102 protein-coding genes, 1 tRNA gene and 1 pseudogene (1 of these 104 only partly in view) are annotated in these 115343 nt (G+C 67.5%); 57 read left to right on the forward strand and 47 right to left on the reverse strand.

Annotated elements, in window-relative coordinates; translation table 11 throughout:
• Window positions 1-45: 45 nt before the first annotated feature.
• Together RCP37_RS01095 and RCP37_RS01100 are read right to left on the reverse strand one after the other, a co-directional pair.
• The gene (locus RCP37_RS01095) at window positions 46-4299 is read right to left on the reverse strand and encodes an alpha-(1->3)-arabinofuranosyltransferase (RefSeq protein ID WP_308485224.1); all 4254 of its coding nucleotides are present in this window, start codon (window positions 4297-4299) and stop codon (window positions 46-48) included.
• Window positions 4300-4357: 58 nt separating this feature from the next.
• The gene (locus RCP37_RS01100; RefSeq protein WP_013827163.1) at window positions 4358-4531 is read right to left on the reverse strand and encodes a DUF2613 domain-containing protein; all 174 of its coding nucleotides are present in this window, start codon (window positions 4529-4531) and stop codon (window positions 4358-4360) included.
• Between the two features lie 248 nt (window positions 4532-4779).
• Here RCP37_RS01100 and RCP37_RS01105 point away from each other — a divergent pair, with 248 nt between their 5' ends.
• Window positions 4780-5976: a glycoside hydrolase family 3 N-terminal domain-containing protein gene (locus RCP37_RS01105; RefSeq protein ID WP_308485225.1), complete on the forward strand. Its 1197-nt coding sequence runs from the start codon at window positions 4780-4782 to the stop codon at window positions 5974-5976.
• Window positions 5977-6054: 78 nt separating this feature from the next.
• Window positions 6055-6681 (forward strand): TetR/AcrR family transcriptional regulator, encoded by a 627-nt coding sequence (locus tag RCP37_RS01110; protein WP_308485226.1) that lies wholly within the window; start codon window positions 6055-6057, stop codon window positions 6679-6681.
• A 13-nt stretch (window positions 6682-6694) separates the two neighbouring features.
• On the opposite strand, the gene RCP37_RS01115 is transcribed toward RCP37_RS01110, so the two are convergent.
• Window positions 6695-8188 (reverse strand): PE-PPE domain-containing protein, encoded by a 1494-nt coding sequence (locus RCP37_RS01115; RefSeq protein WP_308485227.1) that lies wholly within the window; start codon window positions 8186-8188, stop codon window positions 6695-6697.
• Window positions 8189-8323: 135 nt separating this feature from the next.
• On the opposite strand from RCP37_RS01115, the gene RCP37_RS01120 reads away from it, so the two are divergent.
• Complete coding sequence (locus RCP37_RS01120) at window positions 8324-8929, forward strand: TetR/AcrR family transcriptional regulator (RefSeq protein ID WP_308485228.1); 606 nt, start codon at window positions 8324-8326, stop codon at window positions 8927-8929.
• 19 nt (window positions 8930-8948) lie between these two features.
• Here the strand turns inward: RCP37_RS01120 and RCP37_RS01125 are convergent, their stop codons facing one another.
• On the reverse strand, window positions 8949-9791 hold the full coding sequence (locus tag RCP37_RS01125; RefSeq protein ID WP_308487227.1) for a MaoC/PaaZ C-terminal domain-containing protein: 843 nt from the start codon (window positions 9789-9791) through the stop codon (window positions 8949-8951).
• Window positions 9792-9796: 5 nt separating this feature from the next.
• Window positions 9797-11170, reverse strand: a complete 1374-nt coding sequence (locus RCP37_RS01130; RefSeq protein ID WP_308485229.1) for a 3-oxoacyl-ACP reductase — start codon at window positions 11168-11170, stop codon at window positions 9797-9799.
• A 141-nt stretch (window positions 11171-11311) separates the two neighbouring features.
• Here RCP37_RS01130 and RCP37_RS01135 point away from each other — a divergent pair, with 141 nt between their 5' ends.
• Window positions 11312-12658 carry an acetyl-CoA C-acetyltransferase gene (locus RCP37_RS01135; protein ID WP_308485230.1) on the forward strand — a complete coding sequence of 449 codons (1347 nt, stop codon included), beginning with the start codon at window positions 11312-11314 and terminating at the stop codon, window positions 12656-12658.
• Between the two features lie 155 nt (window positions 12659-12813).
• Here the strand turns inward: RCP37_RS01135 and RCP37_RS01140 are convergent, their stop codons facing one another.
• From RCP37_RS01140 to RCP37_RS01150, 3 genes are all read right to left on the reverse strand, one after another.
• Window positions 12814-13542: a DJ-1/PfpI family protein gene (locus RCP37_RS01140; protein ID WP_308485231.1), complete on the reverse strand. Its 729-nt coding sequence runs from the start codon at window positions 13540-13542 to the stop codon at window positions 12814-12816.
• 12 nt (window positions 13543-13554) lie between these two features.
• The gene (locus RCP37_RS01145) at window positions 13555-14523 is read right to left on the reverse strand and encodes a GlxA family transcriptional regulator (RefSeq protein WP_308485232.1); all 969 of its coding nucleotides are present in this window, start codon (window positions 14521-14523) and stop codon (window positions 13555-13557) included.
• A gap of 147 nt (window positions 14524-14670) precedes the next feature.
• Entirely contained in the window at window positions 14671-16506 is a 1836-nt protein-coding gene (locus RCP37_RS01150; protein ID WP_308485233.1) for an acyl-CoA dehydrogenase, read from the reverse strand.
• 259 nt (window positions 16507-16765) lie between these two features.
• On the opposite strand from RCP37_RS01150, the gene RCP37_RS01155 reads away from it, so the two are divergent.
• From RCP37_RS01155 to RCP37_RS01165, 3 genes are all read left to right on the forward strand, one after another.
• Window positions 16766-17251, forward strand: coding sequence for a flavin reductase family protein (locus RCP37_RS01155; RefSeq protein ID WP_308487228.1), 486 nt, complete (start codon window positions 16766-16768; stop codon window positions 17249-17251).
• Window positions 17252-17315: 64 nt separating this feature from the next.
• A complete protein-coding gene (locus RCP37_RS01160; RefSeq protein ID WP_308485234.1) occupies window positions 17316-18185 on the forward strand; it encodes an inositol monophosphatase family protein in 870 nt (289 codons plus the stop codon).
• Window positions 18186-18422: 237 nt separating this feature from the next.
• A complete protein-coding gene (locus RCP37_RS01165; RefSeq protein ID WP_308485235.1) occupies window positions 18423-19292 on the forward strand; it encodes an aldo/keto reductase in 870 nt (289 codons plus the stop codon).
• A gap of 2 nt (window positions 19293-19294) precedes the next feature.
• On the opposite strand, the gene RCP37_RS01170 is transcribed toward RCP37_RS01165, so the two are convergent.
• The 5 genes from RCP37_RS01170 to RCP37_RS01190 all read right to left on the reverse strand — a co-directional run bounded on the left by RCP37_RS01170 (window position 19295) and on the right by RCP37_RS01190 (window position 23809).
• A complete protein-coding gene (locus RCP37_RS01170) occupies window positions 19295-20050 on the reverse strand; it encodes a succinate dehydrogenase/fumarate reductase iron-sulfur subunit (RefSeq protein ID WP_308485236.1) in 756 nt (251 codons plus the stop codon).
• Window positions 20050-21969, reverse strand: coding sequence for a fumarate reductase/succinate dehydrogenase flavoprotein subunit (locus tag RCP37_RS01175; RefSeq protein WP_308485237.1), 1920 nt, complete (start codon window positions 21967-21969; stop codon window positions 20050-20052). Before RCP37_RS01175 ends, RCP37_RS01170 begins: the two co-directional genes overlap by 1 nt.
• A 34-nt stretch (window positions 21970-22003) precedes the next feature.
• Window positions 22004-22828, reverse strand: a complete 825-nt coding sequence (locus tag RCP37_RS01180; protein ID WP_308485238.1) for a succinate dehydrogenase subunit SdhC — start codon at window positions 22826-22828, stop codon at window positions 22004-22006.
• Window positions 22829-22897: 69 nt separating this feature from the next.
• Window positions 22898-23194 (reverse strand): Rv0250c family protein, encoded by a 297-nt coding sequence (locus RCP37_RS01185; RefSeq protein ID WP_308485239.1) that lies wholly within the window; start codon window positions 23192-23194, stop codon window positions 22898-22900.
• Between the two features lie 165 nt (window positions 23195-23359).
• A complete protein-coding gene (locus RCP37_RS01190; RefSeq protein ID WP_308485240.1) occupies window positions 23360-23809 on the reverse strand; it encodes an Hsp20/alpha crystallin family protein in 450 nt (149 codons plus the stop codon).
• A 219-nt stretch (window positions 23810-24028) separates the two neighbouring features.
• On the opposite strand from RCP37_RS01190, the gene nirB reads away from it, so the two are divergent.
• Together nirB and nirD are read left to right on the forward strand one after the other, a co-directional pair.
• On the forward strand, window positions 24029-26596 hold the full coding sequence (gene nirB, locus RCP37_RS01195) for a nitrite reductase large subunit NirB (RefSeq protein ID WP_308485241.1): 2568 nt from the start codon (window positions 24029-24031) through the stop codon (window positions 26594-26596).
• Window positions 26593-26961 carry a nitrite reductase small subunit NirD gene (gene nirD, locus RCP37_RS01200; protein ID WP_373693089.1) on the forward strand — a complete coding sequence of 123 codons (369 nt, stop codon included), beginning with the start codon at window positions 26593-26595 and terminating at the stop codon, window positions 26959-26961. Before nirB ends, nirD begins: the two co-directional genes overlap by 4 nt.
• 6 nt (window positions 26962-26967) lie before the next feature.
• Here nirD and RCP37_RS01205 read toward each other — a convergent pair whose 3' ends face one another.
• The 12 genes and pseudogenes from RCP37_RS01205 to RCP37_RS01260 form a co-directional block, all read right to left on the reverse strand.
• Window positions 26968-28101 (reverse strand): uroporphyrinogen-III synthase, encoded by a 1134-nt coding sequence (locus RCP37_RS01205; RefSeq protein WP_308485242.1) that lies wholly within the window; start codon window positions 28099-28101, stop codon window positions 26968-26970.
• Between the two features lies 1 nt (window position 28102).
• Window positions 28103-29494 (reverse strand): nitrate/nitrite transporter, encoded by a 1392-nt coding sequence (locus tag RCP37_RS01210; protein ID WP_308485243.1) that lies wholly within the window; start codon window positions 29492-29494, stop codon window positions 28103-28105.
• Window positions 29495-29719: 225 nt separating this feature from the next.
• Complete coding sequence (locus RCP37_RS01215) at window positions 29720-30412, reverse strand: sirohydrochlorin chelatase (RefSeq protein WP_308485244.1); 693 nt, start codon at window positions 30410-30412, stop codon at window positions 29720-29722.
• Window positions 30409-30699: pseudogene (locus RCP37_RS01220) on the reverse strand (winged helix-turn-helix domain-containing protein); the annotation flags it as partial. The gene RCP37_RS01215 and the pseudogene RCP37_RS01220, both read right to left, overlap by 4 nt.
• Before the next feature lie 100 nt (window positions 30700-30799).
• Window positions 30800-32194 carry an MFS transporter gene (locus RCP37_RS01225; protein WP_308485245.1) on the reverse strand — a complete coding sequence of 465 codons (1395 nt, stop codon included), beginning with the start codon at window positions 32192-32194 and terminating at the stop codon, window positions 30800-30802.
• A 226-nt stretch (window positions 32195-32420) separates the two neighbouring features.
• Window positions 32421-33647: a sodium-dependent bicarbonate transport family permease gene (locus RCP37_RS01230; RefSeq protein ID WP_308485246.1), complete on the reverse strand. Its 1227-nt coding sequence runs from the start codon at window positions 33645-33647 to the stop codon at window positions 32421-32423.
• Window positions 33648-34090: 443 nt separating this feature from the next.
• Window positions 34091-34636 carry a GNAT family N-acetyltransferase gene (locus RCP37_RS01235; RefSeq protein WP_308485247.1) on the reverse strand — a complete coding sequence of 182 codons (546 nt, stop codon included), beginning with the start codon at window positions 34634-34636 and terminating at the stop codon, window positions 34091-34093.
• 9 nt (window positions 34637-34645) lie between these two features.
• Complete coding sequence (locus RCP37_RS01240; protein ID WP_308487229.1) at window positions 34646-35542, reverse strand: 5-oxoprolinase/urea amidolyase family protein; 897 nt, start codon at window positions 35540-35542, stop codon at window positions 34646-34648.
• Between the two features lie 5 nt (window positions 35543-35547).
• Window positions 35548-36204, reverse strand: coding sequence for a 5-oxoprolinase subunit B family protein (locus RCP37_RS01245; protein ID WP_308485248.1), 657 nt, complete (start codon window positions 36202-36204; stop codon window positions 35548-35550).
• Window positions 36205-36300: 96 nt separating this feature from the next.
• On the reverse strand, window positions 36301-37248 hold the full coding sequence (locus tag RCP37_RS01250; protein WP_308485249.1) for an ABC transporter substrate-binding protein: 948 nt from the start codon (window positions 37246-37248) through the stop codon (window positions 36301-36303).
• Window positions 37249-37268: 20 nt separating this feature from the next.
• The gene (locus RCP37_RS01255; RefSeq protein ID WP_308485250.1) at window positions 37269-40868 is read right to left on the reverse strand and encodes a hydantoinase B/oxoprolinase family protein; all 3600 of its coding nucleotides are present in this window, start codon (window positions 40866-40868) and stop codon (window positions 37269-37271) included.
• Between the two features lie 3 nt (window positions 40869-40871).
• On the reverse strand, window positions 40872-41783 hold the full coding sequence (locus RCP37_RS01260) for a type II toxin-antitoxin system RelB family anti-toxin (RefSeq protein WP_308485251.1): 912 nt from the start codon (window positions 41781-41783) through the stop codon (window positions 40872-40874).
• Between the two features lie 155 nt (window positions 41784-41938).
• On the opposite strand from RCP37_RS01260, the gene RCP37_RS01265 reads away from it, so the two are divergent.
• From RCP37_RS01265 to RCP37_RS01300, 8 genes are all read left to right on the forward strand, one after another.
• A complete protein-coding gene (locus RCP37_RS01265; RefSeq protein ID WP_308485252.1) occupies window positions 41939-43150 on the forward strand; it encodes an acyl-CoA dehydrogenase family protein in 1212 nt (403 codons plus the stop codon).
• Window positions 43147-44172: a phosphotransferase family protein gene (locus tag RCP37_RS01270; RefSeq protein WP_308485253.1), complete on the forward strand. Its 1026-nt coding sequence runs from the start codon at window positions 43147-43149 to the stop codon at window positions 44170-44172. Before RCP37_RS01265 ends, RCP37_RS01270 begins: the two co-directional genes overlap by 4 nt.
• A 28-nt stretch (window positions 44173-44200) precedes the next feature.
• Window positions 44201-44962, forward strand: coding sequence for an SDR family NAD(P)-dependent oxidoreductase (locus RCP37_RS01275; protein ID WP_308485254.1), 762 nt, complete (start codon window positions 44201-44203; stop codon window positions 44960-44962).
• Between the two features lie 103 nt (window positions 44963-45065).
• Window positions 45066-45974: an alpha/beta fold hydrolase gene (locus RCP37_RS01280; protein ID WP_308485255.1), complete on the forward strand. Its 909-nt coding sequence runs from the start codon at window positions 45066-45068 to the stop codon at window positions 45972-45974.
• Window positions 45975-46012: 38 nt separating this feature from the next.
• Window positions 46013-47098: a PucR family transcriptional regulator gene (locus tag RCP37_RS01285; RefSeq protein ID WP_308485256.1), complete on the forward strand. Its 1086-nt coding sequence runs from the start codon at window positions 46013-46015 to the stop codon at window positions 47096-47098.
• Window positions 47099-47177: 79 nt separating this feature from the next.
• Window positions 47178-47744: a nuclear transport factor 2 family protein gene (locus tag RCP37_RS01290; protein ID WP_308485257.1), complete on the forward strand. Its 567-nt coding sequence runs from the start codon at window positions 47178-47180 to the stop codon at window positions 47742-47744.
• Window positions 47734-49395, forward strand: a complete 1662-nt coding sequence (gene casI / locus RCP37_RS01295; protein ID WP_308485258.1) for a steroid-22-oyl-CoA synthetase — start codon at window positions 47734-47736, stop codon at window positions 49393-49395. The genes RCP37_RS01290 and casI overlap by 11 nt, the downstream gene beginning before the upstream one ends.
• 5 nt (window positions 49396-49400) lie before the next feature.
• Complete coding sequence (locus RCP37_RS01300) at window positions 49401-50534, forward strand: 3-ketosteroid-9-alpha-monooxygenase, oxygenase component (RefSeq protein ID WP_308485259.1); 1134 nt, start codon at window positions 49401-49403, stop codon at window positions 50532-50534.
• 7 nt (window positions 50535-50541) lie between these two features.
• Here RCP37_RS01300 and RCP37_RS01305 read toward each other — a convergent pair whose 3' ends face one another.
• The gene (locus tag RCP37_RS01305) at window positions 50542-51777 is read right to left on the reverse strand and encodes a DNA polymerase domain-containing protein (protein ID WP_308485260.1); all 1236 of its coding nucleotides are present in this window, start codon (window positions 51775-51777) and stop codon (window positions 50542-50544) included.
• Window positions 51778-51844: 67 nt separating this feature from the next.
• Here RCP37_RS01305 and fadD2 point away from each other — a divergent pair, with 67 nt between their 5' ends.
• Window positions 51845-53515 (forward strand): long-chain-fatty-acid--CoA ligase FadD2, encoded by a 1671-nt coding sequence (fadD2, locus tag RCP37_RS01310; protein WP_308485261.1) that lies wholly within the window; start codon window positions 51845-51847, stop codon window positions 53513-53515.
• A 13-nt stretch (window positions 53516-53528) separates the two neighbouring features.
• Here the strand turns inward: fadD2 and RCP37_RS01315 are convergent, their stop codons facing one another.
• The 4 genes from RCP37_RS01315 to RCP37_RS01330 all read right to left on the reverse strand — a co-directional run bounded on the left by RCP37_RS01315 (window position 53529) and on the right by RCP37_RS01330 (window position 58617).
• Window positions 53529-54614: a TQO small subunit DoxD gene (locus tag RCP37_RS01315; protein ID WP_308485262.1), complete on the reverse strand. Its 1086-nt coding sequence runs from the start codon at window positions 54612-54614 to the stop codon at window positions 53529-53531.
• 155 nt (window positions 54615-54769) lie between these two features.
• Window positions 54770-56968 carry an acyl-CoA dehydrogenase family protein gene (locus RCP37_RS01320; protein WP_308485263.1) on the reverse strand — a complete coding sequence of 733 codons (2199 nt, stop codon included), beginning with the start codon at window positions 56966-56968 and terminating at the stop codon, window positions 54770-54772.
• Window positions 56969-57025: 57 nt separating this feature from the next.
• Complete coding sequence (locus RCP37_RS01325) at window positions 57026-57973, reverse strand: 2-hydroxyacid dehydrogenase (RefSeq protein ID WP_308485264.1); 948 nt, start codon at window positions 57971-57973, stop codon at window positions 57026-57028.
• A 2-nt stretch (window positions 57974-57975) separates the two neighbouring features.
• The gene (locus tag RCP37_RS01330; RefSeq protein ID WP_308485265.1) at window positions 57976-58617 is read right to left on the reverse strand and encodes a TetR/AcrR family transcriptional regulator; all 642 of its coding nucleotides are present in this window, start codon (window positions 58615-58617) and stop codon (window positions 57976-57978) included.
• 92 nt (window positions 58618-58709) lie between these two features.
• Between RCP37_RS01330 and RCP37_RS01335 the strand changes: the two genes are divergently transcribed.
• Window positions 58710-59285 (forward strand): VOC family protein, encoded by a 576-nt coding sequence (locus tag RCP37_RS01335; protein WP_308485266.1) that lies wholly within the window; start codon window positions 58710-58712, stop codon window positions 59283-59285.
• An 8-nt stretch (window positions 59286-59293) separates the two neighbouring features.
• Here RCP37_RS01335 and RCP37_RS01340 read toward each other — a convergent pair whose 3' ends face one another.
• The 4 genes from RCP37_RS01340 to RCP37_RS01355 form a co-directional block, all read right to left on the reverse strand.
• Entirely contained in the window at window positions 59294-60280 is a 987-nt protein-coding gene (locus tag RCP37_RS01340; RefSeq protein ID WP_308485267.1) for an FUSC family protein, read from the reverse strand.
• A 26-nt stretch (window positions 60281-60306) separates the two neighbouring features.
• The gene (gene selB / locus RCP37_RS01345) at window positions 60307-62103 is read right to left on the reverse strand and encodes a selenocysteine-specific translation elongation factor (protein WP_308485268.1); all 1797 of its coding nucleotides are present in this window, start codon (window positions 62101-62103) and stop codon (window positions 60307-60309) included.
• Between the two features lie 12 nt (window positions 62104-62115).
• The gene (gene selA / locus RCP37_RS01350) at window positions 62116-63423 is read right to left on the reverse strand and encodes an L-seryl-tRNA(Sec) selenium transferase (protein ID WP_308485269.1); all 1308 of its coding nucleotides are present in this window, start codon (window positions 63421-63423) and stop codon (window positions 62116-62118) included.
• Between the two features lie 23 nt (window positions 63424-63446).
• Window positions 63447-63541: transfer RNA gene (locus RCP37_RS01355), tRNA-Sec, on the reverse strand.
• Window positions 63542-63646: 105 nt separating this feature from the next.
• Between RCP37_RS01355 and RCP37_RS01360 the strand changes: the two genes are divergently transcribed.
• From RCP37_RS01360 to RCP37_RS01375, 4 genes are read left to right on the forward strand one after another with little or no spacing between them, the layout of a single operon-like run.
• Window positions 63647-64552, forward strand: a complete 906-nt coding sequence (locus tag RCP37_RS01360; RefSeq protein ID WP_308485270.1) for a metal-dependent hydrolase — start codon at window positions 63647-63649, stop codon at window positions 64550-64552.
• Window positions 64549-65691, forward strand: coding sequence for a PDR/VanB family oxidoreductase (locus tag RCP37_RS01365; RefSeq protein ID WP_373693090.1), 1143 nt, complete (start codon window positions 64549-64551; stop codon window positions 65689-65691). The genes RCP37_RS01360 and RCP37_RS01365 overlap by 4 nt, the downstream gene beginning before the upstream one ends.
• Window positions 65688-66668, forward strand: coding sequence for a selenide, water dikinase SelD (selD, locus tag RCP37_RS01370; protein ID WP_308485271.1), 981 nt, complete (start codon window positions 65688-65690; stop codon window positions 66666-66668). Before RCP37_RS01365 ends, selD begins: the two co-directional genes overlap by 4 nt.
• 30 nt (window positions 66669-66698) lie before the next feature.
• Entirely contained in the window at window positions 66699-67118 is a 420-nt protein-coding gene (locus RCP37_RS01375) for a hypothetical protein (RefSeq protein ID WP_308485272.1), read from the forward strand.
• Between the two features lie 16 nt (window positions 67119-67134).
• Here RCP37_RS01375 and nrfD read toward each other — a convergent pair whose 3' ends face one another.
• From nrfD to fdh, 3 genes are read right to left on the reverse strand one after another with little or no spacing between them, the layout of a single operon-like run.
• Window positions 67135-68190, reverse strand: coding sequence for an NrfD/PsrC family molybdoenzyme membrane anchor subunit (gene nrfD, locus RCP37_RS01380; RefSeq protein ID WP_308485273.1), 1056 nt, complete (start codon window positions 68188-68190; stop codon window positions 67135-67137).
• Window positions 68190-69149, reverse strand: a complete 960-nt coding sequence (locus tag RCP37_RS01385) for a 4Fe-4S dicluster domain-containing protein (RefSeq protein ID WP_308485274.1) — start codon at window positions 69147-69149, stop codon at window positions 68190-68192. The genes nrfD and RCP37_RS01385 overlap by 1 nt, the downstream gene beginning before the upstream one ends.
• Window positions 69149-72439, reverse strand: coding sequence for a formate dehydrogenase (fdh, locus tag RCP37_RS01390; protein WP_308485275.1), 3291 nt, complete (start codon window positions 72437-72439; stop codon window positions 69149-69151). Before fdh ends, RCP37_RS01385 begins: the two co-directional genes overlap by 1 nt.
• An 89-nt stretch (window positions 72440-72528) precedes the next feature.
• On the opposite strand from fdh, the gene fdhD reads away from it, so the two are divergent.
• The gene (fdhD, locus tag RCP37_RS01395) at window positions 72529-73356 is read left to right on the forward strand and encodes a formate dehydrogenase accessory sulfurtransferase FdhD (RefSeq protein WP_308485276.1); all 828 of its coding nucleotides are present in this window, start codon (window positions 72529-72531) and stop codon (window positions 73354-73356) included.
• A gap of 155 nt (window positions 73357-73511) precedes the next feature.
• On the forward strand, window positions 73512-74777 hold the full coding sequence (locus tag RCP37_RS01400) for a PE family protein (RefSeq protein WP_308485277.1): 1266 nt from the start codon (window positions 73512-73514) through the stop codon (window positions 74775-74777).
• Here the strand turns inward: RCP37_RS01400 and RCP37_RS01405 are convergent.
• Window positions 74774-75319 carry a hypothetical protein gene (locus tag RCP37_RS01405; protein WP_308485278.1) on the reverse strand — a complete coding sequence of 182 codons (546 nt, stop codon included), beginning with the start codon at window positions 75317-75319 and terminating at the stop codon, window positions 74774-74776. The two genes, RCP37_RS01400 and RCP37_RS01405, sit on opposite strands and share 4 nt — an antisense overlap.
• Window positions 75320-75423: 104 nt before the next feature.
• Here RCP37_RS01405 and RCP37_RS01410 point away from each other — a divergent pair, with 104 nt between their 5' ends.
• From RCP37_RS01410 to eccE, 18 genes are all read left to right on the forward strand, one after another.
• Window positions 75424-75882, forward strand: a complete 459-nt coding sequence (locus RCP37_RS01410; protein ID WP_308485279.1) for a hypothetical protein — start codon at window positions 75424-75426, stop codon at window positions 75880-75882.
• The gene (locus tag RCP37_RS01415) at window positions 75879-76655 is read left to right on the forward strand and encodes a hypothetical protein (protein ID WP_308485280.1); all 777 of its coding nucleotides are present in this window, start codon (window positions 75879-75881) and stop codon (window positions 76653-76655) included. The genes RCP37_RS01410 and RCP37_RS01415 overlap by 4 nt, the downstream gene beginning before the upstream one ends.
• Before the next feature lie 114 nt (window positions 76656-76769).
• Window positions 76770-77069: a PE family protein gene (locus tag RCP37_RS01420; protein WP_308485281.1), complete on the forward strand. Its 300-nt coding sequence runs from the start codon at window positions 76770-76772 to the stop codon at window positions 77067-77069.
• A gap of 10 nt (window positions 77070-77079) precedes the next feature.
• The gene (locus RCP37_RS01425; protein WP_308485282.1) at window positions 77080-78654 is read left to right on the forward strand and encodes a PPE family protein; all 1575 of its coding nucleotides are present in this window, start codon (window positions 77080-77082) and stop codon (window positions 78652-78654) included.
• A gap of 221 nt (window positions 78655-78875) precedes the next feature.
• Window positions 78876-79169, forward strand: a complete 294-nt coding sequence (locus tag RCP37_RS01430; RefSeq protein ID WP_308485283.1) for a type VII secretion protein EsxS — start codon at window positions 78876-78878, stop codon at window positions 79167-79169.
• A 29-nt stretch (window positions 79170-79198) separates the two neighbouring features.
• Window positions 79199-79486, forward strand: coding sequence for a WXG100 family type VII secretion target (locus RCP37_RS01435; protein ID WP_046287208.1), 288 nt, complete (start codon window positions 79199-79201; stop codon window positions 79484-79486).
• A 97-nt stretch (window positions 79487-79583) separates the two neighbouring features.
• Window positions 79584-80483 (forward strand): class I SAM-dependent methyltransferase, encoded by a 900-nt coding sequence (locus tag RCP37_RS01440; RefSeq protein ID WP_308487231.1) that lies wholly within the window; start codon window positions 79584-79586, stop codon window positions 80481-80483.
• Window positions 80484-80756: 273 nt separating this feature from the next.
• Window positions 80757-82589: a type VII secretion AAA-ATPase EccA gene (gene eccA / locus RCP37_RS01445; RefSeq protein WP_308485284.1), complete on the forward strand. Its 1833-nt coding sequence runs from the start codon at window positions 80757-80759 to the stop codon at window positions 82587-82589.
• Entirely contained in the window at window positions 82586-84211 is a 1626-nt protein-coding gene (gene eccB / locus RCP37_RS01450; protein WP_308485285.1) for a type VII secretion protein EccB, read from the forward strand. Before eccA ends, eccB begins: the two co-directional genes overlap by 4 nt.
• On the forward strand, window positions 84208-88170 hold the full coding sequence (gene eccCa, locus RCP37_RS01455; RefSeq protein ID WP_308485286.1) for a type VII secretion protein EccCa: 3963 nt from the start codon (window positions 84208-84210) through the stop codon (window positions 88168-88170). Before eccB ends, eccCa begins: the two co-directional genes overlap by 4 nt.
• A gap of 31 nt (window positions 88171-88201) precedes the next feature.
• Window positions 88202-88513 (forward strand): PE family protein, encoded by a 312-nt coding sequence (locus RCP37_RS01460; RefSeq protein ID WP_024443852.1) that lies wholly within the window; start codon window positions 88202-88204, stop codon window positions 88511-88513.
• A 2-nt stretch (window positions 88514-88515) separates the two neighbouring features.
• A complete protein-coding gene (locus tag RCP37_RS01465) occupies window positions 88516-89979 on the forward strand; it encodes a PPE family protein (protein WP_373693211.1) in 1464 nt (487 codons plus the stop codon).
• 22 nt (window positions 89980-90001) lie between these two features.
• The gene (locus tag RCP37_RS01470; RefSeq protein ID WP_308485288.1) at window positions 90002-90295 is read left to right on the forward strand and encodes a type VII secretion protein EsxS; all 294 of its coding nucleotides are present in this window, start codon (window positions 90002-90004) and stop codon (window positions 90293-90295) included.
• Between the two features lie 29 nt (window positions 90296-90324).
• Entirely contained in the window at window positions 90325-90612 is a 288-nt protein-coding gene (locus RCP37_RS01475) for a WXG100 family type VII secretion target (protein WP_046287208.1), read from the forward strand.
• Window positions 90613-90644: 32 nt separating this feature from the next.
• Window positions 90645-91520 carry an ESX secretion-associated protein EspG gene (locus RCP37_RS01480; protein ID WP_308485289.1) on the forward strand — a complete coding sequence of 292 codons (876 nt, stop codon included), beginning with the start codon at window positions 90645-90647 and terminating at the stop codon, window positions 91518-91520.
• A 48-nt stretch (window positions 91521-91568) separates the two neighbouring features.
• Complete coding sequence (gene eccD / locus RCP37_RS01485) at window positions 91569-93002, forward strand: type VII secretion integral membrane protein EccD (protein WP_308485290.1); 1434 nt, start codon at window positions 91569-91571, stop codon at window positions 93000-93002.
• Window positions 92999-94438 (forward strand): type VII secretion-associated serine protease mycosin, encoded by a 1440-nt coding sequence (gene mycP / locus RCP37_RS01490; protein WP_308485291.1) that lies wholly within the window; start codon window positions 92999-93001, stop codon window positions 94436-94438. Before eccD ends, mycP begins: the two co-directional genes overlap by 4 nt.
• Window positions 94435-95406 (forward strand): type VII secretion protein EccE, encoded by a 972-nt coding sequence (gene eccE, locus RCP37_RS01495; protein WP_308485292.1) that lies wholly within the window; start codon window positions 94435-94437, stop codon window positions 95404-95406. The genes mycP and eccE overlap by 4 nt, the downstream gene beginning before the upstream one ends.
• Window positions 95407-95433: 27 nt before the next feature.
• On the opposite strand, the gene RCP37_RS01500 is transcribed toward eccE, so the two are convergent.
• Genes RCP37_RS01500 through bluB form a run of 3 tightly spaced genes read right to left on the reverse strand, consistent with a single transcriptional unit; the run spans window position 95434 to window position 98231 of the window.
• Window positions 95434-96627, reverse strand: coding sequence for an alpha/beta hydrolase family protein (locus tag RCP37_RS01500; RefSeq protein ID WP_308485293.1), 1194 nt, complete (start codon window positions 96625-96627; stop codon window positions 95434-95436).
• Window positions 96628-96684: 57 nt separating this feature from the next.
• Window positions 96685-97584 (reverse strand): amidohydrolase family protein, encoded by a 900-nt coding sequence (locus RCP37_RS01505; protein WP_308485294.1) that lies wholly within the window; start codon window positions 97582-97584, stop codon window positions 96685-96687.
• Window positions 97581-98231 carry a 5,6-dimethylbenzimidazole synthase gene (gene bluB / locus RCP37_RS01510; protein ID WP_308485295.1) on the reverse strand — a complete coding sequence of 217 codons (651 nt, stop codon included), beginning with the start codon at window positions 98229-98231 and terminating at the stop codon, window positions 97581-97583. Before bluB ends, RCP37_RS01505 begins: the two co-directional genes overlap by 4 nt.
• A gap of 37 nt (window positions 98232-98268) precedes the next feature.
• Here bluB and RCP37_RS01515 point away from each other — a divergent pair, with 37 nt between their 5' ends.
• The 4 genes from RCP37_RS01515 (at window position 98269) to RCP37_RS01530 (ending at window position 100278) form a co-directional block, all read left to right on the forward strand.
• A complete protein-coding gene (locus tag RCP37_RS01515) occupies window positions 98269-98607 on the forward strand; it encodes a hypothetical protein (RefSeq protein ID WP_308485296.1) in 339 nt (112 codons plus the stop codon).
• On the forward strand, window positions 98608-99297 hold the full coding sequence (locus tag RCP37_RS01520; RefSeq protein ID WP_308485297.1) for a phosphatase PAP2 family protein: 690 nt from the start codon (window positions 98608-98610) through the stop codon (window positions 99295-99297).
• Window positions 99284-99520 carry a hypothetical protein gene (locus RCP37_RS01525; RefSeq protein ID WP_308485298.1) on the forward strand — a complete coding sequence of 79 codons (237 nt, stop codon included), beginning with the start codon at window positions 99284-99286 and terminating at the stop codon, window positions 99518-99520. Before RCP37_RS01520 ends, RCP37_RS01525 begins: the two co-directional genes overlap by 14 nt.
• Before the next feature lie 101 nt (window positions 99521-99621).
• Window positions 99622-100278 carry a L,D-transpeptidase family protein gene (locus tag RCP37_RS01530; protein WP_308485299.1) on the forward strand — a complete coding sequence of 219 codons (657 nt, stop codon included), beginning with the start codon at window positions 99622-99624 and terminating at the stop codon, window positions 100276-100278.
• Between the two features lie 4 nt (window positions 100279-100282).
• Here RCP37_RS01530 and RCP37_RS01535 read toward each other — a convergent pair whose 3' ends face one another.
• Window positions 100283-100594: a DUF732 domain-containing protein gene (locus tag RCP37_RS01535; protein ID WP_308485300.1), complete on the reverse strand. Its 312-nt coding sequence runs from the start codon at window positions 100592-100594 to the stop codon at window positions 100283-100285.
• 14 nt (window positions 100595-100608) lie between these two features.
• Entirely contained in the window at window positions 100609-100899 is a 291-nt protein-coding gene (locus RCP37_RS01540) for a DUF732 domain-containing protein (protein WP_308485301.1), read from the reverse strand.
• Window positions 100900-101182: 283 nt separating this feature from the next.
• Between RCP37_RS01540 and RCP37_RS01545 the strand changes: the two genes are divergently transcribed.
• Window positions 101183-102346 (forward strand): PPE family protein, encoded by a 1164-nt coding sequence (locus tag RCP37_RS01545; RefSeq protein ID WP_308485302.1) that lies wholly within the window; start codon window positions 101183-101185, stop codon window positions 102344-102346.
• 12 nt (window positions 102347-102358) lie between these two features.
• A complete protein-coding gene (locus RCP37_RS01550; protein ID WP_308485303.1) occupies window positions 102359-103591 on the forward strand; it encodes a PPE family protein in 1233 nt (410 codons plus the stop codon).
• Window positions 103592-103602: 11 nt separating this feature from the next.
• Here RCP37_RS01550 and RCP37_RS01555 read toward each other — a convergent pair whose 3' ends face one another.
• A complete protein-coding gene (locus tag RCP37_RS01555; protein ID WP_308485304.1) occupies window positions 103603-104238 on the reverse strand; it encodes a TetR/AcrR family transcriptional regulator in 636 nt (211 codons plus the stop codon).
• Window positions 104239-104277: 39 nt separating this feature from the next.
• Between RCP37_RS01555 and RCP37_RS01560 the strand changes: the two genes are divergently transcribed.
• From RCP37_RS01560 to RCP37_RS01585, 6 genes are all read left to right on the forward strand, one after another.
• Window positions 104278-105504 carry a hypothetical protein gene (locus RCP37_RS01560; RefSeq protein ID WP_308485305.1) on the forward strand — a complete coding sequence of 409 codons (1227 nt, stop codon included), beginning with the start codon at window positions 104278-104280 and terminating at the stop codon, window positions 105502-105504.
• An 85-nt stretch (window positions 105505-105589) separates the two neighbouring features.
• Window positions 105590-106327, forward strand: a complete 738-nt coding sequence (locus RCP37_RS01565; RefSeq protein WP_308485306.1) for a hypothetical protein — start codon at window positions 105590-105592, stop codon at window positions 106325-106327.
• A gap of 90 nt (window positions 106328-106417) precedes the next feature.
• Complete coding sequence (locus tag RCP37_RS01570; RefSeq protein ID WP_308485307.1) at window positions 106418-106813, forward strand: Rv0313 family protein; 396 nt, start codon at window positions 106418-106420, stop codon at window positions 106811-106813.
• Between the two features lie 78 nt (window positions 106814-106891).
• Window positions 106892-107767 carry a glycoside hydrolase family 16 protein gene (locus RCP37_RS01575; protein ID WP_308487232.1) on the forward strand — a complete coding sequence of 292 codons (876 nt, stop codon included), beginning with the start codon at window positions 106892-106894 and terminating at the stop codon, window positions 107765-107767.
• A gap of 548 nt (window positions 107768-108315) precedes the next feature.
• Window positions 108316-109743 (forward strand): hypothetical protein, encoded by a 1428-nt coding sequence (locus RCP37_RS01580; protein WP_308485308.1) that lies wholly within the window; start codon window positions 108316-108318, stop codon window positions 109741-109743.
• A gap of 96 nt (window positions 109744-109839) precedes the next feature.
• Window positions 109840-110661, forward strand: coding sequence for a glycoside hydrolase family 16 protein (locus tag RCP37_RS01585; protein WP_308485309.1), 822 nt, complete (start codon window positions 109840-109842; stop codon window positions 110659-110661).
• On the opposite strand, the gene RCP37_RS01590 is transcribed toward RCP37_RS01585, so the two are convergent.
• From RCP37_RS01590 to RCP37_RS01600, 3 genes are read right to left on the reverse strand one after another with little or no spacing between them, the layout of a single operon-like run.
• Entirely contained in the window at window positions 110658-111551 is an 894-nt protein-coding gene (locus RCP37_RS01590) for a hypothetical protein (RefSeq protein WP_308485310.1), read from the reverse strand. The two genes, RCP37_RS01585 and RCP37_RS01590, sit on opposite strands and share 4 nt — an antisense overlap.
• A gap of 19 nt (window positions 111552-111570) precedes the next feature.
• Window positions 111571-112203, reverse strand: coding sequence for a TetR/AcrR family transcriptional regulator (locus tag RCP37_RS01595; protein WP_308485311.1), 633 nt, complete (start codon window positions 112201-112203; stop codon window positions 111571-111573).
• A complete protein-coding gene (locus RCP37_RS01600; protein WP_308485312.1) occupies window positions 112193-113032 on the reverse strand; it encodes an oxidoreductase in 840 nt (279 codons plus the stop codon). The genes RCP37_RS01595 and RCP37_RS01600 overlap by 11 nt, the downstream gene beginning before the upstream one ends.
• A gap of 46 nt (window positions 113033-113078) precedes the next feature.
• Here RCP37_RS01600 and RCP37_RS01605 point away from each other — a divergent pair, with 46 nt between their 5' ends.
• Both RCP37_RS01605 and RCP37_RS01610 read left to right on the forward strand, forming a co-directional pair.
• Window positions 113079-114071 carry a LysR family transcriptional regulator gene (locus RCP37_RS01605; RefSeq protein ID WP_308485313.1) on the forward strand — a complete coding sequence of 331 codons (993 nt, stop codon included), beginning with the start codon at window positions 113079-113081 and terminating at the stop codon, window positions 114069-114071.
• Between the two features lie 140 nt (window positions 114072-114211).
• Window positions 114212-115343, forward strand: the 5' portion of a protein-coding gene (locus tag RCP37_RS01610; protein WP_308485314.1) for a PE-PPE domain-containing protein. Its footprint extends 413 nt past the window's final position; the window shows 1132 of its 1545 coding nt (coding positions 1-1132); it begins with the start codon at window positions 114212-114214; the stop codon falls past the right edge of the window.

Consider the following 115343-nt stretch of genomic DNA (forward strand, 5'->3'; position numbering starts at 1 on the left):
GGGTCACTGGCGCTGGTCTGCTTCGCCCGACTCCGTCGGCTGGGCTTATTGCGGTGGCCCGCTGCCCTCGACTCCGTCGAGCTTGCGACCACCGCCTGCAACCACCGCCGTGGCCGCGAGGACCGCTACCGAGACCAGGGCCGCCAGCTGCACCCCCGCCGAATGGCCGGCATAGCCGTCCACCGACCGCCAGGGATGCCGGCACAGTATCGCGCCCGCCGTGATCAGACCGCCGGCACTCAACCCGAGCCGAGCCACATCAAATGCGCGCTGCCGATGGCGCAATGCGAACAGCAACGCGAGCGCGGCGCCGAACACCGCCGCCCCGGCGGTCCCGGCGATCAAGAAGCCGACCGTCAGCGCACCGGTCGCCGCCACCCGCCGGCTCGGCCCCCACGGCGCGACCGGCGGCCCGGGATCGCGGAGCCGCCGCACTGGCCACCAGGCCAGCAACGCCAGCAGCGGTAGCAGAGCCAGTCCGCCGGCCATCCCGAGCCGGTACATCCGATTGGGCCCAAACGTCAGCGTGATCGGGCCGTCGGTGCCCGCGGGCAGCACGAAGCCCTGCTGCCATCCATTGACCGCCACCGGAGCCAAGCGCGTGCCGTCCGACGTGCGCGCCACCCACCCGCCGTTGATGCTCTCCGGAACGACCAGCACCCGAGCGGCCGCCGCGGGGGGCACCGTCACCTCACGCCGGTCCGCGCTCCACGTGCCGAGCGCCGCGGGTGTCGTCGCGGCGGCGTCCGTGGCCGCCGACGGCCCGGACAGCGTCGCGCCGTCGACGACGAACGCCGGTCCCGGGCTGATCATCAATTCCTGCGCGCCGGGCGGCAATGCGATCGGACGCCGATCGCACGCCTGCGCCGCCACCGGCTTGTCGTCGAGCAGCGCGCCGACAGTGGTGGTGATCGAGGTGTGCACGAACCGGCCGGCGATCGCGATGATCGGCCCATGGTCGCAGTCGACGTGGACCGCACGCGACCGGTTGCGGGCGTGATCGGCGGGGGCAACGGGACGCCCGTCGGCGCCGAGCACACTGACCTCGGCTAGCCCCGGCGGCTTGAGCTGATCGAAGCCGATCGCGGTGCGGTCGATCACGTCCTCCCACGCCAGCAGGCTGATCGTGACCGTGTCGGTGACCCGCGGCAGCAAGCGCACCTGCTGATCATCGGATTCCCCCAGTTCCCGGACCTGAGGGCCGGAGCCCAGGTCGACGGCCACCAGCGTGGGATGCGCCGGCAGCGGAGATTGACTGGGAGTGAACCGCACCCCGGTCACCTTGACCGGCCGCGGCAAAGTGATGGTCAGGGTCGGCGGGGATCGGTGCGCGACCACTCGCTGCGACGCCGTCCACGCCGTGCCCGGGTCACCGTCGGCCGCGGCATACGCCGACCCCTGCACGTCGAGCACGTCGGCGTCGCCGCGGGCGCGTAAGGCGCCTGGCTCGGCGATCAGGTCGACCAGGTTCGGGCCCTGACGCGGTCGTACCCACACGGTCGGGGTCACCGACATGGGCCGCGGCACGTTCAGGGTGCGGCTGAAGGTGGCGGTCTCCTCGGGCTCCAGCATCATCGACGCCGCACAGCGCACCGCGCCGTCGGCTGTCGCGCAGCCGGTCCGGCCCGGCAAGCCCGCACCCAAATCCCACTGCGCCACTTGAGCGCCCGCGGGTGGCGCGGGAACCAGCGCGGTGTGGCGCAGGTCGACCGGATGCGCGAAACCCGAAGCGTCGTACTGGGTGATTGCCAAATCGGTGATGCCGAACTGCACGCCGGGAGAGCCGTCGTCGGTGCCCGACGCGGTGATCCGCACCCAGGGCGTTTCGCCGTAAGGCAGTGCGGCGATCAGGGGCTCGCCGGCGCGGTCGAACCGCAACGTCGTGGTGCCGTTGATCGTGGAGATCTGTATTCGCCGCACCTGCGCCCCGACGGCCGTCGCACTGGGTGTCAAGGTGATGGTGCCGTTGGTCAGCGGATGGTCGAAGTCCACCTGCAGCCATTGGCCGACCGCCGACTGCAGGGCGTTGGACACCCAGGCGGTTCCCGAGTCGCCGTCGATGGCGGCGGCCGGTGAGGTCGACGGTGCGACGTCGGGCAGCGTGGTGGCGTCCGAGGACGAGCTGGATGCGGTGAGCCGGCCGCCGAGCCAGCCGCCGAACACCGTGCTGGCGCCGGGTGTCGGATAGTCCGGTACCCGACTGTGGGTGTGCCGGGCGTCGCCGGCCGCCCGGATCGTCGACGAATGGTCATCGACCCGGCCGTAGTCGGTCTCGCGAGCCAGGGGGGTGTCGGTGACGGTGACCACCGGCGTGCCCAAGTCCGCGCGCCGGGCGTCGGCGGTCATCAGCACCGGGCCCAGCGCCGGCTCACCGCGCAACCGGCGGTGTTCGTCGAGTCGCAGCAACACCTCCGGGCCCCCGTCGACCCGCGGCATCGCGTTGAGGTCGGTCAGGTACGGCGCGCCCGGGTTTGCGGCGGCCGCGGGGTCGCCGACTCGGTAGATCTCGATCGCCGGATAGGCCGGTCGCAGGCCGCTGTCGGCGACGAATCCCGGGACGGTGCCTGACCCGACCGGTTCGCCGAACTGGGCCACCCGTTCTAATCCCGGTGAGCCGTCGACAGCGCGGTGCACCAGCAGCGGCCGGGCCGACCGGGAGTTGTCGGGATCCAGGTCGTTGCGCACCACCAGATAGGAGATGCCTTGTCGGATCAGGGTGTCGGCCAGCCCTGCCGACGGGCGCCCGGCGGCGAACAGGCGCTGCACCGAGTCGAGCGCCCGAATGGTCTGCGGCGGGGTCAGCGGGATCGAGTCGCGCACCCCCCACGGGCCGACGTCGAGGACCTGCAGCGGTTCGTCGTGGCTGGTGCCCCAGGTCTGCGTGGCAAACGGTGCTCCCGGCGCCACCAGCACCCGGCCGGGGGTGGGGCCGCCACTGTTGTGTTCGGCGAGCCAAGCCGCCGCGTCGCGCCAATACTGCGGCAGGGCGCTGAATGTTCCGGGCGGGGTGAGCCGGCCGGTCCAGGCCAGTGACGTCGAGACCATCAGCGCCGTCAGGACCACCAGACCGACCGCGGCCGACTTGTGGTGTTCGGGATGGACGAACGCGCGCCGCCACACCAGTGCCGGCGCGCTGCCCGGCAGCGGGATGCGGCCCAGCAGGTGGGTGAGCCCCAGAATCAGCGGGATACGGATCACCGACTCGAGTTTGTGCAGGTTGCGCAGCGGCGCCCCGGCTCCGTCCAGGAAGGCCTGCACCGAGTGGGCCAGCGGCGAGCCCAGCCCACCGGCATAGCCGATGGCCAGCAGCGTCACCCCGATCAGCAGCATGGTGACCAGCCGTCCGGCGCCGGGCAAGCGCCGAGACAGCAGGCCGGTCAGTCCGGCCAGACCCGCGGCCGCCACCAGGCAGGTACCCAGGATCATCACCGGGCGGGTGACCAGCGGCGCCCCGGCCGTGGCATTGGGCGCGACGAACGGTGTCCAGCTGTGGGTGCCGCGCAGCATCTCGGTCAGCGACGTCCAGCGGGTGGTGACGCCGGCCGATTCGATGAAGTCCAGGAACGGCGGGCTGACTCTGCCTAGCAGCAGCAGGGCCACCACCCACCAGGTCACCGCCAAGGCCAGCGCCAGTAGCCACCAGCCGGTGAATCGCCACCAGCGCCGGTTCGGGCGATGACACAGCCACCAGATGATCGCCGGCAAGCACCCCGCGAGCGTCGCTACCGCGTTCACGGCGCCCATCAACGCCACCGCGACCCCAGCCTGTCCGGCCAGCACCCGTGCGGGCCGCTCCGGGGTGTCCTGGCCGGGATCCCGTGGCGCCCCCAACGCCCGGATGACCGGAAGCAACACCCAGGGGGCCAGCATCATCGGCAGCGTCTCGGAAGAGATCGAACCCAAAGTGGTGAGCACTCGTGGCGACAGGGCGAATGCGGTGGCGCCGATCAACCGCGCCGTCGGGGTCCCGATCCGCAACGTCTCGGCGACCCGCAGCAGGCCCCAGAACCCCACCGTGAGCAGCACCGCCCACCACAGCCGTTGAACGATCCAGCCGGGCAGCCCCAGCAGATCACCGGCCAGGAAGAAGGTGCCGTGCGGGAACAAGTAGCCGTATGCCTGGTTCTGCACCTGGCCGAACGGCAGTTCGCTACTCCACAGGTTGGCGGCACGAGCCAGAAACCGCAGCGGAGCGATGGTCAGATCGAGCTTGGTGTCCGGAGAGATCCGTCCGGGATCCTGCAGCAGGCTGAAAGTCAGAGAGACGGCGCCGACCAGCCACAACCAGCGCCGGGACAACGGTGTTACAGCCTGCGGCTTTGCCGGCGGAAGGTCAGGCGTTGCCGGGGTCCGCAGGTCAGCCGCGGTTGCCGTATTCCACCCTGTTCAGCACCGAGGACTGCGGGTCGCCTCCGGCGATCTGCGGCTTGGTGTCTTGTTGCACCATCAGCGTGACCCCGAAGACGGCCGCCGCACCCAGCAATACCCCCACGACGATGCTTATGGCGGCCGGCACCACGAACCGAGGCATGGTCAGGCTCCTTCTGCACTCTCGTGACGTAGGTCAGGGGCGCCATCAAGATCAGCCCCCGCTTGGGCCCCGACCGCCAACGTAGCACGTGGGCCGTGCGTAGCCGGCGGTTCAGTGAGGCTCGACGTAGGAGAGGCGAAGCTGGGACCGCCGCATGAGCCCCACGGTTCAGTGAGGCTCGACGTAGGAGAGGCGAAGCTGGGACCGCCGCATGAGCCCCACGGTTCCGGCCGTGACAGCATGGTGCGATGCCTGGATCGCTGACTCGACAACTGCCCGGTCTGCTGCTGGCCGCCGCGGTGCTGCCGGCACTCGTGACGTCGTGCTCGCACCGTGACGAGACGCCCGCACCGTCGTCTGACACTTCCTCTTCGAAGGCGGCGGCTAGCGCGACGGCCTCCGCGCCGGTGGACCCGGTGTGTGCGCAGGTGTCGGCCCTGTCGGTCCGCGACAAGCTGGCGCAGCTGGTGATGGTGGGGGTCCGCGACGCGGCCGACGCCCGCGCGGTGGTCACCGATCACCATGTCGGCGGCATCTTCATCGGCAGCTGGACCGAGCTGTCCATGCTCACCGACGGCTCGCTGAAGGAGATCAAAGAAAGCCAGGCTTCCACCGGCCCGCTGCCGCTGGCGGTCAGCGTGGACGAGGAGGGCGGCCGGGTTTCGCGGTTGTCGTCGCTGATCGGGAAGTCGCCGTCGGCGAAGGAGCTGGCGCAGACCAACAGCGTCGCGCAGGTACGTGAGTTGGCCGCCGAACGGGGCCGCAAAATGGCTGACCTGGGCATCACCGTCGACTTCGCTCCGGTTGTCGACGTGGTGGACGCCGACACCGACGAAGACACCGTGATCGGTGACCGTTCGTTCGGTTCGGACCCGGCCAAGGTCACCGAGTACGCCGGCGCCTACGCGCAGGGTTTGCGGGACGCCGGGCTGCTGCCGGTGCTCAAGCACTTCCCCGGCCACGGCCATGGTTCCGGTGACTCGCACACCGCCGGCGTGGTCGTCACACCGCCCTTGGCGCAGTTGCAGGACAACGACTTGGTGCCCTACCGCACGCTGGTCACCGAGGCGCCGGTGGCGGTGATGATGGGCCACCTGGAGGTGCCCGGGCTGACCGAGGATCCAGCCAGCCTGAGCCCGGCGGCGGTCAAGCTGCTGCGCACCGGCACCGACTATCACGGCCCGGCGTTCGACGGCCCGGTGTTCAGCGACGACCTGTCGTCGATGGCGGCGATCACCGAGCACTACGGGGTCGCCGAGGCGGTGTTGCGCAGCCTTCAGGCCGGTGTCGACATCGCGCTGTGGGTCACCACCGATGAGGTGCCCGCGGTGTTGGACCGGCTGGAGCAGGCGGTGTCCGCCGGCGAGCTGAAGCAGGAAGCCGTCGACGCGTCGCTGGCGCGCGTCGCCGCGGTCAAGAAGCCCGGTACACACTGCCACGGGTGATTCCGGCGGCACGAGCACCACACAAGTTACTCTTCGGTAAGATCGGGCCGAGGGGGAGCGCGGAAGGACCTCGAGGCGATGGCAGCTGGTAGCAAGCGGTTACCGCGGGCCGTGCGCGAACAGCAGATGCTCGACGCCGCGGTGCAGATGTTCTCGGTCAACGGCTACCACGAGACCTCCATGGATTCGATCGCCGCGGCCGCGCAGATCTCCAAGCCGATGCTCTACCTGTACTACGGCTCCAAAGAAGAACTGTTCGGGGCATGTCTGGACCGCGAGCTGCGCCGCTTCGTCGAATCGGTGCGCACCGAAATCGACTTTCAGCAGCCCCCGAAAGACATGCTGCGCAATACGATTCGTGCTTTCTTGCGCTACATCGACGCCAACCGGGCGTCGTGGATCGTGATGTACACCCAAGCCACCAGTTCGCAGGCGTTCGCCCACACCGTGCGCGAGGGCCGCGAGCGAATCATCGAGCTGGTCGGCCGGCTGTTGCGGGCCGGCACGCGCAAGCCCGAACCCGGCGTCGACTTCGAGTTGATGGCGGTCGCGCTGGTGGGCGCCGGTGAGGCGATCGCGAGCCGGGTCAGCACCGGCGATACCGGCGTCGACGAAGCCGGCGAGCTGATGATCGACCTGTTCTGGCGGGGCCTCAAGGAAGCCCCCGGCGGCCGCGACGGCGCCGAAACCGCCGCGGCCGGGTAGTCGGGCGCGGCCTTTAGGCCGTGAAGAGATCCTGGATGGTCGCGGTGATGTCGCGGACCGCACCGTTGAGTGCGAGGAACTCGAAACCGGCTGCCAGCGTGCCCAATCCGACGACGCCGGCAATCGGCAGGCCGATGGCGTCGATGATGTCGCCCTGGGCGAGTTCCTGGGCGAACACCTCGAATGCGTACGCCGGAGCGGTGGTGAACAGGGCGTTGAGGATGTCGGCAGTCGGAAGCAGCGTCGCGTAGGCCGACGCCGCGATGCTGCTGAACGCGTTGGCGAGTTCGCTGAGGCTGGGCAGCGCGAACGACGTGACATCGCCCGCCGAGGCGCCCAGGAAATCGGCTGCGCTGGGAAAGGACAGATTCGACAGATCGTCGACGAAGTTGTTCCAACCCTCTTGTGCCCCATTGCCCAGCGCCGTCAGAACCTCACCCCAGTCGAGGTCGGTCGGGAACAACTCGAACGGTGCGGCCACATTGGCCGGGCCGGAAGACCAGCCTTCGGTGATGCTGCCGTAGCCGAGGTTCACCAGGACCCGCATGGCCGGCTCCAGTAGGTCGTAGATCGGCTGGCCGATGAGCGGGATCGACTGCAGCGGCATCAACAACGGCAGGATCTCGCTGGGAATCATGAAGTAGTGGGTGTTTCCGTCGTAACCCTCGCTCATCGGCAATTCGATAGCCCCCGCGAGCTGCTCGGCGGTCAGAGTCGGGTAGATCGTGTGCTCGTAGATGATGCCCAGGACAGCGTTGAGGTCGGCCAGGAAATTGATCGGGTACTTCGGGAAGTCGGCGTAGCCGTCGTATTCCAGCGTGTAGACGGAGGTGTCCCACGGGGTACCGTCCGGGATCGCGCCGTTGAACGTGATGCCCAGGCTCGGGATGGTCGGGTAGCTGCCATCGGTCAAGACATCGAAACGCTCGAACAGGCCGCCGTTGGGATTGTTGGGGGCGCCGAGCAGTACGAAGGACAGCTGGTCGGCGGTCGGCTGTTGGTCGGGTGGCAGCGCCAACAGATCGCGCATCACGACGGTGGAAATGGTGCTGCTCTGCGAGTAGCCCAGTACGACGAGGTTGTTCCCCTCCGCGATCTGCTTGTTGATCGTGTCGTGCAGGATGGTGACGCCCTGGGCGAGCGACGGATCCAGCTCCAGGCTCTTGACACCGCTGTTGGGGTAGAGGCCTTCCGGTGTGACCAGGCCGTTCACCGCATCCACCGGGTAGCGGGGCTGGCCGTCGAAGAACGGTGTGGTGGGGTCGATGTAGCGGGCAAAGAGCGCGTCCATGTAGCTCTGGGGCGGGATCGGCAGGCCGCTGCCGCCCATGATCCATGCCTGGGTGTCCAGCAATTTCACCTGGGCCGCAACGGTTTTCCACTCAGTGGTCGATACTGCGTGCAGGGCCGGGGACAGGCCCAGGGTGACGGCGGAGGTGATGGCCAGCGGTACGGCGAGCGCCTGCAGCGGCCGTCGGTTGTTCTCGAGACGAAACGCGAAGGTCATCGGTGTGTCCTTACAATGCCTTTGGCAAGGTCTTCAGGCCTGAGCAGCGGAAATGACGACCGAGCCGTAGTTGACTGTTCATCTGATCAGTCAGATTAGCTGTGGCGGACCTGTTAATACAATAGGGGAATCCCAATGAAAAATGGCACGCGGGCCGAGCAGCGCGCCGCGACGCGTCAGGCATTGGTGGGCGCCGCGGTCGAACTGCTGCGGACCGAGGGGGTCGTCGCGGTGACGACGCGCCGAGTCGCCGGCGCCGCGAACGTCTCGCAAAGCACGGTGATGTATCACTTCCCGACCCGCGATGATCTGGTGACAGCGGCGGTCGCTCAGCTCGCCTTCGAACTCGCCAATCAGGCCCGCATCCACTTCGAAGAGACGGCGGCGGCCGCCACGCTTGACCTGGAGGGCTACCTCGACCTGATCTGGCGCGAATTCACCACCCCGCACGCACTTTCGGTGGCTCACCTGTGGGCTGCGTGTTGGACGGATTCACAGGTCGCCGAGACGGTGAAGTCGTTGGAGCAGCACATCTACGGCCTGGCAGTGGCCTCCGCCGAAGCGCTACCCGGTGCTGCCCCGGGCTTCTCTGCGCCGGCCTATATGGACACGGTGATGGTGGTGGTCCGCGGCCTGGTGATGTCGATCCCGGTCTGGGGGATCGAGGTCGTCAGTACTCGCTGGGAAGCCAGCAAGGCGAACCTGTTGAGGGCGGCCGGCCTCGCGGTCGACAACGCCTAAGGGGTAACGGCGGTGCCGGCTACAGCGCCCGCACCGCCCCGGTCAAGTAGGGGTAGCCCTTGGCGACATTGCGCAGCGCCAGATCCCATCCGCCGTCAACCTTGTCGATGTAGAGGCCGGGGCTTGCCGGCAGCAGCATCGGCTTGCCGAACCGCACCGTGTAGTCCACCGCGTCCGGAAGCGCGCCTTCGATGTTGGCCAGAACCGTTGCCGCTGAGAACATCCCGTGTGCGATCGCGGTGGGGAAGCCGAAGAGCTTGGCGCCGATCGAGCTGGTGTGGATCGGGTTGTGATCGCCGCCGGCCGACGCGTAGCGGCGAATCTGGCCCGGGGTCACTCGCAGCACCGCGCTGGGCGGGCCCAGCTTGGGCTGCTTGGCCGGCGGCGGCTTCGGCTCGTCGGACAGGCTGGTGCGCTGCTGGTGCAAGAACGTCGTCACTTGATGCCAGGCCGGGTCGTTGCCCACGGTGATGTCGGTGACGATGTCGACCAACAGGCCCTTGCGGTGTTCCCGCAGGTTCTCTGCCCGTACCGTCACTCCGACGGTGTCGGTGACCGCAATCGGGCGGTAGCGGGTGATCCGGTTCTCGGTGTGCACCGAACCCATTGCGGCGAAGGGGAAGTCAAACCCGGTCGCCAGTTCCATCACGGTCGGGAACGTCAGCGCGAAGGGGTAGGTCAGCGGGACCTGATCCGCGAAACGCAGCCCGGTGACCGCCGCGTAGGCGGCGACGTGGTTGGGGTCGATAGCCAGCTCGTCGACGCGCAGCGTCCGGTTCGGCAGGGTTTGCGTGCGCGGAATGAACGGCAGCGCCCCGGCGACCGCACGCACCATGTTTCTCATGCCACTGGGTTGGGACATGCGTCTCACGCCCCCAGCATGGCTTGGCCGCAGACCCGGATGGTGTTGCCGGTGACCGCATTCGACGCCGGGCTGGCGAAGTAGCCGATCAACTCGGCGACGTCGACGGGCTGGCCGCCCTGGAACAGCGAGTTGAGCCGACGCCCGACCTCGCGGGTGGCCAGCGGGATCGCCGCCGTCATCTCGGTTTCGATGAACCCCGGGGCGACGGCATTGATCGTGACGCCCTTCTTGGCCAGCGTCGGAGCCAGCGCCTCGGTCAGGCCGATCATGCCGGCCTTGGTGGCCGCGTAGTTGGTCTGGCCGCGGTTGCCCGCGATCCCGGCCATCGACGACAGGCCGATCACCCGGCCGCCCTCTCCGATGCTGCCGTTGGCGACCAGCCCTTCGGTAAGACGCTGCGGCGCAAGCAGGTTGACTGCCAGAACCGCGTTCCACCGGGCGTCGTCCATGTTGGCCAGCAACTTGTCGCGAGTGATACCGGCGTTGTTGACCAGCACGTCGGCCTTGCCCCCATGGTGCTCGGCGAGGTGCGCGGCGATCTGGTCCACCGCGTCGTCGGCGGTGACGTCCAGGGCCAGCGCGGTCCCGCCCACCCGGGAGGCCGTCTTCTCCAGCGCCTCGGCGGCGGCCGGCACGTCGATCGCCACCACCTTGGCGCCGTCGCGGGCGAACACCTCTGCGATGGTGGCACCGATGCCGCGTGCCGCGCCGGTGATGATCGCGACCTTGCCCTCCAAGGGGCGGTCCCAGTCGGCGGGGGCGGTGGCGTCGTCGGCGCCTACGTAGAACACCTGGCCGTCGACGTAGGCCGAGCGGGCCGAGAGGATGAAGCGCAGCGTCGATTCCAAGCCGGTGGCCCCGGGCTTGGCGTCCGGCGACAGGTACACCAGCTGCACGGTGGCACCGCGCTGCAGTTCCTTGCCCAGCGAGCGGGTGAAGCCCTCCAGTGCGCGCTGGGCGATCTGCTCGTCGGCGCTGCCAGTGGCCTCGGGCGTGGTGCCGACGACGACCAACCGGCCGCAGCGGCCCACGTTGCGCAGCAGCGGAGTGAAGAACTCGTGCAGCTGGGTCAGCTCGGCGGGGGAGGTGATACCGGTGGCGTCGAAGACCAGCCCGCCGAACGAGTCGGCCCAACGGCCGCCCAGGTTGTCACCGACCAGCTCGTAGTCGTCGGCCAATGCGGCCCGCAGCGGCTCGGCCACCCGGCCCGCCCCGCCGATCAGCAGGGGTCCGGCCAGTGCCGGCTCGCCGACCCGGTAACGGCGCAGGGTCTCAGCCTGCGGAACGCCGAGCTGTTTGGACAGGAACGATCCGGGGGTCGAGCCCAGGATCTGGGACAACAGGTCCGAGGAGAGCTTGGGGGCCTTGGGGGGCATGGTGCTGCCTTCCATGTGGGGACGTGCCTGGTGCGGGCCACGGTGTCGACAACGAACTTACTCCAGAGTAAGAATACTGGGTAGTATCAGCCCGACGGTCCCCGGCAATGCGAGGGGACCCACCATCAGAGACGAGAGATCGTGGCATCTGCATCTGCTGCTAAACCTGCCGAGGCAACCGCCGGCACGCGACGCCGTGTCGCCGTCCTCGGGGGCAACCGCATTCCGTTCGCGCGCTCCGACGGTGCCTACGCGAACGCGTCCAATCAGGACATGTTCACCGCTGCGCTGGGCGGCCTCATCGATCGGTTCGGCCTGGCCGGCGAGAAGCTCGACGCGGTGATCGGCGGGGCGGTGCTCAAGCACAGCCGCGACTTCAACCTGATCCGCGAATCGGTGCTGGGCTCGGCGCTGTCGCCCTACACGCAGGCCTTCGACCTGCAGCAGGCCTGTGGCACCGGGCTGCAGGCGGCGATCTGCGCCGCCGACGGGATCGCCGCCGGTCGCTACGAGGTGGCCGCTGCCGGCGGGGTCGACACGACCTCGGACGCGCCCCTGGCGATCGGTAATGAACTGCGCCGCACGCTGCTTGCGCTGCGCCGGTCGAAGTCGAACCTGCAGCGCCTCAAGCTGGCCGGCAAGCTGCCCGCCGCGCTGGGCGTGGAAATCCCGGCCAACAAAGAGACCCGCACCGGCCTGTCGATGGGCGAGCACCAGGCCATCACCACCAAGCAGATGGGGATCAAGCGGGTCGACCAGGACGAACTGGCCGCAGCCAGCCACCGCAACATGGCCGCCGCCTATGACCGCGGCTTCTTCGACGACCTTGTCACGCCGTTTCAGGGGCTCTACCGCGACGACAACCTGCGGCCCCAGTCCAGCCCGGAGAAGCTGGCCACGCTCAAGCCGGTGTTCGGCGCGAAGGCCGGTGACGCCACCATGACCGCGGGCAACTCCACCCCGCTCACCGACGGTGCGTCGGTGGCACTGCTGGCCAGCGAGGAGTGGGCCGCCGCGCACAAGCTGACCCCGTTGGCGTACTTCGTCGATGCCGAGACTGCCGCGGTGGACTACGTCAACGGCGCCGACGGCCTGCTGATGGCTCCGACCTATGCGGTGCCGCGGCTGTTGGCTCGAAACGGACTGACCCTGCAGGACTTCGACTTCTACGAGATCCACGAGGCCTTCGCCGCCACGGTGTTGTGCCACCTGCAGGCCTGGGAGTCCGAGGAGTACTGCAAGGAGCGGCTGGGACTGGATTCGGCGCTGGGCGCCATCGACCGGTCCAAGCTCAACGTCAACGGGTCGTCGCTGGCCTCGGGGCACCCGTTCGCGGCCACCGGCGGCCGGATCGTGGCGCAGGCGGCCAAGCAGATCGCCGAAGCCAAGGCCGCCAAGAAGGGCGCAGCGAAGAACAAGCCGGTGCGTGCGCTGATCTCGATCTGCGCCGCCGGCGGCCAGGGCGTGGCCGCCATCCTCGAGGGGTAGCGCCGGGTCGGCGCCGATAGCGCAGCAGGCGCGACGATCGACGTTTGATACGCGTCGTCGCCGGGTAGTCGAGACATCGGTTCGCTTCGTGTGGCCGCGGGCCCCCGGTGGCAGCGCGAAGCAACCTGCCCGGTCCGCCGCTGAACTGAGGGGATTCAGCGGCGGACCGTTTGGGTCCGCCGGTTGCGAACCGCGCCGATCGCCTGATCCCACAGCAGCAGCGCGCTGGCCTTCAGCTGGGCCGGCTTCGCCAGCTCCCTGGCCATCAGCGCGGTGGCCGCCGCCTTGGTCTGCACCGATGCCTTCGAGGTGTGGCCGGAGTCGAATGGCGGCTGCGGGTCGTACTCCATCGACAACTGAATCGCCTTGGCGCGGCCCTCCCCGCCGATCTGGCCGGCCAGCCACAAACCCAGATCGATACCGGCCGATACCCCCGCACAGGTGACGATGTCCCCCTCGTGCACGATGCGCTCGTCGCCGACGGCGGTGGCGCCGAACGTCTTCAGCGCGGGCAGCGCCATCCAGTGCGAGGTGGCGCGCTTACCGGTGAGCAGTCCGGCGGCGCCTAGGACGACCGAACCCGAGCACACCGATGCCGTCCACGTCGCCGTCTGGTGGGCGGCCCGGACCCAGTCCAGTAGCTTCTGGTCGCGGGCATGCTCCATGGTCGTCATCCCGCCGGGGATCAGAATCACGTCGGGGGAGGGCGTCTCGTCGAACGAGTGGGTTGCCCCGACCACCAGTACACCGGAGTCGGCGGTGATCGGTCCGGGCTCATGCCACACGAAGCGCACCTGCGCATCCGGAAGCCAGCGCAACACCTCGTAGGGGCCGATGAAGTCCAGCGAGGTGAATCCGGGGTAGAGCACAATTGCGATCTGCATGGATATTTCCTTTCAGGCGAAGGTCTTGCGGTAGTGATCGGGTGAGATGCCGAGGCGGCGAATGAAGGTGCGCCGCAGGGTTTCCGCGGTGCCGAATCCACAGCGTCCGGCGATCGCGACGACGGTGTCGTCGGTCTCCTCGAGTTGTCGGCGTGCGGCCTCGGTGCGCACCCGCTCCACGTACGCGCCCGGTGCCATGCCCACCTCGTCGGTGAAGACCCGGGTGAAGTGCCGGGGGCTCATCGACGCCCGCGACGCCAGCTCGGTAATCCGGTGTAGGCCACCGGGTTCGGACTCGATCAGCTCCTGGACGTCACGGATCGGCGCGCGACGTGATCGCGGCAGCCAAGCGGGAACCGCGAACTGGGACTGGCCGCCGGGCCGCCGCAGATACAGCACCAGCCAGCGGGCCGCGGTCTGCGCCACCTCGGTTCCGTAATCCTCTTCCACCAACGCCAAGGCCAGATCGATACCGGCGGTAACCCCGGCCGCGGTCCACACCGTCGCCGAACTGCGCACGAAGATGGGCTCGGGGTCGACGATGACCGCCGGGAACTCGCGGGCCAGCGCGTCGGCGAATGCCCAATGTGTGGTGGCCCGGCGCCCGTCGAGTAGACCCGCCTGCGCGGCCAGAAAAGCACCGGTACACACGCTGACCACACGCCGGGTGTGGGACGCGGCGCGGCGAACCCATTCGACGGTTTCCGGATCGGCCTGCGCCGCGTGGACGCCGACGCCACCGGGCAGCACCAGGGTGTCGACGGGTTCGCTCGGTTCGGGCAGGGGACTCGGCGCAAGCGCCAGCCCGCTGCTGGTGGCGATCGATGCGCCGTCGACGCTCGCCACCGTCACCTGGTAGCCGGCGTCCTCGCGGCCCTGACCGAGCAGGACCAGCGTCGCGGTGGCGAAGACCTCCGCGGGCCCGAAAACATCCAGCGCCTGGATGCCGGGGTAGCCGAGGATGACGACGGTCCGTGTCATGGCATCAGTGTCGGACGCCGGACCCGGTGGCGTCTACGACATACATCCCACAAATCAGGACAACCCGCGTCGTCCCGGTCCAGCCCCAAAAATGCAGCAGGCCCCCAAGGGGTCTCCCCGGGGGCCTGCGCGGTCTGTGCTCAGCGTTTAGAACGCCGCTTCGTCGAGCTCCATGATGTCGTTGTCGATGTTCTCGATCACCGAGCGAGTGCTGGTCAGCAATGGCAGGAAGTTCTTGGTGAAGAACGACGCCACCGCGATCTTGCCCTCGTAGAAGGAGCGGTCGGCACCCTCGGCACCGCCGTCAAGCTTCTCCACGGCCACCGCGGCCTGGCGGGCCAGCAGCCAGCCGATCATCAGATCGCCGACGCTCATCAGGAAGCGCACCGAACCCAGGCCGACCTTGTAGATGCTGGAGATGTCCTCCTGCGCGGCCATCAGGTAACCGGTCAGCGTCGCGGCCATGCCCTGCACGTCGGCCAGCGCGGTGGCCAGCAGTTCCCGCTCGGCCTTCAGCCGCCCGTTGCCGGTCTCGTTCTTGATGAACGTCTCGATCTCGCCCGCGACATGGCCCAGTGCAGCGCCCTTGTCGCGGATGATCTTGCGGAAGAAGAAGTCCTGCGCCTGAATTGCCGTGGTGCCCTCGTAGAGCGAGTCGATCTTGGCGTCACGGATGTACTGCTCGATCGGGTAGTCCTGCAGGAAGCCCGAGCCACCCAGGGTCTGCAGACTCTCGGTGAGCTTGGCGTAGGCCTGCTCGGAGCCGACACCCTTGACGATCGGCAGCATCAGGTCGTTGATCTTGACCGCCAGGTCGGCGTCGACGCCGTGCAGTGCCTTGGCGACCGCCTCGTCCTGGAAGGTGGCGGTGAACATGTACAGCGCGCGCAGACCCTCGGCGTAGGCCTTCTGGGTCATCAGCGACCGGCGGACGTCCGGGTGGTGGGTAATGGTCACCCGCGGCGCGGCCTTGTCGGTCATCTGGGTCAGGTCGGCGCCCTGCACCCGCTCCTTGGCGTACTCGAGCGCGTTGAGGTAACCGGTGGACAGCGTCGCGATGGCCTTGGTACCGACCATCATCCGGGCCTGCTCGATCACGTCGAACATCTGCGCGATGCCGTTGTGCACCTCGCCGACCAGCCAGCCCTTGGCCGGTACGCCGTGCTGGCCGAAGGTCAGCTCACAGGTGGCCGAGACCTTCAGGCCCATCTTGTGCTCGACGTTGGTCACGAAGGCACCGTTGCGCTCGCCGAGCTCACCGGTTTCGAAGTCGAAGAGGAACTTCGGCACGAAGAACAGCGACAGACCCTTGGTGCCGGGCTTGGCGCCCTCCGGGCGGGCCAGCACCAGGTGGAAGATGTTCTCGAACAGGTCGTCGGAGTCAGCCGAGGTGATGAACCGCTTGACGCCGTCGATGTGCCACGAGCCGTCCTCTTGTTGGACGGCCTTGGTGCGGCCGGCGCCCACGTCGGAGCCGGCGTCCGGCTCGGTCAGCACCATGGTCGAACCCCAGCCACGCTCGGCGGCGAGGATGGCCCACTTCTTCTGCTCTTCGGTGGCGATGTTGTAGAAGATGTTGGCGAAGCCGGCGCCACCGCCGTACATCCACACCGCGGGGTTGGCACCCAGGATGTGCTCCTGCAGGGCCCACATCAGGACCTTGGGCATCGGTATGCCGCCGAGCTCCTCGATGACCCCGACCCGGTCCCAGCCGCCTTCCAGGTGGGCGCGCACCGACTTCTTGAAGGACTCGGGCAACGTCACCGAGTGGGTGGCCGGGTCGAACACCGGCGGGTTGCGGTCGCCGTCGACGAAGGACTCGGCGATCGGGCCCTCGGCCAGGCGGACCATCTCGCCGAGCATCTCTTGAGCGGTGTCGACGTCCAGGTCGGCGTAGTCGCCTTCGCCGAAGACCTGGTCCAGGCCCAGCACCTCGAACAGGTTGAACACCTGGTCACGGACATTGCTCTTGTAGTGGCTCACTACTTCCTCCTCATGGAATGCCACCTGTGGTTGGGTACTCAGGCTTAAGTTACCCACCAGTAACGTAACCTGAAATATACTCGCCAGTAGCCATAGTGCAAGCTGATGTGAGCTACGTCCTTCAATCGGGTAACCAACCGGTTGGTCTCTGGCGCAAAATGCGGTCGTTGGCGGCCGATCTGCCGAGGTGGCGGGCTGGCGAGTAGGGTTCTGGGCGACCAGACCAGACGAGGCGAATGAGTCCCCGGTGAATCCCCACGTGAGTTCCGCGAGCAACTTGACCCCGTCGTCGCTGCGGGAGGCCTTCGGGCATATCCCGTCCGGAGTCGTGGCGGTGGCAGCCGAGATCGATGGCGTTCGGGTCGGCCTGGCGGCCAGCACCTTCGTGCCGGTCTCGTTGGAGCCGCCGTTGGTGTCCTTCTGTGTGCAGAACACCTCGGAGACGTGGCCAAAGCTCAAGGACTCGCCCCGGCTGGGCATCAGCGTGCTCGGCGAGGCGCACGACGTCGCGGCGCGCACCCTCGCGGCCAAGACCGGTGATCGGTTCGCCGGGCTGGAGACGGTGACCAACGACGGCGCGGTGTTCATCAAGGGCACCGGCGTATGGCTAGGCAGCTCGATCGAGCAGCTGGTGCCCGCCGGAGACCACACCATCGTGGTGCTGCGGGTCTGTGAATTGACCGTCGATCCCGAGATCACACCGATCGTGTTCCACCGCAGCGGTTTTCGCCGCCTCGGTGGCTAAGATCGGCATCGCGGTGGGCGTTCCAGGGGTGCGATAACCCCCGCCGATGTGTTGCTATGGGCAGATGGCGCCCCTGCGTAGCGACCCCGTGCAGTTGAGGACCACCGCCGAGACGCTGGTGGCCGACGCCGCCGCCTTCGTCCGGCGTCGACGCGCCGAGGTGTTCGGCGCCGAAGGGGTCGAATCGTCCTCCGGCCTGGTCCAGACGAAAAGCAGCCCGACCGATCCGGTGACCGTGGTCGACACCGAGACCGAGAGCTTCATCCGAGATCGGCTGAGCCGGCTGCGGCCCGGTGATGCGGTGCTAGGCGAGGAAGGCGGAGGGTCTGGCGACGTCTCCGGTGCTGAACCGGGGGTCGTCACCTGGGTGGTCGACCCGATCGACGGCACGGTGAACTTCATGTACGACGTGCCGGCCTACGCGGTTTCGGTGGCAGCACAGATCGGCGGGGTCTCGGTGGCCGGCGCGGTCGCCGACGTCGTTGGTGGCCGGATCTATTCTGCCGGTGCCGGATTGGGCGCACGGGTCGCCGATAGCCACGGCACGGCCGGGCTGCGCTGCGCCGACGTGAGCGAGCTGTCGCTGGCGCTGTTGGGTACCGGGTTCGGCTATTCGCCGCGGCGCCGGGCCGCCCAGGCGGCGTTGCTTGCCCGGCTGCTGCCAGAAGTGCGCGATGTACGCCGGATCGGATCGGCCGCGCTGGATCTGTGCATGGTTGCTGCCGGGCGGCTGGACGCGTACTACGAGCATGGGATCAAGCCGTGGGACTACGCGGCCGGAGCGCTGATCGCGGTCGAGGCTGGGGCGCGGGTGGTGCTGCCCGGACCGGAGATCGACAGCGGCGAGGTGTGCGTCGCCGCCGCACCCGGAGTCGCCGATGCGTTGATCGCAATGCTGCAGCGTGAAGGTGGTTTGGCCGCTATTCCGCAGTAGCGGGTCATGCGAAGAGACTTGTGAGCGAGTTCACTTCGCGGCCCGTTTATTGCCTATCACTTGTTGACCACCATTCGGGCGCGTCGGTAGAACGGGACGTGCAGAAGCGCTTGAGCTTCCGTGGCCGCAGCGGCGCGGCAATCGCCAGATAGACGAAAATTGGCTATTAGCAGCTGGTTTCCCAGCTGATCGACACGTAACTGATGATGGCAACGTAACGGAGTGTGGGTCGAAGAGATGACGATTTCATTCGAGTTGGAATCCGCCGCAGATACTTCCATGTCGATTCCCCAGGTGGCCCTCAATGACGAGGTGGCCATGCCCGTGCTGGGTCTGGGAGTCGCCAAATTGTCCGACGAACAGACGCAGGCATCGGTGCTGGCAGCCCTGCAAAGCGGCTGCCGGCTCATCGACACCGCCGCGTCCTACGGCAACGAAGCCGTCGTGGGACGGGCGATCGAGGCATCCGGTGTGCCGCGTTCGGAGTTGTTCGTCAGCACCAAGTTGGGCACATCCAATCAGGGCTACTCGGCTGCCAAACAGGCCTGCGAACGCAGCCTGGAGCAGCTCGGTCTGGACTACATCGACATGTACCTCATCCATTGGCCCGCACCGCAACTGGGCAGATACGTGGAGAGCTTCCAAGCAATGATCGAGGCCCGCGACGCCGGCCTGGTGCAGTCGGTCGGGGTATGCAACTTCACCGAGGAACACCTGACCGAGGTGATAGACGAGACCGGCGTGACCCCGGCGATCAACCAGATCGAACTACATCCGCGGCTCAACCAGGCCGAACTCCGTGACGCCAACGCCAACCGGGAAATCGTCACCCAGTCCTACAGTCCGCTGGGCGTGGGACGCCTGCTCGATGACCCCGCCGTGACGGCACTGGCGAGCGCCCATGGGCGAACGCCGGCGCAGATCTTGATCCGGTGGAACCTGCAGTGCGGCAACGCCGTGATCTCACGTTCCGGGAATCCAGAGCGGGTTGCGGCGAACCTGGACGTGTTCGAGTTCGAGCTGTCCGAGGCCGACATGGCTACCCTGGACAGCCTGCACGACGGCACCCGGGTGTTACACGACCCGATGACGTTCTTGGGGACTTAGCGTCAGTCGGGCTTGCGGCGGAAGATCTTTCGACCGAGCCAGACGACGGGGTCATAGCGGTTCCCGACCACCCGTTCCTTCATCGGGATGATTGCGTTGTCGGTGATCGTGATGTGCTCGGGGCAGACCTCGGTGCAGCACTTGGTGATGTTGCACAGTCCGAGACCGGCGTCGTCTTGGGCGAAGTCACGCCGGTCGGCGGCGTCCAGCGGGTGCATGTCCAACTCCGCGAGCCGGATGAACATCCGCGGGCCGGAGAACCGTGGCTTGTTCTCCTCGTGGTCCCGGATGACGTGGCAGACGTTCTGGCACAGGAAGCATTCGATGCACTTGCGGAACTCCTGGGAGCGCTCCACGTCGACCTGCTGCATCCGATACTCGCCGGGCTTGAGATCCGCGGGCGGCTTGAAAGCCGGCATCTCGCGGGCCTTCTCGTAGTTGAACGAGACATCGGTGACCAGGTCGCGAACCACCGGGAAGGTCCGCACCGGGGTCACGGTGATCGTTTCGGCCGGGTCGAACATCGACATCCGCGTCATACACATCAGTCGCGGGAACCCGTTGATCTCCGCCGAACACGATCCGCACTTGCCGGCCTTGCAGTTCCAGCGCACCGCCAGATCCGGGGTCTGGGTGGCCTGCAGGCGATGGATGACGTCGAGCACCACCTCGCCCTCGTTGACCTCGACCTCGAAATCTTCAAGTCCACCGCCGTCAACGTCACCACGCCAGACTCGCAGGTGGGCGTTGTGTGTCATTACGCTCTCCGTCCCGGATGTTGCGCCAGCTCTTGGTCGGTGTAGTACTTCTCCAGTTCGGAGATCTCGAACAGCTCCAGCAGGTCCTCGCGCATCCCGGTCTGGGGCTCCGGGGTGATCGTGATGTCGGGAACCGCGCTACTGTCCGCGACTCGGCAGACCAGCAGGGTCTTGCGCCAGTTGGAGTCCATCCCGGGGTGATCGTCGCGGGTGTGCCCGCCGCGGCTCTCGGTGCGTTGCAGCGCTGCTTTGGCCACGCACTCGCTGACCAGCAGCATGTTGCGCAGGTCGACGGCCAGATGCCAGCCCGGGTTGTAGTGCCGTCCGCCTTCGACGGTGACCGCTGCGAACCGAGCCTTGAATTCCTCAAGGCGGACCAGGGCCTGCTCCAGCTCGCCGGCATTGCGGATGATGCCGACCAGGTCGTTCATCGACTGTTGCAGCTCGGAGTGCAGGGTGTAGGGGTTCTCCGGTGTGCCGCCGCCGGCTGGACCGTGGAAAGGCGCCAATGCCAGCTCGGCTGCGGCCTCCAGCGCTGCCGGTGTCACCGCCGGTCGAGTGTTCAGACCCTGCACGTACTGCGCCGCGCCCAAACCGGCGCGACGGCCGAACACCAGCAGGTCCGACAGGGAGTTGCCGCCCAGCCGGTTGGAACCGTGCATCCCGCCGGAGCATTCGCCGGCGGCGAATAGTCCGGGCACCGCCGCCGCGCCGGTGTCCGGGTCGACTTCGATACCGCCCATCACGTAGTGGCAGGTGGGGCCGACTTCCATTGCGTCCTTGGTGATGTCGACCTCGGCGAGCTGCATGAACTGGTGGTACATCGACGGCAGCCGGCGCTTGATCTCCTCGGGAGTCAGCCGAGAGGCGATGTCAAGGAACACCCCGCCGTGCGGCGACCCGCGTCCGGCCTTGACCTCGGAGTTGATGGCGCGGGCCACCTCGTCACGGGGCAGCAGGTCCGGGGTGCGGCGGGCCGAGTCGTTGTCCTTGAGCCACTGATCGGCCTCTTGCTCGGTCTCGGCGTACTGACCCTTGAACACCGGCGGGATGTACTCGAACATGAACCGGGTTCCGTCGGAGTTCTTGAGCACCCCACCGTCGCCGCGGACGCCCTCGGTGACCAGAATCCCCTTCACGCTGGGCGGCCAGACCATCCCGGTCGGGTGGAACTGGACGAACTCCATGTTGATCAGCGTGGCGCCGGCTCGCAGCGCCAGCGCGTGGCCGTCGCCGGTGTACTCCCAGGAGTTCGACGTCACCTTGAACGATTTGCCGATGCCGCCGGTGGCCAGCACCACTGCCGGCGCCTCGAACAGCACGAAGTTGCCGCCTTCACGCCAGTAGCCGAATGCGCCCGAAATAGCACCGGTCTCTTCGTCTTTGAGCAGTTCGGTGATCGTGCACTCGTGGAAGATCTTGATCCGGGCCTCGTAGTCGCCGAACTCCGCGAAGTCGTCCTGCTGCAGAGAGACCACTTTCTGCTGCATGGTGCGGATCAACTCCAGGCCGGTGCGGTCACCGACGTGGGCCAACCGCGGATAGGTGTGGCCGCCGAAGTTGCGCTGGTTGATCTTTCCGTCGGGGGTGCGGTCGAACAGCGCACCGTAGGTCTCCAGTTCCCAGACCCGCTCGGGTGCTTCCCGGGCATGCAACTCGGCCATCCGCCAGTTGTTGAGGAACTTCCCGCCGCGCATGGTGTCGCGGAAGTGCACCTGCCAGTTGTCCTTGGAGTTGACGTTGCCCATCGACGCCGCGCAACCGCCCTCGGCCATCACGGTGTGTGCCTTGCCGAACAGCGACTTACACACCACCGCAACGCTCAGGCCCTGCTCGCGGGCTTCGATGACCGCGCGCAGGCCAGCGCCCCCGGCACCGATCACGACCACGTCGTAGGAGTGCCGTTCGACTTCAACCATGAATTCTCGCTAACCCTTCGTGTGATCGCGGCACTTAGCCGACGAACCGGAAATCGGTGATGACGCCGCTGGACACCAGGGCGATGTAGAGGTCGGTAAACGCCAGCGTGCCCAGGGTGATCCAGGCGAACTGCTGGTGACGGCCGTTGAACCAGCTGATCTTCGTCCAGAACCAGTAGCGGACCGGGTGTTTGGAGAAGTGGTTGAGGCGACCGCCGAACACGTGCCGGCACGAGTGGCAGCCGCCGGTATAGGCCCAGAGCATCGCCACGTTGGTGAACAACACGATGTTGCCCACGCCGAACCCGAATCCGCCAGGCCCGTCATCGGAGTGCAGCGCGGCGATCGCGTCATAGGTATTGAGCGCGGCCAGCGCGAACGCGGCATAGAAGAAGTAGCGGTGGCTGTTCTGCAGGATCAGCGGGAAGCGGGTCTCGCCGGTGTAGTGGGCGCGGGGTTCGGGAACCGCGCAGGCCGTCGGCGACTGCCAGAAGGCTCGGTAATAGGCCTTCCGGTAGTAGTAGCAGGTGAGCCGGAAACACAGCAGGAAGGGCAATACCAATGCCCCCAAGGGAATCCACCGAGGAAATTCCGGTAGCCAGACGCCCAGGTGGCTTGAGCCGGGCACGCATGACGCGCTGATGCACGGCGAGTAGAACGGCGTCAGGTAGTGGTACTTGTCAACCCAGTAGGCGCTGCCCCAGAACGACCGGATGGTCGCGTAGATGATGAACGCGTCCAGTCCGAGGTTCACCCGCAGCGGCGACAGCCACCAGCGGTCGTTACGCAGCGTGCGATTCGCGATCCGCGCGCGAGTCGCCGAGAAGACGCCGGGACGGTTCACGGCGGGTGCGCTCATCTGGTGGGGTTCCCTTCGGCTCAGTTCGTCGGAGGGCGCCCCTTGGCCGCAAGCAGCACCCGGTGTGGGTCAGTACCTGCCTTGGCCGCCGACGCCTTCGTCGTCGACGTCGCGCCAGAATTCGCTGTCGTATTCGGTGTCCGGGATGGTGATCTTCTCGTGCGCCCGCTCGGCCGCCCAGCGTTCCAAGTCCAGCTCTCCGGCATCGGATTCGAGGAGTTGAACATCGGTGAGGATGCGCTCGGCGTCCAGTTCGATGCGGCGCATTCCAGGGATGTCGCCGAAGCGCGTCTTCAGCCCCAGCACGCAACGCCGCAGGTCACCAATCAGGGTGTGCAGTTCGGCGAGTTCGGTAGTGCTCGACACCAGACCTCCTCGGGTGGTACGGATCACAGTACGTTCACCCGATGCTAATCACATGTGGAACCGAACGTGAGACAGATCACGTTGCGCGCAGGACGTGTTGGACGCCGAAAACCCCCACACACGGGCGTGTGCAGGGGTTTTCGGGTCGGACGGTGCTTCGGCGGCTTACTTGGTGATGGCGATGGACTGCGGCTGGGTGCCCGCGTACACGCCGGCTACCCGGACCGTCAGTACGCCGGCGTCATACGTCGCCGTCACGGCTTCGCCGGTGACATGGGCCGGAACCGCGAACGAGCGGCGGAACGCGCCGTAGCGCACCTCGCGCAGCGTGCGGTTGGTGCCGGCGTCGGTCTCGGCGTGCTCGTCGCGGCGTTCGCCGCGCACCACCAGGTGGCCGCCGTCGAGTTCGACCGTCACGTCCTTGTCGACGTCGATGCCCGGCAGTTCCAGCCGGACCACCGCGTCGTCGCCGTCCTTGATGATCTCGGCGGCCGGGCGGAACCCGGTCGCGGCGGGCGCCCGCCAGTCACTGGCCGTGGCCGGACCGAAGAAGTCGCGGACCCAACGGTCGGTGTCGAAGGGGGGCTTGCGCTGCCACAGAGTCAGGGTGCTCATGGGTGTCTCCTTGTGGTGATTGCTTGCGTGCCGGTCGGGTACCGGTCCGTCACCGGATAGAACTTGAGTCGATTACGCTAAAGTTCCGTGTTCGCCGTGGGTGAACGAGCACTTCAGAATGGGCGGTCGTGAGGGGCCTCACAGCCGCGTGAGCAGACCGTCACACGCTTGTAACGTATGGCGATATTCCGGCAATATCGGCTTCATAGCCTCGTTTTCATGACCACGATCGAAACCCCGCGCGCTGTGAAAGACCTTGTCGTGGTCGGACACGGCATGGTGGGGCACCGCTTCGTGGAGGCCCTAAGAAGCCGGTCCGGCGGCGGAAACTGGCGGGTCACGGTGCTCGCCGAGGAGTCCGATCCCGCCTACGACCGCGTCGGGTTGACCTCCTACACCGACGGGTGGGACCGGTCCCGGCTGGCGCTGCCGGGCAACGATTACGCCGACGACGAGCAGGTGCGGCTGATGCTGAGCACCCGGGTCGAGAAGGTCGACCTGGCCGACAAATCGGTGCTGGCCGTCGATGGGCAGCGGTACGGCTACGACACCCTGGTGCTGGCGACCGGATCGCGCGCCTTCGTCCCCCCGGTGCCCGGCCACGACCTGCCCGGCTGTCACGTCTACCGGACCCTGGACGATCTGGACGGGATCCGGGCCGACATCCAGTGCATGCTCGAAGCCGGTAACACCCGAGCCGGAGTGGTGATCGGCGGCGGGCTGCTGGGACTCGAGGCCGCCAACGCGCTGCGCGCGTCGGGGATCGAACCGCACATCGTCGAGATGGCGCCGCGGCTGATGCCCCAACAGCTCGACGACGCCGGCGGTGTCCTGCTGAGCCGGATGATCTCGGAGCTGGGCATCGCGGTGCACGTCGGCGTGGGCACCGAGTCCATCGAGCAGCAGACTCACCAGTACGGTTCGCCCACTCTGCGGGTGAACCTCTCCGACGGCGCCGCGATCGAGGCCGGACTGGTGATCTTCGCCGCGGGGGTGCGCCCGCGTGACGAACTGGCCCGTGAGGCCGGCCTGGCGATCGCCGACCGTGGCGGTGTCTTGACCGATCTGTGCTGTCGGACGAGCGATTCCGACGTGTACGCGATCGGCGAGGTGGCCGCCATCGAGGGTGTCTGCTACGGATTGGTCGGGCCCGGATACACCAGCGCCGAGGTGGTTGCCGACCGCCTGCTCGAGGGTGTGGCCGAATTCGGCGAGGCGGATATGTCCACCAAGCTCAAGCTGCTCGGTGTCGACGTGGCCAGCTTCGGCGACGCGATGGGGGCGACCGAGAACTCACTGTCGGTCGTGATCAATGATCCGGTGAAGCGGACCTACGCCAAACTGGTGCTTTCTGACGACGCCAAGACCCTGCTCGGCGGGATCCTGGTCGGCGACGCCTCTTCTTACGGTGTGCTGCGCCCGATGGTCGGCGCCGAGCTGCCTGGCGATCCCCTGGACCTGATCGCCCCGGCAGGCTCCGGCGACAGCAAGAGCGCACTGGGGATCAGTGCGTTGCCTGGGGCGGCGCAGATCTGTTCCTGCAACAACGTCAGCAAGGACCAGCTGTGCGACGCGATCGCCGGCGGCTGCCACGACGTGCAGAGCCTGAAGGACTGCACCAAGGCGGGTACCTCGTGTGGGTCCTGCATTCCGTTGCTCAAGGAGTTGCTGGTCGCCGAGGGTGTCGAGCAGTCCAAGGCGCTGTGCGAACACTTCGCCCAGTCACGCGCGGAGCTGTTCGAGATCGTCCAGGTCACCGGAATCCGTACCTTCTCCGAACTGCTGGAGCGCTTCGGCACCGGCCACGGCTGTGACATCTGCAAGCCCACCGTCGCCTCCATCCTGGCGTCCACCGGCTCCGACCACATCCTGTCCGGCGAGCAGGCGGCTCTGCAGGACACCAACGACCACTTCCTGGCCAACATTCAGCGCAACGGCAGTTACTCAGTGGTTCCGCGGGTGCCAGGCGGCGAGATCAAGCCCGAGCACCTGATCCTGATCGGCCAGATCGCCCAGGAATTCGGCCTCTACACCAAGATCACCGGCGGTCAGCGCATCGATATGTTCGGTGCACGCGTGGATCAGCTGCCCGCGATCTGGCGCAAGCTGGTGGACGCCGGCATGGAATCCGGTCAGGCATACGGCAAGTCGTTGCGGACGGTGAAGAGCTGCGTGGGCAGCGACTGGTGCCGATACGGGCAGCAGGACTCCGTCAAGATGGCCATCGATTTGGAGCTGCGCTACCGAGGGCTGCGCGCGCCGCACAAGATCAAGATGGGCGTCTCGGGCTGCGCGCGCGAGTGTGCCGAGGCGCGCGCCAAAGACGTCGGTGTGATCGCAACCGAGATCGGTTGGAATCTCTACGTCGGCGGCAACGGCGGTATGTCTCCCAAGCACGCCCAGCTGCTCGCCAGTGACCTCGACACCGAGACCGTGTTCCGCTACGTCGACCGGTTCCTGATGTTCTACATCCGCACTGCCGATCGGTTACAGCGCACCGCGCCGTGGATCGACGCGATGGAAGGCGGACTCGACCATGTCCGCGAGGTCGTCTGCGACGACTCCCTCGGGCTGGCAGAGGAATTCGAGGCGGAGATGGCCCGCCACGTCGACAACTACACCGACGAGTGGAAGGGCGTCCTCGACGACCCGGAGAAGTTGTCGCGCTTCGTCTCGTTCGTCAACGCCCCCGACGCCGAAGACCCCACCGTCGCGTTCACCGTGCGCGACGGCCGCAAGATCCCGTTACCCGTCCCGGTCGTGCGCTCATCTAAGGAGGAATCATGAGCACCAGCAACATCGCCACTTGGACCACCGCCTGCCGCTACGACAGTCTGATTCCAGGACTCGGCGTCGGCGTCTTGCTCGCGAACGGTAAGCAGGCGGCCCTGTTCCGGCTTGACGACGGCTCGGTCCGCGCGGTCTGCAACATCGACCCGTTCTTCCGTGCAGCGGTGATGTCTCGCGGAATCGTCGGTGACCGCGGGGGCCGGCTTTCGGTCATCTCCCCGCTCAAGAAGCAGGCGTTCGCCTTCGACGACGGCAGCTGCCTGGATGACCCGAGCGTGTCGGTGCGGGTGTACCCCACTCGGATCAGCGAGGACGGCTATGTACAGGTCGGGGAGCCCGTCGCGGAAAGGGCCGTCGCCTAGTCGGGCCTAGCCCGCTTCCTGATCTACCTGGTCCACGGCCAGGCGGTACCCCCGCTTGACAACCGTGGCGACAATATTCTTGTCGCCCAGTGTGGTTCGCAGTCGCAGTACGGCGGTTTCCACCGCGTGAGTGCTGGCGCCGTTGCCGGGCAACGCTTCGAGCAGCGTCTGGCGCGATACGACTCGGCCGGGCTGGTGGGCCAGCGCCCGCAGCGTGGCCATGCTCGAGGGCGACATCGGCTTGGCCACCCCGTCGATTATCACGCAACTGCCGCGCAGTTCGATTCGATGGCCGGCGGCCTGAACGGTGTGGGTGCGCAGCCGCGGCAGCTCGTCGATGATGTGGCGAGCCAACGCCCCCAAGCGCATTCGTCGCGGCGACGAGGTAGGAACGTTCAGCAGCGCCAACGGCCGCGCAGTCAACGGTCCGACGCACATCGCGTGTACGTCGGACCGCAGAGCCAGAAGCAGCGCGTCGGAGATACCGAGATCGGCCGCGCGAGCGAGTGTCGCCATCACGGCGGCAGCCGAGGTGAAGCTGACCGCGTCGAACTGTCGCTGGGCGATCTGCGAGGTGAGCTGGTCGAATTCCCCGCCGGGGTGGGCCGGCCGCCACCGGTAGACGGGGATGGAAAGCACTTCGGCTCCCGCTCTGCGAAATTGATCGAGCAGCTCGGGGGCGGGATCCCAGTCGCCGGTGGTGCCGTGTAGCTGTACTGCCATACGAGCGCCGGCAATATCGGACTTCAGGTAATCGACCATCGCCTCTGACGACTCGGATTCGGGCGACCACTCCTCGGACAGGCCCACGGTGCGCAACGCGCCGACTGCCTTCGGTCCCCGGGCCACGATGCGGGCGGTGGTCAGGGCTGCGATCAGCCGGTCGGCGATGCCCCACCCTTCGGCCGCAGCGATCCAGCCGCGAAAGCCCATGGCGGTCGTCACAACCAGGACATCTGGTGGTGTCTCGATCAATGATTCGGTACGCCCGCGCAGAACGACGTCGTCGGTCAAGTCGATCATGGCGATAGCTGGGGCTGCGCAGACCGAGGCGCCGTGGCGCCGCAGCAGGGTGCAGAGCTCGTCAGCGCGGCGCGCTGACGTCACCGCGACCCGATAACCGCTCAGCGAAGTGGACACCTTACGCCGGAGCCAACGCGGCTTGGGCCGGCTGCGGGGCGACGAACGGCCGACGCACGTACCGCAGCCAGGTCAGCGCCGCGGCACCGACATAGCCCACCAGGAAGATCCAGAACGCTGTGGTCGCCGAGCCGCTGGTGATATACGACTGGCGCAGCGCCAGGTTGATTCCTACGCCGCCCAACGCGCCGATGGCGCCGGCAAACCCGATCAGCGCGCCCGACATGGCCCGCGCCCAGTGCCGACGGTCGCTCTCGTGCATACCCATTCGGTGACTGCGGACCTCGAAGACCGACGGAATCATCTTGTACACCGAGCCATTGCCGATTCCGGAGACGATGAACAGCGCTACGAAGCCGATGACGTAACCCACCATGACTGCACCCGTTGTGGGACCGGTGCGGTTGCTATCCAGGGTGCTCACGGCGACGAGCAACGCGGAGGCTGCGAACAAGCCTCCGAAGGCGGCCAGCGTGACGCGGCTGCCGCCGAGCCGATCGGCGAGGCGCCCACCGAAGATCCGTGACAACGACCCCAACAGCGGGCCCAAGAACGCTATTTGGGCAGCGTGCAACGAGGCCTGCGCGGCACTCTGGCCGCCGCCCACAAAGCTGATCTGCAACACCTGGCCGAAGGCGAACGAGAACCCGATGAAAGAACCGAACGTGCCGATGTAGAGCAGTGCGACGATCCACGTGTCGAGTTCGGGAAGGATCGCACGCATGGCCGTCAGGTCTGCCCTTTGACCGTCGAGATTGTCCATGAAAAGTGCTGCGCCTATTGCGGCCACCGCGAGGACCACCAGATAGATGGCGCACACCCAATACGGCTGGCGGTTACCCACGGTGGCCAGCACCGCCAACCCGACCAGCTGGACCAGCGGAACGCCCAGGTTGCCGCCCCCGGCATTGACCGCCAGCGCCCAGCCCTTGAGTCGATGTGGGTAGAAGGCATTCACGTTGGTCATCGAGGCGGCAAAGTTGCCCCCGCCTAGGCCGGTCATGGCCGCGCACACCAGGTAAGGCCACAGTGGCAGTCCCGGATTGGCCAGCAGGCCCATCATCCCGATGGTCGGGATCAACAGCACCAGCGCGGAGAAGATCGTCCAGTTGCGCCCGCCGAAGGCCGCGGTGGCCAGCGAATACGGTATGCGCAGCAGGCCGCCGGCGAGGGTGGCGGTGGCTGCCAGCAGGAACTTGTCGCCGGCGCTGAAGCCGTACACCGACTCGGGCATGAACAACACCATTACCGACCAGATCGACCAGATCGAAAAGCCGGCGTGCTCAGCAACTGTCGACCAGATCAGATTGCGCCGCGCAATCTTGTCGTTGCCGGCGTTCCAGGCGACGGTGTCTTCGGGATCCCACTGGGTAATCAGGTGTGAACGGGCCATGTGGTCACGGTAGAAATCTTTCGTTACCGCAATGCTGCACGAGATGACTCAGCCGTGAACTTCTCCTCACGGCGCTAAAGGTCGCGTGTGAGGCGCACAGCGGCTCCGGCGAGAGTCAGGAGGCAGCGCGGGGCACCGATCAACACGGCGGGGCCAGAAAGGAATTCACAGTTCCCGCGTCGGCCCAAAGTTTGCGCTGACGCAGAGGAGTTGTCGAAAGGGGGTTTATCGCACCGGAATCCGCGTGTGGGCAGTGATGAACCGGTCGGCGACGACTCGGGCGATCCCACGATGGGTGCCCAGTGGATCGGTCACTAGATCCGCGCCGGCCTCGCGCAGGCGGCGCTGGAAAAGGCCGTCGGCCAACAAGTACGACGCGATCACGACGCGTGACGCGCCTTGGCTGCGCAGGTCGGCGACAGCCTCGGGAACGCTGGGCTCACCGATAGCGGCGAAAGCCACTGTGACGGGCGATCCGATCATTCCGGACACCATCTGCGCTGCGTTCTTGAGGTCGTTCTGCGCGACCGGGTCTGAGGATCCGGCTGCAGCGAGAACCACCGAGTCTCCGGGGCGCCAGCCTGATTCGGTAAGCCGAGCGGCGACCACCGCGGCGACACGAGCGTCGGGTCCCAGCGCCGGAGTGATCGTGACGTCGGGATGACCGCTGGTGGCAACCTGGGTGGGAACGTCGACGCCGACGTGGTAGCCGCGGGCCAGGAAGGCGGGGACGAGAATGGCCGGGCAGCCGTCCTCGGCCTCCGCGGCCAGGATCTCGGCCGGGCTGGGTCCCAGTACGTCGACGAATGCCACTCTGACCGGTTGTGCCAGCAGGGCGCTGACCCGTTCGGCGAGTTCGCCGATCATAACGACCCCGTCGGGCTGGCGGGTTCCGTGCGCGACCAGGATGGGGATCATGCCGCGCCCTGCTCACTGTCGACGGCGAGTCGGTACCCCCGCTTGACCACGGTAGCGACGATCTGGCTGTCGCCCAGCGCTGTTCGCAGTCGGAGCACGGCAGACTCCACAGCGTGCGTGCTGTTGCCCCGTCCCGGAAGTGCGCGCAGCAGGGTGTCCCGGGCCACGACGTTGCCCGGACGGTGCGCTAGGACGCGCAGGGCGGCCAGGCCGGCTGGAGAGACTGGCTTGACCATCCCATCCACGAGGACCCGGCTCTCCTCGATCTCGATACGGTGACCGGCGGCGTAGACAGCGGTACTCATGTATAAGATTTAGCCTCAGCGAATTTCATCTGTGTTACCGAGCGATTTCGGAACCGTTGCCCTATGTGACTCGTGTTCGGTGTCACGCCGAGATCTTTTCGGTGTCGACCGGTACCCGGGTGCTTCGAGCGCCTCGCGGCCGACGGACGTACATCACCCAGGTCAAACCCGCAACGGCGCAGTATGACACCAGAAACACCCAGAACGCCGGCGTCTCTGACCCGGAGCTGGCGTAGGCCTGGCGCAGGATGAGGTTGATGGCGACCCCGCCGAGTGCGCCGACTGCGGTGGCGAACCCGATCAAGGCGCCGGAATGTGAACGTGCCCAATGCCGGCGCGCGGCTTCGTCGGCGTCCAGCGAGCGACTGCGGGCCTCGAAGATCGACGGGATCATCTTCAACACCGATCCGTTACCCATCCCGGCAAGGATGAACAGCACCATGAATGCGGCGATGTAGATCGCGATCGTCGATGTGGTTGCGCGGGTGGTGTGGTCGTCGATGGTGCTGGTCGCAACCAGTGCGGCGGACGCCAGGATCATGCCGAGGAACACCACCAGGGTGACGCGGCCCCCGCCGCGGCGGTCGGCCACCCGGCCGCCGTAGATGCGGGCCAAGGCCCCCAACAGTGGGCCCAGGAACGCGATTCGTGCGGCGTAGAGCGCCGCCTCGGCGGGGCTGTGGCCGGCCTTTTCGAAGGTGACGTGCAGCACTTGGGCGAACGCGAACGCGAAGCCGATGAACGAGCCGAACGCTGCGCAGTACAGCGCTGAGACGATCCAGCTGTCTGGGACCGACAGGATCGACCGGATGCTGCCCACCTCTTCCATGCCGTGGTCGAGGTTGTCCATCCACAGCGCTGCGCAGGTGCCCACCACGGCAAGCAGCACCAGGTACACCGAGCAGACCAATTCGGGCTTGGTGTTGCCGACGGTGGCCAGGACCAGGAGGCCGACGAGCTGGATGGCTGCCACTCCGAGGTTGCCGATGCCGCCGCACAGTCCGAGGGCGACGCCCTTGAGGCGCTGGGGGTAGAAGGCGTCGACGTTGGCCAGCGAGGCCGCGTAGTTGCCGCCGCCCAGGCCGGTCAGCGCAGCGCACACCAGGTACATCCACAGTGGCTGACCCGGGTTGACGAGCAGCAGCAGCGTCCCGACGGTCGGGATCAGCAAGATCAGCGAGGAGGCCACTGCCCAGTCGCGGCCGCCGAATTTCGCGGTGGCCCGAACGTAGGGCACGCGGACGCATCCACCGACCAGGGTGGCGACCGCGGCCAGCAATAGTTTGTCGCCGGCCTTGATGCCGTAGACCGACTCGGGCATGAACAGCACCACCACCGACCACAGCGACCAGATGGAGAACGCGACGTGGGTACTGGCGGTGGACCAGATCAGGTTGCGGCGTGCGATGGCGGCATTGCCGGCCTCCCACGCTGCGCAGTCCTCAGGATCGAAATTGGTGATGTGGCCGTTCGTCATGCGATCTCCTCGGGCTCTGGGCCACCGCCACGCACAGAATCTCGCATCACGATGGACGGTGTGCGAACCTACCGACCCGATCTGGCAAGTGGCAGAGCAGAACCTGAAAATGCAATGGGCTCACGGACTATGAGTGGCCCACGTCACGTATTGGCCGCGCGCACAGGATATTTCGCCTGGTTGACCGGCCAACTGGAGAAGCGTTGCGTTCGGTTGGAACCTTCTGTCAGCTGACTGGAAGCCACATGTTGACGGCCTTCGCGATCTGCATATACAGCGGTATCCCGATGGTTACGTTGTAGGAGAACGTCAGGCCCAGCGATGCGGCCAGTGGAACCGTCGGACTGGCCTCGGGGATCGCCATTCTTTGCACCGCCGGTACGGCGATGTAGGAAGCCGCGCCGCACAGCACTGCGAACAGTACGTAGCTGCCGGCTTCGAAATGGGTGCCGGTGATTTGCGAATAGGTGTGGATGAGGAAGATTCCGGCCACCGCAAAGAGGTTGGGCGCCAACAGTCCAAAGGCGATCAAACCGCGTCCCGCCGACCGCAGGTCCTTGAGCTTGCGTGAGGCGGTCATCCCCATTTCGAGCAGGAAGAGGCACAGCATCCCCTGGAACGCGGTGACGAAGACGTGGTCACCGTCTTCGATGACCGAGGCCCCCTGCAGGCGGCCGACGAAGCCGATGAGGATCCCGCCGAAAAGCAGGTAGAGCCCCGGGTTGAGCAGCACCTCGCGCATCAGTGCTCCGCTGGGCGGTGCCGTTGATGTAGTCACCGTGGTCGCGCTCGGCGCGGCGTGCTCCTGCCGTTCCAGCGCGAGGTCGATCTCGTCTTGGATGCCGTGATCGTGACCCGTCTTGGCGTGCGCTCCGTTCACCTGGGCGGTGGCGGCGACTAGTTGCCGGCGGGCCCCCCTCTTGTTGTAACCGGGCTCGCCGGGCATGTTGCCGCGGGCGTCCATTCCGCGTGCCCGCAACCGTGACACTAGAACCAGGGCCACGATGCAGCCCGGTATCTCCATGACGGCCAGCATCACCGGCATGTAGGCGTCGAACGCGATGTCCAGCGTGGCCAGCACGCCAAGGCAGGTGGCGAAAGTGCCGGCGGAGTCCGACCCGTAATATCCGGCGACGGTGGCCTGGTCCACGCGTCTCATCTTGGTCATCCGGGTCAACAGCCAGTAGGCGACGAATCCGATGATCAAGTTGGCTGCGAAGCCCAGCACCATGAAGCCCAGGACGCCACCGATGCTCGACGAGTCGATGGTCGCGAGCTCTTCGCCGCCCCGCCAGCCGATGGCCAGCAGCAAATACAGCGTCAAGCCTTGATACAGGACGTAGGGGAACTCGAACTGGATCTTCAGCAGGGGGATGAGGAAGCCCATGTAGAAGAAAAGCAGCAGTGGCTTGAACAAGTTGTGGGTGAAGTTGTGCCAGAACTCGTACAGCATGAGAGTGCGTCTTTCGAGAGGGGGACCGTCAGGGCCGGGGCAAGCCGTGACGGTCACACCATAAGGCCACGCGCGTTAGGCGTCGCCCCGAAGTCGGGCCCCTGCGACTATTGGCAGCAGAGTGGCAGGGAGCCACAAAATCGGGCCTGACGCACGAAGCGTCTCCGGCCAAGCTGCAGGGCGCCGACGCGGCCGACGTGCGGAGTACAGCCTGGTCAGGGCCCTGGAAACTTCGCGGTCAAGAGTGAGCAGCTCCGATGCGCGCTGTCCCGAGCCGGTTTGCCGGTGAGGTCCATGCAATATTAAGTTAACAATCAGTCTGGGCGATGCTTCAATCGCACGGCTGATTCTTATGAACACTCCAGCGATCGCGTGTGGTTTTGCCTGTGAACCGTTCGGTCACCGCGCATACACCGTGCGTCAACCATCCGTTAACCATCCGGCTACCACACGTGACCGTCTCGCCAGTCGCAGGTCAGCTCAGCGGTGATGTCCAGGTCGGTACCCACCGGCATGACGAACACGGTTCCATCCGCCTCGGGGGTGCGCACCGGACCGGTCGGCGCTAGGACGGCCGTGGGCCCACGCCACAGCAACCATCCGCGCGCGGTGTAGAGCCGGCGGCTGAAACTTGGAGAACTGAGCGCGCCGAGCTCGAACGCGCCGCGGATCACCTGTTCGCATGCCTCAAGTACCGCGGTGCCCAGGCCCCGCTCCCGGTAGTCGGCCTGGACGGTGACGGCCTCTATATAGCCGCACCGCAGAGATCTGCCGCGATAGAGCAGTTGGCGCCGGATCACCGAGCCGTGGGCGATCAGGACGCCGTGGTGCCAGATCAATGCGTGCATGCCGCCGAGCGCGTGCTGCCAATCGGCGTCGGAAAGTGTGCCCCCGGAGGCTTCGGTGACCAGCCGATGGGCGCCGCGGCGGGTCTCATCGTCCAGATCGCTGGTGTGGATCAGGCGGGCGGTATGAACCTGGCCGGGCACCCGACGGGCCTACCAGGCCGAGCGCGAGGCGGGGTGCTGGCGGGGCCGAGACCAGTGCATCCGTACGGTCTGCCCGGGCTGAACCTGGGCCAACGTGTCGATGTCCTCGTCGACCACCACCCCGACCACCGGGTAGGCGCCGGTCACCGGATGGTCGGGACCCAGGATTATCGGAAAGCCGTTCGGCAGGATCTGGATTGCGCCCCGGTCGGCGCCCTCGGCGGGCAATTGCCGCTCCGGCCAGCGGTATTCCAGCGGCATCCCCACCAAGCGCATGCCGACGCGGTCGCTGCGGTTACTCACCAGCCAATTGGTGCGCACCATGATGTCGGGGTCGACGAACCAGTCGTCGCGTGGACCCGGTGTCACCCGCAACTCGACCACGTCGTCGGGGATGGTCGCCACCGGTGCCTGGTCGATCTCGGGGAAGTGGCCGGTCCGTTCGCCGATCTGCAGCACATCGCCGTCACGCAACGGGGCGGGGCCGATCTCACCCATCACGTCGTAACTGCGGGAACCCAGCACCGGGGTGACATCGATGCCGCCCCGCACGGCTAAATAGCTGCGCAGGCCAGAGCGCGGCCTGCCCAAGGAGACCACCTGGCCGTCGCGGACATGTTGAATGCTGTTGGTGCCGAAGCTGACTCCGTTGACATTCGGGTCGGTGTCGGCGCCGGTGACCGCGATGTCGACGTCTCCGCCGTGGACTCGCACGGACAATCCGCCGAATGCCACCTCGATGGTGGCGCGATCGTCGGGGTTGGCCAGCAGCCGGTTGGCCAGCTTGTGCGAGCGGCGGTCGGCCGCTCCGGACGGGCTGACTCCGAGGTGCCCCATCCCGGCCCGGCCCAGATCTTCGACCAGGGCCAGCGGGCCGGTGTGCAGAACTTCCAGGGTGGTTGTCATGGCGGTCACGCAGCCCGGAATCGCACGGACAGGCCCGGCGTCAACAGCGCCGGGGCGGGACGCTCGAGGTCCCATAACAGGGCGTCGGTGTGGCCGATCACCTGCCAACCGCCCGGCCACTGGCGCGGATAGATGCCGCTGAACTGGCCGGCCAGCGCCACCGAGCCGGCCGGAACCGGACGCAACTCGGCGCGGCGGGGCACCTGCAGCCTGGGGTCGCCGCCGAGCAGGTAGGCGAAGCCCGGAGTGGATCCGCCGAACCCCACCAACCAGGGCGTTGCGGTGTGGGCATTGATGACCTGGGCGACGCTCAGGCCGGTGAGTTCAGCCACCTCGGTCAGGTCTGGCCCGTCGTAGATAACGTCGACCACCACATCTGCGAGTCCATCGGGGGCACGGGTCTGGACTGCGTCCGGGTCGACGTCCAGGGTCGTCAGGCGGCGCCGGACGCCGGCCCGGTACCTGGGGGCGGCCAGTTTCACCAATACCGTGTGGGACGCCGGGACGATGTCGACAACGCCGGGCAGCGCGGCGGAATGCAGCGCCGCGGTCCATGCCAGCACGTCGATGGTGGAGTCGAACTGCAGCAGCAAGGCGCTGTCGCCGTAGTCGACGATCACGTCGGTCTTGGTGAAATCCTGGAAATCCAATGCCACGCTCATGCCACGACCGTAGCCCTGAATGACGCCAAAAAGTGACGTAGAACACAATTCTGCGGGGTATGCCAGAGGGGTCTTACTGAACGCGCAGAGTTGGCCCTAACCAGTGATCTTGGCGATCAGCGCGGGTAGCTGTCCGGCCACCAGTGGGTAGCTCAGCGGGGAGGCGAAGGCGATCGCGCCGGCCTGATCCTTGGTTGTGAAGATGCTGCGTGACTCGAACGCGGCGATGTCCGGATCGGCCAGCAGCGCCGTGCGCTCGTCGTCGCTCTCGGTGGTCCAGATCAGCACATCCGCGCCGCCGAGTGCCGATCTGATCCGCTCGTGCTCGATCACCGTGGGCGCCTCGGCGACGGTCAACCCCATCTGCGTCAGAAACGCGGTCCGCCAGCCGGTGGCGGCGCTGACATTGCCCTGGTCCAGTCGGCCGGCCAGCAGCAGCACCTTCTTGCCCTTGAAGCCGGGGCGTGCAGCGGCGACGTCGGTGAACGCGCTGTCGACCCCGTCGATCAGCGACTGCATCTGCTGGCCGCGATGCACCGCCTTGCCGATGGCGGCGGCCTGAACCTTCCAGGGCTCGAAGAAGGCGTCACCCCCCGACTGCGGCAGGGTCGGCGCGATCGCCGACAACTTCTGATAGGTGTCGGCGTCCACCCCGGCGTTTGTCGCGATGATCAGATCCGGCTTGAGGTCGGCGATCTGTGCGACCGCGATCCCGTTGTCCAAGTCCAGCACCACCGGTTTGGCATCCCCGAGCTGTCGCTGCGCCCAGGGCCACACCGCGAACGGCTGATCGCCGAACCAATTGGTCACCGCGATCGGGACGACACCGAGCGCCAGCAGGTCGTCCTGGCCGGTGTAGCCGGCGCAGACCACCCGGCTGGGCGGCTCCGGGACAGTGGTCTCACCGAAGATATGGGCGATGGTGACCGGCCCGGGTGCGCCGTCGTCGGGGTGCTCCTCCGACGAGCAGGATGCCAGCAGCACGGTGGCACCGGCCGCGCCGCAGAGGCCGAAGAAACCGCGTCGGCTCCACTGGTCTCGCATCGCGTGAGATTAACCCGCGATCAGGCGGGCTCGCCATACCCGCCGCCACCGGGAGTCTCGATCACCAGCACGTCGCCGGGTAGAAGGTCGGTGGAATCGCAACCGGCCAACTCGGTCACCGAGCCGTCCGCACGTTCCACCCGGTTGCGTCCCAAGCCGCCGGTTTGGCCCCCGGCCATACCGTAGGGCGCAACGCGCCGGTGCCCGGTCAGCACACTGACGGTCATCGGCTCGAGGAATTCGATCTTGCGTACGCCGCCATCACCGCCGTGCCAGCGCCCGACCCCGCCGCTGCCGTGGCGGATCGCATACTCGCGCAACAACACCGGGAACCGCATCTCCAGCACCTCGGGGTCGGTGAGCCGCGAGTTGGTCATGTGGGTCTGCACCACCGATGCGCCGTCGAAACCTTCGCCCGCCCCCGACCCGCAGCCGAGCGTCTCGTAGTACTGGTGGCCGGCGTTGCCGAACGTGACATTGTTCATCGTCCCGGAGCCCTCGGCCTGCACCCGCAGTGCGGCCAGCAGGGCACCGGTGATCGCCTGGGAGGTCTCGACGTTACCGGCGACCACCGCGGCCGGGTAGACCGGCGACAACAGGGTGTCGTCCGGGATCGTGATCCGTAGCGGGCGCAGGCACCCGTCGTTGATCGGGATGTCGTCGGCTACCAGTGTGCGGAACACGTAGAGCACTGCGGCGGTGGCCACCGATGACGGGGCGTTGAAGTTTGTCGCCAACTGCGCCGACGTTCCGGCGAAGTCGATGGTGGCACCGCGTGCGGCGCGGTCGACGGTAACCCGCACCGCGATCGTCGCGCCGGAGTCCATCTCGTAGCGGTACTCGCCGTCGTCGAGGGAATCGATGACCCGGCGCACCGCCTCCTCGGCGTTGTCCTGGACGTGGCGCATGTAAGCCTGCACGACATCCAGACCGAAATGGGAGATCATCGAGCGGATCTCGTCGATGCCCTTCTGGTTGGCGGCGACCTGCGCACGCAGATCCGCGAGGTTGGTGTCGGGACTGCGTGAGGCGTAGGTCGCCGCGGTGAGAAGTTCGCGGGTCGGTGTCTCGCGAAAGTGGCCGTCGTCGACCAGTAGCCAGTTGTCGAAGAGCACACCTTCCTCGACCACGGACCGGCTGTCCGCGGGCATGGAACCGGGTGTGGTGCCGCCGATCTCGGCGTGGTGACCGCGCGAGGCCACAAAGAACAACACCGGTTCGTTTGGGCTCGCGGCTTCGGCGTACACCGGAGTGACGACGGTGATGTCGGGCAGGTGGGTACCGCCGTGATACGGGTCGTTGACCGCATAGACCTGGCCGGGCCGCATCGTGCCGGCCCGGCGGGAGATGACCTCCTTGACGGTGGCGCCCATCGATCCCAGGTGCACCGGGATATGGGGCGCATTGGCCACCAGATTGCCGTCGGCGTCGAACAATGCGCAGGAGAAGTCCAGCCGCTCACGGATATTCACCGACTGGGCGGTCGCCTCCAGTCGGGTTCCCATCTGCTCGGCGATGGCCATGAACAGGTTGTTGAAGATCTCCAGCAACACCGGATCGGCCGCGGTCCCAGCGGCAACCGGCGCGGTCGAGTCCAGCCGTTGCAGTACCAGTTGACCGTCGGCGGTGAGCTGGGCCTGCCAACCATCGTCGACGACGGTGGTGGCGTTGTCCTCGGCGATGACCGCCGGCCCGACCACCACGTCGGTGATCGCGTCCCGCTGGTGCAGCGGTGCGTCATGCCAGGCACCACCGGCGTAGAGGCGCACGACTTCAGCGGGTTGACGGGATGCGTCGGCATCGCTTCGCCCGAACAGCTCGGGTTGCTCGGTGAGCCCGGTCGCCTCGACCGAAACCGCCTCGGCGATCAGCGCACGCTCCATCAGGAACGAGTACATGCTGCGGTGGATCTCTTCGAACGCCGCCGTCATCGCAGCGATGCCGCCGAGCTCGACCGGGATCGAAGTGTCGGTGCCCTGGTAGCGCAGGTGCGCCCGGCGTATCGCGTGGGTCTGGCCGGCCGGAATGTGCTGGGCGGCGAGCTCGCCGCGAGCCTGCCGCTCCAGGTCGTCGGCGACCGCCTCCAATCCGGCGAGGGCGGCCGAATCGAGCTCGGTCTCGACGGCGCGCTCGCGGATCACGGTGGTGTCGGCCAATCCGATTCCCAGTGCGGAGAGCACACCCGCCATCGGCGGCACCAACACCGTACGGATGCCGAGCTCGTCGGCGACCGCGCACGCGTGCTGTCCGCCGGCACCACCGAAGGTGGTCAAGGCGTAGCGGGTGATGTCGTGTCCCCGGGCCACCGAGATCTTCTTGACCGCGTTGGCCATGTTGGCCACGGCGATGCGCAGGAATCCTTCGGCGACCTGTTCGGGACTGCGGTCATCGCCGGTGGCGGAACGGATTTCGTCGGCCAGCACGGCGAACGAGCGCCCGACCGTCGCTGCGTCCAGTGGTTCGTCGCCGGCCGGTCCGAACACCGCGGGGAAATGGGCTGGTTGGATGCGCCCCAGCATGACGTTGGCGTCGGTGACGGTCAACGGTCCTCCGCGCCGGTAGCAGGCCGGCCCCGGGTCGGCGCCTGCGGACTCTGGGCCCACCCGATAGCGGCTGCCGTCGAAGTGCAGGATCGAGCCGCCGCCGGCCGCGACGGTGTGGATGTGCAGCATCGGTGCGCGCAGCCGTACGCCGGCGACCTCGGTGGTGAACACCCGCTCGTATCCGAGGTTGGCGGTGTAATGCGATACATCGGTGGAGGTTCCGCCCATGTCGAAACCGATCACCGATTCGAAGCCGGCCAACGCCGACATCCGAACCATGCCGACGATTCCGCCGGCCGGACCGGACAGGATCGCGTCCTTGCCGCGGAAGTGATCTGCTGCCGCCAACCCGCCATTGGACTGCATGAACATCAGCCGCACGCCGGTGAGCTGGTCGGCCACTTGGGCCACATAGCGGCGCAGTACCGGTGACAGATAGGCATCGACTACCGCGGTGTCGCCCCGCGGGATCAGTTTCGGCAGCGGACTGACCTCACACGACAATGAGACCTGGGCGAAGCCGATCTCGCGGGCCAGATCGCCGATCAGCCTTTCATGCACGGGATTTCGATAGCTGTGCAGGCATACCACTGCGCACGCGCGGATGCCGTCGGCGTGGGCGGCCCGCAGCTGTGCGGCCAAGGCTTCCAGGTCCGGCGCCTGCAGCACGGTTCCGTCGGCGGCGACGCGTTCAGCGACCTCGACGGTGCGCTCGTAGAGTTGCTCGGGCAGCACGATCTGCCGGTCGAAGATGTGTGGCCGATTCTGATAGGCGATGCGCAGCGCGTCGCCGAATCCTCGGGTGATGACCAACAGGGTCCGCTCACCGGCGCGCTCCAGCAGGGCGTTGGTGGCTACCGTCGTGCCCATCCGCACCGACTCGATCAGCCCGGCCGGAATCGGTGCACCGCCCTCGATCTGCAGCAGGGCTCGGATTCCGGCCACCGCCGCATCGCGGTACTGCTCAGGATTCTCCGAGAGGAGCTTGTGGGTGAGCAGGCGCCCATCGGGGTGGCGCGCCACGATGTCGGTGAACGTGCCGCCCCGGTCGATCCAGAACTGCCAGGTACCCGCCACGGGTCACATTCTGCCGTCGGCCGCCGGTGGTGGGGAAGCCAGTCCGGGACTGCGCGGCTTGGTGAGCAGGGAGACCGCGAAATCGGCGTAGGTGCGTGCGGTCTCCTCGGGGGTGGCAGGACCGTCGGCGTTGAACCACTGCGGCAGCGACGTGCACATGGTCGTGATGGCGCGTCCTGCGATGCGGCGGTCGAGGACATCGGCGATGTCGACGTCAGACTCGCGGGCGGCGCGGTCGATGGCGGCGTCGAGTCTGTGCTGCAGTTGATTTCGTGAGTCGGCGATACGTTGCCGGTTCGCCACCGTCAGGCTGCGCATCTCGCTGGCTCCGATGAAGGCCAGCTTCTGGCGGTGCGTGTGGAACAAGGCAAGGGCTTCAACGACCAGTCGCACCTCCTGCAGACCGGTTGTGGCGTCGGCGCGGGCCGCGGCGACCCGCCAGTGCAGTTCGCTCATGGTCAAGTCGAGTATCGCCACCAGCAGGGTCTGCTTGTCGGGGTAGTGGTGGTAGATCCCGGGCACGCTCATGCCCGCGCGCGCAGACACATCCCGCATGGAACTGCCGTGGTAGCCGGTGTCGACGAACGCATCGATAGCCGCGGCCAAGACGCTGTCCAGGGCCAGCGGCGGAAACCGTCGCCAATCGCGCTGCCCGGAATCGGCCACATCGCTGCGCGGGTGCGTTGGGCGGGCCGGCGCTGCCGAGACGGTGCCCGCCAGGATCTGGGCCGGTGTGACGCCCAGCGCCCCGGCACACGCCTGGAGGCGTGACACCGAGATCCCGGTCTTGCCGTTCTCGATGGCGCTGATCGTGGCAGGGCTGACCTGCAGGCACTGCGCAAGGTCGCGGACGGTCAGACCTCGGGCCTGACGGGCGGCGCGGATCGCCGTGCCGCACTCCGGCGATCCCGCCACGGCCACCTCCGATTTGTTCAGGAATACTGAACTATATCGCAGGGGGTGACGTCGATCGATGGCCGATTTTGACGGGAAATGGGCTCTTGTGTCACAGTCCGTAGTGTTCGGGCCGAGTGATCGGTCGGTCATTGCGAGAGTGGTGATGGGGTGTCATGGCGATCGAGTTGAGCTACTCGGCGGAAGTGTCGGCGCTCGTCGAAAAGACGCGGGCGTTCATCGAGGACGTGGTGCTGCCGGTGGAGGACCGCTTCGGCGGGGACATTGCCGCCGCGGGCGGCGACGCCGCGGTGAAAGAACTGCAAGCCGCTGCTCGCGATGCGGGGGTATTCGCACCGCACGCTCCCGTCGAATACGGCGGGCTGGGCTTGAACATGTCCGACCGGGCGCCGGTCTTCGAGGCCGCCGGCTATTCACTGTTCGGCCCGGCCGCGGTGAACATCGCCGCCCCCGATGAAGGCAACGTGCACCTGCTGGCGGAGGTGGCCAGTCCCGAACAGAAGGCGCGTTACCTCGCGCCCCTGGCGGCCGGCGACGTGCGATCCGCGTTCGCGATGACCGAGCCCGGGCCGGGCGCGGGTTCGGACCCGTCGGCGCTGACGACCAAGGCCGAACGCCGTTCGGGCGACTGGTACATCACCGGCCGCAAGTGGTACATCACCGGCGCCGACGGCGCGGGATTCTTCATCGTCATGGCCCGCACCTCCGGGGAGCCCGGCCAGCGCGGCGGCGCCACCATGTTCCTGGTCCCCGCCGATACCGCGGGCCTGACCGTCGGCCGACACATCCCGACCCTGGACCGGTCCATGGTGGGCGGCCACTGTGAAGTGTTCTTCGACGACGTTCGGGTTCCTGAGGAAGCGGTGCTCGGGGAGGTGGACCGTGGCTTCGAGTACGCCCAGGTGCGTCTCGGGCCTGCGCGCATGACGCACGTCATGCGATGGCTCGGCGCCGCGCGTCGCGGCCATGACACCGCGCTGTCGCACATCGTGGAGCGTCAGGCATTCGGCTCGACGCTTGGTGATCTCGGCATGATCCAGAACATGGTGGCCGACAACGAAATCGACATCGCGGCCACCCGAGCGCTGCTGGTGCGCGCATGTTGGGAACTCGATCAGGGCTCTAGCGCCGGCGACGCGACCTCGATCGCCAAGACGTTCGCCGCCGAGGCGATCTTCCGGATCGTCGACCGCAGTGTGCAGATGTGCGGCGCGCTCGGCGTCACCGAGGACCTGCCCCCGGCGCGGCTTTCCCGCGAAGTGCGTCCGTTCCGGGTTTACGACGGTCCCTCCGAGGTGCACCGCTGGGCCATCGCCAAGCGGCGGGTCGGGGCCGCCCGGCGCGCTCTCAAGGACGCCGCGCAGTGACGGTCGAAGCCCTGGATCCGGTTGCCCTGCGGCGATACCTCATCGCCAACGACGTTCCGGTTCAGGGAGAACTCACCGTAGAACTGATCGCCGGTGGCCGGTCTAACCTCACCTTCAAGGTCAGCGACCAATCGTCGGCCTGGGTCGTGCGCCGGCCTCCGCTCGGCGGCCTGACCCCGTCGGCCCACGATGTGGGTCGCGAATTCGCCGTCACCGACAAGCTCTACGGCACCGGTGTTCCGATCGCGCGGCCCGTGGCGCTCGACGCCGACGGCACCGTCTGCGGTGCTCCGCTGACCGTCACCGAGTTCGTGACCGGTCGGGTCTACCGCCACAAGGACGATCTGGACACCCTGTCCGACGCGGAACTGGCGGCCAACGCCTCGGCGCTGGTGCGGGTTCTGGTGGATCTCCATGCCGTCGACTACCGGGCCGTCGGGCTCGAATCCTTCGGCAGGCCAGACGGTTTCCTGGAACGTCAGGTGCGACTGTGGGCCCGCCAGTGGGAACTGGTCAAGACGCCCGGCAACGATGACGCGCTGTCCGACGATGTCACGAAGCTGTCCGCGGCACTGGCCGAGGCCATCCCGCAGACATCGCAGCCCTCGGTGGTGCACGGCGACTTCCGCATCGACAACACCATCTGTGATCCAGAGCAGGCGGACGTCATCCGGGCAGTGGTGGACTGGGAACTGTCCACCCTCGGCGACCCGCTGACCGACATCGCCCTGATGTGCGTCTACCGGTCACCGGCATTCGACCTGGTGTTCGGCCACCCCGCCGCGTGGACCAGTGCACGCCTGCCATCGGCCGACGCCCTCGCCGAGGAGTACGCGCGGTTGTCCGGCCGTGACCTGAGCGACTGGAACTTCTACCTGGCGCTGGCGAACTTCAAGATCGGAGTGATCGCCGAAGGAATCACCCACCGAGCCCAGCACGGCGCGAAAGACGTGCAGAATGCCGGTGAAGCGGCACAGGCTGCGCCGGAGTTCATCGCTGCGGCGCGAAATGCGTTGAAATAAACCTGAAAAGTCGAGAAAGGTGAGTCGGGTGAGCGTACTGGACAAGTTCCGCATGGACGGCAAGGTCGCGGTGGTGACCGGGGCGTCCTCGGGCCTCGGCGTGTATTTCGCCCGGGCCTTCGCCGAGGCCGGCGCGGACGTCGTGCTGGCAGCGCGGCGGGTGGAGAAGCTCGCGGAGGCGGCCGAACTCGTCACCGCCGCCGGACGCGCAGCCCTGCCGGTGGCGACCGATGTCGCCGACCCGGCTGCGGCCACCGCCATGGTGGAGGCCGCGATGGAGCGGTTCGGCCGGGTCGATGTGTTGATCAACAACGCGGGCGTCGGCACGGCGCACCCGGCCACCCGGGAGACTCCCGAGCAGTTCCGGGAGGTCATCGACATCAACCTCAACGGGGCCTACTGGGCGGCGCAGGCCTGTGGACGGGTGATGCAGCCGGGTTCGTCGATCGTCAACATCTCCAGCGTCTTGGGTCTGACCACTGCCGGGTTGCCGCAGGCGGCCTACGCGGCCAGCAAGGCCGGCCTGATCGGTCTGACGCGGGACCTGGCTCAGCAGTGGGGGAGCCGAAAGGGCATTCGGGTCAACGCGATCGCGCCCGGCTTCTTCGCCTCGGAGATGACCGAGCAGTACCGCCCGGGCTACCTGGAGAGCGTCGCGCACCGGATCGTGCTGGGCCAGATGGGCGACCCGGAAGATCTCGCAGCCTCGGTGCTGTGGCTTGCCTCCGATGCCGGTGGCTACGTCACGGGACAGACGATCGCGGTCGACGGCGGCTTCACGATCAACTAGCTCGGTGCGCCGGGCAGCGCAAGCGCACCATCCCTGGCAGGTTCTAAGGTGATCGGTGGCCAACGAGACGCAGTGCCGTTGGTGCCCGAGAGGATCTGCACTTGTGAGCGATGTCGATACCGGGCAGGCAGCGCAAGGGTCCGGGTTGGAGCCCGACGTCTCGCGCTCGGTCCGCAGGGCGTTCAGTGTTCTGGAGTGGTTGGCGCCACGACTGGGCGCGCGCTGGGCGATCGAGTTGTGGTGTACACCGCCGGAGACGAAGTCCACGCGCATGCCACCGGGTGCGGGCGTGGGCGAGGCCGTGGAAGCATCCTGGTCAGGCCATCGAATCGTGGGCGAAGCATGGGGTGAGGGACCAACGGTGTACCTCGTGCACGGCTGGGGCGGATGTCGAGCGCATTTGGGCGTCTTCGTCAAACCCCTCGTCGCGGCCGGGCATCGGGTCGTCGCCTTCGACCTGCCCAGCCACCATGAATCCGGGCCGGGCGAGCTGGCGCCGGGACGCACCACGATTGCCGAATGCGGGCGAGCAGTGCAGGCCATGGTGGCCGCCCACGGACCCGCGCGGGCGATAATTGCGCACTCGCTCGGCGCCAAGGCCACCGCGCTGGCATTGTCGTGGGGAACACCTGCCGACCGGCTGGTCTTCTTGGCGCCGATGGGTGGCTTCGCCCACTACCTCGACTGGTTCGCGCGGCGCCACGGCTTCGGACCGCGCATCCGCGACGCGTTGCACCGCCGGCTTGATCGCCGGCTGGGATTCCCACTGCTGCACGCAGACCTGCCGCATCTGGCGTCGTGCCTGGAAGATCCGCCGCCGCTGCTGATCGTGCACGACCCGGACGACCCAGACAGTCCCTTCGCCACCAGCGAGGAGCTGGCATCCGTGTGGCCGGGGGCGAGCGTGACCGCAACGAACGGCCTTGGGCGCCTGGCGCACTACCGCATCATGCGCAACCCCCAGGCGGTGCGCGCCGCAGTCGCGTTCATCGGCTCGGCGCCATCGTCGTAAGCCGATCTCCGGCACGCCAATGCAGGTAGCCTGCGCTGGTGAGCGTCGCCCCGATTCGGCTATCGGAGCTGGGCACTGACCCGGCCGCCGTCTTGCAGCTGGTCGCCCACTTCGACGCGCTCCTGGAGTCATCGGCCGATGCCGAGGCGGTGATCTTGTCCGCCGAAGCGGTTGCCGAATGCCCGGTGGATGTGCGGTGGACCTCGGCAACCGAACCGGAGGTCCGGCTGGAACGCGCCGGCGGCGCAGCCCTTCCGCTCGACGACGTACTGCTCGACCGAGTGCGCCACGCGTTGCGAATGGCGGCATCGCGGGCCGGCGCGAACGTCCGCTTGGGTGACCCAGCGCTGTTGGAACTGGTGTTGTCCAACAACGAATTACCCGCAGAGCGGGCCCGCGCGATCCGGCTGTTGGGCCTCGATGAGTCCCGCGACGTCCGGGTGCTGGCGGTGTCGGCGGGATCGCCAGCCGAGGCGTTGCGCGTGGTCGTGCGCGAACTGGGCGACCAACCGGTCCGCTCCGTCACGATCGGCGCCGACACGGCGCTGCTGTGTTACAGCTCCGAAGACGCCCGGACCCTGTCGGACCGGCTGGATGCGGCGATCATCGCGGCCTTTCCGCCACCGCTGCCGGCGCAGGTGGGGCGCGGGCCATGGGTCGGGATCGGCGCCAAGACCACCGTGTTCGGCGCCGCGGCCTCCTGGCAGCAGGCGCAGCGGGGACTGCGATTCGCTTCGTCCACGCACTACGGGCGCCGGGCGGTCGCCTACGAACGCCTGAGTGTCCTGGAGCTACTCGCCGACCTGCCGCTGGAGCGGGTGCTGCGGCACCACGATGTGGCGCGGATCAACGCGATCGCGGCCAAACCGGCCGGTGCGCACGACGTCGACACCACCGAGGCGTTCTGCGTGCTCGGCTCGCTGCGCCGCACCGCCACTCAGTTGCACCTGCACCACAGCACGGTGGCGGCGCGCATCGCCCATGTCGAGACGGCGATGGGCTGGGATCTGGCCGACCCGATCGATCGGTTCACCGCCACCCTGGTGCTCTTCGTGCGCCGGATCGCCCTGTCATCGGCCGAGCTCACCGGCACAGAACCGACAAATGTCGGGAACAGTCCATGACTCACCAGACGTATGGCGGATGACCCGGGTCGGCGGTGGCAGTGATGATGATCACCACCTGAAAGAAGGAGTGAGAATCGTGGCCGTGATCGACCCCAGCCGGACCTGGGCCCCCTTGGAGAAGCGGTTGGCCGAGAGCACCAATGAGCGGCACCGGGCCGCGCTCCAAGTGGTGATCGAGCACATGAAGGGCGAGGCGTCGCCCGACCTCGACCAGGTGATGGGGACGCTGAGCGCCGAGCCGGACTACCACTTCTGGATGGGCGGTCAGGACGTCGGCCCCAAGACCACCGAGGGCGTGCACACCTATTACACGAACTTCATGGCGACCCGCACCAACGTGCTGGAGTTCGCCATCGACCGGCTGGTGGTCGACGACGACTGCGTGGTGACCGAGGGCGACATGAAGCAGCTGTACCCGGGCGCCTTGGCCACCGCCATTCTCGGAGTGGAGGTCGAGGATCCCGACGCCGACTACTTGGTGGTGTACCGGCAGGTCCTGCTATGGCCGCTGGACGCCAGCGGCAAGATCGTCGGTGAGGATTCCTACTTCGCCGGCGTGCGCAGCGTGACCCCGGTGGCCCGTGAGGACCTCCCGCAGCAGTACGTCGATCTCGTTCACGCGCCCGCGGCGAATGCCCACTGATATCGCGGGGATGCTGCTGGACCGCCTCGGCGACCAGCAGCTGGGTTTGCGCACCCGGCAACGGGATTGGACCTGGGACGAGGTGGTGCGCGAGTCCGCCGCGCGCGCCGTGTTGGCGGCGGAGTTGCGTCGGGATGGGCCGTTTCACATCGGCGTGCTGCTGGACAACGTGCCAGATTTCGTGTTCTGGCTCGGCGCCGGCGCGCTGGCGGGCGGGGTCATCGTCGGCATCAATCCCACCCGCGGCGATGCCGAGATGGCTGCGGAGATCCGCCACGCGGACTGTCAGCTGATCGTCACCGATACCGCCGGCATGGCCCGGCTGCGCGGCCTGGACCACGGCCTGGACTCCGAGCGCTTCCTGGTGGTCGACACGCCCGACTACGCCGCACTGGTCGAGGAACACCGAGTCGAACCGGCCGCCACCACCGGGGTGGGTCCGGGATCGCTGCTGCTGCTGCTGTTCACCTCCGGCACCACCGGTGCCTCCAAGGCGGTCAAATGCAGTCAGGGCCGGCTGGTCCGGATCGCCGAGGCGGCCACCTCCAAATTCGGCCACGTGCGCTCCGACGTCGACTACTGCTGCATGCCGCTGTTTCACGGCAACGCGATCATGGCGCTGTGGGCGCCCGCGCTGGCCAACGGAGCCACCATCTGTCTGACACCCAAGTTCTCGGCATCGCAGTTCCTGCCCGACGTGCGCTACTTCGGCGCGACGTTCTTCACCTACGTGGGCAAGGCGCTGGGCTACCTGCTGGCCACCACCGAACAGCCCGACGACGCCGATAACGCCCTGGTCCGTGGTTTCGGAACCGAGGCCTCGCCGCAGGATCAGGCGGAGTTCCTCCGCCGGTTCGGCGCCGTCCTGCACGAGGGCTACGGCTCCAGCGAGGGCGGCAACGCCGCGATACCGGACCCGGCGGCACCGCCCGGCGCGCTGGGGCGTCCGGCGCACGCGGGCATCGCCATCGTCGACCCGCAGACCCGTGCCGAGTGCGCCACCGCGGTCCTCGACGAACACGGCAGGGTGTCCAACGCCGACGAGGCGGTCGGCGAGATCGTCGACAGGACCGGGGCCCGCGACTTCGAGGGCTACTACAAGAACGACACCGCAGATTCTGAAAAGATCCGCGACGGCTGGTACTGGACCGGCGACCTCGGCTACCGCGACGAGGCCGGCTTCCTGTACTTCGCCGGCCGCCGCGGCGACTGGATCCGGGTCGACGGGGAGAACACCTCCGCGCTGACCATCGAACAGGTACTGCGCCGGCATCCGCTGATCATCAGCGCCGGCGTCTACGCGGTGCCCGACCCGCGCTCCGGTGACCAGGTGATGGGCGCCGTCGAGGTCGCCGATCCCGACAGCTTCGACGCGGCCGCCTTCGCCGGATATCTGGCCGCCCAGCCCGACCTGGGCCGCAAGGGCTTCCCGCGATTTCTGCGGATCTCGGCCGGCCTGCCGGTCACCGGCTCGAACAAGGTGCTCAAACGCGAACTGCAGGCGCAGCGCTGGCATACCGACGAACCGGTATACCGCTGGGCCGGGCGGGGTACCCCCGAGTACACCCGCATGACCGACGACGACAAGCGTGCACTGGACGCCGAATTCACGTCCTACGGCCGGCAAAACTACCTGCGAGGCGAAGGGTAGAGACGATGAGTGACTGCGCGATCCGGGAGCTGGACCACGGCACACCCAAGAACCGGTACGCCCGGGGATGGCACTGCCTGGGGCTGGCGGAGACCTTCCGCGATGGTAAACCGCACGGCATCAACGCCTTCGGCATGAAGCTGGTGGTATTCGCCGACTCGGCCGGCGACGTGCACGTGCTGGACGCTTACTGCCGGCACATGGGCGGCGACCTGTCCCGGGGCACGGTCAAGGGTGACGCCGTGGCGTGTCCGTTCCACGACTGGCGTTGGCAGGGCTCGACCGGCCGGTGCGCCACGGTGCCCTACGCCAAGCGGCCGCCACGGACGGCGCGCACCCGACGCTGGCCCACCTGCGAGGTCAACGGCCAACTGCTGATGTGGCACGACCCGGAGGGCTCGACACCACCTGCGGAGCTGACGCCGCCTCAGATCGAAGGAATGGATGCGGGCAAGTGGTCTCCGTGGCAATGGGATTCGGTCCTGATCGAAGGTGCCAACTGCCGAGAGATCATCGACAACGTCGTCGACATGGCGCACTTCTTCTACATCCACCACTCGTATCCGACCTACTTCAAGAACGTCATCGAGGGTTCTCACGCCAGCCAGTACATGGAGAGCAAGGTCCGGCCGGACTCCCCGGGCGCCGACAAACTCTGGGAGGGCACCTACCTGCGTTCCGAGGCGACCTACTTCGGGCCGGCCTACATGATCAACTGGCTGCACAACGATCTCGCGCCGGATTTCACCGCCGAGATCGCGCTGATCAACTGCCACTACCCCGTCACGCAGGACTCCTTCATGCTGCAGTGGGGCGTCGCCGTCCAGCACATGCCGAACCTGCCGGCGGAGAAGGCCGCCAAACTCGCCGCGGCCATGAGCCGCTCATTCGGAGCGGGATTCTTGGAGGACGTCGAGATCTGGCGGCACAAGGCGCCCGTCGAGAACCCGTTGCTCACCGAAGAGGATGGTCCGGTGTACCAGCTGCGCCGGTGGTATGAGCAGTTCTACGTCGACGCCGCGGCCGTCACCTCCGACATGACCGACCGGTTCGAGGTCGAGGTCGACACCACCCATGCGTTCAGCCACTGGGAGAAAGAAGTCGCCGCGAACCTGGCCGCCGGCATCACCGTGCCCTGATCGCGGATCAGCCCTTGGCGCCCTTCCGGCTCCACGGGCTGTAGTCGGCGATCAACTCTTCCTGGGGTGGGCGCTGAGCCTGCGCGACGTGCTGCAGGTTGATGCGAACCCGGTACCAGATCGAACTCGGACCGCGCATGCCATCAAGCAGAACATCCTCCGGGGCAAGCTGTTTCGCCGCTGCGGCATGCCGGTCCCGCCAGACGTCGAGGGCAGCCATCGCTTCGCCGCGCGTCTTGGTGCGGGCGATCTCGATCAACGGCAGCGGTGACGTCCGCCGGCCGTCGACGCTCTTGCGTGCGCCGCGGGGCGCCTTCTCCGCCGGGCCCTGCGCTTCGACCAGTTCCAACAGCGACTCCAGCCCGCCGAGGGTGTCGTTCATGCCCGCCCAGGGATCGCCTATCTGGGCGAAGCGATCCGGCACGGTGTCCAACGTGAACGATGCGGGGTCGACGTCGGCGACCTCATCCCAATGCAGCGGCGTCGACACCCGGGCGTCATCAGTGGCCCGCACCGAGTACGCCGAGGCGACCGTGCGGTCCTTGGCGTTCTGGTTGAAGTCCACGAAGACGCCGTGCCGCTCCTCTTTCCACCACCGGCTGGTGGCCAACTGCGGTGCGCGCCGCTCGATCTCGCGGGCCACCGCCTGTGCCGCCAGTCGCACCTGCGCGAACTCCCACCGGGGAGCGATCCGGGCGTAGATGTGCATGCCTCGCGATCCGGATGTCTTCGGCCACGCCGTCAGCCCGTGGTCGGCCAGTACCTCGCGAGCCAGCAGGGTCACCTCGACGATCTGAGACCATCCGACGCCCGGCATCGGATCGAGGTCGACCCGCAGCTCGTCGGGATGGTCCAGGTCGCCGGCGAGCACCGGGTGCGGGTTGAGATCCACACAGCCCAGGTTGATCACCCAGGCCAGCCCGGCCGCGTCGTCGACGACGACCTCTTGCGCCGACCGGCCCGACGCGTAGTGCAGCTCTGCGACCGACACCCAATCCGGCCGGTTGGCCGGTGCGCGCTTCTGGAAGATGGCCTCGGCGTCGATGCCGTCGACGAAGCGTTTGAGGATCATCGGCCGCCCGGCCACCCCGCGCAGCGCACCGTCGGCCACCGACAGGTAGTAGCGGATCAGCTCGATTTTGGTACGCGGGGTGGAACCTCGTCCACCCGGGAACACCAACTTCTCCGGGTGGGTGACCACCACCCGGTGTCCTGCAACCTCCAGCGACATCCCGCCGGCCATGACGTCATGTTAATGAGAGGCCGCCATCCGCCGCCCGACGGCGATCTGCGTCACATAAGGTTGTCCCATGGCTAAGCTCACTGACCTGCCCAGTCAGGCTGCAAACAAGCTCGGTCGCTATCTCGAACGCGGTGGCGCCGAGTTGCATTACCTGCGCAAGATCCTGGAGTCCGGCGCTTTGAAGCTGGAGTCCCCACGGGTCATCGCCAGTGCACTCGCCGACGGAGCGCGCTGGGGCGAGCTGGGGATGATTCCCGCACTGAACGCTCGTCGGAACCCGAACGGCGTCGCCGTGATCGACGACGACGGCAGTATCACCTTCAAAGAGCTGGACGACGCCGTCAACGCGGTGGCCAACGGCCTGCTCGCGATGGGGGTGCGTGGCGGTGACGGGGTCGCGATCCTGGCACGCAACCATCGCTGGTTCCTGATCGCCAACTACGGCTGCGCCCGGGTCGGCGCCCGGCTGATCCTGCTGAACAGCGAATTCTCCGGCCCGCAGATCAAGGACGTCTCCGAACGCGAGGGCGCCAAGCTGATCATCTACGACGACGAGTACACCGCCGCCGTAGCGCAGGCCGAACCGACGCTGGGCAAGTTGCGCGCCCTGGGGGTCAACCCGGATACCGAAGAACCGTCGGGCAGCACCGACGAGACGCTGGCGCAGCTGATCGCGCGCAGCAGCAAGGCGCCCGCACCCAAGATCACCAAGCACGCCTCGATCATCATCCTGACGTCCGGCACCACCGGTACCCCCAAGGGCGCCAACCGCAGCACCCCGCCGACGCTCGCGCCGATCGGCGGCATCCTGTCGCACGTCCCGTTCCGGGCCGGTGAAGTGACGTCCTTGCCGTCGCCGATGTTCCACGCACTGGGCTATCTGCACGGCACCTTGGCCATGTTCTTCGGTTCGACGCTGGTGCTGCGGCGCCGGTTCAAGCCGGCCACCGTGCTGGAGGACCTGGAGAAGCACAAGGTGACCGGCATGGTCGTCGTGCCGGTCATGCTGTCCCGCATCCTCGACCAGCTGGAGAAGACCAGTCCCAAGCCGGACCTGTCGAACCTGCGGATCGTGTTCGTCTCCGGGTCGCAGCTCGGCGCCGAATTGGCGACGCGGGCGATGAAGGACCTGGGGCCGGTCATCTACAACATGTACGGCTCCACCGAGGTCGCCTTCGCCACCATCGCCGGTCCTGCAGACCTGCAGCACAACGCCGCGACGGTGGGGCCGGTGGTCAAGGGCGTCAAGGTCAAGATCCTCGACGACAACGGCAATGAACTACCGCAGGGCCAGGTCGGGCGAATCTTCGTCGGCAACTTCTTCCCGTTCGAGGGCTACACCGGTGGCGGCGGCAAGCAGATCATCGATGGCCTGCTGTCCTCGGGCGACGTCGGCTACTTCGACGAGCGCGGGCTGCTCTACGTCAGCGGCCGCGACGACGAGATGATCGTCTCCGGCGGCGAGAACGTCTTCCCTGCCGAAGTCGAGGACTTGATCAGCGGACACCCCGACGTGATCGAGGCGACCGCATTGGGCGTCGACGACAAGGAGTGGGGCGCACGACTGCGGGCCTTCGTGGTGCGCAAGGAAGGCTCCAGCGTCGACGAGGACACCATCAAGGTCTACGTGAAGGAGCACCTGGCGCGTTACAAGGTGCCCCGCGAGGTGGTCTTCCTCGAGGAGCTGCCGCGTAACCCCACCGGCAAGATCCTCAAGCGCGAACTCCGCGACCTGTAGGCGCGGTTCCAGCTCAGGAAGCGGTTTCGACCGCCCGTTTCCAGGTGGCGCCGCTGATGTCGGTGAGGACGAGCGTGTACGAATGCGCGCCGTCCCACCGCGTCGGCCCGGTGTCGATGGTCAGCTGTGCCTTGGCGCCCAACGGGACGATCAGGCTGTGTGCGCCGGGTTTGACCTTGGCCACGTAGCGGTTGGCGATCGCCGCCTCGGGCAGCCGGCTCAGCTGCGCGCCGTCCAGCTGTATGACCGTATCGCCGGTGGTGTCATCGAGGACGCTGACGCCGATCAGGAATGAGCCGTACACGTCCGCGCCTTCGGTCCGGTAGAGCTGGAATAACAGGCTGTTGCCGGCGACCCGGGCTTCGGAGACCTCGATTTTCGGCGCGACCGACGTGTTGTGCAGCGGGCCGTACACCCCGCCGTGGAACTGCTGGTTGGTGAACAATGCCAACGCCAGAATGGCGAACGAGCCGGTGAGTACCGCAGGCGTCTTGATGGTGACCGCGCCGGACGTCAGCCAGTTGAGCCGTGTTCGCTGTGCGAGCCGCGGATACTTCGCGGAAAGGACACGATCCAGCGAGTAGCGTCCGCCGCCGCTCAAAAACAGCATGAAGCCGCTGGCCACGCCCAGGATGCCGATCTGCCACTCGTCGAGGCAGGTGGTGCCCAGCCAGCCGGCGCTGACCAGGATGCCGAACGCCAACCCCAGCACGGCCAAGCTCATGATCCTGGTGCACAAGCCGACGATCACGCAGATCCCGACGATGCCTTCCACGATGGTGAACACCGTCATGGCTACGGCGAGCAGGCCGGGGTGGGTCAGGAGATGTTCGATGATCGGGCCGATGCCAAGCGCGTTCGGGAGAAAGTGGTTGAACTTCTCACCGACATAGCCCGGTACGTCCGGATTCAATTTGTCTTCGAGGCCGACTCGCCTCCAGAAGGCGGAGAAATATGTCCAGCCGATGACGAGGCGGACGGGCAGCGCGAAAAGTGCGGCCGTATTGAACTGGCGTTCCGTGTAATTAATTTCGTCAGCAGCGTCAGCGGTCACGTAGGCAGTCCTGAGGCAGTCGGTCCTGGTGATCTTGCCCGCCATGCTAGCAGCGCAAAAGGAGGCCTAGCCGAAACCGGTTGCGCCGTCGAGCTGTTCGCGCAGCATGTCGATCTGCCCACAGTGCCGAGTGTGCGTTTTCGTTGGCAAAAGAACCTTTTCGCCACCAAAACCGCACACTCGGCGCCTATGGCGACCCGTTACGGGTCGCGGGGGAGGCCCAGCAGACGCTCGGCGATGATGTTGAGCTGGACCTCCGAGGTGCCGCCGTAGATCGTGGTGGCGCGGCTCATCAACAGGTATTCGGCCCACTTGCCGGGCAGCTGCTCACGATCACCGATCGCGGCATCACCGCCGAACGTGCCCACCGCGAACTCGGCGTAGCCCTGCCCGGTGCGCATCGACAGCAGCTTGGACACCGCGGCCGCCGGCATCGGGTCCTTGCCCGCCAGGGTCAGCAGCGTCGAGCGCAGGTTGAGCAGCTTGGCGGCGTGCCCTTCGGCGATCAACTGGCCGGCCCGGCGCTGTTCGCCTCCATCGAACTGGCCGTCGCCGATGAACTCCACGAAGCCATCGAGGCTGGCCAGGAACGGCATCTCGGAGCCGCCGATGGACACCCGCTCAGCCGTCAGCGTGTTGCGGCTGACCTCCCAGCCGCGGTTGACCTCACCGAGCACCAACTCGTCCGGGATGAACACATCGTCGATGAACACGGTGTTGAACATCGCTCCGCCGGTGAGTTCACGCAGCGGGCTGACCGTCACCCCCTCGGCCTTCATGTCCAGCAGGAAGTAGGTGATGCCGTCATGTTTCGGAGCGGTCGAGTCGGTCCTGGCCAGCAGGGCCCCCCACGAGGAGAACTGCGCGGCCGACGTCCAGATCTTCTGTCCGCTGATCCGCCAGCCGCCGTCGACCTTGGTTGCCTTGGTGGTCAGGCTGGCCAGGTCTGAACCCGCGCCGGGCTCGGAAAACAGTTGGCACCAGACCATTTCGCCACGGAACGTGGTAGGCAGGAAACGCTGCTTCTGCTCCTCGGTGCCGAACGCCACGATCGACGGGATCAGCCACGCGGCGATACCCATCGCCTGACGACGCACCCGGCCGGTGGAGAACTCCTGCTCGATGATGATCTGCTCGATCGGCTCGGCGGCCCGCCCCCACGGCTTCGGCAGGTAGGGCAACACCCAGCCGCCCTCGGCGATCGCGACCGTGCGCTCGTCGTGCGCCATGGCCTTGAGGGCAGCGACCTCGGCCCGGATCTCGGCACGCAACTTCTCGGTGTCGGGGTCCAGGTCGATGTCGATCTTGCGCATCCCACCGGCAGTGGCGGTGTCGACGACCCGTTGGGGGTAGGCGGAACGGGAGCCGAATGAGGCAGCCAGAATCAGCGCCCGCCGGTAGTACACGCCCGCGTCGTGCTCCCAGGTGAAGCCGATTCCGCCGTGCACCTGGATGCAGTCCTGGGTGCAGTGCTGCGCGGCGCTCGGGGCCAGGGTGGCCGCCACGGCCGTCGCGAACTGCACCGTTGAATCCGCGGCCTCCCAACCGTTCTCGTTCGCCTCGTCGATAGCGCGGGCGGCATCCCACACCGCGGCGGTGGCGCGCTCGGTGTCGGCGATCATCTCCGCACACTTGTGCTTGATGGCCTGGAACTGGCCGATCGGCCGGCCGAACTGCTCGCGGATCTTGGCGTAGTCCGCCGCGGTGTCGGTGGCCCAGCGGGCCACGCCGACCGCTTCCGCGGACAGCAGCGTCGAGATCAGCGCGTGCGCGCGCGCCGCGGTGAGATTGCGCAGGATCGCGGCGTCGTCGACCTCCACGGCGTCGGCACGCACATGGGCGATCGGGCGCAGCGGGTCCACGCTTGCTACCGGCTCGATCTCGAGCTGGTCGGCGCGCAGCACCACCCACACTTCGGCGTCGTCGACCGCCACGGGCGCCACCAGCAACGACGCCTGGGCGGCGGCCGCGACGGCACGGGCCTCGCCGCGGATCACCAGGCCCGATCGCGCAGCGGTGCCGGTCAGTCCCGGGTTGATCGTGTAGCTGGCGATCACCTCTCCACCGGCCAGCCCGCTCAGCTCGGGGGCGGCCGGATTGTTCGCGGCGATCAGGGCGCTGGCGATTGCGGACGGCACAAACGGCCCGGGAACCGCGCCGTAGCCGAACTCGGCGAGCACCACCGCCAATTCCAGGATTCCGAAACCCTGTCCGCCGGCATCCTCGGCCAGATGCACACCCGCCAAGCCCTGCTCAGCGGCGGCTCGCCAGTACGGCGGCGGGTTCTGGATCGGGGTGTCCATCGCGGCGTGCAGCATCTCGGACGGCACGGCCCGTGTCACGAAGGACCGCACGGAATCTGCGAGGTCCTGGTGCTCAGAAGTGATCGCTATCGGCATTGATGAGGCCTTTCGGTGTGTACGTGAAGTGAATCTAACAACCAGTCGGTTGGTTGACTACGGTCGGTTGACGACGTGGGTCAGGGCCTGCCCGTCGCGCAGTCGGCGGCAGTTGTCGACAGCCGCAGCCAGGTAGCGCCGCATGGTGTCGGCGGTGTACCAGCTGACATGCGGGGTCAGCACCACGTTGTCCAAACCGAGCAGCGGATTGTCGGCGGTCACCGGCTCGACGGCGAACACGTCGAGGCCGGCCCCGGCCAGCCGCCCGCCGCGCAGCGCATCGGCCAGCGCGGTTTCGTCGACGATCGGTCCGCGAGCGGTGTTGATCAGCACCGCCTCGGGCTTCATCCGCGCCAGGGCAGCCCGGTCGATCAATCCCTCGGTCGTCTCTGTCAATGGAACGTGCAGCGAGACGATGTCCGAGGCGGCCAGCAGTTCGGGCAGGGGCCGCCAACCGGGTGTGCCGTCATCGCGGGTGCTGGTGTGCAGCACCTGCGCGCCCATGGCGGCCACGATCCCGGCCACTCGCTGGGCGATGCTGCCGAAGCCGACCAGGCCGACGGTGCAGCCGCCGATGTCGCGGCAGCGCTCGCCGAGATCGGGATCGGTCGGCCAGCCGCGGACCTCGCGGGTCGCACGGTCCAGCGGCAGTAGCCGGCGCAGCACGGCGAGCATCAGCAGAACGGTGCCCTCGGCTACCGACGCGGCATTGGCACCGGGCATATTGGCCACCGCGATGCCGCGCTGGGTCGCGACGTCGACGTCGATGGTGTTGATTCCGACGCCGAACTTGTGCACCAGTCGCAGCGCGGGCCCGCTTCGCAGGTCGTCGCCCGAGAGCGGTCGCAGCACATGCCAGAGCACTTCAGCATCGGCCAGTTCGCGGCGGAACGTGACGTCGTCGTCGGCGGCGCACCACCGGATGTCCAGCCAATCAGACTCGGGTGCAACGAATTCCTCGACTTTGGGGCCAGGAATGAAGTGCGCCAGGACTCTCAACACCATGCTCAGGCATTCTCCTCGGTGTAGATGGCCCGATAGAACACGTTGGCCAGCGTGCGGATACACGCTGCGTCGTCGGGGCCGCCGTCGTCGCGGGGCGTGGCGAGCTGGACATAACAGAACTGGTTGAGCATCGACACGATCGCCACCGCGAGCAGTTCCGGGTCGTCATTCGTGCAGTAGCCCTCGGCTTGAGCACGCTTGACCGTTTCGGTGATGTGGCCGACGGGAACCGCGCAGATCTCCGCCCAATACCGGGCGAAGTCGTCGTTGACCATCGCCAGTTGGGAGACGCCGACCATCTCGGCCAGCCGGTTGCGGTAGGTGTGCCAATGCGCGGCCGTGGCCTGCTCGATCCGCTCGCGGTTGGTCAGCCCGTGCCGCACCACGCTGGATGCTCGCTCACCGGCCTCATCGCGGAATCGCAGCGCCCATTCGGCGACCATCGCCTCTTTGGAGTCGTAGTAGTTGTAGAACGACGCCGCCGATCGGCCGGCTTCGGCCGCGATGTCGGCGATGGTGGCCGCCAGAACCCCCTTGCGGGCGATCACCGCGCGCGCCGCGGAGTCGATCGCGGCTTGGGTGCGTCGACCCCGGTGGGTGGGCAACGGGTCGCGGTGGCCGGGTTGCTCTGGGCTGGTCGACACCGGAACACACCTTCCTGTCTTGGTAGGTCTGGATCAAACCTGAATCTGATGTTAGATTCAGTTTCAGATCTTGACCAGAGGAGTGTCCGCACATGATCAAGCCGCACGGTGTCAACACCGAATTCGAAATCAGCGGGATCAACCACGTAGCGATGGTGTGCTCCGACATGGAACGCACCGTCGACTTCTACAGCAACACCTTGGGCATGCCCCTGATCAAGTCGCTCGACCTGCCCGCGGGCATCGGTCAGCACTTTTTCTTCGATGCCGGTAACGGAGACTGCGTGGCCTTCTTCTGGTTCCGCGACGCTCCGGACCGGGTGCCCGGCATCTCCTCGCCGGCCGCCATCCCCGGAATCGGCGAGATCACCAGCGCGGTGAGCACGCTCAATCACCTGGCCTTCCATGTGCCGGCGGACAAGTTCGACGCCTACCGCCAGCGGCTGAAGGAAAAGGGGGTGCGGGTCGGCCCGGTCCTCAACCATGACGAGTCCGAGTGGCAGGCGAGCCCGACGTTGCACCCGGGGGTGTATGTCCGGTCCTTCTACTTCCAGGACCCCGACGGAATCACGCTGGAATTCGCTTGCTGGACCAAGGAATTCACTGGCGATGAAGAGCATGTCGCGCCCAAGACGGCAGCTGACCGGCGGGTTCCGGCCAGCACCTAGAAACTGCGTCAACGCGGCGCGAGGCTGATCACCAGATCCAGTTCGTCGATGCAGGTGTCGATGGCGGAGGACAGCAACGGCGTCGCATTGCTGGACCGTGCCACCACCATGTGACGGCGGGCCGCTGTCGCGTGCGCCGTTGCGGCAGCGGGCACGTCATGGGTGAGGGCAGCAGCCGCCGCGGCGAGCTCGCCGACTGCTTGCTGGACCGGTTCGCCAAGCGGTTCGGTGGTCCCGGTGATGGTGCGCGCCAGTTGCACGACGGAATTAGCCAGCAGGGACAGTTGCGCGGCCTGCTGGTCGGCGGTGCGGGTCGCGGTCCGCAGCGACCAGCGAAGCGGGCATACTCGCGCCAACTGTTCGGCGGTACCGCGCGCTTCGGACAGGCGTGCCAGACGATCGTGCAGCGCAGCCGCGACTGACAACATCCAGTCGGAATCGCCGGTGTGGCACTGCGTCTGAGTGAGGATGTCGTGCACGGCTGCCAATGCTTCGGCTCGGGCATCGGCCAGGACAGCTACCGGGTTTCTAGGGAAGATCACGATGCTGAAGATCGCCGCGATCCCGCCGCCGACCAGTGCGTCGAACAGCCTCTCCGTTCCGATACCGCTGTGCGGTAGCGCCAACACCAGAATGGCCGAGATGACCGTCTGGTTGACGAACATGGGACGGTGCTGCAGGAAACCTCGCCCGATCAGCAACGCGGCAGACAGCGCGACCAGGACGACCACGGTCATCGCGATCGGTCCGGTACCCAGCAGCATGTTTACCAAGCTGCCTAATCCGATTCCCAGCCCGACCCCCACCACCATCTCGGCTGCGAGCTCGGCGCGGACCACGTTCGTCGCCCACATGCACACCGCGGCAGCGATCGGCGCGAAGAACGGGGCAGTATGGTCGAGCACGTCGCGGGCCAAGTACCAAGCCACGCCCGCGGCGAGCGCGGTCTGCAGGATCGCCCACACGGTGGCTCGCAATCGCGACGTACCGACCATGTTGCTAGCAAACCGTACGTCGCCGATCAGCGCACCACTTCCCGGTGGACCGCATCGATCCGGCGGGTCCAGCCGCGCGCATCGAGATACTCCAGCAAGGGGATCGCCACCCGCCGGGTGGTGTTCAGCGCTTGCTTGGCCTGGGTGGCGGTGAAAGGCTGTTCCAGCGAAGCCAATTCGCGCATCGCTAACGCCGGCGCAGTCGGCAGCAGCACCAGATTCTCGGCCAGGCGTAACAGTCGCCCCACTCGTTCGGCAGCCGCCAGTTCCCGTATCCCCAGGTGCAGCGCGGCCAGGTCGTCGGCCTCCGGGGCATGAAATGGGGACGCCGCCAGCCGGGATTCCAACTCGGCGACGCCGTCTTCGGCGGGGCCGAGATCGTCACGGCCGCCCGGCAGTCGAATCAGTCCGTCATGTTGTTGAAGCCCCGCGGCGACCACAAGTTCGTCGAGCAGTGCGGGATCGGGTAGCGCGAGCCGATCGGCCGCCGCGCCCCGCGACAGCCCGGCGGACAGCGGATCGCGCTCCCGCAGTTCACGCGCGGCGCTCCGCAGCCGGTCCCGCCACGCCTGATACGTGGCGGCGTGCACCCACCAGCCGCCGATCACGGTCACCTCCGGCGGTACCGGGGGGAGCTCGTACCCGAGCAACTGCAGTTGGCGTTGCGCCACCGCACCGCGGCGGGTCACTTCGGCCAGGACTCGGCCGGCCTGGTCGGCCGGATCGGTGCCGGTGAGCTGGTCGGCGCGTCGGGCCGCGTCACCGCGCCGCCGCAGGGCAGGCGGATCGGCATCGAGCACCACTACCCCGCCCAGTACGCGACGGGCACCCGGGTCGCGCAGTACCAGATGATCCGAAAACGTCAGCGGCAACGGGCTTTCCAAAGTAATTCGGGCATGCTCTATGTCCAGGACTCGCAGCCGGGCCGGCACCGCGGCCGTGCCCAGGTGCACCACAAGCCGCTCGGGTGCCTCGGGTAGCGGGCAACCGGCGCGGTGCCGAACGTCGGCGACGGTGGTGGTCAGCCACTCGCCGGAGCTGACCAGTGCGTCCCCGCGCCGCACCTCGCCAGAAGACACCCCGCGCAGATTGACCGCCGCCCGCGCCGTGGGGCGCAGTGCCGAATGCGTCTCACCGCAACTCTGCAGCCCGCGGATGACCACCGCACGAGAATGCCCACGATCCAGCAACTGCAGGTGATCGCCGGTGGCTAACGAGCCCGCGGTCAGGGTGCCGGTGACCACCGTCCCGGCCCCGGTGATGGTGAACGAGCGGTCCACCCAGAGCCGAACACGCCCCGTGCTCGACGGTGGGGGAAGCTCGGCCAACAGGTCGTCGAGCACAGCGCGCAGCGTGTCCAGGCCGGTACCGTCCAGCGCTGACACGGCGACGATCGGGGCGTCAGCCAGACCCGTCTGAGCCAATTCGGTGCGGACCTGATCGGACACCTCAGCGACACGTTGATCGCCGGCCCGATCGATACGGGTGAGCACCACCACTCCCTGCGTAATGCCCAGGGCCGCAATGGCGTCGCGGTGATCGCCGGACTGCGCCCGCCAGCCCTCGTCGGCGGCGACCACGAAGCACACCACCGAGGCCGGTCCCAGGCCGGCCAGGGTGTTGGGCAGAAACCGTTCGTGGCCCGGGACATCGACGAAGGCCACGCGCCGGCCCGACGGCAGTGCGGACCAGGCGAAACCCAGGTCGATGGTGAGTCCACGCCGGCGCTCCTCGGCCCAGCGGTCGGGCTCCATCCCGGTGAGCGCCCGCACCAGGGTGGATTTGCCGTGGTCGACGTGGCCGGCGGTGGCAATAACAAACATGGCCGAACGCCCTCACCCCATCCGGTCGAGTGCGGCCCGCACCGCCGCCAGTAGCCGTCCGTCGTCGGTTTCCGGCACACAGCGCAGATCGATCAGGCAGGCGCCGTCGTGCACTCGGGGCAGCACCGCGGGATCGCCGGTGCGCAGCGCGGCGGCCGCCGATTCGGGCAACCGGACCGCCCAGCCCGGCAGCGGAACTCCCGGAGCGCCGCCGCCGCCGACGCGGCCGTCGTGGGCGACAACGGTGGCACCGACCGCCGCGGCTAACCGCTCGGCGCGGGAACGTAACTGGTCAGGGTCGGCGTGCAGCGCCCGAGTCACCGGTGCGGGGGCGCCGGAGACGGTGGCCTCCAGGGCGGCGAGGGTGAGTTTGTCGGCGCGGACCGCGCGGGCCAACGGGTGCCGAGCAAGCCGGGAGATCACCTCAGCGCGGCCCAACACGACCCCGGCCTGCGGCCCGCCGAGCAGCTTGTCACCGCTGGCGGTCACGACGTCGGCGCCGTCGGCAAGCGTGGTGGCCGCATCCGGCTCGTCGGGCAGCAGCGGATCGGGGGCCAACAGTCCGCTGCCCAGATCGGCTACCAAGGCCACCTCGTGTTCGGTTGCCAGTGGCCGTAATTGAGCCAATCCCACCGACGCAGTGAAACCGTGGACGGCGAAATTGCTGGGGTGCACCTTGAGGATGCACCCGGTCTGGGGTCCGATGGCCTCGGCGTAGTCGCGCAGGTGGGTGCGGTTAGTGGTGCCGACCTCCCGCAGCCTGGCCCCGGTGGAGGCGATCAGGTCCGGCAAACGGAATCCGGCCCCGATCTCGATCAGCTCGCCCCGGCTGACCACCACCTCCCGGCCGGCGGCCAGCGCGGTGGTGGCCAGCACCAGTGCCGCGGCACCGTTGTTGACCACCAACGCGTCCTCGGCGGCCGGGCAGGCCGCCAGCAGGGCGGCGCGCGCCGCGACCCCGCGCTTGGAGCGCGCGCCGGTGGCCAGGTCCAGCTCGACGTCGACGTAGCCGCTGGCCGCCACCAGCGCCTCGACCGCTGCCGCCGACAGCGGAGCTCGACCCAGATTGGTGTGCACCACCACCCCGGTGGCGTTGAGGACCGGTCGCAACGTCGTCCCCGTTTGACCGCAAAGGCCTTCCAGAACGGCGCTTTCCACTTGTTCGGGGGCGAGATCGCCGCGTCGCGCCCGATCCTGGGCGTCGCGCACCAGGCCGCGGACCACATGCTCGCCGAGCCGTGCTCGGGCCGCACGAACCGGAGGCAGCATCAACAGTGCATCGGTGCGCGGAATGGCGCGGCGGGGATCGGCGTCGGTCACGGCTCCTCCTGGCGATACGCGGTTGGCGGAGGCGGACGGGAATCGAACCCGCCAGGCCGAGCTACTCGGCCTCACCGGTTTTGAAGACCGGGGAGCCCACCAGGACTCAGACGCCTCCGCTGATCAACCTAAACCTTCAGCGATTTCGGCGCGGTAATGACCGCTCAGCGGAGAAAAACGCACCGAAATCGTGGGTAGCATGACCCCGAAGGAGGCCGTGACCATGACGAGCCAAACCAAGCCGGCGGTGGGCGGGCACATCTATGAACCGGCCGGCGTGGAGATCCACGCCCGCAACGTCGCTTTCGACTGGTCACAGACCCCGCTGCACTGGATCAAAGACGAGCCCGTGGCCTCAGATGTGGTGAGCATTCTGCACCTGATCCTGCCCGAGGGCGAGCGGTGGTTCTGCGAGGTTTTCAACGAGGCGCTGCCGTATGTCAAAGACGAGGATCTGGCGCGGGCCATGCGCGGCTTCATCGGCCAGGAGGCTATGCACGCCGAGTCACACGACAAGGCGGTGACCGAGTTCCTGGAAGCGCGTGGCGTCGACACCGGGCCGATCCTGCGGCAGTTCGAGTACTTGTTCCGCAAGCTGCTGGCGCCGCGTAGTCAGCGGTTCGCCCGCACCCGGTACAACGACATGGTGCAGCGGTTGTGGCTGATCGCCGCGATCGAGCACTACACCGCGATCCTGGGCGACTTCGTGCTGAACTGCTCGTGGGACGACTATGACGTGGACCCGACGATGGCCGATATCTGCCGCTGGCACGGTGCCGAAGAGATCGAACATCGCTGTGTGGCACACGATGTGGCGAACTACTTCCATCCCGGCTACCTGAACCGGTGCCGTGCGATGGTGGTCGGCCTGGCCTACTTGGTGTTGATGATTCACCGGGCGATCGGATTCATGTGCCGCTCCGATGACACCATCAGCCATTCCTATTTCTGGTTGTGGCGTCAGTACCTGCGCGGGTCACGGCGCAACATCCTGCCGCAGCTGCGGCAGGTGCTCAAATACACCGTCGTCTACTTCAAGCCGTCGTTCGATCCGGCGTCCATCGGCTCCACCGCGCAGGCCGTCGCCTATCTGGCGACGTCGCCGGCAGCACGCAGGGCGCGGCGTTGACGACGTCTGGACACGACGCCGCGGGATCACGATTCCGGCCGCTGGGCGAGATCCCGACCGACGTTCCGCCGCAGCTGTACGGGCGGTGGCGACACGACCCCCTGTTGCGGGTCTCGAATCTGCTGGCCAAGATCGCGTTCCCGGCGTTCAGCGTGTTGATGCGGCGCTGGAAGCTGGCTGAGCCTGATCGCACGCGCGAGTTGCGGGTGGCCCGGCGCGAGATCGTGGCGCACGACAAAGACGTGGTGGCGCTGACCCTGGTCGCCACCGACGACAAGCCACTGGCCCGCTGGACACCCGGCGCGCATCTGGACCTGCTGCTGCCCTCGGGGCGGATGCGGGAGTACTCGCTGTGTGGAGATCCCGCCGACTCCGACAGCTACCGCATCGCGGTGCGCCGCATCCCCGACGGCGGCGGTGGGTCGATCGAGGTGCACGACACGCTGCAGCCGGGCACCACAGTCACGATCAAGGGTCCCCGCAACGGCATGCCGATGGCCGTTCCCGGTTTCGGTTCGCCGGCGCAGCGTCTGCGGTTCGTCGCCGGCGGTATCGGGATCACCCCGATCCTGCCGATGATGCGCGCCGCCGAGCGCCTGGGTCTGGACTGGTCGATGATCTACACCGGCCGCTCGGCCGACACCATCCCGTTCATCGATGAGGTGCAGCAGTTCGGCGACAAGGTGGCCGTCCGCACCGACGACGCGCACGGGCTACCGACGGCCGCCGATCTGATCGGGGATTCGCCGGTGCCGACGGCGCTCTACGCGTGTGGCCCGCCGGCCATGCTCGAGGTGCTCCGTCAGGGGCTGATCGGCCGTACCGACGTAGAGCTGCATTATGAACGGTTCTCTGCCCCACCAGTTCTCGACGGCAAACCGTTCAGCGTCACCCTCGCCAAAAGCGGCACCACCGTCCCCGTCGGTGCAGAGCAGACCGCGTTGGCAGCGATCCTGCAGGTCCAACCCGCCACCCCATACTCGTGCAAACAGGGATTCTGTGGAACCTGCCGGGTGCGGGTGCTCGGCGGGGAGGTCGACCACCGAGATCAGACCCTGACCGATACCGAACGTGCCGATGGCGACATGCTGATCTGCATCTCCCGCGCGGCCGGCGACCACCTCATCATTGACGCATGACCGAACTGCGATTGACCGGCTACGCCCACGGCGGCGGCTGCGCGTGCAAGATTCCCCCCGGCGAGTTGGAGGAGGCGGTGCGCGGCCTGACCGGGCAGTCCGGCGAGAACGTACTGGTCGGCCTCGACGACGGCGACGACGCCGCAGCCGTACTGGTGCGCGACGACCTCGCCGTGCTGTCCACCGCGGACTTCTTCACCCCCGTCGTCGACGACGCCTACGACTGGGGCCGGATCGCGGCCGCCAATGCGCTCTCGGACATCTATGCGATGGGCGGGCGCCCGGTGGTCGCGATCAATCTGCTCGGCTGGCCGCGGGAAACGCTGCCCCTGGAGTTGATGACGGAGGTGCTGCGCGGCGGTCTGGCGGTGGCGCAGCAGGCGGGCTGCCCGGTGATCGGCGGCCATTCCATCGACGACCCCGAGCCCAAGTACGGCATGGCGGTCACCGGGGTGGCCGACCCGAACAAGTTGCTGCGCAACGACGCCGCGCAGCCTGGCCTACCGCTGACCTTGACCAAGCCCTTGGGGGTGGGGCTGCTCAACAACCGGCACAAGCGCACCGGCGAGGTGTTCGACGAGGCGATCGCGACCATGGTCGGACTCAACCGCGACGCCGCCGAAGCCGCACTGTCGCTCGGGGTGCGGGCGGCCACCGACGTCACCGGTTTCGGGCTGCTCGGCCATCTGTACAAGATGTGCCGTGCATCGGGGGTGGGTGCGGTGCTCGACCGATCTGCGGTGCCGCTGATCGCCGGCGCGCACGAAGCGCTGCGCGATGGCTACGTCTCGGGCGGCACGCGCCGCAACCTGGACTGGGTGCGTCCGCACCTGCGCCCCGGCCAAGGGGTCACCGACGACGACCTGCTGCTGCTGGCCGATGCCCAGACCTCCGGGGGCCTGCTGATCGTCGGAGAGCTGCCCGGTCACCCGGTAATCGGACATACCGTGGCGGGCAGCGGAATTGACGTCTTGTGAGCTGGAACTCTGATAGGTTCCTCGATCACCATGAACCTTTCTCAGCGCCCTGTTCGCAATTCGTTCCGCGCGGTGGCCGTGTGCGCTGCCGCAGTTATCTCCGCCGGGCCGGCCTACGCTGATCCGCCGCTGCTCAACGGCGAATACCAGGGTGCCGACCAGGAGTTCGCCTGGACCATCGCCACCAGCTGTAGCCAGGCCGACTGCAACGGAACCGTCTCCAGTAATCAGGGCTGGACCAGTCCCATGAACCTGGTCGACGGGCACTGGCAGTTCAGTGTGACCAAGCCGGACGGGGGGATCTGCGCGGACGGTAGCTACGCGCCGGCGATCATCCGGGTATCGATCGACCCGACGTCTCTCAACGGTGTGGTCACGACTAGCTCCGATGGTGAATGCCCGGGAAGTGCCCTGTCTTCCAGGCCATTTCAGCTACACCAGCTCGGCTGAGACAGCCCGGCAGGCGTTAATCAACTGTGGTGATCGAATCCCCGGTGATCCCCGCCGCCTGCCGCGCCGCCAGCCGGCGCTTCTGCGGCTCGATGGTGTAACGCGGGTCCTTCGCCGAGGCCATGCCGGCTTCGAACACCCCGAAACGAGTCAGCGCCGAGGCGCCCAGCAGCGCCAGCCCCGACAACGCCGCCACGCCGCGGTGTCGCCCGCCCAAAAGCGTCCCGACGCCTCCGGCGATCGCCAACCGTTCGCTCCATCGCAGCATCGCCCCGGCCCGGCCCTCATGCAGCGGCTCGGCGGCGATCGGGTCCATCCGACGTTCCATGGCCCGGGTGGCGATGACATCACCGAGCACCCCGAGCACGGCCAATCGCCGGGCCGGGCCGGCCTCGCGCACCGGGGTGGTCAGCATGGCCAAGCCGCCCGAGGCCAGACTTGCCGAGCTGACGAACACGAACGGCAAGTCGCGGTGTGCGCCATGCCAGGTCGGGGTGGCGGTATCGCCCAGCAACACCGCGGTGTAGACGGCCAGCGGCGCCGCGAACACCGCAGCCTCCAAGCCGGCCGGCCCCTCCGCCGCGTGCAACACGCCGCGCAGCGGGCCCAGCGGTAACCGCTGACCGGTCAACCGATCCACCTCGGCGGCCGCCGCCACCGACGTGCCCGCGCCGAATCCCGACAGGATCCACGAGCCCAGGCTCATCGGTGACGTCAGTTTGATGGTGCGCAGCATGTTGACGAAGCGTTCGGGACGGCCGAGGTCGCTGATCAGGGCCGCCGCACTCAACACGATCGCGCCCAGTGCCGCCAGCCGGGAGTTGCGCCGCAACACTTTTCGGCCGGTCAGCTGGGCGCCGGCGGCCAGCAGGCCGGAGCCGCCGGCCAGTCCGCCCAGAAACAGGTAGGCGGCGATCTCGTGTGACCACGGTGCGGGTTTGACCACCGGACGGCCGTAGTAGGAGCTGAACTGCACGTCGGGGACCATCGGCATCTCACGGCCGCCGTCCCCACCGCCCCGGCGTCTGCGTCTGCCGCCGCCGGGGCGCGGGCCTTCTCGCGCCGTGCTCATCAGCGTCCCCCCAAGAAGGCGATCGCCGCGGCGGCCAGCATGCCGGCCGCGGCCAGCGCCGATCGCTTGAACATCGTCGGCAGGTCGGCGGTGCCCACCCGCGGGTCAGGCGGTAGCCCGTAGACCTCCGGCTCGTCGAGCAACAGGAAGACCGAGCCGGTGCCGCCGACACCGTCATGCTCGTTGGCGCCGTAGAGTCGGGCCTCGGTGCGGCCCTGAGCATGCAGCTGGGCCACCCGCTGCCGGGCCCGCTGCACCAGGTCATCGTGATCGCCGAACCGGATGGACTCCGTCGGGCAGGTCTGAGCGCACGCCGGCGTCTGGCCGTCGACCAGCCGGTCGTAGCAGAGCGTGCACTTCTGGGCGACCCCGGTGTTGGGCACCGGTTCGGGGGCGCGGCCGGTCTTCGGCGCGGCGGTGCCATCGGTGCGACGCTCGATCACCCCGAACGGGCACGCCGGCACACAGTTGCCGCAGCCGTTGCAGACGTCGGCCTGCACCACCACCGTGCCGAACTCGGTGCGGAACAGCGAGCCCGTCGGGCACACGTCCAGGCATCCCGCGTGCGTGCAGTGCTTGCAGACGTCCGAGGCCATCAGCCAGCGGAACTGATCGGTGTCGGGCGGAGCGACCTCCGTCGTCTCGCCAGGCATCTTCGGCAGACCCAGGCTGATCAACTGTCGGCCGGATTCGCGGGCTTCCTCGATGCGGTCACGGCTCTGCTCGATGAACGCCACATGCCGCCATGTGCTGGCGCCCAGCGCACCGGTGTTGTCGTAGGACGAGCCGAGCAGCTCCAGCGGACCGTCCTGCGGGTTGTGGTTCCACTCCTTGCACGCCACCTCGCAGGCCTTGCAGCCGATACAGATCGATGTGTCGGTGAAGAACCCTTTGCGTGGGTGTTGCGGCGACCACCTGGCGTCGGCGGCGGGGTCGGTCGGTCCGGACAGTTGGCCCATCAGTCCCGCCCTTCTGGATCGATAGCGGCGTTGCCGGTCTCCGGTGTTGTGCCGGAACGGCTTTGATACTCGGAGATCAGGCGCAGCAGTGCCTCGCCGTGCGGCCGCCGGCCCGGCCGGATATCGCATGAGCCGGCTTTGGACTCCTGAATCTGCACGTTGGGGTCCAGGGTCACCCCAAGCAGATCGTTGGCCGCGTCGCCGCTGACTACCGCGTCGCCGCCGACCCCCCAGTGGTAGGGCAGTCCGATCTGGTGCACCGTGTGGCCGCCCACGATCAGTGGCGTCATCCGGTCGGTCACCAGCACCCGGGCCTCGATCGCCGCCCGCGGCGAAATGATGGTGGCCCAGCCGAAGTTCTCCAGACCCCGCTCGGCGGCCAGCGCGGGGGAGACCTCGCAGAACATCTCCGGCTGCAGCTCGGCCAGGTACGGCAGCCAGCGGCTCATCCCGCCGGCGGTGTGATGCTCGGTGAGCCGGTAGGTGGTGAACACGTAGGGATAGACGTCGGCGCCCGGCTCTCCAGCGCTAGGTGCTGACAGGTTGTCCTTGCGGGGGAACGTGATTCGGGCGGGGTTGCGCTGCTGACGATAGACCGCGTTGGCGACCGGAGACTCCTGCGGCTCGTAGTGGGTGGGCAATGGCCCGTCCACTACGCCCTTGGGTGCGAACAACCAACCCTTGCCGTCGGATTGCATGACGAACGGGTCGTCGCCGGCCAACGCATCGGGACCACCCAGCGCCGGATCCGGTCGAGCGCCCGGCGCGCGGTCGACCACGAAGTCGGGCACGTCGTTGCCCACCCATCGGCGCAGTTGCTCGTCCCACCAGACGTAGCGCTTGCGTTCGCTCCAGGGCACCCCATCCGGGTCCGCCGAGGCGCGGTTGTAGAGGATCCGTCGATCGGCCGGCCACGCCCAGCCCCATTCGGACTGGCTGGGGCTGGGTCCGCCACGAGGCACCCGGCGGGCGGCCTGGTTGACGCCGCCGCCGTATACGCCGGCGTAGATCCAGCAGCCGCCGGCGGTGGAGCCATCGGCGCGCAGCTCGGTGAAACCCGAGATGCACTGGCCGGCATCGGGGCCGGCCAACTGATGGCCGTTGATTTCGGCCAGCACGAACTCCGGATCGGGGTCACCGTGCTCATCGGCCGGGTAGTCCCACACCAGATCCAACAGCGGGCGGTCCCGCGGATCGGTAGAGCCGGCCAGGTGGTCGCGAATTCGGTTGCCCAGCTTGATAAAGAATTCCAGCTCACTGATGCAGTCGCCCGGCGGGGCGACGGCCTGATGGCGCCATTGCAGCAGGCGCTGGGTCTGGGTGAACGTCCCGGCCTTCTCCACGTGGCTGGCCGCGGGCAGGAAGAACACCTCGGTCTCGTTGTCTTGCGTGCACAGTTCGCCGGAGGCGATCTCCGGGCCGTCCTTCCACCAGGTGGCCGACTCGATCAGGTTCAGATCGCGCACCACCAGCCACTTCAGGTGCGACATGCCCAACCGTTGTTGCCGGCCGTTGGCCGAACCGACGGCCGGGTTCTGGCCGAGCAGGAAGTAGCCCTCCACTTCGTCGTTCAGCATTCCGGTCACGGCCTGATAGGTGCCGTGTGGTCCGGTCAGCCGGGGTAGGTAGTCAAACGCCCAGTCGTTGTCGGCGGTCGCGGCGTCCCCCCACCACGCCTTGAGCAGGCTGACCAGATACGCGTCGGCGTTGGCCCAAAAGCCTTTCTGGCTCTTCGATCCGACGCGGTCCAGATACTGCTGCAAGGTGTCGTCACGCCCGGCCTTGGGCATCGGCAGATAGCCGGGCAGCATGTCGTAGAGCGTGGGGATATCGGTGGAGCCCTGAATGCTGGCGTGCCCGCGCAGCGCCATGATCCCTCCGCCGGGCCGGCCCACGTTGCCCAGCAGCAGCTGCAGGATCGCCGCGGTGCGGATGTACTGCGCGCCCAGGGTGTGCTGCGTCCAACCCACCGCATAGGCGAAACACGTGGTGCGTTCGCGGCCCGAGTTGGCCGTGACCGAGCGCGCCAGGTAGTCGAACATCGCGGTGTCGATACCGCAGACGTCGCGAACCATCTCCGGTGTGTAGCGCGCGTAGTGCCGCTTGAGGATCTGGAAAACCGTACGCGGGTGCTGCAGCGTTTCGTCGCGCTGCACGCGGGCGTGGTCGAGTGCGGGGCCGCCGCTGCCGAACGTCTCACCGACCGAGCGCGCCGACGCGCTGGCCCCGTGTTCGTGGCCGCCCCCGGGCGATTCGATGTCCCCCTCGCCGGCTCCTCGACTTTGATAGGCCCAACTCGACGGGTCGTACTGCCCGGTCTGCGGATCGAAGCCGGAGAACAACCCGCCCAAGTCTTCGGTGTCGCGGAAGTCCTCGCTGACCAGCGTCGCGGCATTGGTGTAGGCGAGCACGTACTCACGGAACCACAAGTCGTGGGTGAGCACGTGATTGATCAGCGCACCCAACAGCACCACGTCCGAGCCGGCCCGAATCGGAATGTGCTTGTCGCACACCGCCGACGTGCGGGTAAACCGCGGGTCGACGTGGATCACCACCGCGCCGCGGGCCTTGGCCTCCTCCACCCACTGGAAACCCACCGGGTGGCACTCGGCCATGTTCGAACCCTGGATGACGATGCAGTCGGCATTCGCCATGTCTTGCAGGGTTTGCGTCGCTCCACCGCGACCGAAGGAGGCTCCCAGACCGGGAACCGTGGCGGAGTGTCAAATACGAGCTTGGTTGTCGACCTGTATGACGCCCGCGGCGGTGAAGAGTTTCTTGATGATGTAGTTCTCTTCGTTATCCAGTGTCGCGCCGCCCAGCGAGGCGATGCCCATGGTGCGCCGCAACGGCCGACCATCGGCGTCGTGGTCCTGCCATGCGTTGCGCCGCGAGGCGATGAACCTCTCGGCCACCATGTCGATCGCGGTGTCCAGCTCCAGCGGCTGCCAGCCCGTGGCGCGGGGCGCCCGGTAGAGCACGCTGATCTGCCGGCCGGGCGAGTTGACCAGCTGTTCGCTCGCCGACCCTTTCGGACACAGCCGCCCCCGTGAGATCGGCGAATTGGGATCGCCCTCGATCTGCACGACCTTCTCGTCTTTGACGTAGACGCGCTGACCGCAGCCGACCGCGCAATAGGGGCAGACGCTGCTCACCACTCGGTCGGCGGTAGCGGTTCGCGGCGCGACGTTGCGGGTCTGCTCGGAGGTGACCGCCGGCCCGCGGCCGAACACGTCGCCGGTGCGCAGTTGCCGGATTACCGGCCACTCCAGGAATTTTCGCTGAGCCATTCTTGCAGCGTAGTCCCGTTGTGTCCGCGCGACGCGCTGTTCGGCGGCAACCGCGCGCGGCGGAGAACCCGACCGGCGATGATGGAGCGATGAGTCGGATAACGCAGCGCCGGCGGGTCAGCCGCCTCGTCGCAGGGGATGCGACGCAGCGGCCCGAGACGCTGGCGGTGGAGGAACCGCTAGAGATCCGGCTGGGCGGCGCGCCGCTCACCGTCACGATGCGCACACCGGGATCGGATGTCGAGTTGGCGCAGGGCTTTCTGCTCACCGAGGGCATCATCGGCGCGCGTGAGGATGTGGTGAGCGCGCGTTACTGCGGTGACGACTCGGAGGCCCCCAACTCCTACAACGTGCTCGATGTGACGCTGGCGCCGCACGTGCCGCCCCCGGCGGTGGACATCTCCCGGAACTTCTACGCCACCTCCTCATGCGGTATCTGCGGCAAAGCCTCACTGGATGCGGTTCACCTCGCCAGCCGGTATCACCCGGGCGATGACCCCGTCACTGTTTCCGCGGCGGAGCTGACCGCGATGCCCGATCAGTTGCGCGCCGCGCAGGACGTCTTCGCCAGCACCGGCGGCCTGCATGCCGCGGCGCTGTTCGACGTCACCGACGGCGGCGCGATGTTGGTGGTTCGCGAGGACATCGGCCGGCACAACGCCGTCGACAAGGTGATCGGCTGGGCGCTTGAGCGGCGCCGGATACCGCTGTCCGGGACGGTGCTGCTGGTCAGTGGGCGGGCATCGTTCGAGCTGACCCAGAAGGCGGTGATGGCCGGTGTCCCGGTCCTGGCCGCGGTCTCGGCGCCTTCGTCGTTGGCGGTCGACCTGGCAGTCGAATGCGGGCTGACGCTGGTCGCGTTTCTTCGTGGTGACTCGATGAATGTCTACAGCCGAGCGGACCGCATCATCAGCTGATCCAGCGGTCCTGGCGCAAAGCGCAGTCACGCCATATCTCGGGCTTATAGCCCGCAGCAGCGGGAGCTAGCGCCTGATTAGTGTCGCTTTTTCGATAAGGCGATTAGTGTGGGCGCACTGAGTAAGCCCTGGTCGGAAACCCGAGGAGGTGCCCGATGACCACTCACCATCAGGACCGGAGTCGCCGGAACAACAGGCGCCTGATCAGCGCCGGCATGACCGCCGGAGCGTTCCTGGTCGCCGGACTGGCGCCGATCAGCCTCGCGCCGGCCGCGCACGCCGACCTGTGGGATCTGTTCGTCGACCCGATCGGTGATGTGCTTGCCGGCGGCCAGGCCAACGACGCATTCGGCGACTTCGCCGATCTCGGCGCCAGCCTGGGCAGCGCCGAGGCGGGCCCGCTCGACTTCTGGCAGTCGATCAACGACTCGCTGCAGGAATGGCTCGCCAGCGCCTCCGGCATGCAGATCGCCGGGATGATCAACCAACCGTTCGTGGATCTGTTCGGGCGCGACCTGATCGGCAACGGCCTCGACGACTTCACCGACGCCAATACCTCGCTGTTCGGCAGCTCGGGCATGTTCGGTGACCTCGGCGACGGCGGGTTCCTGTTCGGCAACGGCGGGGCCGGGGCCGCCGGCGAGGTCGGCGTGAACGACGGCGTCGCCTGGGCTGGCGGCTCGGCCGGGATATTCGGTGACGGCGGCGATGGCGGCGCGGGTGCGGCCGGCGCGGCGGGCGGCGCCGGCGGCGACGGCGGCAGCATGTTCGGCAACGGGGGCAATGGGGGTGCCGGTGGCGATTCCACCGGCGTCGCAGTCCCCGGCGGTGACGGCGGCGCGGGCGGTAACGCCGGCTCGTGGTTTGGCAACGGCGGAAACGGTGGCGACGGTGGCCTCGGCCTGCTGGGCGTCCAGGGGGTGTCCGCTGGGTCCGGAAGCGCTGCCGGTAACGGCGGAGCCGGCGGCAACGGTGCGTCCCGCGGCTACGGCAACGGTGGTAACGGCGGTGCCGGTGGCACGGGCGGCGACGGAGCCGCGGTGAGTGGCAGCGGAAGCGGCGGTGGAGGCGGTGGAGGCGGTGGCGGCGGTGGTGGCGGCGCCACGGGCACCAACACCGCGGGCGGCAACGGCGGTCGTGGTGGCGCAGGTGGCAGCGCCGGTCTGATGTCCGGAAACGGCGGCAACGGTGGTGACGGCGGCAACGGCGGCTACGCCGGGATCAGAGGTCCCGACAGCCCCGGCGGCCAGGGCGGCGTAGGTGGCCAAGGCGGAGCGGGCAGCATCAGCGGGAGCAACGGCGAAGCCGGCACCACCGGGAACACGCCCGGCAGCCATAGCGGCGGCGGTGGTGGATGCGTCCCCAACCCCGGTGGCGGCGGCCCGGGCGGTCCGGGTAGCGGTACGGGCTGTAATTCCTAGCGGATCGTCTCCGGGACTGCCCAGTCGATCGCGGCGGCGATCGCCCAGCCGAGGATTCCGGCCACCAGCCCGAACCCGAGGTGGAACAGCGCCTTGTCGCCGATCCCCACAACGACCATGTGATGGCCGCCGATAAGCCCGGTCGCAACCGGAACAGCAAGCGCGACAAGGTGTATCGGAGCCGCCGCCAGCGCGACCAGCCACCGGCGGTTCCGCACGGCCGGGTTGATTGTCAGCAGGTAGAAGAACGCCGCAGCGCCCAGGTAGCGAACCCCGGCCCAGGGGCCGGGGCCCGACTGCAGCACTGCGGTGGCTGCCGTGGACACCGCGCCCACCGCGAGCACCGTCTGCGGCCGGCGGGCGGTGAGGGCCACCGCCACCAGCAGGGTCAGCCACACCAGGCCGCGGTGCCCGGGCAATCCCAGCGGCATCCGAATATCCGAGGACAAGGTGATCACCACAGCAGCGGCGGCCGGGAACACGACCTCGCGGGCCAGAGCCAGGCTGGACGGTCGCGGGGTGGTCCACGGCATCACGGTCATCGCCTCAAGGTAGGCCCGACCGTCGGGCCGCACAACCTCATCTGAGGACCAGATCGACGGCGCGCAGCTTGAATACGTATCGATGCGTGCTTACGGTCATGCACATGCGGTCATCTGCGGGTTGCCGGTTCGGACTGGGTTTGGCGGCGCTGCTCGTTGGCGTCGCAGTGTCAGGGTGCGGTGCCGACGCCGACGCCGACACCGGCACCGACGCGACGACCGGATTTCACCTGGTGGTCCGGCAGGACGGCCGAATACTGGACGAGTTCGACCTGGCCCGACTGGGTGACCTGCCGCAGACCGAGATAGCCACGCCGCAATCCCACGGAAGCCCCGTGCAGCGAGGCCCCGCGGTGCGCGCAGTTCTGGACGCGGCCGGAGCCACCGCAGTCCACAGCGTTCGGTTCGAAGGACGCGACCCGGCACAGACGCTGGCCGCCGCCGAGCTCACCGACCAGGTCGTGTTGAGCTTCACCAAACGCGACACCCTCAAGCTGGCGGGCGTCGACCTCGAGCGCGACCGCTGGGTTCGCGATGTCAGCACCGTGGTCGTCAATCCGTGACGGTCTTCGCCAGCGTCGATCTTCTGATCGGCATCGATGACACCGACGACCAGTTCAGTCCCGGCACCGGCCGGCGCGCCCGAGCGTTGTTGCGGGAGTTGGCCGCTGCCGGCCTGGGCAGCGAGGCCGGCGCCACCCGGCATCAACTCCTCGTCGACGACCGCGTCCCCTACACCTCGCACAACTCCAGCGCGTGCCTGGCTTGGCGCAGCCCCGGTTCCGACCCACACGCAGTGCGCGACGAGATCATCGGCTTTGTAGCCGGATTCCTGGAACGGGTCTGCCCGCCGGCCGCAGACCCCGGTCTGGCGGTGGCGATTCCGGCGGATCTGACCGACACCGGCCCGCTGGTGGAGTTCGGTCTGCGGGCCAAAAGGGAAGTGCTGCAGCGGGCGCAGGCCCGCCGACTCGGCGATGAACTCGGTGTGCACGTGTCCGGACACGGGGGCACCCACGACGGGGTCCTGGGTGCTTTGGCGGCCGTTGGTCTGCAACTGTCCGGCAACGACGGTCTGTTCATCACGTTGCCCGGACTAGGGAACCTGCCCACCGAGGCAACCATCGACGAACTCCTGGCCAGCGTGCCCATCGACGACGCCCGTGACGGCAGCGGCCACCGACCCGAACCCGGAGAAGTGATCGAGTTGGGCGACTGGGTCCGGCCCGTTCTGCTGGAGGGGCGCGCGGTGCTGCTCCTGGACCCGCCCGTGCACCCCGCCGACGGCCGCTGTCGTTGGCGAACCGCACCACGGGCGGTGGTCAAGAAGCACTGAGATGCATCCGCAATTACGGGATCATTCAGAGACTTATTTGGCATATCGTGACTGCATCAGCTGCATTGCTCCGCAGGTAGGGTTAGCGGCGTATCGGCCGGAAGGGGTTACGCCATGGTCCTGCACGTTGTGCCCGAGGGCTTGGCCGCCACAAGCGAGGCGGTCGAGGCAATCACCGCGGCATTGGCGGCCGCACACGCGACCGCGGCTCCGTTGATCACCGCGGTGGTACCGCCCGCGATCGATCCGGTGTCGCTGCAGGCCGCGGCGGAACTCAGCTTGCAGGGCAGCCAGCACGAGGCGGTCGCTGCGCGCGGCACCGAGGTGCTGGGCCGCGCCGGCGTGGGGGTCGCTCAAGCCGGGGTCAACTACCAGGTCGCAGACACCACGGCGGCGTCGGTGTTTGGGCAATAGCGGTGCGGTGATGTCGGCCCCCGGCACCTGGATGGCGGCCCCGCCGGAGGTGCACTCAGCGATGCTGAGCACCGGGCCGGGGCCGGGGCCGCTGCTTGCCGCATCGACGGCCTGGGCGACATTGAGCGGTGAGTACCTCAGTGCCGCAAGCAATCTCACCGCTGTTCTCGGCGATTCCCAACAGGTCTGGGCCGGTCCGTCCGCTGATGCGTATTCGGCAGCGCATCTGCCCTATTTGGCGTGGCTGCAACTGGCTGGCACGCTCAGCGCCCGGACCGCGGCTCAGCACCAGGTGATCGCGTCGGCGTACAGCAGCGCCCTGGCGGCCATGCCCACCCTCGCCGAGCTGGCCGCCAACCATGCCACCCACGCCGTGCTGGTGGTGACCAATTTCTTCGGGATCAACACCGTGCCGATCGCGGTGAACGAGGCCGACTACGCCCGGATGTGGACCCAGGCGGCCACCGTCATGAGCGCTTACCAGGCGACCGCCGAGACCGCGCGCAGCTTGGGGCATTCCAGCGGCAGCGCACAAGCCGGAGTCGCAGCGGCCGGAGACGGTACGGGTGGCGGCGGGGGAGGCAACGGCGGCAACAGCGGAGGCGGCGGCGGATCCTTCGACCTGCCCACGCCGGCCGAGATCTGGCAGATGCTGTTCGGCTCCGACGGTCAGCAGGTGCCGGGACAGGGTCAGCCCAACTGGAGTCCCGCCGAATTCCTGCAGAACCTGTCCAATTTCGTCAACGGCAACGAGAAGGCGCTGGCCTGGCTGCAACAGAACTTCCAGGGCGTGCTGACCCCCGCCCAATGGTGGCAGCTGACAAGCTACTTCGTCGCCTGGCAGACCTACCGTGCCGTCAACTGGACGCTGCGTAGCCTGCGATTCCTGCTGCAACTGTCCCCGCTGTTGGCGGGCGTCGGGCTGAACCTGGCGATCGGCAGCCTGGCAGCGGTGGGGCCGCCGGCCGGCCTGGCCGGCCTAGCCGGTATCCCCGCACCGGGGGTGCCGGCACCGGCGGCACCCGCGGCGGTGGCGCCCATCATCACCGGTGGCGCACCGGCGCCGGCGCCAAACCCAGCGACGGTGCCGGCTTCGGCGGCGCCGCTCGCCCCGGCGGCGACGTTGCCCGCACCCGCTGCGTCCGCCGGTCCCGCACCGCCGCCACCGGCGGCGCCGCCATTGATCGGCACCGAGGGCACCTTCCACAGTTACCTGGTGGGCTGGCTTCCCTCGTCGCAGAGTGCCACCGGCAGTACCGGCGTGAAATCGGCCCGGCCGGCTGCCGGCGTTGCCGCCGCCGCGGCTGCGGGTGAACCGGTGACCGGCACGGCACGGCACGGCAGCCGCCGGCGCGGCAGGTTGATCGACCCCGGCTACCGCTACGAATACCTCGAGGAAGACGACCCGGATCTCCATCAAGCCCGATCTAGTGCAGCGGGCTTCACGGGAACGTTCGGCAAGATCGGGTTGGCGCCGGCCGGCGGTCTTGCGGACCTGACCGGAGACGAGTACGGCGGAGGTCCCACTCTTCCGATGCTGCCCACCTCCTGGGAACCCCAAAACGGACATCCGCCGGCCGGATAAAAGTGAATCCGCATTCGCGGCTGTTGACCCAATTAAAGGTTCGTGGAACGAGGTAAAACCCGTAGTATTGATCCTCAGTTATTGACGAGACTGACTCCGCGGCGTTCTTGTCCGGGAGTGTTGTAGCCGCTCTCAACGATGCGAGCAACGGGCGGTCGTGGCCTCCATGGAACCCGGACGGCGTGGGCCGCGACTAATCGATAGTTGAGAGGAGTGCGGGGATGAGTTTGTTGGATGCGCATATTCCGCAGTTGGTGGCGTCGGAGTCGGCGTTTGGTGCCAAGGCGGCGTTGATGCGGTCGACGATGGCGCAGGCGGAGCAGGCGGCGATGTCGGCGCAGGCGTTTCATCTGGGTGAGGCGGCTGCGGCGTTTCAGGGGTCGCATGCGCGGTTTGTGGCGATGGCGGCGCGGGTGAATGCGTTGCTGGATATGGCGCAGGTGAATCTGGCGGATGCCGGTTCGACGTATGTGGCCGCTGATGCGGCTGCGGCTTCCGGTTACACCGGCGTTTAGCTGGCGGACCAGGGAAAAGGAGCAGACTGATGTCGCAGATTATGTACAACTACCCGGCGATGTTGGCCCATGCGGCTGAGATGAATGGGTATGCGGGCACGTTGCAGGCTGTGGGTGCTGATATTGCCAGTGAGCAGGCGGCGTTGTCGGCGGCGTGGCAGGGCGATACGGGTATGACGTATCAGGCGTGGCAGGCGCAGTGGAATCAGGCGATGGAGGAGTTGGTGCTTGCCTATCGTGCGATGGCTTCCACGCATGAGACCAACACCTTGATGATGAACGCGCGCGACACCGCCGAAGCCGCCAAGTGGGGCTGACAGAGCGCAAGCTCTGGCCTGTCACGGCAGGTTTCGGCGGCATTCTCGGGGGAGTCGGCTGGGCTCACCCCGGCGTAGGGTCCGTGGAATGCCTCTAATGCGTAGTGACGGTGACAGCTGGGACATCACCACCAGCGTTGGTTCAACGGCCTTGTTCGTGGCCACTGCCCGGGCCTTGGAAGCCGCCAAACCTGATCCCGTGGCGGTCGACCCGTATGCGGAGCTGTTCGGCCGGGCTGCCGGCGGGGACTGGGCGGCCGTGCTGGATGGCAGCCTGCCCGACCATGAGCTGTTGTCCAGTGAATTCGGGCAGCACTTCGTCAATTTCCAGGGTGCGCGCACCCGGTACTTCGACGACTACTTCAGCGGCGTTGTCGAAGCCGGGGTGCGCCAGGTGGTGATTCTGGCGGCCGGGCTTGACTCCCGCGCCTTCCGGTTGTCCTGGCCGGACGCAACGACGATCTTCGAGTTGGACCAGCCGCAAGTGCTCGGCTTCAAGAGCTATGTCCTGTCGCAGCGCGGCATCCGCCCCACGGCCGAACGGCGTGAGGTCGCCGTCGACCTACGTGAGGATTGGCCCCAGGCGCTGTGTGACGCCGGCTTCGATCCGACCAAGCCCTCGGCATGGATCGCCGAGGGCTTATTGATCTACCTGCCCGCTGTCGCTCAGGAGCAGCTGTTCGCCGGTATCGATGGCCTTTCCGCTTCGGGCAGCCACGTCGCGGTTGAGGACGGCGCCCCAATGCCTCAGGACGCGTATGAAGCCGCGGTTGCGGCCGAAGTCGAGGCAGGCGACGACGCCCGCATCTTCCATCGGCTGGTCTACAACGAGCAGCACGCTCCCGCGGATCAGTGGTTCGGCGCTCACGGTTGGACCCCGAAGATGACGCCGCTGGCCGATTGCCTGCGCGAGTTGGGTCGGCCCGTCCCGGAGCCGGACACCCAAGCCGGTCAGATGATCTTGCGGAACTCGCTGATGTGGGCGGTCAAGAGGTAGGAGCGGTCAGTGACCGCGGCCGAGAACCGCTGTGGAAGACGAACCCCGGATGCGGTAGCGTGCGGGACAATCGAAAATGATTTTCAATAAGGAGTCGGTGATGGGTTGGAACGACGTTGGCGCGCCAGCGCCCCGTTTGTGGGCTGCAAAGCCGCCTGCGGGAGTGATGGAAGTCGCCTGCCGATCGTCTCGATCGATCTCGACAGTTAGCTTATGCAATGCTAACTTCAGCCGGGTTGGTGCAGTCAAAAACAGTGAAGGGGCGAGCCACGCATGAATAACGGTGATGCGGCTCTGCTCGCCCCGCAACCGCGCGTTGACGAGGAAACCCTCAGCCGGTTTGCGACCTGTTGCCGCGCCCTCGGTATCGAGGTCTACCAGCGCAAACGTCCTGCTGACCTGACTGCAGCGCGGACCGGCTTCGCGGCGCTCACGCGGGTCGCGCACGAGCAGTGCGACGCCTGGATCGGCCTGGCTGCCGCCGGGGATCAGTCGCCGCGCGTGCTGGCCGCCATCTCGCAGACTGCCGCGGGCGCCGGCGCACTGCAGCGGCGCCTGGACCTCCAGCAGGGTGCTCTCGGGTTCCACTACGACACCGGGCTGTACCTGAAGTTGCGCGCCACTGAGGCCGACGACTTCCACCTCGCCCATGCCGCGCAACTGGCGATGGCCGGCCGGTGTGCCGAGGCGAACGCGGTGGTCGCCGAGATCGCCCAGCGGCGTCCCGATTGGAACGACGTTCGCTGGATGGCGATCGCGGTGAACCACCATGCCGGCCGCTGGTCGGACATGGTCAAGCTGCTGACTCCGATCGTCAACGACCCCGACCGCGACGAGCTGTTCACCCACGCCGCCAAGATCGCCCTGGGTATCGCCCTGGCGCGGCTGGGTATGTACGCCCCGGCATTGTCGTACCTGGAGGAGCCGGAAGGGCCGATCGCGGTCGCCGCCACCGATGGCGCCTTGGCCAAGGGACTGATCCTGCGGGCCCAAGACGATGAGGAATCGGCGGCCGAGGTTTTGCAGGACCTTTATGCCGCCAACCCGGAGAACGAGCAGGTTCAACATGCCTTGTTGGACCACAGTTTCGGGATCGTCACCACCACCGCGGCCCGGATCGAGGCCCGGACCGACCCCTGGGACCCCAACACCGAGCCGAGCGCCGAGGACTTCGTCGACCCGTCGGCCCACGAACGCAAGGCCGAACTGCTGGCCGAAGCCGAGCGTGAACTCGGCGAGTTCATCGGGCTGTCCGAAGTCAAGAACCAGGTGCAGCGACTCAAGAGCTCGGTGGCCATGGAGGTGGTGCGCAAGCAGCACGGCCTGGCCGTCGGCCAGCGCACCCACCACTTGGTCTTCGCCGGTCCCCCCGGGACCGGTAAGACCACCATCGCTCGTGTGGTGGCCAAGATCTACTGCGGCCTGGGACTGCTGAAGAAAGAGAACATCAAAGAGGTACACCGTGCCGACCTGATCGGTCAGCACATCGGTGAGACCGAGGCCAAGACCAACGCCATCATCGACAGCGCTCTCGATGGTGTGCTGTTCCTCGATGAGGCGTATGCCTTGGTGGCCACCGGCGCCAAGAACGACTTCGGTTTGGTGGCGATCGACACCCTGCTGGCGCGGATGGAAAACGACCGTGACCGGCTGGTGGTGATCGTCGCCGGTTACCGCGCCGACCTGGACCGGTTCCTGGACACCAACGAAGGTCTGCGGTCACGTTTCACCCGCAGCATCGACTTCCCGTCCTACCAGCCGCCGGAGCTGGTCGAGATCGCGCACAAGATGGCCGAGCAGCGTGACAGCCGTTTCGAGCAGTCCGCACTCGAAGAGATGCAGGCGCTGTTTGGCCAGCTGGCCGAGGCGACGCACCCCGACGCCAACGGCGTCGCCCGGCGCAGCCTGGACATCGCGGGCAACGGCCGGTTCGTGCGAAACGTCGTCGAACGCTCCGAGGAGGAGCGCGAATTCCGGCTTGACCATTCCGAACAGTCCGGCACCGGGCTGTTCACCGATGAGGAGCTCATGACCATTACGACCGAAGACGTTCGTAACTCGGTGGCGCCGTTGCTGCGTGGCCTGGGCCTGGAGGCCCAGGCATGAGCGCGGCCCAGTCCGACCGGTCCGATGACGAGCGGCGCTCGTTCGCGTCGCGGACCCCGGCCAACGAGAATCCCGACCGGGTCGAGTACCGGCGCGGCTTTGTCACCAAGCACCAGGTCAGCGGCTGGCGGTTCGTCATGCGGCGCATCGCCTCTGGCGTAGCCCTGCACGACACCCGGATGCTTGTGGAACCGCTGCGCTCCCAAACGCGTGCGGTGCTGATGGGACTGCTGGTGCTGGCCACCGTCGCCGGCGGCTGCTTCGTTTTCACCCTGATCTGGCCCAACAGCGCGGCCAAAGACGACCCGGTGCTGGCAGACCGCTCCACCTCCGCGCTGTATGTGCGAGTCGGAGACCAGCTGCACCCCGTACTGAACCTGACCTCCGCGCGGCTGATCGCCGGCCGGCCAGTCAACCCGACCGTGGTGAAAAGCACTGCACTGGACAAGTTCGCCCGAGGCAACCTGATCGGCATCCCGGGAGCCCCGGAACGCATGGTGCAAAGCAGCTCTCATGACGCCGATTGGACGGCGTGCGACGCGGTGACCGGCTCGACCGCCGGGGTCACGGTGATCGGCGGCCCGTTGGCTCACAGCGGATCCCGTGCCGGTGCGCTCGACGCACAGCATGCGGTGCTGGCCGACAACGGTGCCGGCGCGTGGCTGCTGTGGGACGGCAAGCGCAGCCGGATCGACCTGGCCGACCACGCCATCACCGGAGCGCTGGGCCTCACCGAGCGGGGTTCGGCGGTGCCCACCCCGCGTCCGATCGCCACCGGACTGTTCAACGTCATCCCGGAGGCACCGGCCTTGGTGGCGCCGGTGATCCCCGGCGCCGGCGGCAAGCCGGCATACGACCTGCACTCGGCCGCGCCGGTGGGCGCAGTTGTGGCGGCACACTCCCTGGACGGCAACTCCGATGGCACCTTGCGCTACTACGCGGTGCTCGAGGACGGCTTGCAGCCGATCTCCGGCGTGTTGGCGGCGGTGTTGCGTAACACTGATTCGCAGGGTTTGGATCGGCCGCCGGTGTTGGGTGCCGATGATGTTGCGCGACTGCCGGTTTCGCACCAGTTGGATGTGTCGCGTTTCCCGGAGCAGCCGGTCAAGGTGGTTGATGCGGTGTCGGCGCCGGTGACGTGCGCGCAGTGGAGCAAGCCTGCTGGGGCGAGCACGAGTTCGTTGAGGTTGTTGTCGGGTTCGACGCTGCCGTTGCGTGAGGGTGTGCGCACCCTGGATTTGGTGGGCGCGGGAGTGGGCGGCACCGCCGCACGCGTCGCGCTGACCCCGGGGTCGGGCTACTTCGCCCAGAGCGTCAACAGTGATCCGGCGGCCAACGCGACTGCGGGCCCGCTGTTCTGGATCTCGGACACCGGTGTGCGGTATGGCATCAACACCGAGGCCGGCACCACTGGTGGCGATGGAGACACCATCGCCGCACTCGGCCTGACCGAGCCGGCACTGCCGATTCCGTGGTCGGTGCTCTCGCAGTTCGCCCTTGGACCCACCTTGTCGCGTGGTGATGCGTTGTTGGCGCATGACGGGTTGGCGCCGGATTCGCGTCCGGGTCGTCGTGCCTCTGCTGAGCTGGGTACCGGATCTAACGGGGGAGAGACCCGATGAGTCGTTTGATTTTTGAGGCACGTCGCCGGTTGCCGGTGCCGCCGACCGATAAGGGCACGATCACGATTGAGCCGCCGCCGGAGTTGCCGCGGTTGGTTCCGGCGTCGTTTTTGCAGCGCGCGTTGCCGGTGGTGATTGTGATCCTGATCGTGGGCATGGTGATCGCCATGGTCGCGACGGGGATGCGGTTGGTGTCTCCGGTGATGTTGTTCTTCCCGTTCGCGTTGTTGGTGGCCGCGGCCGGGATTTATCGGGGCGGGGATAAGAAGGCCCGCACCGTTGAGGTGGATGCCGAGCGGGCGGATTACCTGCGGTATCTGTCGGTGGTTCGCGACAACATTCGGGGTTCGGCGGCTAAGCAGCGGGCGGCTGCGGAGTGGTCGCATCCCGATCCGGCGGATTTGGCGGCGGTGCCGGGTTCGCGCCGCCAGTGGGAGCGCGATCCTCATGATGAGGATTTCTTGGTGGTGCGCACGGGCCGGCATGCGGTGGGGTTGGCCAGTGCGGTGCGGGTGAGCGACACTGCGGATGAGATTGATTTGGAGCCGGTGTCGCACAGTGCGTTGCGTAGCTTGCTCGATACCCAGCGCACGGTGCGTGATGTGCCCGTCGGTGTGGATGTGACGAAACTGTCGCGGATCACGGTCCTGGGTGAGGGCGAGCACGCTGCCGATGAGGTGCGCGGTGCGTTGCGGGCGTGGGTGGCCCAGGCCGTGACCTGGCATGACCCGACGATGCTCGGGGTGGCGCTGGCCTCACCGGAGTTGGAGAGCCCAGAGTGGTCGTGGTGCAAGTGGTTGCCGCACACCGACATCGCCGGCCAGGCCGATGGGGTGGGCCCGGCCCGCTACCTGGCGGCCAGCGCCGAAGAACTCGCTGGATTGTTGGCGCCGGTGCTGGCGGCCCGCCCGCCGTTTACCGGTGATGCGGCCGAGTCGGGTCGGCATTTGTTGGTGATCGTCGATGACCCGGAGTTTGATGTGGCGGCTTCAGCACTGGGCGCCGCGCGGGCCGGGGTGACCGTTGTGCAGCGCAGTGTGGTGGCGCCGAATCGTGAGCAGTATTCCGATCCGGAGCGTCCGATCCTGCGGATCAGCGCCGGCGGCGGCTCGATTGATCGGTGGCAGACCGGCGGCTGGCAGCGCTACGTCGATGCTGCGGACCAGCTCGGCGCTGCGGAGGCTGCGCATGTGGCGCGGCGGTTGTCGCGGTGGGATTCCAATCCCACTCATGCCGGGTTGCGCTCGGCCGGTACTCGGGGGGCGACGTTCACCACGTTGTTGGGTATCGCGGATGCGTCGCGGTTGGATGTGCCGGCGTTGTGGGCGCCGCGTAGCCGTGAGGAGGAGTTGCGGGTGCCGATTGGGGTGACCGCGACCGGGGAGCCGTTGTTCTTCGATCTCAAGGATGAGGCCGAGGGCGGGATGGGTCCGCACGGGTTGATGATCGGGATGACCGGTTCGGGTAAGTCGCAGACGTTGATGGCGATCTTGTTGTCGTTGTTGACGACGCATTCGGCGGATCGGTTGATCGTGATTTACGCCGACTTCAAGGGTGAGGCCGGCGCGGATATTTTCCGGCATTTCCCGCAGGTCGTTGCGGTGATCTCGAATATGGCCGAGAAGAAGTCGTTGGCGGATCGGTTCGCCGACACGTTGCGTGGTGAGGTGGCGCGGCGGGAGTTGTTGCTGCGGGAGGCGGGCCGGCGGGTTCAGGGCAGTGCGTTTAACTCGGTGACCGAGTATGAGGCGGCGATCGCGGCCGGCCATGATTTGGCGCCGATCCCGACGTTGTTCATCGTCGCTGATGAGTTCACGTTGATGTTGGCTGATCATCCCGAGTACGCCGAGTTGTTTGATTATGTGGCCCGTAAGGGTCGCTCGTTCCGCATCCATATCTTGTTCGCGTCGCAAACGTTGGATGTGGGCAAGATCAAGGACATCGACAAGAACACCTCGTATCGGATCGGGTTGAAAGTCGCGAGCCCGAGTGTGTCTCGCCAGATCATCGGGGTTGAGGACGCCTATCACATCGAGTCGGGCAAAGAACATAAAGGTGAGGGCTTTTTGGTGCCGGCTCCGGGGGCGGCGCCGATCAAGTTCCGCTCCACCTATGTCGATGGGATTTATGACCCGCCGCGCCAATCGCGGGCGGTGGTGATGCATGCGCTGCCCGAACCGAAACTGTTTACCGCTGGCGTGGTCGATGCCGGGGCGGAGACCACCATCGTGGGTGAGGTCGAGGAAGAGGTGTTGGGTCCGCCGCGCAAGCTGATCGCCACGATCGGTGATCAGTTGGCGAACTACGGGCCCCAGGCCCCGGCGTTGTGGTTGCCGCCCCTGGATGAGCCGATCCCACTCGCCACGACGTTGGCCGGTGCCGGGATTTCCGAGCGGGCGTTGCGGTGGCCGTTGGGACAGATCGACAAACCCTTTGAGATGCGCCGCGACCCGCTGGTCTTTGATGCCCGCTCCGCTAGTGGGAACTTGCTGATTCATGGTGGCCCCAAGTCGGGCAAGACCACCGCGTTGCAGACGTTCATCCTGTCGGCCGCGAGCCTGCATTCGCCGCGGGAGGTCAGTTTCTACTGCCTCGATTACGGCGGCGGGCAGTTGCGGGCCCTGGAAGGGCTGGCGCATGTGGGCAGTGTGGCTTCGGGTCTAGAACCGGAGAAGATCCGCCGCACCTTCGGCGAACTCGAGCAGTTGTTGACCGCCCGTCAGCACCGGGAAGCGTTCCGTGATGGCAGCATCGGTTCGCTCAACGACGGCTACGGCGAAGTGTTTTTGGTGATCGACAACCTGTATGCGTTCAGCCGCGACAACACCGATGCGTTCAATACCCGCAACCCGCTGTTGGCCAAGGTCACCGAACTGGTCAACGTCGGCCTGGCCTACGGCATCCATGTCGTGGTCACCACGCCGAGCTGGCTGGAAGTGCCGTTGGCGATGCGCGATGGGCTCGGATTGCGTCTGGAGCTCAAGCTCCATGATGCCCGCGACAGCAACGTGCGCGTCGCCGGCGCGTTGACCCGGCCCGCCGAAGCGGTGCCGGCCAACCAGCCGGGTCGTGGTTTGACGATGGCCGCCGAGCATTTCTTGATCGCCCAACCGGATCTGGGTCAGATCGAGGCGATCAATGCCCGCCATCTGGGGTTGGCGGCGCCGCCGGTGCGGTTGTTGCCGACCAACCTGGCTCCCGAAGAAGTGGGTGTGGTCTATCCCGCGGTCGATCATGTGGTGATCGGGGTGCGCGAAGAGGACCTGGCGCCAGTGCAGGTGGACTTCACTACCAACCCGCTGCTGCTGGTGCTCGGTGATGCCAAGTCCGGCAAGACCACCTTGCTGCGGCACATCATTCGCACCGTGCGTGAGCATTCCAGTGCTGATCAGGTGGCGTTCACCGTCCTGGATCGGCGCCTGCACCTGGTGGACGAACCGTTGTTCGCCGACAACGAGTACACCGCGAATGTGGATCGGGTCATCCCGGCCATGCTCGGGCTCTCGGCGTTGATCGGATCACGTCGGCCCCCCGCAGGCTTGTCGGCGGCCGATCTGGCCTCCTGGAGCTATGAAGGGCACACCCACTACCTGATCATCGACGATGTTGATGCCATCCCCGACACCCCGGCCCTGACCGGCCCCTATGCGGGGCAGCGGCCGTGGACCACCTTGATCGAGTTGCTGTCGCAAGCAGGCGATCTGGGATTGCGGGTCATCGTCACCGCACGGGCCACCGGCTCAGGGCACGCGTTGATGACCAACCCGCTACTGCGCCGGCTCAACGACCTGCAAGCCACCACCTTGATGCTCTCAGGCAACCCTGCCGACAGCGGCAAGATCCGCGGCCAACGCTTCGCACGCCTACCCGCAGGACGAGCAATCCTGCTGGCCGACAACGACGAACCCACCTACCTACAACTAGTCAACCCGTCATTCAGCGAAAGTCTGACGCGCTGACGCGTATCGAATAACGGAAGGGGAAATTGTCATGACGCTCAATGTGGTTCCGGAAGGTCTCGCCGCCGCCAGTGCAGCGGTCGAGGCACTGACCGCCCGTCTGGCGGCAGCGCAGGCCAGCGCCGCCCCGCTGATCACCGCGGTGGTTCCGCCGGCGGCCGACCCGGTGTCGCTGCAGACCGCTGCCGGTTTCAGTGCACAGGGCAGCGAGCACGCCGCGGTGGCCGCTCAGGGCGCCACTGAGTTGGGCCGCGCCGGTGTCGGTGTCGGTGAGTCCGGTGTCAATTACGCCGCCGGTGATGCCGCTGGTGCCTCGACATACTTCTTGGGCACGCGCGGCTGATGATTTCCGCCCCGGTCTGGATCGCCTCCCCGCCGGAGGTGCATTCAGCATTGCTGAGCAGCGGACCCGGACCGGGTCCGTTGTTGTCGGCTGCCGGGGCGTGGAATTCACTGAGCGTCGAGTACGCCTCAGTGGCAGACGAACTCACCGCACTGCTCGGTGCGGTGCAGACCGGCGCATGGCAGGGACCCAGCGCCGAGCAGTACCTGGCCGCGCACGCACCGTATCTGGCGTGGCTGGGCCAGGCCAGCGCGGACAGCGCCGGGGTAGCGGCGCAGCACGAGGTGGCCGCCACGGCGTACACCAGCGCGCTGGCGTCGATGCCGACACTGGCCGAATTGGCCACCAATCACATGACGCACGGGGTGCTGGTCGGCACCAATTTCTTCGGGATCAACACGATCCCGATCGCGCTCAACGAAGCCGACTACGTACGGATGTGGATCCAGGCGGCCACCACCATGGGCACCTATCACGCGGTGTCCGGTGCGGCCCTGGCCTCGGCGCCCCGCGCGGTGGATGCCCCCCCGGTGGTCAAGGCCGATTCGGCCTTGCCCGCCGAGGACACTTCCTCGGGAGGCATCGGGGATTTCTTCACCAAGCTGTTGGACCAGCTCGGTCAGCTCCTGGCCGACCCGATCGGGGTGATCCGGGAGATCCTGAGTACCCCCGGAGCCCTGGTCACCTGGTTCCCGCTGCTGTTCTTCATCGCCTACGAGGCGTTCTTCATCCCGTTCGGCTTCACCTTCTGGGGAGTGATGCTGGGCGCGACGATCATGGTGCCGATCGTCCTCGGCGTCGGGCTCGCCTACCTGGCCGACCTCCTGGGCGGCGACTGGACCATGGACGAGGTCGCCAAGCCGGCGCCGGGTGCCGTCTCGTCGCCCGATCGGCCGACCGTCGCGGTGGCAGGCTTTGGTCCAGGGGTGCCCGCATCCGGTGCGGCGAGCGTTCCGGCAGCGCCGCCCACCTCGGCGGCGGCACCTCCCGCGCCGGCGGCCGGCGCGATGGGCTTTGGCTACCTGGTTGGAGGATCCGACCCGGGCACCGGACTCGGCCCGACCCTGACCGACCGCAACAAGGCACAGGCCCCGTCCTCACGGGTGCCGGCAGCCGCGGCGGCGGTCGGCAGCTCGGCACAGGAAAGGTCGCGGGCGCGCAGGCGTCGCCGAGCCGTCCTGCACGATCACGCCGACGAGTTCATGGACATGAATTCCGGTCCCGCCGCCGATCCAGCAGGGCAGGCTCCGTCGGCTGCGCCGACCGCGGCCGGCTCGGACCGCGGCTCCGGGCCGCTCGGATTCACCGGGACGGTGGAAAAGCGTGCCGGCAGTGCGGCATCCGGGCTGACCACTTTGACCGGCGACGGATTCGGCGGCGGCCCGAATATGCCGATGTTGCCCGACACCTGGGGCGAAAAAGATCTTGGCGACTCCGCTGGGGAGTCGGAATCGGAACCGAAATAGAAGTCAGGAAAGGAGTGCAGCAATGAGTATGTTGGATGCGCATATTCCGCAGTTGGTGGCGTCGGAGTCGGCGTTTGGTGCCAAGGCGGCGTTGATGCGGTCGACGATGGCGCAGGCGGAGCAGGCGGCGATGTCGGCGCAGGCGTTTCATCTGGGTGAGGCGGCTGCGGCGTTTCAGGGGTCGCATGCGCGGTTTGTGGCGATGGCGGCGCGGGTGAATGCGTTGCTGGATATGGCGCAGGTGAATCTGGCGGATGCCGGTTCGACGTATGTGGCCGCTGATGCGGCTGCGGCTTCCGGTTACACCGGCGTTTAGCTGGCGGACCAGGGAAAAGGAGCAGACTGATGTCGCAGATTATGTACAACTACCCGGCGATGTTGGCCCATGCGGCTGAGATGAATGGGTATGCGGGCACGTTGCAGGCTGTGGGTGCTGATATTGCCAGTGAGCAGGCGGCGTTGTCGGCGGCGTGGCAGGGCGATACGGGTATGACGTATCAGGCGTGGCAGGCGCAGTGGAATCAGGCGATGGAGGAGTTGGTGCTTGCCTATCGTGCGATGGCTTCCACGCATGAGACCAACACCTTGATGATGAACGCGCGCGACACCGCCGAAGCCGCCAAGTGGGGCTGACCCAGTGATCCGCTCGATGAGGGAAGCCAGCGATGGGTACTGAGCCCAACGCTGCCGAACTGACCGTCGAGCAAGCCTGGTACATCGCGGAAACCGTTGGTGCCGGGTCTTTTCCGTGGGTTTTGGCGATCACCATGCCCTACACGGACGCCGGGGAGCGGGGCGCGTTCATGGCGCGCCAGCGCGACGAGCTCACCCGGATGGGAGTTGTCTCGCCGGAGGGCACGGTCAATCCGGCCGTGGCCGAATGGATCCGGGTGGTGTGCTTCCCGGACCGGTGGCTGGACCTGCGCTATGTGGGTTCGGCCGCCGGCGGGGCCCCCGAGATGTTGCGCGGCATCGTCGCGCGCCGCGATCAGAGCGCCGGCAAGCCCGGCCGGACGGTCGTGGCACTGCGTAATGCGCAACTGGTCACGTTCACCGTGATGGACATCGACGACCCGCGGCTGCTGGTTCCCGTGCTCGGAGCAGGCCTGCGGCAGCGCCCGCCGGCGCGGTTCGACGAGTTCACCCTGCCGGCCCGGGTTGGTGCGCGCGCTGACGAGCGACTGCGCGCCGGCGCTCCGCTCGCCGAAGTGCTTGACTACCTAGGCATTCCCGCTTCGGCGAGGCCGATCGTAGAGTCGGTGTTCACCGGATCGCGTCACTACGTCGAGGTTGTCGCGGGATGCGCGCGAGACGGTCGGCATACCACCACAGAAGTCGGTATGAGTCTGGTCGACGCGGAGGCGGGCCGCATCCTGGTCACGCCGTCGCAGGCGTTCGACGGCGAGTGGGTCTCGACCTTCCGCCCTGGAACCGACTTTGCGACCGCTGTCGCGATTGAACAGCTGACCGCCACCCTGCCCGAGGGCACGTGGTTCCCCGGTCAGCGACTATCCAGAGATTTCACCACCCAGCTGTCCTAAAGGCAGCGAAAAGAACGTCCTCGCAGAGAAGAAGAATAGGGAACACCAATGACCGAAGCCCCGGTGCTGACCAGCGCCGTCATGCCGATTGTCCGCATCGCGGTCCTGGCCGACAGTCGGCTGACCGAGATCGCCGTGCCGGCGGAGTTGCCGCTGCGCGAAATCCTGCCGGCGGTGCAACGCCTGGTAGCCCCGGACGCCGGCGACGAAGCCGAACCGGCCGCCGGTGCCACGACGCGGCTGAGCCTGGCGCCGGTCGGCGGTGCACCGTTCAGCCTGGACGCCAGCCTGGACACCGTCGGGGTGGTGGATGGCGATCTGCTGGCCCTGCGCCCGGTGCCGGTCGGTCCGGCTGCCCCCGGCATTGTCGAGGACATCGCCGACGCTGCTGTCATCTTCTCGGCTTCCCGTCGTAAGCCCTGGGGCGCCAAGCACATTCAACGCGCGGCGTTGGCCGCTGGGACGGGTTTGACCTTCGCCGCCACCGGACTCGCGGCTGCGCACCGAGCGGTGACCGGCGAGCCTGCCGGCCTGTTCGCGGCCGGGGCCATCGCCCTGCTCACGGTGCTCGCTGCGCTGCTGTGTCGTACGCGTTCGGCCGAAGCCGCGCTGACCCTGTCGATCGCGGCACTGGTACCGCTCGCCGCGGTGGGCACCCTGGCGGTGCCCGGGGTGTTCAGTCCGGCGCACGTGGTGCTGGGCGCCGCGGCGGTTAGCGCGTGGTCGCTGATCTGCCTGATCTTGCCGCCGGGTGGTCGTGGCGAGCGCGGGATCGCGTTCTTCACCGCCGCGGTGGTTGTGGGTGTCGGAGTGCTGGCGGCGGCGGCCGTCAAGACCTTCTGGGAGTTGTCGCCTCTCACCCTGGGCTGTGGGCTGATCACCGCGTCCCTGCTGCTGACCGTTGCCGCGCCGCAGGTTTCGGCGTTGTGGGCGCGGCTGCCGTTGCCGGTGATCCCGGCTCCGGGCGACCCGACGCCGTCCGCGCTGCCGGAGAGCGTGCTCGCCGACCTGCCTCGCCGGGTCCGCGTCACTGACGCCCACCAGACCGGGTTCATCGCCGGCTCGGTGCTGCTCGCCGTGCTCGGTTCGGTTGCTATCGCCTTTGCGCCCGAGGGGCTTTCGGGCTGGGCCTGGTACGTGGTCGCGGGCATCGCGGTGGCTTCGGTGCTGCGGGCCCGGGTGTGGGACTCGGCATGGTGCAAGGCCTGGCTGCTGGCCGAGCCGCACCTGACGGCGATCGCCCTGCTGGTCGGTTACGCGGCCACCGGCCGGTACACGGCCGCCTTCGGTGCGGTGCTGGTCCTGGCTGCCTTGGTGGCGGTGTGGGCTGTGGTCTCGTTGAGCCCGTCCGTGGCATCGCCGGAAAGCTACTCGCTGCCGGTGCGCCGGTTGGTGGGCTTCCTGGCTTCCGGCGTGGACGCCACCCTGATCCCGGTCATGGCCTACCTGGTCGGCATCTTCGCCTGGGTTCTGTCTCGATGATCGTTGCCGAAGAGCGCAGTCGGAGCCGGTCGGTGGGCGGCGTCGTCCGCGGGGCCGGGATCGCAGTTCTGGCAGCATTGCTGACCAGCGCTCCGGCCCTGGCGATCACCCCGCCGACGGTGGACCCGACAGTGCCGCCGCCCAGCGGAGCGCCCGGCCCCGTCGCGGCGATGGAACAGCGCGGCGACTGCGCCAGTTCGGGTTTGATGCCCGGCAGCGACCTCAGCGCCGCGACGGCTGGACAGCGGATGCTGGACCTGCCCGCCGCGTGGCAGTTCTCCCGTGGCGAAGGTCAGACAGTGGCCGTCATCGACACCGGTGTACGGCCGGGTCCGCGCCTTGGAGCGGTGGAGCCGGGCGGCGACTACATCGGGACCACCGACGGGCTGACCGACTGCGACGGGCACGGAACCCTGGTTGCCGGGATCATCGCGGGCCTGCCCGCGTCAGATGGGTCGGACGGCTTCACCGGCGTGGCTCCGGCCGCCCGACTGCTGTCACTGCGGACCGCCTCGGCGACGATCTCGCCGCGGCTGGGTGGAGACGACCCGCGGGCGACGCGGGTGATCACCGACATCACCGCGCTGGCGCGGGCCATCGTGCACGCCGCCGACCTCGGTGCCCGGGTCATCACCATCTCCACCACCACCTGCCTGCCGGCCGACCGCAACGTCGACCAGACGGCGTTGGGTGCGGCGCTGCGCTACGCGGCGGTGGAAAAGGACGCGCTGATCGTGGCGGCCGCCGGAGACGCCGGCCAGACCGGATCGGTCGGCGGTGGCGGGGAGGCGTGCGAGTCCAATCCGCTCACCGACCTGAGCCGCCCGCAGGACCCGCGTAACTGGGCCGGGGTGACGTCCCTGTCGGTGCCGTCGTGGTGGCACCCTTACGTGCTGTCGGTGGCCTCGCTGTCGTCGAGCGGCCGGCCGTCCGGATTCACGATGGCCGGACCGTGGGTCGGCGTGGCCGCCCCCGGCGAGGACATCGTCTCGGTGAGCAACCGCGAAGACGGCGGGCTGGCCAACGCGTTGCCCGGCAACCAAGGTCGGCTGGTGCCGCTCAGTGGCACCGGCTACGCCGCCGGATATGTGGCCGGTGTGGCGGCGCTGGTCCGCAGTCGTTACCCCGACCTGAACGCGATGCAGGTCGCGCACCGGATCGTCTCCACCGCCCACAACTCCGCGCGCGCACCATCGGATCTGGTGGGCGCCGGAACCATCGACCCGGTGGCCGCCCTGACCTGGGAACTGCCCCCGGCTGCGGACCCGGCTGCCTCACCCGCGAAGAAGATCACTCCACCACCGGCGCCGCAGCCGGCGGACCCGGCGCCGCGGATCGTGGCCTTCGCCGGAACCGCGCTGCTGGCCGGGTTGGTCGTCGCCGTCGCCACTGGCGCCGCGGCGGCCGCCCGCCGACGAAAGGAAAACCAGCTGTGAGCACGCACCGAACCACCATTCCCCGGCCCGGTCCGGCCCGAATCGCCTTGGTGCTGTTGGCCGCCACGCCCGCGGTGATGGCGAATCCGTGGGAGACCACCGCGCAGCGCTGGGCGCTCGCCGTAGGCATCATCGCGACGATCCTGCTGCTCGGCTGGTGGCGTGGTCTGCACTTCACCACGATCGCTCGCCGCCGGTTGTCGATGCTGCGCTCGCGCGGCGGCGCGCACACCAACCGGCGGGACGCTGGCGGCGCACGCGCGACCGCGGCGCTGCGAATCACGGCCTCGGCGGCCGGGAACGCGGTACCGCTGGAGCTGATCGCGAGCTACTTGAACCGGTACGGCCTGCGGGCGGACGCGGTGCGCATCACCAGCCGCGCCGGTGCGGGAACCACCGACACCTGGATCGGCCTGACGTACGCGGCCGCGCCGAACCTGGCTGCGTTGCAGGCCCGCTCGGCGTCTATCCCGCTGCAGCGGACCGTTGACATCGCCGTGCGGCGCCTTGCCGACCATCTCCGCGAAATCGGTTGGGACACGACGGTCGTCGCCGACGACGAGATCCCGTCGCTGATCGACGCGGGTGCCCGGGAAGCATGGCGGTCGGTCGTCGACGGCTCAGGAGACCACGTCGCCGCCTACCAGGTGGGGATCGACGCGGCACTGGCCGACACGATCAGCCGAATCCAAGCTGTCAACGCCAACGAGACCTGGACGGTGTTGGAAGTCGCCGAAGCGGACGGCCAGCACACTATGGCGGTGGCCTGTGCGTTGCGTACCGGCTCGGCACCCGACGGTGGCGCCCCGCTGGCCGGGCTGCTGCCGCAGCAGGGCAACCACCGCAATGCGTTGCTGGGATTGCACCCGCTGTCCGGCATCCGTTTGGACGGTCACACCACGGTGTCTGGCGACGAGCTCGCCGGCCTGCGGTGGCCTGTCACGGCGGTAGCTGCGGCCGCGCGCTAGCGGCCATAGGGCTAGCCGGCTATAGGGCTAGAACATGTAGGGCCGCAGGAACGCGGTCATCCTGCGCAGGTAGGTCGGTTGGCTGACGTGTAGCACATGGTTTCCCGGAAACCAGTGCAGTGCGCACTGATCCCAGTGGTGCCAGAGCATCTCGGACTGCTCCGGTGGTGCCAGCCGATCGCCTAGGCCGGTGATGATCAGTCGTCGTTCCTTGGCCATCAGCGGGCGGTAGTTCAACGGCGAGTGGTAGGCCGTCGCAGCGACGAACTCGTCGCCGGCGACCTGCCCCAGCCGTTGCCCGCCCTGGAGTATCAGGTTGGCCGGAAACCAGTCGCGGATCTCCGATTCGACGGAAACCACCGGAACATTCGGGATCACCGCCTGCAGTCGAGGTTCGACGGCAGCCAGCAGGGCACTGGTATAGCCGCCCAGCGACAGGCCGGTCAACGCGAAGCGGTCGACGCCGGTGGACTCCAGATAGTCGATCATCGACCGGAAGTCGTGGACCGCTTGGGCCATCGCCTCGGCGAAGCCCGACATGCCGTGCGAGAAATAACCGTATCCGCTGAAAGGGGAGTACTTCTCGGCCCGCCGGCCATGGAAGGGCAACGTGAACAAGGCCACGTCGTACCCGGTTCGGAAGAACCACGGCAGCGAGAAGAAGAGCCCGTTGAACAAGTAGGGCGACCCCATGAAACCGTGGATGACGCATAGTGTCGGTCGCGGCCCGTCGTCATGACGCCAATGCTGAAACCGTGCGGTGTTGTTGTTCCCCAGGGCATTCCACGAATCGCGCATCGCCGGATTGACCGCTTCGAAACCGCTGAGGAACGAGACGTTCTCGACCCTGCCGCGGGCGATCCGCTCCGCGATCGGATTTGCCCGCCGGACCGAAACCCTCGGCAGCCCCGCAGGCGCGGGAAAGGATCGGACCGGGTCGTGGTGTGACGCCAGCTCGGCGTAGAACGCCAGCCGTTCCCGCTCCTGCCGTGACTGCTTGCGGCCCACCGCGGTGGTGAGCACCGACGGGATCATCGCCGCGGCAACCATGGAAGCGACCGCGGTGCGCAAGCCGATATCGGCGAAGGCCGACGCATCCACGATCGCCTTCTCCCGCAACGACAACTCGCTGCGGTGCGGCAGACCGTGTTCGCCGGCATCGGCACCGGGGACATCGGGAATCGGGATGGGCGGATTGAGCGGGGTGACGTCAGTGTGCACGGTCGCCGGCCTTTCACGGGTGTTGGTCGCCCCGGCCCTGCGGACCCCGGTGCGACGTCAACCGGATGGTAACGCGGTTGCGAACAGCCGTGCGGCATTGTCGTGCAGAACCCCACGTAGCCAGGCGTCGTCGATGCCGGGAAGCGCGGTGATCGCGTCCAGCGCCTCAAGGTAGCCGTATGGGATGTTCGGAAAGTCACTGCCGAACAGAATCCGCTCGCCCGCGGTGCGTAACCGTGGATCCGCGCCGGTGGGGAACGGCATCAGCTCGTCGACAAATGCGGTGAAAGCCATCGTGGTGTCCAGGTGCACGCTTGGCGATTCCAGGCAGATGTCGAGGAATTCGTCGTACTCGGGCATGCCCATGTGCGCGATGATCAAAGCCAGCCGCGGGTATCGGCGCAGCAGCTGCCGAATCGGTGCGGGCCCGGTGAAACGGCCGGGCTGCGGTCCGGAGCCGCAGTGGATGACCACCGGAACGCCGCAGTCCTCGATCACGCCCCAGACGTCGTCGAGCAGCGGGTCGGTCGGGTCATAGTCACCGACTTGGATGTGTGCCTTGAATATTCGGGCTCCAGCAGAGATGGCGGCTTTAACGTAGTCGGCCGCGCCGGGTTCCGGATAGAACGTCGCCGTGGGCAGGCAATCCGATGTGTCGCGGGCGAATTGGGCTGCCCACCCGTTGAGCCACTCCGCCATGTCCGGCTTGTGCGGATACACCAGCGAGGTGAACCGGCGCACCCCGAATGAGCGCAGCGTATCGACCCGCTTGGCCTCATCCATGCGGTAGTTGATGGGCCACGGCCGGCCGACCATCGGGCCGGCCGAATCGAAGTACTTCCACACCTTGTCCATCACCGACTTGGGCATGAAATGGGTATGGATATCGATGATTCCCGGCAGCCCCAGCTCCGACCAGACCTGGCGGACGGCGGCAGCTTCATCGCCATGAGTCATGGTTTCTCCCAGGTATTTTCGGACACAAACTCGCCTAACGGCTGTCGGTAGGCCCACTCGTCGATCTCCAGTGCCGGCCGGTCCGGGAACTCCGGAACGGGGCCCAGGCACAAGATCGCCACGGGCTCCGCATCCGAGGGCATTTCCAGCAATTGCGCCAGCGGTGCAGGTTCGAACAGCGACACCCAGCCCATGCCCAGCCCCTCGGCGCGCGCGGCCAGCCATAGGTTCTGAATCGCGCACGACACCGACGCCAGATCCATCTGCGGAAGGGTACGGCGACCGAAGATGTGCGCCTGCCTGCCGTCTCGCAACGCCACCACCAAAAGTTCGGCGCACTCGCGGATGCCTTCCACCTTCAAGGCCAGGAACTCCTGCTCGCGACGGCCCAGCGCCTCGGCGGTGCGATGGCGCTCCTCGTCGACCAAGGCATGGATGCGCTGCCGAAGGGCGTCGTCGGTGATGCGCACGAACCGCCACGGTTGCATGAGGCCCACACTGGGTGCGGCGTGGGCCGCCGCCAACAGGCGTGCCAGGACACCCGGGTCGACTGTGCTGCCGGGTACGAATCGGCGCATGTCGCGCCGCTCGGTGATCACCCGGTACACGGCTTGGCGCTCCTGCTCGGTGAACGATGGATCAGCCACGGGATCATGGTAGGAGCCATACGAAGGGACGCTCGCCATGAAACGTTCGCAACTGCTCGACCACTTCTCCGCCGGCGCTGCTGCAAGCGTCGTCTACGGCGAACCGCACCAGACCCCCGACGGCGCGACGGTCATCACCGCTGCACGCGTGACCGCCTCAGGCCCGGACGGCTCAAAGGTGAGCGCGACACCCCTCGGAGTGATGGTGATCCGGGGCGAGCAGGCCAAGTGGGTGGCCGCGGTCGACGCGAACCGGATCGCGTTGGTCGGGGTGCTCACCGGATTGCTGTCGGCGGTCATCGCGTCCCTGGCAGTGCTGCGCCGCCCGCCCTGGCCAGACCTGCGGTCGGTCGGGGTTCGTGCCGAGGGGAACTAAGTGGTGACACCTTCGGCTGCGCGCGCGGCGGCGCTGATCTCGGTGGCGGCCGCGGTGGCGGTCTACGTACTGATGTTGATCGGCTATCGGCAGGGCTGGATTTGGCTGGCCGACGTCGACTCCGCTGCCCTGGACGCGAGCTACGACGTCGCGGTCAAGCACCCGGTCTGGGTCCGGTTTTGGGATGGCGTATCCACGGTGTTTGAGCCGGCGGTGTTCCGGGCGGTGGGCATGGTGGTGGCCCTGGTCGCGGTGCTGCGCAGGCGGTTGCGTGCGGCGCTGTTCCTCTTGGTGACGGTGGAGATGACCGGGCTGCTGACCGTGCTGGCCAAGGGCTCGGTCGGGAGGCCGCGGCCGGTGACGGCCCTGGTCTCGGCGACCTCGACCTCGTTTCCGTCCGGACACGCGCTGGGGGTGATGATCGGAGTCGGCGCGCTGTTGCTGCTGGCGCTGCCCGCGCTGCGGGGCAACGCCAGAACGGCGGCGGTGAGCGTCGGCGTGTTGTTGGTGGGTGCGGTCGGGGTCTCTCGAGTAGCGCTCAACGTCCACCACCCCTCCGACGTACTGGCCGGCTGGGCGCTGGGCTGGGCCTATCTGACGGCATGGGCTCTGGTGCTGCAACCGTGGCGGCGACCGGGGTTGACCGGATCTGCCGGCGCGCCCCAAGATGGCCAAAATGACCAGCAGTAACGCCGACCCGGTTGATGCACTCATCTGTTCCCGCAAGGGCTGCAGCGCTGATGCGGTGTACGGCATGCTGTGGAACAACCCGAAGCTGCACACCCCCGAACGTCGCAAGGTCTGGCTGACGTGTGCCGAACACCGCGAGTACTTCCGCGACTACCTCTCGTCGCGGGGCCTGCTCAAGTCCGAGGCACCGGTCGAAGACCTGCCGCGCCGGGAGGGGCCGTGAACACCGCATCGTGAAAGCGGCGTCGTGGAAGCGGCCACCTGAACCCCGGCACGCCGTGAGCGGTGTTTGACCCGCCCCTGACATGCACAGATGATGAGTGAATGCGCCGACTTGTGAGCTTGTTCAGCGCTGCCCTGTGCACGGCTGCCGCGGCGCTGACCGCGGCTCCAGGAGCCCAAGCCGACGCCATCCCATGGTTTGCCCGTTCGGTAGGCAACGCCAATCAGGTGATTTCGGTTGTCGGGGTAGGCGGTTCGGACGCCAAGATGGACGTCTATCAGCGCAGCGCGACGGGCTGGCAGCCGGTGGCCGCCGGGATCGCGACCCACGTCGGTTCGGCCGGCATGGCAGCCAAGGCAAAGAGCGGATACCCGGCCACCCCGATGGGCGTCTTCACCCTGCCGTATGCGTTCGGCACCGCGCCGAATCCCGGCGGGGGGCTGCAATATGTCCAGGTCGGGGCCGATCACTGGTGGGACGGCGACGACCACAGCCCGACGTTTAACACCATGCAGGTGTGCAAGAAGGCGCAATGCGCGTTCGACACCAGCGAGAGTGAGAACCTCGAAATCCCGCAGTACAAACACGCTGTGGTGATGGGGGTCAACACCGCCCGCACCCCCGGGGACGGCGCAGGCTTCTTCTTTCACACCACCGACGGAGGCCCGACCGCGGGCTGCGTGGCGATCGACGACGCCAAGCTGGTGCAGATCATTCAGTGGCTGCGCCCAGGCGCGGTCATCGCGATCGCGAAGTAGCTCCTCAGCCCTCTTCGCAGTACGACGCTCGCGCGATGCTGACGAACTGCGACGCCCTGGTCAGCGTGAGGCTGGGGTTGGCGTTCTTCACGGCCTTGGCCGCCTGATTGGGCGAGTGCCCCCCGGCGAGGTATTCGCACACCGAATGCCCGCCGGCCACCGCGTCGGCGGCATCGGGGTAGGAGATACCCATCTTGTCGAGGGCGCCGAGGAAGCCGTTGTCATCGGTATCGGCGCCCGCCGGTGCGGCCAGACCCAGCAGACCGGCCACCGCGAAGGCGCTCACTGCGAGTGTGCGGGGCATGCGAACCGTCATCGTCTTCCTTTTCGTCAATCGGTGATCGAGTCGGGGCAGAACGCCACTTGGGAGTACGTCACGAACCGGGCGGCGTTCTTCACCGACATGCTGCGGTTCGAGATCCGCACGGCGCGTGCCGCGGAATCTGAGTGATGTCCCGCGCCCAGGTAGGCGCAGACCTCCCGGCCGACGGCGACGGCGTCAGCCGGATTGGTGTATTCGATCCCCGCCTGCTCGATCGCGCTGATGAACATGGCGTCGGGGTCCGGTTCGGCGTATGCCGGCGCGGCGCTGACCAGTGCCGTAGCACCGATCGCGACCAAAGCCCATCGTGGATTTATCACAGTGACAACAGCATTACTGACCTGAATTAACCGTCAGCGGCAAGTAAATGAACCATCGGTGAACACCATCGGTACGGTGTGCGCCGGATGCGTCGCGCCGGTAGACGGCCGCCTAACAGTTCATTTACTCGCCACCCTGCCGACCACTTCGCCTTAACCTTCGGTTCACCTGCATGCCGTTTCGTAAGGATCGGAATAGCCGTTCGCAACCGCTGCAGGCCCCTGGCGTACCTAGCGCCAGTGCCATGAGCGAGGAGACATCGTGTACCTGGACTACGGGGTCCTGCCCCCGGAGATCAATTCGGGACGCATGTACGCCGGCCCCGGATCCGGTTCCATGCTGTCCGCCGCCACTGCGTGGGAGAACCTCGCCGCCGAGCTGAACACCGCCGCGGCGTCCTACGACTCGGTCACCTCAGGCCTGGCTGCCGGCCCGTGGACCGGCCCGGCAGCGACGGCGATGGCAGCCTCCGCGGCCCCGTACGTGACCTGGCTGCGGGGCGCCGGCGCTCAGGCCGAAACCACCGCTCGCCAGGCGACCGCCGCGGCGGAGGCCTACGCGACGGCGGTGGCCGCAGTGGTGCCCCCACCGGTGATCGCCGCCAACCGCGTCCTGCTCAAGCAGCTGGTTGCCACCAACTTCTTCGGGCAGAACTCCCCGGCGATCGCCGAAGCCGAGCGCCAATACGCCGAGATGTGGGCCCAGGACGCGGCCGCGATGTACCGCTACGCCAGTTCCTCGGCGGCCGCATCGGCGTTGACCACGTTCAACCCGCCGCCGCAGACCACCAACGCGGCGGGGCAGTCCGCTCAGTCCGCGGCGGTTGCCCAGGCCGGGGTCGCGGCGGCCGGCAACGGTGCGGCCACCGACATCTTCAGTTCGTTGATTTCGATCATCGGCCAGATATCGCCGTTCACCGGCTTGGCCACCCAGGGCCTGAGCGCCACGATGACCGGCTGGTCGGGCACGGCGAACATGCTCAGCAACGTCAACAACGGGATCGGCCTGGCAGCCTTTCAGGCGGAGAACCCCGGCGGCCTCGACGAAATCCTGCACCCACCCAAGATCGGCCCGGCCGGTTTGGGTCTGGGCGGGCTGGGACTGGGCAAAACCGGACTCGGCAGCGCCGGCTTGGGGGCCGGACTGGGCAGTGTGGGGTCGTCGGCGACCGCCGGTACTGCGCTCAAGATCGGGGCGTTGTCGGTGCCCCACGGCTGGGCGATGCCGGTCACGCTGACCTCGGCGGGAGCGCCACTACCAACCCCGGCCGTGGCGGCGGCGCCGGCCCTGGGCGGAGGGGTGCCCGGCGGGGCGTTCGGTGAGACCATGCTCGGCACCCTGGCCGGTCGCGGTCTGGGTGCGGCGACATCGCGCGCGGCCGCTCATCGCCGCACCGTGGTGCCACGTCCGCCCGCCGCAGGTTAATTCCTCAACGACATGGACTTCGCGTTCCTCCCCCCGGAGGTCAATTCCGGCCGGATGTACACCGGCCCGGGGGCAGCTCCGATGCTCGCCGCGGCGACCGCCTGGGATGCCCTGGCCGCCGAACTGGAGACTGCCGCGGTCAGCTACTCCGAGGCGATCTCGAGTCTGATCGGTCACGCGTGGTCCGGCCCGACATCGGTCGCGATGGCCGCCGCGGCGGCTCCCTACGTGGCGTGGCTGCAGGCCGTCGCTGCCAACGCCGAGCAGACCGCGATCCAGGCCAAAGTGGTTGCCTCCGCCTATGAAGCCGCTTTCGCCGCCACTGTCCCGCCGACGGTGGTAGCCGCCAACAGGACCCTGCTTGCCACCCTGGTCGCCACCAACTTCTTCGGCCAGAACACCCCGGCGATCGCCGCGACCGAGGCGGCATACGCCGAGATGTGGGCTCAAGACGCCGTCGCGATGTACGGCTACGCGGCGGCGGCGATGCCGGCAAGCTCACTACCGCAACTCGAGCAGCCGCCGCAGACCACCAACCCGGCCGGGCCAGGCTCCCAGTCCGCGGCGGTATCGCACGCGGCAGCCGGCAACGGCCAGGCATTGGCCCAGTCGACGCTGCAGCAGTTCGCGAATCCGGCGGCCGCATCGGACCCGCCGACCTGGTGGGAAACCTTCACCTCCGAACTGGGCCAGGTGACGCCGTTCAGCAGCATCGCTTCCAGCGGGCTGAGTTTTGACTCCAGCCTGTACACCGTGGTGAGCAACGGTGCCGGCTGGGGACGGCTGGTGTACGTCCGCGGTGGGGCCGAGGGTGCGTTGACCTTCGAGGGGATCGGGCCGCGCGGGGTGTTGTCGGCGTCCACCACGCCGGTGACGGGGCCGGGCGTCGGCAGGGCGATCCCGGTGGGTGGGCTGTCGGTGCCGCCGAGCTGGGCGACCGCGGCCCCGGAGATGAAGCCCATCGCCTTCACGCTGGCCGCCGCCGAGACCCCCATGCCGGTTGCCGCTGGACTACCGCCGGGAATGGCGTGCCAGGAGGCGATGATGGGAACGACTGCGGGCCAAGGCGCAACGCCCGACAACAACAGTCGCCGCAACCAGAAGACCAACGGCAAGAACGACGATCAGGATGGCAAGCCGATCACGACACTGACCAATGGCAGTGGCTGGCTGGCGTCGTCCTGGGCGTATCACACCCGGCAGCGCGAAGGTCAGCCTTTGCCTACGCACTGGCGGACCGGCTAGCGCCTGATCGGCTAACCGCGATCGCGTTGCAGGTAGTGGGCGACCATGTCGAGCAACACTCGCCGCTCCGTCTGCCAGTCAATGGGCACGCCCATGATCATCTGCGCCAACACAATTCCCCGCAGCGCTGCCCAGATCACCTCGGCCACACCGGAATCCGCGGGGTCGTCGGAAACCAACCGGCCCAACCTGTTGATCGCGGTGTTCATCTGCATCAGGTGCTCGTGGGACTGCTCGCCCAAGCTGCCGCGAGTGGCCCGCAGTATCTCGAACGCGGCCAGCGAAGTCGGGCTGGCATAGCAGCGCCACGCGGTGTCGACGACGGCTTCGATGCGCTCCCGCAGCCCCAGCTCGCTCACGTCGACGGCGGACAGGCTCGTCAGCAGTTCGGCTACCCCGTCGTCGACCACGGCCATCAACAGGCCGTTGCGGTCCCCGAAGTGGTACTGGATGACCCCCCACGTCACCCCGGCCCGCTCGGCGACGTGCTTGGCGGTCGCCGCGCCGAACCCCTCTTCGGTGATGCAGCGCACCGTCTCGTCGATGATCCGCGCGCGGGTGTCGTCACCGCGCTTACGGGGCGCGCTGGTTCGCCGGGTCGGCCCAGAGGGCCCCGAAGCCCGAGCGGAACCAGCGGAAATAGTCATTGTTGACTTTATAACATAGACCCAACTATTTTTTAGCCCGTGACCGAATCCAGGTATGCGTCGCTGTCCCGTGACGAGTTGGCTGTGCTCGTGCCCGAACTGCTGTTGATCGGGCACATGATTGACCGTTCCGGAATGGCCTGGTGCATCTCGGAGTTCGGCCGCGAAGAAATGGTGCAGATCGCCATCGAGGAGTGGGCGGGCGCCAGCCCCATCTACACCCAGCGCATGCAGCGCGCGTTGGGCTACACCGGCACCGACGTGTTCACCATCTTCAAGGGCCTGCAGTTCGACATCGGTTCCCCGCCGCAGTTCATGGACTTTCGCTTCACCGTCCATGACCGCTGGAACGGCGAGTTCGAGCTGGCCAGCTGCGGCGCGCTGCTCGATGTGGAGCCGATGGGCGACGACTACGTCTTCGGCATGTGCCACACCATCGAGGACCCGACCTTCGACGCCACCGCGGTGGCCACCAACGTCCACGCCCAGTGCCGTCCGGTGCACCGGCCGCCTCGCACGCCATCGGACCGGCAACCGCACTGCCACTGGACCGTCATCATCGACGAGTCATACCCTCCGGCCCAGCCGATTCCCGCGTTGGCGGTGATCAGCGAAAGCAAAGCCGCCACTTGGCAACTCGATGACATCGATGCCTCCGACGAAGGTTTGGCGGACTATTCCGGACCGCTGTTGACCGACGTCGACTTCACCGCGTTCTCCCATTCGGCGCTGGTCCGCATCGCCGACGAGGTGTGCCTGCAGATGCACCTGCTCTACCTGTCCTTCGCGCTCGCGGTGCGCGCCCGGGCGAACTCCGACGAGCTGGCCGCATCGGTGGGCCGGCGCCAGCTCACCGGCCTGGCCGGGCTGGGAGCCCAGCGCATCAAGAACGCGCTGAACCTTCCCGCAGACATCGACGGCGCGCTGCGCACCTTCGAACTGCACCCGCTGCTCAATCCGATCGGCTACGTGCGCGCCGACATCGGCGAGAACACCATCGCGGTGCACCCCTCGCCCGCACACGACGACAGCGCCTGGATCGCGCTGTGCTCGCCGCAGGACGTCAATCCGCTGCAGGCCATCGCGACCGCCGTGAACCCGCTGCTGCGGGTGGAGGTCGAGGGGTCTGACAGCGAGTGGACGGCCCGGCTGACCGAGACCGACAGTGCGGCAAAAGAACTGCCCGAGGTGATGGTGACCAAGGTCAGCAGCGGCGCCGATTTCGTGTTCCGCACCCGAAAGTCGTTGCCGCTAACGGTTGTATAACCCTATGGTCTCGGCGGTGGTGGCACGCCCCGCCGTCCCCCTATCGTGGTCACGACCGCCGTTGTCGATGCAAGGTAAGCAGCATATGTACGACCCGCAAGCCGACGATGCCACCCAGGAAGCCGAGGCAATCGGAGCAACCGTGATGGCGCCGACGGTGCCCTCGGATGCGGGTTCCGGCGTCGTGGACGCGTTCGCCTGGTCGCAGGAGGACGGCAGTGCTGGTGCCGAACCGGTGCCCTACGTTCCTTATGCCGAAGACCCCTACTACGACCAGGATCTGAGTACCGGACGCCGGCCGACGGTTTCGGTGCCTGCTGCGCCGATCCCAGGCCGTCGAGCACCTTCGCGGCTACCGCGGGTGGTGCTGTTTGTGGGGATCGTGGTGGCGCTGATCGCGGTTGCCGGGGCGCTCTACAGCTTGACCCGGGGCCAGGACGACGAGACGCCGGTTGTTCCCGAAACCAGCGCCGTGGTGCCGCCGACCCCGACGCCCAGTGCGCCGCCGCAGCCCAGCGTCGTGCCGCCGCCGGTGGCCACGACATCAACGCCGCCGCCGCAGACCACAACGGAGCCGCCGCCGACTACCACCACGGCGCCACCCACCACGACGACCACCACCGCGCCGCCGACCAGCACCACGACGACCACAACGGCGCCACCCACGACGACCACGACGCCACCGACCACGACGGTTCCGCCGACGACCAGCGAACCACCCAGCACCACGGTGCCGCCGACCACGACCGTGCCGATGACCACCGAATATCTGCACATTCCGTTGGTGCCGATTCCGATCCCGATTACGGTTCCGCAGAACTAGCCGCGCCGGCCGTCGTCGCCTGAGACCGTGGCCGGATCCGTCCTACGCAGGCACACTGGGGTGTGGCGACCAGGGTGAAAGGGGCTCGCAATGGGCGACAGCGGCGCCTTCGGATTCGATTCCGAGGATTTGGACCGAATGATGCGTGAGGCTGGCGAGGGACTGCGTGCGGCGTTCGACCGGTTCTCCGGCACGTTCGGCTCCGCCGGGGACCACCGGGCCGGCTGGGGTGCGATCTTCGCCGACATCGCCCGGGCCGCGCGGGCTGAGCCGGCGACCACCGGCGAGACCGGTGATGGAGTCTGGGCCATCTATACCGTCGGCGACGACGGGGCGGCGCGGGTCGAGCAGGTCTACGCCACCGAGATCGACGCGCTGCGGGCCAGCCAGCGCAATCCCGACCCGAAACGCCGGGTGCGGTTCCTGCCCTACGGGATCGCCGTCGGTGTGCTCGATGACAGTGCCGACGGCAGCGAGACAACCTAGAGGTGACATAGGCCACGCGGGTGGGCTTGTCTTGTTTGACACCGGTGCGGTGTGGGTTAGATTGCCACCGTGCCCGAGATGAACCGCCGTCAGGTCATGATGATGCTGGGTGCCGGCGCATTGGCTGCCGCAGCACCCACCCCCCAGGCCAGAGCCGTTCCCGCGGTTCCTGGAGCGCCGGGCGACCCGGCTTCGCCTGGGACGCCCCCGACCGCCGCCGCCAAGCCCGCGGCCTTCATCTGGCATGACGAGTTCGACGGCCCGGCTGGCTCGGCTCCCGACTCTTCGAAGTGGACGATCTCGAACCACCGCACCCCGATCCGTCGCCCGGTGGGCTGGGACCGGCCCGAGTACTTCTACCAGTACCGCGACAGCCGCAAGAACGTCTTCCTCGACGGCAACTCCAACCTGGTGATCCGGGGCACCCAGGAAGGCAACACCTTCTTCGGCGGCCTGGTGCACGGCAACTGGCGCGGCGGCATCGGTACCACCTGGGAAGCCCGCATCAAGTTGAACTGCCAGACCGCGGGCTGCTGGCCCGGATGGTGGCTGTCCAACGACGACCCGGGCCGTGAGGGCGAGATCGACCTCATGGAGTGGTACGGCAACGGCGAGTGGCCCTCGGGCACCACCGTGCACGCCAACCCCTACGGCACCGCGTTCGAAACCTTCGCGTTCCCGGTCGACGGCAACTGGCACAACTGGCGCGTCACCTGGAACCAGAGCGGCATGTACTTCTGGCAGGACTACGTCGAGGGCATGGAGCCCTACTTCTCCGTCCCGGCGGTCGGCATCGAGAACATCGATGAGCCGGGCCGGGAGTGGCCGTTCAACGACCCCGGCTACACGGTGTTCCCGATCCTGAACCTGGCCATCGGCGGATCCGGCGGCGGCGACGCCCGAGTGGGCAGCTACCCGGCCGACATGCTGATCGACTGGGTGCGGGTCTTCTAGGACGTCGCTGTCACGAGTTCATTGGGTATCGGCGCACGATAACGCCGGCGCTGCTCCGGCGGCCGGCTAGCAGTCGCCCGATTCCCGGGTAGGCAGCTGCCCGGCGGACATGTTGATCGACTCGGTGCAGGTGTTCTAGAGGCGTCTACCGGTGTGACTTGTGCGCTGGTTGCGGCCCGCGGGAGATCGTGCACTAATCGCGACACGGGTTCTTTTGCTTCCGCCCTGGTGCCGGAAAACTTTACGAAACAGGCTGTGTTTCACAGGATTTCGGTCAAGTCCGCCGTCTTGGTTACTGGTCGGTAGGGCAGCGGAAGCCGCACCCGGCACGGCGAGTCGGAATGTGATTTGCGTCACATAATCGGAAGTGTGCCTGGAATCCGTTGCAGCTCAGCGGCATTGGCGAGAAACTCGACACCCGTCAAGGTGGAGCAAGGTCCGGCGCGAATGAGTTTCGCTGAGGTAGCGTCCCCTTCGCTCGCCATCTAAGGCGACGCTGAGGGAGACACGACTGCCTGACGGCAAGTCCACAGGAGGGGATTTCTTTGATGAGTCAACGTCACAACGGCGGCGCGCGTCGGCGCGTGGTAGGCGCTGGGGGCGCCGTGGGTGCTTTCCTGGCGCTGGGCCTGAGCCCGCTCGCCGCTGCACCGGCCGCCAACGCGGACTTCGACTTCGACTTCGGCGATGTGCTGAGCTCGCTCGGTTGGGACAACTCGTCCGACGGCGCTGCGGGATTTGACGGCTCGAGCTTCGACTTGGCCCTGCCCGGCGCCGCAGACAGCACTGGGCTGGAAGGCATCTACGACTCGATCTACAACGGCATCCACTCCATGGGCGACATGCTGATTCCGATCTTCGATGCGACCGGCATCAACACGCTGTTCGCGTTCGGTGACAGCTGCGGCTTGATCTGCGACGGTGTTAACGCCTCGCTTAGCGACGACGGTGTGCTGACTGCGGCTACCAACGGCGGTCTGCTGTTCGGCGACGGTGGCAACGGCATCGCCGGTTCCGCCGGTGGTGACGCCGGCCTGATCGGCAACGGTGGGGACGGCGGCGCTGGCGCGCTGGGTGCCATCAAGGACGCCGAGGGCAACGTGATCGAAGGCACCAACAACGGTGGCGACGGTGGCGCCGGCGGTTCACTGCTGGGCAACGGTGGCAATGGTGGCGTCGGTGCCGCCAATGGTGGCAACGGCGGCAACGGTGGCGCTGCGGCATTGCTGGGTGCAGGTGGCGATGGTGGCGTCGGCGGTGCCGGCAGTACTGGAGCCAAGGGGGACAACGCAACCAACACGACGGCCGCGGAGACCGGTGCCAAGGGTGGCAACGCCGGCAACGGTGGCAACGGTGGCAACGGTGGCACGCTTATCGGTAGCGGCGGCAACTCCGGCGCCGGTGGCGCCGGTGGCACTGGTGGCGCCGGTGGCGACGGCTCCGTCGCCAACACCACGTTCAACAACAACGGTGGTAACGGCGGCGTCGGCGGTGAAGGCGGTGCGGCCGGTGCGAAGGCTGGAACCGCGGGCATCCTCGGTGGCACCGCCGGCACGATCGGCACCGGTGGTAACGGTGGCGTCGGTGGCGCCGGCGGTACGGCTGGGTTCGGTGCCACAGGCGGTACCGGTGGCACCGGTGGTGCCGGCGGCGACTCGACCTCGGGCAACGGCGGCAACGGCGGTGCCGGTGGCGCGGGTGGGGCTCGTGGCTCCAACGGTCTGGCGTCCGGTACGGGTGGCGTCGGTGGCGCTGGCGGCGACAGCGCCACTGCGACCGGTGGCAACGGTGGTACCGGTGGTACGGGCGGTAGCGCTTCCGGCGGGCTCACGGCCGGCGACGGTGGCCACGGCGGTGCCGGTGGCGCCTCCGGCGAGACCGCTGGTGCTCCGGGCGCCGTCGGCTCCGACAACAACGGGACCAACCCGGGTGCTGGTGGCCAGGGCGGCGCCGGCGCTGCTCCGGCAGCCGGCTAGTCGTTCGCGACAAACGCAACAGAAGCCCCGCACGCCTTCCGGCGTGCGGGGCTTCTGCCATTGATGCCCAGGCCGCTGTAGTGGTTTCATGCCAGGGTGGCCGAGATGAATCGACGCAGCCTGATGTTGACGACGGGAATCGGCATGCTGGCCGCCGCGATGCGCCAGCCGGAGGCATGGGCCCGGCCGGGGCCCGTCGATCCACTGCCCGCCGCCCCGTCGCAGACCTACCTCTTCAGCGACGAATTCGATGGCCCGGCTGGTTCCGCGCCGGACCCGTCAAAGTGGGCGGTGGCGCAGGCCCGCGAATCGATGAAAGACCCGACGTTTTGGGAGCGTCCCGAGAACGTCGGCCAATACCGCGACGATCGCAAGAACGTGTTCGTCGACGGCAAGTCGAACCTTGTGCTGCGCGCCGCCAAAGACGGCGATACCTACTACAGCGGCAAAATCCAGAGCCGCTGGATGGGCGGTATCGGACACACCTGGGAAGCCCGGATCAAGCTGAACTGCCTCACTGCCGGGGCTTGGCCCGCCTGGTGGATGGGCAACGAGGATCAAGGCGAGATCGACGTGCTGGAGTGGTACGGCAACGGCAGTTGGCCGTCGGCGACCACCGTCCATACGAGAGCGAACGGTGCCGAATGGGCGACCCAACAGATTTCGATGGACTCCGCCTGGCACACCTGGCGGTGCCGCTGGGACGCCGACGGTATCCGCTTCTGGCGCGACTACGTCGACGGTGCGGCGCCCTACTTCACCGTTCCGGCGAATTCGATCGCGGACTGGCCATTCAATAACCCCGGCTACCAAGTATTTTCGGTGCTGAACCTCGCGGTGGCCGGTTCAGGCGGCGGCGATCCTCGACCGGGCAGCTATCCCGCGGAGATGCTCGTCGACTGGATCCGAGTTTTCTAAAGCGGGCTTATCTCGCCGGTCCCGCTGGGATCGACACCACGTTCGTGGGCCTCGAGCCAAGTCACACCTTGTTCGGCTGCTCGAATCAGCGCACCCCGCTCGCCGAAATAGCCCGCAATCAAACCGAATCCGGGCAACGAACCGAGGCGCTGGTAGAGCTTCTTCGGGTGCGGACGCTTGCTCACCTCGTCGAATGTCGCCCGTAGGATGCCGGCCAATTGCCACACCGTCCGGGTGATCACCACCGGAGTCGACGACGTGATCGACGCCAGCGGCTTCCACCCCGGCGGTGGTGTTACGGGAAGCGGTGCGGGATCGGGTTGTGTTGGTACCTCCACGGTCTCGGGCAGATGCCGCCCGCACAACACTTCGGCGAGCAACCGCGCCTGCTCACGCCGGTCGGTGACGCCGTACTCGCGGGCCAGCGCGCACAACACGATGGCGTGATTGACGAATCCCGCCAGCTCGCCCACCGGGACCAGCCTGGCCAGCAATCCGAACGCGCCGGGGGAGGCGACCACCAGGGTGTTGATCGCACCGACCCGGTGCACCCACCAGTGCACGCGTTGCTCGCGACTCATCCGCTCCCAGGCCGCGGTGCCGGGCAGATCCGCGGCGTTGATGAGCTGTGCCCCCGCGTTCAAGGCGCGGTTGGTGGCGCTGGGACCGCGACCGGCCTCGTGGCGACGCCGCCACAGCCGAAATCGGCGGATGCGATGCGTTACGCCATGCGCTGGCCGCAGCAGCCGGTGAGAGCGTTTACGCAGTCCGATCGGATCAGCCTCGGCGAGCAGGTCGAGCAGCGGATCGATCACCGCGACCGCGCGGCCCAGTGCATCGGCGACCTCGGCGTCGGTCAGGGTGGCGTGCGGTTTCGGAAACAGACCCATACCGGTGATTGTGGCGGGATCAGCCGGCCTGGGGGGCGTTTGGCGCGAGTGCGCCGCGCAGCGCGACTTCAGCCAGCCGCCGCGCGTGGTCCTCGGTGAGCGGGTAATGCCCGGTCATGCGACGAAAGATGAGCGGCCCGAACAGTAGGTCGATGATGTCGTCGATTGCGATGTCGGAATCGACATCGCCGCGGGTGACGCCCCGTTGCCACAGTTCGGTGATGGCGGCGCGGCGACCGTCGAGAAAGTACTCCCGGCAATAGACCGCGCCCGCCGCATCCTCCACGCCAGCGGCGAGCAACTGCGCGAACACGTTGCCGCGGGCGCTGGCGTAGAACGCCGAGACTCGCACCACCTGTTCGGTGAGATCGCCGACGGCGCTTCCGGTGTCCGGCAACGGCAGATCCTGGGCCATCATCGTGCCGAAAGCCTCGGCGGCCACCGCAGTGCGCGACGGCCAGTGCTTGTAGATGGTGGCCTTGCTGGCCCCGGACCGGGCCGCGATCGCGTCGACGGTCGTGGCGGCATAACCGCCCTCGTCCAGGAGTTGGGCGGTCGCATCCAAGATGGCCTGATGGATGCGATCGCTGCGGGCGCCGGTGGGGCGGGCGAAGGTGTATTCGGCCGCCCCACCGACGGTTTCAGGCGACATCGTCGAAGTCGGTCGAGGCCGAGACGTCGCGCCACTGGTCCAATTCGGCTTGGACGTGGGCGAGCTTGCCCTCGACCGCGGCGATGGTGTCGTTGCCCAGCAGCAGGCGCACCGGGGGCCGCTCGGATTCGACCACGGCGATGATGGCTGCGGCCGCCTTGACGGGGTCGCCGGGCTGGTCGTGGTTGCGCTCGCCCGCGGTCACGCGCATCTTGCCGGCTGGCCCGGCGGCGTAGTCGTCAATGGTGTGCTGCTGGACCTGCAAGCTGGAGGAGTCCAGGAAGTCCGTGCGGAAGTAGCCGGGCTCGACCACCATTGCGTGGATTCCCAGGGGCTGCAGCTCGGCATATAGCGCCTCGGAGAGTGCTTCGACGGCGAACTTGGTGGATGCGTAGACGCCCCATCCCGGTGAGCTGACGAACCCGCCCACCGACGAAATGTTGACGATGGTGCCCGACCGCTGCGCCCGCAGTACCGGGGTGACCGCGCGGGTGACGGTCAACAGGCCGAACACGTTGGTCTCGTAGACGGCACGAACCTCTGCATCGGTGGCCTCTTCGACCGCGCCCAACAGCCCGCGACCGGCGTTGTTGATCAGCACGTCAATACGACCGAAGCGGTCCACTGCCGCCTGCACGGCCTGCTGGGCTTGGGTTTCGTTGGTGACGTCCAGTGCCACGGCCAGCACGTTGGCGCTGTCGCCGAGCGCGTCGGTGACGGTTGCCGCGTCACGCGCGGTCGCGACCACCTGGTGGCCGCGGTCCAGCAAATCGCGTGCGATCTGCAGGCCGAAACCGCGGGAAGCTCCTGTGATGAACCAAACGCTCATGCTCTCACCCTTCCATAAATGAACTGTACGACCAGTTTAGTTCAATGTGAACGAACGTCGCAAGATCTCGGTCGAAGTCGCAGGTTATGCGTCTATATTCGCCGGTATCGACATCAACACCCGCAAGCTGCGCCACTTCGTTGTGGTTGCCGAGGAGCTGCATTTCAGCCGCGCCGCCACCAGCCTGTGTATGACCCAGCAGGCGCTTAGCCGCGAGATCAAGGAACTCGAGGCGTGGGCCGGTGCCAAACTGTTGAACCGCACGACTCGCAAGGTCACGCTCACTCCGGCCGGCGAAATCTTCTTGGCCGGGGCGCAGGCGATGCTGGCGGCGATGGATTCCACGATCACCGATATCGCACGGGCGGTCCGCGGACTGTCCGGGACGCTGCGGCTGGGTTTTGGCCCCGGTGGCGCACTGGAGTTGACCGGCCTGATCGTCGACGAGTTCCGTCGTGAGTATCCCGGCGTCGACGTCACCATGCGTGAGTTCCCGATCGGCGATCCGTCGGCCGGGCTGGCGTCGGGAGTCAGTGATGTGGCGCTGCTGCGGTTGCCGGTGAGCACCCCCGATATCGAGACGGAGCCACTGTTCGTCGACCCGGTCGTCGCGATGGTGTCCGCCAACCATCGACTTGCCGGCTGCTCTTCGGTATCGGTGCGCGATCTCATCGACGACCCGATCACGGTCACCGACACCACCGATGAGGATCACCGTGCATTCTGGTGTCTGGATGCCGTGCGTGATGACGCGACTGCGGCCCAGCGGTTCCCGATCAACTCGGTCACCGAGGAGGCACAGCTGGTTCAGGCTGGGATGGCGGTCGCAATTACCAGTGCGGCAGTCACGCAGTACCTGCCGGCGCCGGGGGTGCGATGCCTGCCGATCGACGACTGGCCGGGATCTGTGGTGGCGGTCGGCTGGCTGCACGATGAACCCAGCCCGCTGGTGGCGCGGTTCGTCGAGGTGGCTTGCGCCGTTCGAGACCGGGAGGTCGACGTGGTACGCGCAATCGAGGGCCGACTGGCGGGTCGCTGATTTCAAAGCCCCCGGGTTGTGAATAACGCCGAATTTATTGTTTCAGTTCGAGGGGCCTGATCGCCAGGATTGAGCGGTCCGCGCTACCCAGTCGCCGGTCAGGCGGTGGCTTGAGCGGCGGCCCACTCGAAGGGCCCCTCTTGAAGCATTCGCACGTTCAGCCGCTGCTCGCCGTGCCACTGGCTCTTGCCGGTGCCGCGCTGCTGGCCCTGCCGCCGTCGGCGGTCTCGCCGGCACAGCGGGATTCCAACATCCTGTCGGCCGCGGTGCGGCTGCTCTCCGGGGACGGCTCGGGATTTGCCACGGTCGACAGCTTGCCTGCGCCCGGGCAGGGTGTGGCGCTGCTGATGGGCGGCAGCGGGGTGCCGTGGCCGGGATTGGCTGAGACGCAGTGGGCCTTCAATCACTACTCGCTGGCCAACGTCGCAGACTTCGGCGACTACGTGCCGGTGCGGGTGTTCACCCCCGAGGGTGCCCAGCCGGCCTTCGGGGGTCTCAAGAGCCTGCCGTATGACAAGTCGGTAGCTCAAGGAGTGCAGAATCTGGAGGCCCAGATCGCCCAGCAACTGCAGGCCGGCCACCCCGTCGCCGTCGGCGGCGTCTCCCAGAGCGGGACCGTCAACTCTGAGGTCCTGCGCGACATCGCCACCGGCAAGTTTGTCCCCGACTACAGCAACGTGCCCGCCGGCGTCACGCCCCTGCAGTTTCTGAGCCTGGGCAACCCGAGCAACCCCAACGGCGGTTTCCTGGAGCGGTTCAACCTGCCGGAGGATCCCGGCGGGAGCATCACCAGCATCGGATTGACCTTCGACGGCGGCGCACCCACCGACACCGGAATCCCGGTGATCAGCTACTGCCTGGAATACGACCCCAACTGCGATTTTCCGGTCTACACCCAGAACCTGGTCTCGGACCTCAACGCCATGGCGGGCTGGGCACTGGTGCACCCGCACTACATCCTGCGGGACCCGGTGGGCGGGTCGGCGGTGACCGACGAGCAGATCGCGAACGCACTGCAGTTGCCCACCTCTGAGGGATACAGCGGCGGCTCCACCTTTTACGTGATGCCCTGGGAGGGCCAGCTGCCGTTGGCCACCGTGATCCAGATGATCGCGGGCAAGCCGATCGCCGACCTGTTGGAACCGGACCTCAAGGTGCTCGCCAACCTCGGTTACGGCGTCGACCCCACGACGGGCTGGTCGACGTTGCCGGCCGACGTCGCCACCCCGTTGCGGATCTTCCCGACCCTGAACGCGGAGGAGTTCAACACGA

The organism is Mycolicibacter sp. MU0102, from assembly GCF_963378105.1.
GTDB classification, from domain to species: domain Bacteria; phylum Actinomycetota; class Actinomycetes; order Mycobacteriales; family Mycobacteriaceae; genus Mycobacterium; species Mycobacterium holstebronense.

What these genes read in the sequence shown, in the direction of transcription:
- RCP37_RS01100 (WP_013827163.1), bottom strand. Translation starts at nt 4,531, where the DNA reads ATGCCTCGGTTCGTGGTGCCGGCCGCCATAAGCATCGTCGTGGGGGTA.
- RCP37_RS01105 (WP_308485225.1), top strand. Translation starts at nt 4,780, where the DNA reads ATGCCTGGATCGCTGACTCGACAACTGCCCGGTCTGCTGCTGGCCGCC.
- RCP37_RS01110 (WP_308485226.1), top strand. Translation starts at nt 6,055, where the DNA reads ATGGCAGCTGGTAGCAAGCGGTTACCGCGGGCCGTGCGCGAACAGCAG.
- RCP37_RS01115 (WP_308485227.1), bottom strand. Translation starts at nt 8,188, where the DNA reads ATGACCTTCGCGTTTCGTCTCGAGAACAACCGACGGCCGCTGCAGGCG.
- RCP37_RS01120 (WP_308485228.1), top strand. Translation starts at nt 8,324, where the DNA reads ATGAAAAATGGCACGCGGGCCGAGCAGCGCGCCGCGACGCGTCAGGCA.
- RCP37_RS01125 (WP_308487227.1), bottom strand. Translation starts at nt 9,791, where the DNA reads ATGTCCCAACCCAGTGGCATGAGAAACATGGTGCGTGCGGTCGCCGGG.
- RCP37_RS01130 (WP_308485229.1), bottom strand. Translation starts at nt 11,170, where the DNA reads ATGCCCCCCAAGGCCCCCAAGCTCTCCTCGGACCTGTTGTCCCAGATC.
- RCP37_RS01140 (WP_308485231.1), bottom strand. Translation starts at nt 13,542, where the DNA reads ATGCAGATCGCAATTGTGCTCTACCCCGGATTCACCTCGCTGGACTTC.
- RCP37_RS01145 (WP_308485232.1), bottom strand. Translation starts at nt 14,523, where the DNA reads ATGACACGGACCGTCGTCATCCTCGGCTACCCCGGCATCCAGGCGCTG.
- RCP37_RS01160 (WP_308485234.1), top strand. Translation starts at nt 17,316, where the DNA reads ATGGCGCCCCTGCGTAGCGACCCCGTGCAGTTGAGGACCACCGCCGAG.
- RCP37_RS01165 (WP_308485235.1), top strand. Translation starts at nt 18,423, where the DNA reads ATGACGATTTCATTCGAGTTGGAATCCGCCGCAGATACTTCCATGTCG.
- RCP37_RS01170 (WP_308485236.1), bottom strand. Translation starts at nt 20,050, where the DNA reads ATGACACACAACGCCCACCTGCGAGTCTGGCGTGGTGACGTTGACGGC.
- RCP37_RS01175 (WP_308485237.1), bottom strand. Translation starts at nt 21,969, where the DNA reads ATGGTTGAAGTCGAACGGCACTCCTACGACGTGGTCGTGATCGGTGCC.
- RCP37_RS01180 (WP_308485238.1), bottom strand. Translation starts at nt 22,828, where the DNA reads ATGAGCGCACCCGCCGTGAACCGTCCCGGCGTCTTCTCGGCGACTCGC.
- RCP37_RS01190 (WP_308485240.1), bottom strand. Translation starts at nt 23,809, where the DNA reads ATGAGCACCCTGACTCTGTGGCAGCGCAAGCCCCCCTTCGACACCGAC.
- nirB (WP_308485241.1), top strand. Translation starts at nt 24,029, where the DNA reads ATGACCACGATCGAAACCCCGCGCGCTGTGAAAGACCTTGTCGTGGTC.
- nirD (WP_373693089.1), top strand. Translation starts at nt 26,593, where the DNA reads ATGAGCACCAGCAACATCGCCACTTGGACCACCGCCTGCCGCTACGAC.
- RCP37_RS01210 (WP_308485243.1), bottom strand. Translation starts at nt 29,494, where the DNA reads ATGGCCCGTTCACACCTGATTACCCAGTGGGATCCCGAAGACACCGTC.
- RCP37_RS01215 (WP_308485244.1), bottom strand. Translation starts at nt 30,412, where the DNA reads ATGATCCCCATCCTGGTCGCGCACGGAACCCGCCAGCCCGACGGGGTC.
- RCP37_RS01225 (WP_308485245.1), bottom strand. Translation starts at nt 32,194, where the DNA reads ATGACGAACGGCCACATCACCAATTTCGATCCTGAGGACTGCGCAGCG.
- RCP37_RS01230 (WP_308485246.1), bottom strand. Translation starts at nt 33,647, where the DNA reads ATGCTGTACGAGTTCTGGCACAACTTCACCCACAACTTGTTCAAGCCA.
- RCP37_RS01240 (WP_308487229.1), bottom strand. Translation starts at nt 35,542, where the DNA reads ATGACAACCACCCTGGAAGTTCTGCACACCGGCCCGCTGGCCCTGGTC.
- RCP37_RS01245 (WP_308485248.1), bottom strand. Translation starts at nt 36,204, where the DNA reads ATGAGCGTGGCATTGGATTTCCAGGATTTCACCAAGACCGACGTGATC.
- RCP37_RS01250 (WP_308485249.1), bottom strand. Translation starts at nt 37,248, where the DNA reads ATGCGAGACCAGTGGAGCCGACGCGGTTTCTTCGGCCTCTGCGGCGCG.
- RCP37_RS01265 (WP_308485252.1), top strand. Translation starts at nt 41,939, where the DNA reads ATGGCGATCGAGTTGAGCTACTCGGCGGAAGTGTCGGCGCTCGTCGAA.
- casI (WP_308485258.1), top strand. Translation starts at nt 47,734, where the DNA reads ATGCCCACTGATATCGCGGGGATGCTGCTGGACCGCCTCGGCGACCAG.
- RCP37_RS01300 (WP_308485259.1), top strand. Translation starts at nt 49,401, where the DNA reads ATGAGTGACTGCGCGATCCGGGAGCTGGACCACGGCACACCCAAGAAC.
- RCP37_RS01305 (WP_308485260.1), bottom strand. Translation starts at nt 51,777, where the DNA reads ATGGCCGGCGGGATGTCGCTGGAGGTTGCAGGACACCGGGTGGTGGTC.
- fadD2 (WP_308485261.1), top strand. Translation starts at nt 51,845, where the DNA reads ATGGCTAAGCTCACTGACCTGCCCAGTCAGGCTGCAAACAAGCTCGGT.
- RCP37_RS01315 (WP_308485262.1), bottom strand. Translation starts at nt 54,614, where the DNA reads ATGGCGGGCAAGATCACCAGGACCGACTGCCTCAGGACTGCCTACGTG.
- RCP37_RS01320 (WP_308485263.1), bottom strand. Translation starts at nt 56,968, where the DNA reads ATGCCGATAGCGATCACTTCTGAGCACCAGGACCTCGCAGATTCCGTG.
- RCP37_RS01325 (WP_308485264.1), bottom strand. Translation starts at nt 57,973, where the DNA reads ATGGTGTTGAGAGTCCTGGCGCACTTCATTCCTGGCCCCAAAGTCGAG.
- RCP37_RS01335 (WP_308485266.1), top strand. Translation starts at nt 58,710, where the DNA reads ATGATCAAGCCGCACGGTGTCAACACCGAATTCGAAATCAGCGGGATC.
- RCP37_RS01340 (WP_308485267.1), bottom strand. Translation starts at nt 60,280, where the DNA reads ATGGTCGGTACGTCGCGATTGCGAGCCACCGTGTGGGCGATCCTGCAG.
- selB (WP_308485268.1), bottom strand. Translation starts at nt 62,103, where the DNA reads ATGTTTGTTATTGCCACCGCCGGCCACGTCGACCACGGCAAATCCACC.
- RCP37_RS01360 (WP_308485270.1), top strand. Translation starts at nt 63,647, where the DNA reads ATGACGAGCCAAACCAAGCCGGCGGTGGGCGGGCACATCTATGAACCG.
- selD (WP_308485271.1), top strand. Translation starts at nt 65,688, where the DNA reads ATGACCGAACTGCGATTGACCGGCTACGCCCACGGCGGCGGCTGCGCG.
- RCP37_RS01375 (WP_308485272.1), top strand. Translation starts at nt 66,699, where the DNA reads ATGAACCTTTCTCAGCGCCCTGTTCGCAATTCGTTCCGCGCGGTGGCC.
- nrfD (WP_308485273.1), bottom strand. Translation starts at nt 68,190, where the DNA reads ATGAGCACGGCGCGAGAAGGCCCGCGCCCCGGCGGCGGCAGACGCAGA.
- RCP37_RS01385 (WP_308485274.1), bottom strand. Translation starts at nt 69,149, where the DNA reads ATGGGCCAACTGTCCGGACCGACCGACCCCGCCGCCGACGCCAGGTGG.
- fdhD (WP_308485276.1), top strand. Translation starts at nt 72,529, where the DNA reads ATGAGTCGGATAACGCAGCGCCGGCGGGTCAGCCGCCTCGTCGCAGGG.
- RCP37_RS01400 (WP_308485277.1), top strand. Translation starts at nt 73,512, where the DNA reads ATGACCACTCACCATCAGGACCGGAGTCGCCGGAACAACAGGCGCCTG.
- RCP37_RS01405 (WP_308485278.1), bottom strand. Translation starts at nt 75,319, where the DNA reads ATGACCGTGATGCCGTGGACCACCCCGCGACCGTCCAGCCTGGCTCTG.
- RCP37_RS01410 (WP_308485279.1), top strand. Translation starts at nt 75,424, where the DNA reads ATGCGGTCATCTGCGGGTTGCCGGTTCGGACTGGGTTTGGCGGCGCTG.
- RCP37_RS01420 (WP_308485281.1), top strand. Translation starts at nt 76,770, where the DNA reads ATGGTCCTGCACGTTGTGCCCGAGGGCTTGGCCGCCACAAGCGAGGCG.
- RCP37_RS01425 (WP_308485282.1), top strand. Translation starts at nt 77,080, where the DNA reads ATGTCGGCCCCCGGCACCTGGATGGCGGCCCCGCCGGAGGTGCACTCA.
- RCP37_RS01430 (WP_308485283.1), top strand. Translation starts at nt 78,876, where the DNA reads ATGAGTTTGTTGGATGCGCATATTCCGCAGTTGGTGGCGTCGGAGTCG.
- RCP37_RS01435 (WP_046287208.1), top strand. Translation starts at nt 79,199, where the DNA reads ATGTCGCAGATTATGTACAACTACCCGGCGATGTTGGCCCATGCGGCT.
- RCP37_RS01440 (WP_308487231.1), top strand. Translation starts at nt 79,584, where the DNA reads ATGCGTAGTGACGGTGACAGCTGGGACATCACCACCAGCGTTGGTTCA.
- eccA (WP_308485284.1), top strand. Translation starts at nt 80,757, where the DNA reads ATGAATAACGGTGATGCGGCTCTGCTCGCCCCGCAACCGCGCGTTGAC.
- eccB (WP_308485285.1), top strand. Translation starts at nt 82,586, where the DNA reads ATGAGCGCGGCCCAGTCCGACCGGTCCGATGACGAGCGGCGCTCGTTC.
- eccCa (WP_308485286.1), top strand. Translation starts at nt 84,208, where the DNA reads ATGAGTCGTTTGATTTTTGAGGCACGTCGCCGGTTGCCGGTGCCGCCG.
- RCP37_RS01460 (WP_024443852.1), top strand. Translation starts at nt 88,202, where the DNA reads ATGACGCTCAATGTGGTTCCGGAAGGTCTCGCCGCCGCCAGTGCAGCG.
- RCP37_RS01470 (WP_308485288.1), top strand. Translation starts at nt 90,002, where the DNA reads ATGAGTATGTTGGATGCGCATATTCCGCAGTTGGTGGCGTCGGAGTCG.
- RCP37_RS01475 (WP_046287208.1), top strand. Translation starts at nt 90,325, where the DNA reads ATGTCGCAGATTATGTACAACTACCCGGCGATGTTGGCCCATGCGGCT.
- RCP37_RS01480 (WP_308485289.1), top strand. Translation starts at nt 90,645, where the DNA reads ATGGGTACTGAGCCCAACGCTGCCGAACTGACCGTCGAGCAAGCCTGG.
- eccD (WP_308485290.1), top strand. Translation starts at nt 91,569, where the DNA reads ATGACCGAAGCCCCGGTGCTGACCAGCGCCGTCATGCCGATTGTCCGC.
- mycP (WP_308485291.1), top strand. Translation starts at nt 92,999, where the DNA reads ATGATCGTTGCCGAAGAGCGCAGTCGGAGCCGGTCGGTGGGCGGCGTC.
- RCP37_RS01505 (WP_308485294.1), bottom strand. Translation starts at nt 97,584, where the DNA reads ATGACTCATGGCGATGAAGCTGCCGCCGTCCGCCAGGTCTGGTCGGAG.
- RCP37_RS01515 (WP_308485296.1), top strand. Translation starts at nt 98,269, where the DNA reads ATGAAACGTTCGCAACTGCTCGACCACTTCTCCGCCGGCGCTGCTGCA.
- RCP37_RS01525 (WP_308485298.1), top strand. Translation starts at nt 99,284, where the DNA reads ATGACCAGCAGTAACGCCGACCCGGTTGATGCACTCATCTGTTCCCGC.
- RCP37_RS01530 (WP_308485299.1), top strand. Translation starts at nt 99,622, where the DNA reads ATGCGCCGACTTGTGAGCTTGTTCAGCGCTGCCCTGTGCACGGCTGCC.
- RCP37_RS01535 (WP_308485300.1), bottom strand. Translation starts at nt 100,594, where the DNA reads ATGACGGTTCGCATGCCCCGCACACTCGCAGTGAGCGCCTTCGCGGTG.
- RCP37_RS01550 (WP_308485303.1), top strand. Translation starts at nt 102,359, where the DNA reads ATGGACTTCGCGTTCCTCCCCCCGGAGGTCAATTCCGGCCGGATGTAC.
- RCP37_RS01555 (WP_308485304.1), bottom strand. Translation starts at nt 104,238, where the DNA reads ATGACTATTTCCGCTGGTTCCGCTCGGGCTTCGGGGCCCTCTGGGCCG.
- RCP37_RS01565 (WP_308485306.1), top strand. Translation starts at nt 105,590, where the DNA reads ATGTACGACCCGCAAGCCGACGATGCCACCCAGGAAGCCGAGGCAATC.
- RCP37_RS01570 (WP_308485307.1), top strand. Translation starts at nt 106,418, where the DNA reads ATGGGCGACAGCGGCGCCTTCGGATTCGATTCCGAGGATTTGGACCGA.
- RCP37_RS01575 (WP_308487232.1), top strand. Translation starts at nt 106,892, where the DNA reads ATGAACCGCCGTCAGGTCATGATGATGCTGGGTGCCGGCGCATTGGCT.
- RCP37_RS01580 (WP_308485308.1), top strand. Translation starts at nt 108,316, where the DNA reads ATGAGTCAACGTCACAACGGCGGCGCGCGTCGGCGCGTGGTAGGCGCT.
- RCP37_RS01590 (WP_308485310.1), bottom strand. Translation starts at nt 111,551, where the DNA reads ATGGGTCTGTTTCCGAAACCGCACGCCACCCTGACCGACGCCGAGGTC.
- RCP37_RS01595 (WP_308485311.1), bottom strand. Translation starts at nt 112,203, where the DNA reads ATGTCGCCTGAAACCGTCGGTGGGGCGGCCGAATACACCTTCGCCCGC.
- RCP37_RS01600 (WP_308485312.1), bottom strand. Translation starts at nt 113,032, where the DNA reads ATGAGCGTTTGGTTCATCACAGGAGCTTCCCGCGGTTTCGGCCTGCAG.